This is a genomic window from Nocardioides mangrovicus (genome assembly GCF_003674065.1).
GTDB lineage: Bacteria > Actinomycetota > Actinomycetes > Propionibacteriales > Nocardioidaceae > Marmoricola > Marmoricola mangrovicus.
On sequence record NZ_RDBE01000001.1, the window covers coordinates 395,614 to 506,929 of the forward strand.

113 protein-coding genes and 1 pseudogene (1 of these 114 cut by a window edge) are annotated in these 111,316 nt (G+C 72.0%); 65 read left to right on the forward strand and 49 right to left on the reverse strand.

Annotation, left to right across the window (positions count from 1 at the left end; all coding sequences use genetic code 11):
• The first annotated feature begins 348 nt into the window (after positions 1–348).
• The 3 genes from D9V37_RS02020 (at position 349) to D9V37_RS02030 (ending at position 4,662) form a co-directional block, all read left to right on the forward strand.
• On the forward strand, positions 349–1,704 hold the full coding sequence (locus D9V37_RS02020; RefSeq protein ID WP_121804439.1) for a PhoH family protein: 1,356 nt from the start codon (positions 349–351) through the stop codon (positions 1,702–1,704).
• Positions 1,705–1,958: 254 nt separating this feature from the next.
• Positions 1,959–2,558 carry an aggregation-promoting factor C-terminal-like domain-containing protein gene (locus tag D9V37_RS02025; protein WP_121804440.1) on the forward strand — a complete coding sequence of 200 codons (600 nt, stop codon included), beginning with the start codon at positions 1,959–1,961 and terminating at the stop codon, positions 2,556–2,558.
• Between the two features lie 106 nt (positions 2,559–2,664).
• Positions 2,665–4,662: a sensor domain-containing diguanylate cyclase gene (locus D9V37_RS02030; protein ID WP_121804441.1), complete on the forward strand. Its 1,998-nt coding sequence runs from the start codon at positions 2,665–2,667 to the stop codon at positions 4,660–4,662.
• Here D9V37_RS02030 and D9V37_RS02035 read toward each other — a convergent pair.
• The 10 genes from D9V37_RS02035 to D9V37_RS02080 form a co-directional block, all read right to left on the reverse strand.
• The gene (locus D9V37_RS02035) at positions 4,659–6,059 is read right to left on the reverse strand and encodes a class II fumarate hydratase (RefSeq protein WP_121804442.1); all 1,401 of its coding nucleotides are present in this window, start codon (positions 6,057–6,059) and stop codon (positions 4,659–4,661) included. The genes D9V37_RS02030 and D9V37_RS02035 overlap by 4 nt on opposite strands.
• A gap of 3 nt (positions 6,060–6,062) precedes the next feature.
• Complete coding sequence (locus D9V37_RS02040; RefSeq protein ID WP_121804443.1) at positions 6,063–6,737, reverse strand: spermine/spermidine synthase domain-containing protein; 675 nt, start codon at positions 6,735–6,737, stop codon at positions 6,063–6,065.
• A gap of 62 nt (positions 6,738–6,799) precedes the next feature.
• Complete coding sequence (locus D9V37_RS02045; protein WP_232524737.1) at positions 6,800–7,582, reverse strand: enoyl-CoA hydratase-related protein; 783 nt, start codon at positions 7,580–7,582, stop codon at positions 6,800–6,802.
• Positions 7,582–8,727, reverse strand: a complete 1,146-nt coding sequence (locus tag D9V37_RS02050; protein ID WP_121804445.1) for an acyl-CoA dehydrogenase family protein — start codon at positions 8,725–8,727, stop codon at positions 7,582–7,584. The genes D9V37_RS02045 and D9V37_RS02050 overlap by 1 nt, the downstream gene beginning before the upstream one ends.
• A complete protein-coding gene (locus D9V37_RS02055; RefSeq protein WP_121804446.1) occupies positions 8,727–10,037 on the reverse strand; it encodes a flavin monoamine oxidase family protein in 1,311 nt (436 codons plus the stop codon). The genes D9V37_RS02050 and D9V37_RS02055 overlap by 1 nt, the downstream gene beginning before the upstream one ends.
• 42 nt (positions 10,038–10,079) lie before the next feature.
• Positions 10,080–11,228, reverse strand: a complete 1,149-nt coding sequence (locus D9V37_RS02060) for an ABC transporter ATP-binding protein (RefSeq protein WP_232524687.1) — start codon at positions 11,226–11,228, stop codon at positions 10,080–10,082.
• Positions 11,225–12,055, reverse strand: coding sequence for an ABC transporter permease (locus tag D9V37_RS02065; RefSeq protein WP_121804447.1), 831 nt, complete (start codon positions 12,053–12,055; stop codon positions 11,225–11,227). Before D9V37_RS02065 ends, D9V37_RS02060 begins: the two co-directional genes overlap by 4 nt.
• Positions 12,055–12,957 carry an ABC transporter permease gene (locus D9V37_RS02070; protein WP_121804448.1) on the reverse strand — a complete coding sequence of 301 codons (903 nt, stop codon included), beginning with the start codon at positions 12,955–12,957 and terminating at the stop codon, positions 12,055–12,057. Before D9V37_RS02070 ends, D9V37_RS02065 begins: the two co-directional genes overlap by 1 nt.
• A complete protein-coding gene (locus D9V37_RS02075) occupies positions 12,957–14,072 on the reverse strand; it encodes a polyamine ABC transporter substrate-binding protein (protein WP_121804449.1) in 1,116 nt (371 codons plus the stop codon). The genes D9V37_RS02070 and D9V37_RS02075 overlap by 1 nt, the downstream gene beginning before the upstream one ends.
• Positions 14,069–14,704, reverse strand: coding sequence for a TetR/AcrR family transcriptional regulator (locus D9V37_RS02080; RefSeq protein ID WP_158604347.1), 636 nt, complete (start codon positions 14,702–14,704; stop codon positions 14,069–14,071). Before D9V37_RS02080 ends, D9V37_RS02075 begins: the two co-directional genes overlap by 4 nt.
• Before the next feature lie 56 nt (positions 14,705–14,760).
• Here D9V37_RS02080 and D9V37_RS02085 point away from each other — a divergent pair, with 56 nt between their 5' ends.
• Positions 14,761–16,860: an acetate--CoA ligase family protein gene (locus D9V37_RS02085; protein WP_121804451.1), complete on the forward strand. Its 2,100-nt coding sequence runs from the start codon at positions 14,761–14,763 to the stop codon at positions 16,858–16,860.
• A 142-nt stretch (positions 16,861–17,002) separates the two neighbouring features.
• Here D9V37_RS02085 and D9V37_RS02090 read toward each other — a convergent pair whose 3' ends face one another.
• Both D9V37_RS02090 and D9V37_RS02095 read right to left on the reverse strand, forming a co-directional pair.
• Positions 17,003–18,103, reverse strand: a complete 1,101-nt coding sequence (locus D9V37_RS02090) for an aromatic ring-hydroxylating oxygenase subunit alpha (RefSeq protein WP_121804452.1) — start codon at positions 18,101–18,103, stop codon at positions 17,003–17,005.
• Positions 18,104–18,187: 84 nt separating this feature from the next.
• Positions 18,188–18,865 carry an HNH endonuclease family protein gene (locus D9V37_RS02095; protein ID WP_198412317.1) on the reverse strand — a complete coding sequence of 226 codons (678 nt, stop codon included), beginning with the start codon at positions 18,863–18,865 and terminating at the stop codon, positions 18,188–18,190.
• A 91-nt stretch (positions 18,866–18,956) separates the two neighbouring features.
• Here D9V37_RS02095 and D9V37_RS02100 point away from each other — a divergent pair, with 91 nt between their 5' ends.
• From D9V37_RS02100 to D9V37_RS02125, 6 genes are all read left to right on the forward strand, one after another.
• Complete coding sequence (locus D9V37_RS02100) at positions 18,957–20,834, forward strand: alpha-amylase family protein (RefSeq protein WP_121804453.1); 1,878 nt, start codon at positions 18,957–18,959, stop codon at positions 20,832–20,834.
• The gene (locus D9V37_RS02105; protein ID WP_121804454.1) at positions 20,831–21,850 is read left to right on the forward strand and encodes a LacI family DNA-binding transcriptional regulator; all 1,020 of its coding nucleotides are present in this window, start codon (positions 20,831–20,833) and stop codon (positions 21,848–21,850) included. The genes D9V37_RS02100 and D9V37_RS02105 overlap by 4 nt, the downstream gene beginning before the upstream one ends.
• 106 nt (positions 21,851–21,956) lie before the next feature.
• Complete coding sequence (locus D9V37_RS02110; RefSeq protein ID WP_121804455.1) at positions 21,957–23,321, forward strand: ABC transporter substrate-binding protein; 1,365 nt, start codon at positions 21,957–21,959, stop codon at positions 23,319–23,321.
• Between the two features lie 2 nt (positions 23,322–23,323).
• The gene (locus D9V37_RS02115) at positions 23,324–24,328 is read left to right on the forward strand and encodes a carbohydrate ABC transporter permease (protein ID WP_121804456.1); all 1,005 of its coding nucleotides are present in this window, start codon (positions 23,324–23,326) and stop codon (positions 24,326–24,328) included.
• Positions 24,325–25,230 carry a carbohydrate ABC transporter permease gene (locus D9V37_RS02120; protein WP_121804457.1) on the forward strand — a complete coding sequence of 302 codons (906 nt, stop codon included), beginning with the start codon at positions 24,325–24,327 and terminating at the stop codon, positions 25,228–25,230. Before D9V37_RS02115 ends, D9V37_RS02120 begins: the two co-directional genes overlap by 4 nt.
• Positions 25,227–26,597, forward strand: a complete 1,371-nt coding sequence (locus tag D9V37_RS02125; protein WP_121804458.1) for a GH1 family beta-glucosidase — start codon at positions 25,227–25,229, stop codon at positions 26,595–26,597. Before D9V37_RS02120 ends, D9V37_RS02125 begins: the two co-directional genes overlap by 4 nt.
• On the opposite strand, the gene D9V37_RS02130 is transcribed toward D9V37_RS02125, so the two are convergent.
• The 4 genes from D9V37_RS02130 to D9V37_RS02145 form a co-directional block, all read right to left on the reverse strand.
• The gene (locus tag D9V37_RS02130) at positions 26,557–28,644 is read right to left on the reverse strand and encodes an alpha-galactosidase (RefSeq protein WP_121804459.1); all 2,088 of its coding nucleotides are present in this window, start codon (positions 28,642–28,644) and stop codon (positions 26,557–26,559) included. The two genes, D9V37_RS02125 and D9V37_RS02130, sit on opposite strands and share 41 nt — an antisense overlap.
• Positions 28,644–29,573, reverse strand: a complete 930-nt coding sequence (locus tag D9V37_RS02135) for a carbohydrate ABC transporter permease (protein ID WP_121804460.1) — start codon at positions 29,571–29,573, stop codon at positions 28,644–28,646. The genes D9V37_RS02130 and D9V37_RS02135 overlap by 1 nt, the downstream gene beginning before the upstream one ends.
• On the reverse strand, positions 29,573–30,550 hold the full coding sequence (locus D9V37_RS02140; RefSeq protein WP_232524688.1) for a carbohydrate ABC transporter permease: 978 nt from the start codon (positions 30,548–30,550) through the stop codon (positions 29,573–29,575). Before D9V37_RS02140 ends, D9V37_RS02135 begins: the two co-directional genes overlap by 1 nt.
• Before the next feature lie 111 nt (positions 30,551–30,661).
• Positions 30,662–31,966 (reverse strand): ABC transporter substrate-binding protein, encoded by a 1,305-nt coding sequence (locus tag D9V37_RS02145; protein WP_121804462.1) that lies wholly within the window; start codon positions 31,964–31,966, stop codon positions 30,662–30,664.
• A 217-nt stretch (positions 31,967–32,183) separates the two neighbouring features.
• Here D9V37_RS02145 and D9V37_RS02150 point away from each other — a divergent pair, with 217 nt between their 5' ends.
• From D9V37_RS02150 to D9V37_RS02160, 3 genes are all read left to right on the forward strand, one after another.
• A complete protein-coding gene (locus D9V37_RS02150; protein WP_198412318.1) occupies positions 32,184–33,239 on the forward strand; it encodes a LacI family DNA-binding transcriptional regulator in 1,056 nt (351 codons plus the stop codon).
• A 13-nt stretch (positions 33,240–33,252) separates the two neighbouring features.
• On the forward strand, positions 33,253–34,182 hold the full coding sequence (locus D9V37_RS02155; protein WP_121804463.1) for a glycoside hydrolase family protein: 930 nt from the start codon (positions 33,253–33,255) through the stop codon (positions 34,180–34,182).
• A gap of 107 nt (positions 34,183–34,289) precedes the next feature.
• Positions 34,290–35,372: an ABC transporter ATP-binding protein gene (locus D9V37_RS02160; RefSeq protein WP_121804922.1), complete on the forward strand. Its 1,083-nt coding sequence runs from the start codon at positions 34,290–34,292 to the stop codon at positions 35,370–35,372.
• Between the two features lie 104 nt (positions 35,373–35,476).
• On the opposite strand, the gene D9V37_RS02165 is transcribed toward D9V37_RS02160, so the two are convergent.
• Complete coding sequence (locus D9V37_RS02165) at positions 35,477–36,376, reverse strand: alpha/beta fold hydrolase (protein ID WP_121804464.1); 900 nt, start codon at positions 36,374–36,376, stop codon at positions 35,477–35,479.
• A gap of 111 nt (positions 36,377–36,487) precedes the next feature.
• Here D9V37_RS02165 and D9V37_RS02170 point away from each other — a divergent pair, with 111 nt between their 5' ends.
• Positions 36,488–37,342 (forward strand): alpha/beta fold hydrolase, encoded by an 855-nt coding sequence (locus D9V37_RS02170; protein WP_158604348.1) that lies wholly within the window; start codon positions 36,488–36,490, stop codon positions 37,340–37,342.
• Here the strand turns inward: D9V37_RS02170 and D9V37_RS02175 are convergent.
• The 3 genes from D9V37_RS02175 to D9V37_RS02185 are packed head-to-tail and all read right to left on the reverse strand — an operon-like array spanning position 37,269 to position 40,495.
• Entirely contained in the window at positions 37,269–38,192 is a 924-nt protein-coding gene (locus D9V37_RS02175; protein ID WP_121804466.1) for a carbohydrate kinase family protein, read from the reverse strand. The two genes, D9V37_RS02170 and D9V37_RS02175, sit on opposite strands and share 74 nt — an antisense overlap.
• 9 nt (positions 38,193–38,201) lie before the next feature.
• The gene (gene glpX, locus D9V37_RS02180; RefSeq protein WP_121804467.1) at positions 38,202–39,227 is read right to left on the reverse strand and encodes a class II fructose-bisphosphatase; all 1,026 of its coding nucleotides are present in this window, start codon (positions 39,225–39,227) and stop codon (positions 38,202–38,204) included.
• Positions 39,228–39,244: 17 nt separating this feature from the next.
• Entirely contained in the window at positions 39,245–40,495 is a 1,251-nt protein-coding gene (locus D9V37_RS02185) for an SLC13 family permease (RefSeq protein ID WP_121804468.1), read from the reverse strand.
• A 17-nt stretch (positions 40,496–40,512) separates the two neighbouring features.
• Here D9V37_RS02185 and D9V37_RS02190 point away from each other — a divergent pair, with 17 nt between their 5' ends.
• Positions 40,513–41,064, forward strand: coding sequence for a DUF4245 domain-containing protein (locus tag D9V37_RS02190; RefSeq protein ID WP_158604349.1), 552 nt, complete (start codon positions 40,513–40,515; stop codon positions 41,062–41,064).
• On the opposite strand, the gene D9V37_RS02195 is transcribed toward D9V37_RS02190, so the two are convergent.
• Positions 41,061–41,261: an exodeoxyribonuclease VII small subunit gene (locus D9V37_RS02195; RefSeq protein WP_121804470.1), complete on the reverse strand. Its 201-nt coding sequence runs from the start codon at positions 41,259–41,261 to the stop codon at positions 41,061–41,063. The two genes, D9V37_RS02190 and D9V37_RS02195, sit on opposite strands and share 4 nt — an antisense overlap.
• Entirely contained in the window at positions 41,248–42,501 is a 1,254-nt protein-coding gene (gene xseA, locus D9V37_RS02200) for an exodeoxyribonuclease VII large subunit (protein WP_121804471.1), read from the reverse strand. The genes D9V37_RS02195 and xseA overlap by 14 nt, the downstream gene beginning before the upstream one ends.
• A 51-nt stretch (positions 42,502–42,552) precedes the next feature.
• On the opposite strand from xseA, the gene D9V37_RS02205 reads away from it, so the two are divergent.
• From D9V37_RS02205 to D9V37_RS02235, 7 genes are read left to right on the forward strand one after another with little or no spacing between them, the layout of a single operon-like run.
• A complete protein-coding gene (locus D9V37_RS02205) occupies positions 42,553–43,275 on the forward strand; it encodes a hypothetical protein (protein WP_147455840.1) in 723 nt (240 codons plus the stop codon).
• Positions 43,276–43,306: 31 nt separating this feature from the next.
• Positions 43,307–43,585 (forward strand): hypothetical protein, encoded by a 279-nt coding sequence (locus D9V37_RS02210; protein WP_121804473.1) that lies wholly within the window; start codon positions 43,307–43,309, stop codon positions 43,583–43,585.
• Complete coding sequence (locus tag D9V37_RS02215; RefSeq protein ID WP_121804474.1) at positions 43,585–44,979, forward strand: hypothetical protein; 1,395 nt, start codon at positions 43,585–43,587, stop codon at positions 44,977–44,979. The genes D9V37_RS02210 and D9V37_RS02215 overlap by 1 nt, the downstream gene beginning before the upstream one ends.
• A gap of 4 nt (positions 44,980–44,983) precedes the next feature.
• Positions 44,984–45,181 (forward strand): hypothetical protein, encoded by a 198-nt coding sequence (locus D9V37_RS02220; RefSeq protein WP_121804475.1) that lies wholly within the window; start codon positions 44,984–44,986, stop codon positions 45,179–45,181.
• Positions 45,178–45,873, forward strand: a complete 696-nt coding sequence (locus tag D9V37_RS02225; protein ID WP_147455841.1) for a hypothetical protein — start codon at positions 45,178–45,180, stop codon at positions 45,871–45,873. Before D9V37_RS02220 ends, D9V37_RS02225 begins: the two co-directional genes overlap by 4 nt.
• Positions 45,874–45,898: 25 nt before the next feature.
• Positions 45,899–46,900, forward strand: coding sequence for a 4-hydroxy-3-methylbut-2-enyl diphosphate reductase (locus tag D9V37_RS02230; RefSeq protein WP_121804477.1), 1,002 nt, complete (start codon positions 45,899–45,901; stop codon positions 46,898–46,900).
• 2 nt (positions 46,901–46,902) lie between these two features.
• Entirely contained in the window at positions 46,903–47,526 is a 624-nt protein-coding gene (locus D9V37_RS02235; RefSeq protein WP_121804478.1) for an L-threonylcarbamoyladenylate synthase, read from the forward strand.
• A gap of 95 nt (positions 47,527–47,621) precedes the next feature.
• Here the strand turns inward: D9V37_RS02235 and D9V37_RS20945 are convergent.
• The 3 genes and pseudogenes from D9V37_RS20945 to D9V37_RS02245 all read right to left on the reverse strand — a co-directional run.
• Positions 47,622–47,954 (reverse strand): annotated as a pseudogene (locus tag D9V37_RS20945) (DUF6542 domain-containing protein); the annotation flags it as partial.
• Positions 47,955–48,002: 48 nt separating this feature from the next.
• Positions 48,003–49,025 carry a DNA recombination protein RmuC gene (locus tag D9V37_RS02240; RefSeq protein ID WP_121804479.1) on the reverse strand — a complete coding sequence of 341 codons (1,023 nt, stop codon included), beginning with the start codon at positions 49,023–49,025 and terminating at the stop codon, positions 48,003–48,005.
• A gap of 35 nt (positions 49,026–49,060) precedes the next feature.
• Complete coding sequence (locus tag D9V37_RS02245) at positions 49,061–50,026, reverse strand: GlxA family transcriptional regulator (RefSeq protein WP_232524689.1); 966 nt, start codon at positions 50,024–50,026, stop codon at positions 49,061–49,063.
• A 71-nt stretch (positions 50,027–50,097) separates the two neighbouring features.
• Here D9V37_RS02245 and D9V37_RS02250 point away from each other — a divergent pair, with 71 nt between their 5' ends.
• Entirely contained in the window at positions 50,098–51,375 is a 1,278-nt protein-coding gene (locus tag D9V37_RS02250) for an MFS transporter (RefSeq protein ID WP_121804480.1), read from the forward strand.
• Here the strand turns inward: D9V37_RS02250 and D9V37_RS02255 are convergent.
• On the reverse strand, positions 51,345–51,788 hold the full coding sequence (locus D9V37_RS02255; RefSeq protein ID WP_198412319.1) for an NUDIX hydrolase: 444 nt from the start codon (positions 51,786–51,788) through the stop codon (positions 51,345–51,347). The two genes, D9V37_RS02250 and D9V37_RS02255, sit on opposite strands and share 31 nt — an antisense overlap.
• Complete coding sequence (locus tag D9V37_RS02260; RefSeq protein WP_121804481.1) at positions 51,781–52,578, reverse strand: exodeoxyribonuclease III; 798 nt, start codon at positions 52,576–52,578, stop codon at positions 51,781–51,783. Before D9V37_RS02260 ends, D9V37_RS02255 begins: the two co-directional genes overlap by 8 nt.
• Positions 52,579–52,613: 35 nt before the next feature.
• On the opposite strand from D9V37_RS02260, the gene D9V37_RS02265 reads away from it, so the two are divergent.
• Genes D9V37_RS02265 through D9V37_RS02275 form a run of 3 tightly spaced genes read left to right on the forward strand, consistent with a single transcriptional unit; the run spans position 52,614 to position 57,579 of the window.
• Complete coding sequence (locus tag D9V37_RS02265) at positions 52,614–53,348, forward strand: CDP-alcohol phosphatidyltransferase family protein (RefSeq protein ID WP_121804482.1); 735 nt, start codon at positions 52,614–52,616, stop codon at positions 53,346–53,348.
• A complete protein-coding gene (locus D9V37_RS02270; protein WP_121804483.1) occupies positions 53,345–55,081 on the forward strand; it encodes an NAD-binding protein in 1,737 nt (578 codons plus the stop codon). The genes D9V37_RS02265 and D9V37_RS02270 overlap by 4 nt, the downstream gene beginning before the upstream one ends.
• Positions 55,078–57,579, forward strand: coding sequence for a DEAD/DEAH box helicase (locus tag D9V37_RS02275; RefSeq protein ID WP_121804484.1), 2,502 nt, complete (start codon positions 55,078–55,080; stop codon positions 57,577–57,579). The genes D9V37_RS02270 and D9V37_RS02275 overlap by 4 nt, the downstream gene beginning before the upstream one ends.
• Here the strand turns inward: D9V37_RS02275 and D9V37_RS02280 are convergent.
• Both D9V37_RS02280 and D9V37_RS20840 read right to left on the reverse strand, forming a co-directional pair.
• The gene (locus D9V37_RS02280; protein ID WP_121804485.1) at positions 57,576–59,021 is read right to left on the reverse strand and encodes an aldehyde dehydrogenase; all 1,446 of its coding nucleotides are present in this window, start codon (positions 59,019–59,021) and stop codon (positions 57,576–57,578) included. The two genes, D9V37_RS02275 and D9V37_RS02280, sit on opposite strands and share 4 nt — an antisense overlap.
• A 112-nt stretch (positions 59,022–59,133) precedes the next feature.
• Positions 59,134–59,256 (reverse strand): hypothetical protein, encoded by a 123-nt coding sequence (locus tag D9V37_RS20840; protein WP_269778356.1) that lies wholly within the window; start codon positions 59,254–59,256, stop codon positions 59,134–59,136.
• Positions 59,257–59,327: 71 nt separating this feature from the next.
• On the opposite strand from D9V37_RS20840, the gene ychF reads away from it, so the two are divergent.
• The 4 genes from ychF to D9V37_RS02300 all read left to right on the forward strand — a co-directional run bounded on the left by ychF (position 59,328) and on the right by D9V37_RS02300 (position 61,968).
• Positions 59,328–60,404, forward strand: coding sequence for a redox-regulated ATPase YchF (gene ychF, locus D9V37_RS02285; RefSeq protein WP_121804486.1), 1,077 nt, complete (start codon positions 59,328–59,330; stop codon positions 60,402–60,404).
• A 69-nt stretch (positions 60,405–60,473) separates the two neighbouring features.
• Entirely contained in the window at positions 60,474–61,130 is a 657-nt protein-coding gene (locus D9V37_RS02290) for an HAD family hydrolase (protein ID WP_158604350.1), read from the forward strand.
• Between the two features lie 68 nt (positions 61,131–61,198).
• Entirely contained in the window at positions 61,199–61,468 is a 270-nt protein-coding gene (locus D9V37_RS02295) for a GlsB/YeaQ/YmgE family stress response membrane protein (protein WP_121804488.1), read from the forward strand.
• 8 nt (positions 61,469–61,476) lie between these two features.
• The gene (locus tag D9V37_RS02300) at positions 61,477–61,968 is read left to right on the forward strand and encodes a hypothetical protein (protein WP_121804489.1); all 492 of its coding nucleotides are present in this window, start codon (positions 61,477–61,479) and stop codon (positions 61,966–61,968) included.
• Here the strand turns inward: D9V37_RS02300 and D9V37_RS02305 are convergent.
• A complete protein-coding gene (locus D9V37_RS02305; RefSeq protein ID WP_121804490.1) occupies positions 61,946–62,227 on the reverse strand; it encodes a hypothetical protein in 282 nt (93 codons plus the stop codon). The genes D9V37_RS02300 and D9V37_RS02305 overlap by 23 nt on opposite strands.
• 66 nt (positions 62,228–62,293) lie before the next feature.
• Between D9V37_RS02305 and D9V37_RS02310 the strand changes: the two genes are divergently transcribed.
• Both D9V37_RS02310 and D9V37_RS02315 read left to right on the forward strand, forming a co-directional pair.
• Positions 62,294–64,171, forward strand: a complete 1,878-nt coding sequence (locus D9V37_RS02310) for a KUP/HAK/KT family potassium transporter (RefSeq protein ID WP_158604351.1) — start codon at positions 62,294–62,296, stop codon at positions 64,169–64,171.
• Between the two features lie 77 nt (positions 64,172–64,248).
• Positions 64,249–66,462: a putative bifunctional diguanylate cyclase/phosphodiesterase gene (locus tag D9V37_RS02315; RefSeq protein WP_121804492.1), complete on the forward strand. Its 2,214-nt coding sequence runs from the start codon at positions 64,249–64,251 to the stop codon at positions 66,460–66,462.
• On the opposite strand, the gene D9V37_RS02320 is transcribed toward D9V37_RS02315, so the two are convergent.
• Positions 66,443–67,222, reverse strand: coding sequence for a DUF7379 domain-containing protein (locus D9V37_RS02320; protein WP_121804493.1), 780 nt, complete (start codon positions 67,220–67,222; stop codon positions 66,443–66,445). The genes D9V37_RS02315 and D9V37_RS02320 overlap by 20 nt on opposite strands.
• A 35-nt stretch (positions 67,223–67,257) precedes the next feature.
• Complete coding sequence (locus tag D9V37_RS02325; RefSeq protein WP_121804494.1) at positions 67,258–68,217, reverse strand: acyl-ACP desaturase; 960 nt, start codon at positions 68,215–68,217, stop codon at positions 67,258–67,260.
• Between the two features lie 19 nt (positions 68,218–68,236).
• Between D9V37_RS02325 and D9V37_RS02330 the strand changes: the two genes are divergently transcribed.
• The 4 genes from D9V37_RS02330 (at position 68,237) to D9V37_RS02345 (ending at position 72,567) form a co-directional block, all read left to right on the forward strand.
• On the forward strand, positions 68,237–68,851 hold the full coding sequence (locus D9V37_RS02330) for a histidine phosphatase family protein (RefSeq protein WP_158604352.1): 615 nt from the start codon (positions 68,237–68,239) through the stop codon (positions 68,849–68,851).
• Between the two features lie 47 nt (positions 68,852–68,898).
• Positions 68,899–70,947 carry a putative bifunctional diguanylate cyclase/phosphodiesterase gene (locus D9V37_RS02335; RefSeq protein ID WP_147455842.1) on the forward strand — a complete coding sequence of 683 codons (2,049 nt, stop codon included), beginning with the start codon at positions 68,899–68,901 and terminating at the stop codon, positions 70,945–70,947.
• 48 nt (positions 70,948–70,995) lie between these two features.
• Entirely contained in the window at positions 70,996–72,189 is a 1,194-nt protein-coding gene (locus tag D9V37_RS02340) for a PQQ-dependent sugar dehydrogenase (RefSeq protein ID WP_121804497.1), read from the forward strand.
• A 99-nt stretch (positions 72,190–72,288) separates the two neighbouring features.
• Entirely contained in the window at positions 72,289–72,567 is a 279-nt protein-coding gene (locus tag D9V37_RS02345) for an HU family DNA-binding protein (RefSeq protein ID WP_121804498.1), read from the forward strand.
• A 45-nt stretch (positions 72,568–72,612) separates the two neighbouring features.
• Here D9V37_RS02345 and D9V37_RS02350 read toward each other — a convergent pair whose 3' ends face one another.
• On the reverse strand, positions 72,613–73,176 hold the full coding sequence (locus tag D9V37_RS02350) for a hypothetical protein (protein WP_147455843.1): 564 nt from the start codon (positions 73,174–73,176) through the stop codon (positions 72,613–72,615).
• Between the two features lie 32 nt (positions 73,177–73,208).
• Between D9V37_RS02350 and D9V37_RS02355 the strand changes: the two genes are divergently transcribed.
• Entirely contained in the window at positions 73,209–74,006 is a 798-nt protein-coding gene (locus tag D9V37_RS02355) for a thioesterase family protein (protein ID WP_121804500.1), read from the forward strand.
• Here the strand turns inward: D9V37_RS02355 and D9V37_RS02360 are convergent.
• A complete protein-coding gene (locus D9V37_RS02360; protein ID WP_121804501.1) occupies positions 73,990–74,985 on the reverse strand; it encodes a hypothetical protein in 996 nt (331 codons plus the stop codon). The two genes, D9V37_RS02355 and D9V37_RS02360, sit on opposite strands and share 17 nt — an antisense overlap.
• 23 nt (positions 74,986–75,008) lie before the next feature.
• Between D9V37_RS02360 and mshB the strand changes: the two genes are divergently transcribed.
• Positions 75,009–75,923 carry an N-acetyl-1-D-myo-inositol-2-amino-2-deoxy-alpha-D-glucopyranoside deacetylase gene (gene mshB / locus D9V37_RS02365; protein WP_121804502.1) on the forward strand — a complete coding sequence of 305 codons (915 nt, stop codon included), beginning with the start codon at positions 75,009–75,011 and terminating at the stop codon, positions 75,921–75,923.
• A gap of 16 nt (positions 75,924–75,939) precedes the next feature.
• The gene (locus D9V37_RS02370; protein WP_121804503.1) at positions 75,940–77,661 is read left to right on the forward strand and encodes a VanW family protein; all 1,722 of its coding nucleotides are present in this window, start codon (positions 75,940–75,942) and stop codon (positions 77,659–77,661) included.
• 165 nt (positions 77,662–77,826) lie between these two features.
• Here D9V37_RS02370 and D9V37_RS02375 read toward each other — a convergent pair whose 3' ends face one another.
• Entirely contained in the window at positions 77,827–78,222 is a 396-nt protein-coding gene (locus D9V37_RS02375; protein WP_147455844.1) for a response regulator transcription factor, read from the reverse strand.
• Between the two features lie 293 nt (positions 78,223–78,515).
• Positions 78,516–78,896: a DUF5994 family protein gene (locus D9V37_RS20595; protein ID WP_232524691.1), complete on the reverse strand. Its 381-nt coding sequence runs from the start codon at positions 78,894–78,896 to the stop codon at positions 78,516–78,518.
• Positions 78,897–79,034: 138 nt separating this feature from the next.
• Between D9V37_RS20595 and trhA the strand changes: the two genes are divergently transcribed.
• The gene (gene trhA / locus D9V37_RS02385) at positions 79,035–79,703 is read left to right on the forward strand and encodes a PAQR family membrane homeostasis protein TrhA (protein ID WP_121804506.1); all 669 of its coding nucleotides are present in this window, start codon (positions 79,035–79,037) and stop codon (positions 79,701–79,703) included.
• Between the two features lie 46 nt (positions 79,704–79,749).
• Here the strand turns inward: trhA and D9V37_RS02390 are convergent, their stop codons facing one another.
• Positions 79,750–80,754: a GNAT family N-acetyltransferase gene (locus D9V37_RS02390; protein WP_147455845.1), complete on the reverse strand. Its 1,005-nt coding sequence runs from the start codon at positions 80,752–80,754 to the stop codon at positions 79,750–79,752.
• Between the two features lie 24 nt (positions 80,755–80,778).
• Between D9V37_RS02390 and fdxA the strand changes: the two genes are divergently transcribed.
• Together fdxA and dapC are read left to right on the forward strand one after the other, a co-directional pair.
• On the forward strand, positions 80,779–81,105 hold the full coding sequence (fdxA, locus tag D9V37_RS02395; RefSeq protein ID WP_121804508.1) for a ferredoxin: 327 nt from the start codon (positions 80,779–80,781) through the stop codon (positions 81,103–81,105).
• Positions 81,106–82,200: a succinyldiaminopimelate transaminase gene (gene dapC, locus D9V37_RS02400; protein ID WP_121804509.1), complete on the forward strand. Its 1,095-nt coding sequence runs from the start codon at positions 81,106–81,108 to the stop codon at positions 82,198–82,200.
• On the opposite strand, the gene D9V37_RS02405 is transcribed toward dapC, so the two are convergent.
• Both D9V37_RS02405 and dapD read right to left on the reverse strand, forming a co-directional pair.
• Complete coding sequence (locus D9V37_RS02405) at positions 82,187–83,050, reverse strand: hypothetical protein (RefSeq protein ID WP_121804510.1); 864 nt, start codon at positions 83,048–83,050, stop codon at positions 82,187–82,189. The genes dapC and D9V37_RS02405 overlap by 14 nt on opposite strands.
• Positions 83,040–84,005, reverse strand: a complete 966-nt coding sequence (dapD, locus tag D9V37_RS02410) for a 2,3,4,5-tetrahydropyridine-2,6-dicarboxylate N-succinyltransferase (protein ID WP_408636181.1) — start codon at positions 84,003–84,005, stop codon at positions 83,040–83,042. Before dapD ends, D9V37_RS02405 begins: the two co-directional genes overlap by 11 nt.
• 28 nt (positions 84,006–84,033) lie before the next feature.
• On the opposite strand from dapD, the gene D9V37_RS02415 reads away from it, so the two are divergent.
• The 4 genes from D9V37_RS02415 to D9V37_RS02430 are packed head-to-tail and all read left to right on the forward strand — an operon-like array spanning position 84,034 to position 86,775.
• Positions 84,034–84,723, forward strand: coding sequence for a VOC family protein (locus D9V37_RS02415; RefSeq protein ID WP_121804511.1), 690 nt, complete (start codon positions 84,034–84,036; stop codon positions 84,721–84,723).
• Positions 84,720–85,796, forward strand: a complete 1,077-nt coding sequence (gene dapE / locus D9V37_RS02420; RefSeq protein WP_198412320.1) for a succinyl-diaminopimelate desuccinylase — start codon at positions 84,720–84,722, stop codon at positions 85,794–85,796. Before D9V37_RS02415 ends, dapE begins: the two co-directional genes overlap by 4 nt.
• Positions 85,763–86,530, forward strand: a complete 768-nt coding sequence (locus D9V37_RS02425; RefSeq protein ID WP_198412321.1) for an LOG family protein — start codon at positions 85,763–85,765, stop codon at positions 86,528–86,530. The genes dapE and D9V37_RS02425 overlap by 34 nt, the downstream gene beginning before the upstream one ends.
• Positions 86,527–86,775: a DivIVA domain-containing protein gene (locus D9V37_RS02430; RefSeq protein WP_232524692.1), complete on the forward strand. Its 249-nt coding sequence runs from the start codon at positions 86,527–86,529 to the stop codon at positions 86,773–86,775. Before D9V37_RS02425 ends, D9V37_RS02430 begins: the two co-directional genes overlap by 4 nt.
• Before the next feature lies 1 nt (position 86,776).
• Here the strand turns inward: D9V37_RS02430 and D9V37_RS02435 are convergent, their stop codons facing one another.
• Positions 86,777–87,565, reverse strand: coding sequence for an enoyl-CoA hydratase/isomerase family protein (locus tag D9V37_RS02435; RefSeq protein ID WP_121804513.1), 789 nt, complete (start codon positions 87,563–87,565; stop codon positions 86,777–86,779).
• A gap of 93 nt (positions 87,566–87,658) precedes the next feature.
• On the opposite strand from D9V37_RS02435, the gene D9V37_RS02440 reads away from it, so the two are divergent.
• Together D9V37_RS02440 and D9V37_RS02445 are read left to right on the forward strand one after the other, a co-directional pair.
• Positions 87,659–87,826: a DUF3117 domain-containing protein gene (locus tag D9V37_RS02440; RefSeq protein WP_082574674.1), complete on the forward strand. Its 168-nt coding sequence runs from the start codon at positions 87,659–87,661 to the stop codon at positions 87,824–87,826.
• A 113-nt stretch (positions 87,827–87,939) separates the two neighbouring features.
• Complete coding sequence (locus D9V37_RS02445; RefSeq protein ID WP_232524693.1) at positions 87,940–89,313, forward strand: leucyl aminopeptidase family protein; 1,374 nt, start codon at positions 87,940–87,942, stop codon at positions 89,311–89,313.
• Between the two features lie 10 nt (positions 89,314–89,323).
• Here D9V37_RS02445 and D9V37_RS02450 read toward each other — a convergent pair whose 3' ends face one another.
• Positions 89,324–89,947: an O-methyltransferase gene (locus D9V37_RS02450; RefSeq protein ID WP_121804514.1), complete on the reverse strand. Its 624-nt coding sequence runs from the start codon at positions 89,945–89,947 to the stop codon at positions 89,324–89,326.
• 131 nt (positions 89,948–90,078) lie between these two features.
• On the opposite strand from D9V37_RS02450, the gene sigE reads away from it, so the two are divergent.
• The 5 genes from sigE to D9V37_RS20150 all read left to right on the forward strand — a co-directional run bounded on the left by sigE (position 90,079) and on the right by D9V37_RS20150 (position 93,915).
• Positions 90,079–90,678: an RNA polymerase sigma factor SigE gene (sigE, locus tag D9V37_RS02455; protein WP_121804515.1), complete on the forward strand. Its 600-nt coding sequence runs from the start codon at positions 90,079–90,081 to the stop codon at positions 90,676–90,678.
• A gap of 3 nt (positions 90,679–90,681) precedes the next feature.
• On the forward strand, positions 90,682–91,215 hold the full coding sequence (locus D9V37_RS20140) for an anti-sigma factor (protein ID WP_158604353.1): 534 nt from the start codon (positions 90,682–90,684) through the stop codon (positions 91,213–91,215).
• 5 nt (positions 91,216–91,220) lie between these two features.
• A complete protein-coding gene (locus tag D9V37_RS20145) occupies positions 91,221–92,486 on the forward strand; it encodes a S1C family serine protease (protein WP_158604354.1) in 1,266 nt (421 codons plus the stop codon).
• A gap of 73 nt (positions 92,487–92,559) precedes the next feature.
• Positions 92,560–93,741, forward strand: a complete 1,182-nt coding sequence (locus D9V37_RS02465; protein WP_121804517.1) for a hypothetical protein — start codon at positions 92,560–92,562, stop codon at positions 93,739–93,741.
• Positions 93,742–93,762: 21 nt separating this feature from the next.
• Positions 93,763–93,915, forward strand: coding sequence for a hypothetical protein (locus D9V37_RS20150; protein ID WP_158604355.1), 153 nt, complete (start codon positions 93,763–93,765; stop codon positions 93,913–93,915).
• Positions 93,916–94,160: 245 nt separating this feature from the next.
• Here D9V37_RS20150 and D9V37_RS02470 read toward each other — a convergent pair whose 3' ends face one another.
• From D9V37_RS02470 to D9V37_RS02485, 4 genes are read right to left on the reverse strand one after another with little or no spacing between them, the layout of a single operon-like run.
• Positions 94,161–94,499: a sec-independent translocase gene (locus D9V37_RS02470; protein WP_121804518.1), complete on the reverse strand. Its 339-nt coding sequence runs from the start codon at positions 94,497–94,499 to the stop codon at positions 94,161–94,163.
• A 4-nt stretch (positions 94,500–94,503) separates the two neighbouring features.
• Positions 94,504–95,667 (reverse strand): Mrp/NBP35 family ATP-binding protein, encoded by a 1,164-nt coding sequence (locus D9V37_RS02475; protein WP_121804519.1) that lies wholly within the window; start codon positions 95,665–95,667, stop codon positions 94,504–94,506.
• Positions 95,668–95,685: 18 nt separating this feature from the next.
• Positions 95,686–96,192, reverse strand: coding sequence for a DUF1003 domain-containing protein (locus D9V37_RS02480; RefSeq protein WP_121804930.1), 507 nt, complete (start codon positions 96,190–96,192; stop codon positions 95,686–95,688).
• Positions 96,189–97,460 (reverse strand): magnesium transporter MgtE N-terminal domain-containing protein, encoded by a 1,272-nt coding sequence (locus D9V37_RS02485; RefSeq protein WP_121804520.1) that lies wholly within the window; start codon positions 97,458–97,460, stop codon positions 96,189–96,191. The genes D9V37_RS02480 and D9V37_RS02485 overlap by 4 nt, the downstream gene beginning before the upstream one ends.
• Positions 97,461–97,585: 125 nt before the next feature.
• Here D9V37_RS02485 and D9V37_RS02490 point away from each other — a divergent pair, with 125 nt between their 5' ends.
• The gene (locus tag D9V37_RS02490) at positions 97,586–100,093 is read left to right on the forward strand and encodes a putative bifunctional diguanylate cyclase/phosphodiesterase (protein WP_121804521.1); all 2,508 of its coding nucleotides are present in this window, start codon (positions 97,586–97,588) and stop codon (positions 100,091–100,093) included.
• Here the strand turns inward: D9V37_RS02490 and D9V37_RS02495 are convergent.
• Positions 100,090–100,767, reverse strand: coding sequence for a hypothetical protein (locus D9V37_RS02495; protein WP_121804522.1), 678 nt, complete (start codon positions 100,765–100,767; stop codon positions 100,090–100,092). The two genes, D9V37_RS02490 and D9V37_RS02495, sit on opposite strands and share 4 nt — an antisense overlap.
• Positions 100,768–100,801: 34 nt before the next feature.
• Between D9V37_RS02495 and D9V37_RS02500 the strand changes: the two genes are divergently transcribed.
• From D9V37_RS02500 to D9V37_RS02535, 8 genes are read left to right on the forward strand one after another with little or no spacing between them, the layout of a single operon-like run.
• The gene (locus D9V37_RS02500; RefSeq protein ID WP_121804523.1) at positions 100,802–101,641 is read left to right on the forward strand and encodes a PhzF family phenazine biosynthesis protein; all 840 of its coding nucleotides are present in this window, start codon (positions 100,802–100,804) and stop codon (positions 101,639–101,641) included.
• Positions 101,638–102,513 (forward strand): DMT family transporter, encoded by an 876-nt coding sequence (locus D9V37_RS02505; protein WP_121804524.1) that lies wholly within the window; start codon positions 101,638–101,640, stop codon positions 102,511–102,513. Before D9V37_RS02500 ends, D9V37_RS02505 begins: the two co-directional genes overlap by 4 nt.
• 26 nt (positions 102,514–102,539) lie before the next feature.
• Positions 102,540–103,256 carry a phosphocholine cytidylyltransferase family protein gene (locus D9V37_RS02510; RefSeq protein WP_121804525.1) on the forward strand — a complete coding sequence of 239 codons (717 nt, stop codon included), beginning with the start codon at positions 102,540–102,542 and terminating at the stop codon, positions 103,254–103,256.
• Positions 103,243–104,700, forward strand: a complete 1,458-nt coding sequence (locus tag D9V37_RS02515) for a class I SAM-dependent methyltransferase (protein WP_121804526.1) — start codon at positions 103,243–103,245, stop codon at positions 104,698–104,700. The genes D9V37_RS02510 and D9V37_RS02515 overlap by 14 nt, the downstream gene beginning before the upstream one ends.
• Positions 104,701–104,708: 8 nt before the next feature.
• The gene (locus tag D9V37_RS02520) at positions 104,709–104,924 is read left to right on the forward strand and encodes a DUF6752 domain-containing protein (protein WP_121804527.1); all 216 of its coding nucleotides are present in this window, start codon (positions 104,709–104,711) and stop codon (positions 104,922–104,924) included.
• Positions 104,925–104,957: 33 nt separating this feature from the next.
• A complete protein-coding gene (locus tag D9V37_RS20155) occupies positions 104,958–106,115 on the forward strand; it encodes a hypothetical protein (protein ID WP_158604356.1) in 1,158 nt (385 codons plus the stop codon).
• A 45-nt stretch (positions 106,116–106,160) separates the two neighbouring features.
• On the forward strand, positions 106,161–107,357 hold the full coding sequence (locus D9V37_RS02530; protein WP_121804528.1) for an acyl-CoA dehydrogenase family protein: 1,197 nt from the start codon (positions 106,161–106,163) through the stop codon (positions 107,355–107,357).
• 17 nt (positions 107,358–107,374) lie between these two features.
• Positions 107,375–107,740: a YbjQ family protein gene (locus tag D9V37_RS02535; RefSeq protein ID WP_121804529.1), complete on the forward strand. Its 366-nt coding sequence runs from the start codon at positions 107,375–107,377 to the stop codon at positions 107,738–107,740.
• Between the two features lie 8 nt (positions 107,741–107,748).
• Here the strand turns inward: D9V37_RS02535 and D9V37_RS20015 are convergent, their stop codons facing one another.
• From D9V37_RS20015 to D9V37_RS02545, 3 genes are read right to left on the reverse strand one after another with little or no spacing between them, the layout of a single operon-like run.
• A complete protein-coding gene (locus D9V37_RS20015; protein WP_147455846.1) occupies positions 107,749–107,985 on the reverse strand; it encodes a DUF6752 domain-containing protein in 237 nt (78 codons plus the stop codon).
• Positions 107,982–109,484 carry a methyltransferase domain-containing protein gene (locus D9V37_RS20845; RefSeq protein WP_198412323.1) on the reverse strand — a complete coding sequence of 501 codons (1,503 nt, stop codon included), beginning with the start codon at positions 109,482–109,484 and terminating at the stop codon, positions 107,982–107,984. Before D9V37_RS20845 ends, D9V37_RS20015 begins: the two co-directional genes overlap by 4 nt.
• Positions 109,485–109,489: 5 nt before the next feature.
• Positions 109,490–110,134 (reverse strand): hypothetical protein, encoded by a 645-nt coding sequence (locus D9V37_RS02545; RefSeq protein ID WP_121804530.1) that lies wholly within the window; start codon positions 110,132–110,134, stop codon positions 109,490–109,492.
• 67 nt (positions 110,135–110,201) lie between these two features.
• Here D9V37_RS02545 and D9V37_RS20160 point away from each other — a divergent pair, with 67 nt between their 5' ends.
• The 3 genes in view from D9V37_RS20160 to D9V37_RS02555 are tightly spaced (at most 21 nt apart) and all read left to right on the forward strand, a layout consistent with a single transcriptional unit that may run on beyond the window.
• On the forward strand, positions 110,202–110,378 hold the full coding sequence (locus D9V37_RS20160) for a DUF5302 domain-containing protein (protein WP_158604357.1): 177 nt from the start codon (positions 110,202–110,204) through the stop codon (positions 110,376–110,378).
• A gap of 21 nt (positions 110,379–110,399) precedes the next feature.
• Positions 110,400–110,927 (forward strand): MaoC family dehydratase, encoded by a 528-nt coding sequence (locus D9V37_RS02550; protein ID WP_121804531.1) that lies wholly within the window; start codon positions 110,400–110,402, stop codon positions 110,925–110,927.
• Position 110,928: 1 nt separating this feature from the next.
• Positions 110,929–111,316, forward strand: the 5' portion of a protein-coding gene (locus D9V37_RS02555) for a histidine phosphatase family protein (protein WP_121804532.1). The gene runs 182 nt beyond the window's last position; the window shows 388 of its 570 coding nt (coding positions 1–388); its start codon is at positions 110,929–110,931; its stop codon lies beyond the right edge, outside the window.

Consider the following 111,316-nt stretch of genomic DNA (forward strand, 5'->3'; position numbering starts at 1 on the left):
TCGGGAGGCAACCGCCCGGTTCGCCCGGATGTGGGCGGTGGCGCGGCCGCACCGCTGTGAGCCGTCCAGGCCGACGCTGCCCCTCGATCGCCGAAGGCAGCCACCCGCCCTCCCGCCGCCCAGCACTTAACCCCACCGTCATGCGCCAGCCAGCGTGTCGTCGTCATCTGCGCCACGGCTGAGTCGTACGTTCACGGAGTCGGGCGGTGGGGAAGCCGGTCGACCCGGGAGGCAGCTTCGTGGCTTTCACGATCGCACACCGCCCGGTCCGTGCGCCCCGCTCGCGGGGCCTGATCCGGACCGGGACGCGACGCTCGCGCGTGTGCCCGGTCGAACAGGGGATGAGCAGTGACCGCGTCGCCGAAGGTCCAGAGCACGACCGCCCGTAGGTCTCCTCACGAGCTGGGGAGCCGCCGTACCTACGTCCTCGACACCAGCGTCCTGCTGGCCGATCCGGGTGCGATCAACCGTTTCGAGGAGCACGAGGTGGTGCTTCCGGTGGTGGTCATCACCGAGTTGGAGGGCAAACGCCACCACCCCGAGCTCGGCTACTTCGCCCGCACGGCCCTGCGGCTGCTCGACGAGCTGCGGATCACCTACGGCCGCCTCGACGAGCCGGTGGCCGTCGGCGAGGTGGGCGGCACGGTGCGCGTCGAGCTGAACCACACCGACGCCACGACGCTGCCCTCGGGGTTCCGGCTCGGCGACAACGACACCCGGATCCTGGCCGTGGCCACCAACCTGGCCAACGAGGGCTACGCGGTGACGCTGGTCTCCAAGGACCTGCCGATGCGGATCAAGGCCTCGGCCGTCGGGCTCGACGCCGAGGAGTACCGCGCCGAGCTGGCCCACGAGTCCGAGACCGGCTGGACCGGGATGGCCGAGATGGAGGTCGGTGGCACCGACCTCGACGTCCTCTACGACGAGGGCGCGACCGACCTCGACGCGGCCCGCGACCTGCCCTGCCACACCGGGCTGGTGCTCCTCTCCGAGCGCGGCAGCGCGCTGGGGCGGGTCGGGCCCAACAAGCGCGTGCACCTGGTCCGCGGCGACCGCGAGGCCTTCGGGATCCACGGCCGCAGCGCGGAGCAGCGCGTCGCCCTGGAGCTGCTGCTCGACCCGGAGGTCGGCATCGTCTCCCTCGGCGGGCGCGCCGGCACCGGCAAGTCGGCCATGGCGCTGTGCGCCGGTCTGGAGGCGGTGCTCGAGCGGGGCCAGCACAAGAAGGTCGTGGTGTTCCGCCCGCTGTTCGCCGTCGGCGGGCAGGAGCTGGGCTACCTGCCCGGCAGCGAGTCGGAGAAGATGTCGCCCTGGGCGCAGGCCGTCTTCGACACGCTGGGGGCGCTGGCCGGGCCCGACCTCATCGACGAGGTGCTCGAGCGCGGCATGCTCGAGGTGCTTCCGCTGACCCACATCCGCGGCCGCTCGCTGCACGACGCGTTCGTCATCGTCGACGAGGCGCAGTCGCTCGAGCGCAATGTGCTGCTGACCGTGCTGTCGCGGATCGGCAGCAACTCCAAGGTCGTGCTCACCCACGACGTGGCCCAGCGCGACAACCTGCGCGTGGGCCGTCACGACGGCGTCGTCGCGGTGGTGGAGAAGCTCAAGGGCCATCCGTTGTTCGCCCACGTCACGTTGACCCGCTCCGAGCGCTCACCGATCGCCGCCCTGGTCACCGAGATGCTGGAGAACGTGACCTTGTGAATCGACCCGGGCTGGGGTCGATGTTCCTTGTGTGACTGATGGTTCTGGCGGGATCAGATAATCCCGGCAGTTCGGCCGTTCGAGTTGCACGGCCCCAGCCCGGTTCGACATGGTGGGGCGAACTTCGGCGCGTGACGACGCGTCGTGACGGCCCCCGACGTCGACGAAGTCTGTGAGATCTGCTGGTGCCCCCACGTACGAACTACGTCCCGAGACATCGAGACGTACCGGCCCCGTCCGCCCTGCGGACCGGCGTGCGCTCCGCTCTGCTCACCGGCGGCGTCGCCACCGTCGCGACCGGCATCTCGGTCTCCGGAGGGGTGCTGTCCACGGCGTCGCCGACCGCGGCACCGGCCGTCGCGGGCGATCTGGTCGACGCCAACCCCAGCCACGTCTCCCACAACGCGGCTCACGCGGCCACCGCGCTCTCCGATCGCAGCTCGGGCGTCTCGCGGTCCTCCGGCGACCGCCGCGCCGAGGCCGACCGCCTCAAGCAGGCCGCCCTGTCCAACGCCGGCGGCGTGGCCCGCACCTCGGTGGAGAAGATCAACTCCGAGGACCCTCGCGAACTGGCGCGGGCCCTGATGCCCGAGTACGGCCTGAAGACCTCGGAGTTCGGTTGCCTGGACCGCATCTGGACCCAGGAGTCGAAGTGGAACGTCCACGCCGACAACCCCAGCTCCTCGGCCTACGGCATCCCCCAGGCGCTGCCCGGCTCCAAGATGGCCTCGGCCGGCCCCGACTGGGCCAACAGCGCCGAGACCCAGATCCGCTGGGGTCTGGGCTACATCCAGCAGCGCTACGGCTCGGCCTGCTCCGCGTGGGGCTTCAAGGCCGGGCACGGCTGGTACTGAGCGCGGTCCCCAGCCCCGCCATTGCGGCACGGCGTTCCGTAACGACGTTTCCCACTATTTCGTCGTAAACCGGGCATAACGCGCAAGAATTCGACACACTGTCGCTATGACGATGGTGGAGCTGCCGTCTCGGATGTGGGGCGGCCTGGTGGCACTGCGCATCGCCTCCAGCGTCTCGTGCCTGCTCTACCTGGTGCTGGCCGTCGTGGACCTGGTCTCACACACCCACCCGCACGTGGCCGTGACCGCGGCGTTCAGCGTCGCCAGCGGGCTGGTGTGCGGGGTGGTCTCACGGATCGCCGATCGCGTGGAGGACCCGCGGACCGTCGAGCTGTTGCTCGTCGTGCTGTGCCTGGTACCCCTGGCCGACGTCCTGGCCGGGATCGCGGTGCTGCACGACATCACGATCACCTCCCTGCTCAACGTGACCTTCCTGGTCTTCGGAGTGCTGACCGTGCGCTGGCAGGTGCTCGGCGCGTTGCTCCTCGGCGGTGGGATGCTCTGGCTCCTGGAGGTCCACCTCCTCGGCTTCCCGGCCGACGACGTGCGCGGCCACGTCCAGCAGCTGCTGCTGCGCATGGTCCTCTCATGCGTCGTCTTCAAGATCCGCGACCGGCTCGACCAGGAGCTGACCCGTACCGGGGAGGCGCTGGACGAGCAGGCGCTGGCGCTCTCGCGGACCCGTGAGCTGCACGGGCGCGAGCTGAGCCGCTTCCGCTCGATGTTCCACAGCAGCCCGGTCGGCATCTTCGTCAGCGACATGGACGGCGTCATCCTCGACGCCAACGAGGCCACCGGTCGGATCCTGGGCGTTCCGCGCGAGCAGCTGATCGGCACGCTGGCCGAGGGCTACGTGCATCCCGACGAGCGGCTGAGCGCCGAGATGGTGCGCAAGCGGCGCGCGCACATGCACCTGAGCGGTCCGATCAGCGCGGAGCGCCGGGTCGTGCGTGGCGACGGCACCGAGATCACCCTCAACCTCTGGGCCACCGCGATCACCGGACCCGAGGGCGAGGCGTGGGTGCTCTCCCACGTCGACGACGTCACCTCACGCAAGGTGATGGAGCGCGACCTGATCCGCTCCCGCGACGGGCTGCGCGCCGTCGCCGACATCTCCTCGGCCTCCCAACGCGGCCTGGATCCGAGGCCGGTGGCCGTCGCTCACCTGGAGCGGCTGGCCGGGGCCGTCCACGTCTCGATCGCCGAACCCCTCGACGACCAGACGCTCGTCATCACCGGCTGCACCAAGCCCGAGCTCCGCGGCGTCCAGGTGGACCTCACCGAGCAGTCGGTCTCGGGCGACGTGTGGCGCAGCGGGAAGCCGATGTTCATCGCCGACGCGCCGCACGACCCCCGGGTCAATCCTGCGCTGCTCGGCCTGGTGGACCTGACCAGCATGATGTGGCAGCCGGTGGGCGAGGCGGACAGCCGGGTCGCGTTGGTGACCATCGGCTGGCCGCAGAACGTGGCCACGGTCGGCGCCATCGAGCGCGACGCGGTGCGTACCGTCGCCGCCGAGCTGGGCAGCGCCCTGGTGGCCGAACGGCTACGGCGCCAGCTGGAGGAGCGGTCGCGGGTCGACCCGCTCACCGGGCTGATGAACCGCCGCGGCTGGGACCACAGTGTCGCCGACATGCTCGCCCAGAGCCGCCGCACGGGCTCTCCCTTCGTGCTGGCCGTGGCCGACCTGGACCACTTCAAGCAGTTCAACGACGAGTTCGGGCACCTCGAGGGCGACATCCTGCTCTCGGGCTTCGCCGCCGCCGCCAACGCCACCGTGCGCGACGTCGACGTGATGGCGCGCTGGGGTGGTGAGGAGTTCGCGATCGCCCTGCGCGACTGCGACCTCTCCGACGCCCGGCCGGTGCTCGAGCGCATCCGCGCCGCCGTTCCCGCCGGTCGCACGTGCTCCATCGGGTTCGCGACCATCCGCCCGGGTGAATCGGTCGAGGAGTGCATGCGGCGCGCCGACGAGGCGCTCTACCGCGCCAAGAGCATGGGCCGCGACCGGATCGAGTACTCCCACGACGACGCCGGGGCGTCGGCCCAGACGGCACGGCCGGGGCGTACGGGGCGTACGGGCCGGCTCTCCGACCGCACCTAGGAGCGGGTCATGCTCCGGACGTCCAGGGCGGCGTCGAGCTGCTCCTCGGTGAGGTCGCCGCGCTCGAGGTGGCCCAGGGCGATGACGGTCTCGCGGATCGTCTGGTTGTTCGCCAACGCGGTCTTGGCGACCTTGGCGGCGGCCTCGTAGCCGATGTACTTGTTGAGCGGCGTCACGATCGACGGCGAGGACTCGGCGTAGGCGCGCATCCGCTCGGTATTGGCCGTGATGCCGTCGATGCAGCGCGTCGCGAGCGTGCGCGAGGCGGCCGCGAGCAGCCGGATCGACTCCAGCAGGTTGCGGGCGATGACCGGCAGCTGCACGTTGAGCTCGAAGAAGCCGCTGGCTCCGGCGGTGGTGACCGCGACGTCGTTGCCGATGACCTGCGAGCAGACCATCAGCGTCGCCTCGGGCAGCACGGGGTTCACCTTGCCGGGCATGATGCTCGAGCCCGGCTGCAGGTCGGGCAGCGCGATCTCGCCCAGGCCGGCCGTGGGGCCGCTGCCCATCCAGCGCAGGTCGTTGCAGACCTTGACCAGGCCGACGGCGATGGTGCGGAGCTGGCCGGAGAGCTCGACCAGCCCGTCCTGGCTGCCCTGGGCCTCGAAGTGGTTGCGCGCCTCGGTGAAGGCGAGCCCGGTGTCCTCCGCGAGCACGGCGATGGCCTTCTCGGCGAACCCGTCGGGGGTGTTGATGCCGGTGCCGACGGCGGTGCCGCCCAGTGGCAGCTCGAGCACGCGGGGGAGCGTGGCCTGCAGCCGCTCGACGCCCATTCGGACGATGGCGGCGTAGCCGCCGAACTCCTGGCCCAGCGTGACCGGCGTGGCGTCCATCAGGTGGGTACGGCCGGACTTGACCTGGTCGGCGAACTCGGTCGCCTTGGCCTCCAGGGAGCTGGCCAGCACCTCGAGAGAGGGCAGCAGGTCGTCGCTGGTCGACACCGCGGCCGCGACGTGGATCGAGGTCGGGAAGGTGTCGTTGGAGGACTGGCTGGCGTTGACGTCGTCGTTGGGGTGCAGCTCGGTGCCGGCGTGGGTGGCCAGGGTGGCCAGCACCTCGTTCATGTTCATGTTCGACGACGTGCCCGACCCGGTCTGGAAGACGTCGATCGGGAACTCACCGAGGTGCTCGCCGGCGACGATGGCGGCGGCCGCCTCGCGCACGGCCTGCGCCTGCTCGGGCTTGAGCACCTCCAGCTGCTCGTTGGCGGTGGCGGCGGCGGCCTTCACGCGCGCCATGGCCTTGATCAGCGACGGTTCGATGGGGGTGCCGCTGATGGGGAAGTTCTCCACCGCCCGCTGGGTCTGGGCGCGCCACAGCGCGGCCTTCGGCACCTGCACCTCGCCCATCGAGTCGTGCTCGATGCGGAACTCGTCGCTGTCCTGGGGTGAGGTCATGGCTCACACGGTAGTGCGCCCGCCGATGAGCCAGTACAGCTCCTCCCGCCCCTGCAGGTCCACAGGGTGCGCCGCGCTCGCTGCCTCGCCGAGCACCCTGCGCAGCGCCGCCTCCAGCTCGGGGGCGGGCGCAGCCGACCAGACCGCGACGGCGCCGCCCGGGCGCAGCATCGCGGCCACGGCGCCCAGGAACGGCTCCTCGTAGAGGGCCGCGTTGGCCTGGTGCACCAGGTTGGCGGGGCCGTTGTCGACGTCGAGGAGCAGCAGGTCGTAGGAGGCCGGACCGGCCTCGCGCACTGCCGCCGCGACGTCGGCCACGACGACGTCGAGCCGCTCGTCGGCCAGCACGGCCGGCCCGTGCGGGACCGTGCCCTGCCGCATCCACTCCACCAGCGTCGGCTCGATCTCGACCACGCAGCACCGGTGCACTCGCGGGTCGGCCAGCACCTCGCGGGCGGTGAAGCCCAGGCCCAGGCCGCCGACCATCACCCGGCGCGGGTCGGCGACGAGCGCGAGCGAGGCGGTGGCGAGCACGCGCTCGGTGCTGGTCTCGCGGGTGTCCATGACGAACAGGCCGTTGGCGCGCAGCTCGACCACAGCTCCGAGGGCGTCCTCCCGTTCGCGCAGCACCAGCTCTCCGCGCTCGGTCTCGACGCGCGCCAGCTCCCGACCAGGCATGCTCCCCTCGATATCAGATCCCGCCGTGACACGAGCGCTCGACGAGCGCCCGGTGGTCGGGCCTACCGCCCCTTCCAGACCGGCGGGCGCTTCTCGGCGAAGGCGCGGAAGCCCTCCTGGTTGTCCTCGGAGCCGTAGAGGGCGTCGACGGTGGGCAGCTCGCGGCGGGTCACGCGGTCCAGCGTGGACTGGAAGTCGGCCCCCTCGGCGGCGCGCGCGGTCTCCTTGATGGCGGCGAAGACCAGCGGCGGGCCGGACTCCAGCAGCCGGGCGACCTCCCAGACGCGGGCGTACATCGCCTCGGCGTCGGGGAGCACCTGGTTGACCAGGCCCCAACGGTGGGCCTCGTCCGCCTCCATCCAGCGTCCGGTGAGCAGCAGCTCCATCGCCACGTGGTACGGCATCCGCTTGGGCAGCTTGATGGTGGCGGCGTCGGCCAGCGTGCCGGCGTTGATCTCCGGCAGTCCGAAGCGGACGTCGGCGACGGCGTAGATCAGGTCGCAGGAGAGCGCGAGCTCGAACCCGCCTCCCACGGCCATGCCCTCGACGGCGGCGATCACCGGCTTGTCGAGGCCCGGCAGCTCCTGCAGGCCGCCGAACCCGCCGACGCCGTAGTCGCCGTCGACCGCGTCGCCGGCCGCCGCGGCCTTGAGGTCGAAGCCGGCTGAGTAGAACTTCTCCCCGGCCGTGCGCATGATGCCGACGCGTAGGTCGGGGTCGTCGCGGAACGCCGCCCACGCCTCGCCCAGCAGCCGCGAGGTGGCGAGGTCGATGGCGTTGGCCTTCGGACGGTCGAGGGTGACCTCGTAGATGCCGCCATCGCGGCGCGTCGAGACGGGCTCCATCACGCGCCGAGCGGCCGCAGCAGCGAGCGGGAGATGATGTGCCGCTGGATCTCCGACGTGCCGTCCCAGATCCGCTCGATGCGGGCGTCGCGCCAGATCCGCTCCAGCGGCAGCTCGTCCATGAGACCCATGCCGCCGTGGATCTGGATCGCCTCGTCGGCCACCATCGCCAGCATCTCCGAGGCCTTGAGCTTGGCGGCGGCGATGTCGGCGTCGGTGCAGGTGCCCTGGTCGTACTTCCACGCCGCCTCGAGCGTCATCAGCTCGGCCGCCTTCAGCTCCACGCGCATGTCGGCCAGCTTGAACCCGATGCCCTGGAAGCGGCCGATCTTCTGCCCGAACTGCTCGCGCTCGGCGGCATGGCGCACCGCGAGGTCCAGCGCCCGCTCGGCGCGGCCGAGACAGCCGGCCGCCACCTGCAGCCGCGTCGAGCCGAGCCAGGTGCCGGCCAGGTCGAAGCCGGCGCCCTCCTCGCCCAGCAGCGAGTCGTCGGGCACCAGGCAGTCGAAGTCGAGGATGGCGTTGGTGTAGCCGCGGTGGGAGACGTTGCGGTAGCCCTCGTGGACGACGACGCCGGGTGTGTCGAGGTCGATGAGGAACGACGAGATCGCCTTGCCGTCCTCGGTCTCGTCGCTGCGCGCGAACAAGATGACGAAGTCGGCCTCGTGCGCGTGGCTGATGAAGTGCTTGGTGCCCGTGATCCGCCAGCCGTCGCCCTCGCGCCGGGCCCGGGTGCGCATGCCCCGCAGGTCGGAGCCGGCGCCGGGCTCGGTCATCGCCAGACAGTCGCGCCGCTGGCCGCGCACGCTGGGGAGCAGGTAGCGCTCCCGCTGGGCTTCGGTGCCGGCGAGCATGATGTTCGAGGGCCGCCCGACCGCGGAGTGCAGCGCGTAGCCGGCCTTGCCCAGCTCCTTCTCGTAAAGCACCCAGGTGACCGTGTCGAGGCCGGCGCCGCCGACCTCCTCGGGCATGTTGGCGGCGTAGAGGCCGACGTCGATCGCCTTGCCGGCGATCTCGGCGGCCAGCTCGGGACGCAGCACGCCCGTGCGCTCGACCTCCTCCTCGTGCGGGTAGAGCTCCCGCTCGACGAAGGTCCGGGTCGTGGCGACGACCGCTCGCTGCTCCTCGGTGAGCCCGAAGTCCATCAGTGCTGCTCTCCCCACAGTGCTCGTGCGGCCGCCCGCCCGGTGCGGACGGCCCCCTCCATGTAGCCGGCGACCCACTGGTCGGAGCCGCAGACGTAGAACGGTGGCTCGTGCGTGCCGTGCAGCGGCCCGACAGCCTCGACGTCGCCGGGCCGCCACTGCGTGACGTAGCCCTGGGTCCACGGGTCGGTGCCCCACCAGCGAGTCCAGGTGCTCATCGGGGTCAGTGCCTGCGGACCGTAGAGGGCTGCGAGCTGGGCCAGTGCCTCGCGCTCGCGCGTGGCCGGGTCGGCCGCTGCGAACGCCGCGAACCGCTCGGGCGGCACCAGCGCCGAGAGCACACCGTCGCTCTGCGGCCAGGTGGAGCCCAGCACGCCCTCGCTCTCGGCCAGCGCGTTCTGGCCGTGCTCGCGCCAAAACGGTGCGTCGTAGGCGGCGACGTACTTGGCGGCCCAGGCGTGACGCTGCCGGCGCAGCGAGGTCAACCGGGCGTCGCCGACGCCGGTGATCTCGAGGTCGCGGGCCGGACCGGCCGGCACGGCCAGCACCACGGCGTCGGCGGTGAGCACCTCGCCGGCCGCGGTGGTGACCCGACAGGTGGGGCCGACCTCGATGCGGGAGACCGGCGTGGCCAGGCGCAGGTCGCGCAGCCCGTCGGCCATCCGCAGGGCCACGGTGGCCGAGCCCTCGGCGACCCGCTGGTTCTCCCACTCGCCGACGTCGTAGGACCCCGACCCGCCTCCCACCGCGATCTTGCGGGCGTAGGCGAACATGCTCTGCCGCTCGATGGAGCCGTCGGCCAGGCTCAGGTGCACCAGCTCCATGGCCCGCACCACCGCCGGCGTGCCTCCGGCGGCGCGGACGAAGTCGCCGACGCTCATCGCGTCGAGGCGGTGCAGGTCCGGGCACGACCAGGGGTCGTCGGGGTCGATGCCGGCCACCACCTTGCGCAGCGCCTCCTCGACGACGTCGTAGGAGGCGACGTCGTCGCCGCCGAACCACGCGGGCGGCTCCCCGACGTCCACGGACTCGGGAATCTGCCGGGTGATCTCGCCCGGCTCGGCCACGTAGCTGGGCACCATGGTCAGCCCGAGCTCGGCCACCAGACCCAGGTACGCGGTGTGCGCGTCGCCGACGACCTCGCCGCCGAGCTGCACCAGCCGGCCGTCGGGCAGCTCCACCTGCTCCACCCGCCCGCCGGGTCGCGGGCGTGCCTCGAGCACGGTCACGTCCGCCCCGCCGGCCTCGAGGTCGCGGGCGGCGCAGAGCCCCGCCAGGCCTGCCCCGACGACCAGGACGCCGGTGGTCATCGCGCGGCCCCGCGAGCCCGCAGTCCCATCACCACAGCCCCCTCACCGCAGCACCACCCCGTGCTCGGGCAGCCATCCCAGCTCGACCTGCGCGCCCTTGGTCCAGCGGTCCTCGGGCCGCATCCGGGGGAGGTTCTGCTCGAGCACGGTGAGGGTGACGCCGGGGGCGACGTCGACCAGGTACTGCGTGGTGGCGCCGTGGTAGCTGGACGCTGCCACGCGTCCCGGCACCCGAACCATCGCGTCGGTGAGCTCGGAGAGCCAGATCTTCTCCGGGCGCACGGCCACGCTCACCGACTCGCCGTCCACCAGACCCTCGCCCGAGACCGGCACGGCCAGCCCGTCGCAGACGTGGACGCGGCCGGCGCGGTAGGTGCCGGGCATCAGGTTGCTGGTGCCGATGAAGCCGGCCGCGAACACCGAGGTCGGGTTCTCGTAGACGTCCTCGGGTGTGCCGCACTGCTCGATGAGGCCGTCGTGCATGATCGCGATCCGGTCGCTCATGCTCATCGCCTCGTCCTGGTCGTGGGTGACGAACAAGAAGGTGATGCCGACCTCGCGCTGGATGGCCTTCAGCTCCAGCTGCATGGCCCGGCGCAGCTTGAGGTCCAGGGCGGCCAGCGGCTCGTCGAGCAGCAGGAGCTGCGGCCGGTTGACGATCGCGCGGGCCAGCGCGACGCGCTGCCGCTGGCCGCCTGAGAGCTGCGCCGGGCGATCGCGGGCGCGGTCGGCCAGCTGCACCAGCTCCAGCGCCTCGGCGACGCGACGGTCGGCCTCACCTCGGTCGATCCCCTTGCGGCGCAGGCCGAAGCCGACGTTGCGGCGCACGTCGAGGTGGTCGAAGAGCGCGTAGCTCTGGAAGACGGTGTTGACGTCGCGACGGTGCGGCGGCACCGAGGTGACGTCCTCGCCGCCCACCTCGATGGTGCCGGCGGTCGGGTCGGAGAAGCCGGCGATCATCCGCAGCGTGGTGGTCTTGCCGCAGCCGGAGGGGCCGAGGAGGGAGAAGAACTCACCGCGGCCGATCTCGAGGTCGAGGGCGTCGACGACCGTCTGTCCGCCGAAGGTCTTGGTCAGCCCACGCAGCCGTACGGCGCTCTCGGGGCCGGGCGAACGGGCCTCGCCGGGCTGCCCGGGCACGGCGGGACGGCGGTGGAGCGGGGTCTGCGCCGTGGGAGGGGGGATGGTCACGAGCGTTCGCCTCCGGTGATCAGGTCCAGTCCGCCGGCGCCGCCGCGGCGCAGCAGCCGCGGCGCCACCAGCGCCAGCACGATGAGCAGGGCCGAGAACGCCAGCACGACGGTGCCGACGGCGTTGATGGCGGGGGAGACCCCGAACCGGATCGAGGAGTAGATGCGCACCGGCAGCGGTTGCGGGTCGACGCCGGTGGTGAAGAAGGCCAGCACGAAGTCGTCGAAGACCAGCGCGAACACCAGCAGTCCCGCGCCGACCAGCGCGGGCACCAGGGTCGGCAGCGTCACCAGCCGCACCGCCTGCCACGGCGTGCAGCCCAGGTCGCGGGCGGCCTCCTCGACCTCCGGCGACATCGCGGCCAGCCGGCCGCGGACGATGACGGTCACGTAGGCGATGGAGAAGGTGATCTCGGCCAGCGTCACCGTCAGCAGCGACAGCTTGAGCCCCAGGCCGTGGAAGAACAGCAGGGCCGCGACGCCGGTGACGATCTCGGGGGTGACGAGAGGCAGCAGCGTGACGGCGCCGACCGCGCGGCCGGTGCGCGAGCTGATCCGTTCCAGGCCCAGCGCCAGCATCGTCCCCAGCACCAGCGCGCCCACGGCCGAGACCGTCGCGATCGCGATGCTGGCCAGCAGCGAGCGGATCAGCGAGTCGTCGTGGAAGAAGCTGGCGTACCAGCGGGTGCTCACGCCGCCGAAGGTCGACAGCGACCGGATGCTGTTGAAGCTGAACACCACCACCGCCACGATCGGGGCGTAGAGCCAGGCGAAGAACAGCACCGTGACGACGCTCGCCAGGCGTGGCCGCCGCTCGACGCCGGCCATCAGGCCTCCCGCCGCCGGGTCGTCGTGGCGCGCAGGTAGCCGACCATCAACACCGTCAGCCCGATCATCATGGCCACGGTCATCGCCGAGCCGAGCGGCCAGTTCTGGCCTTCGAGGAACTGCTGCTGGATCAAGTTGCCGATCATGTAGGTGTCGGGCCCGCCGAGCAGCTGGGCGCTGACGAAGTCGCCCAGCGCGGGCAGGAACACCAGCAGCATGCCGCCGAAGAGCCCGGCCCGGGTGGCCGGCAGCGTCACGGACCAGAACGTGCGCAGCGGGCTGTGGTAGAGGTCCTTGCCCGCCTCCACCAGCGAGCGGTCCATCCGCTCCAGGGCGGCGTAGACCGGCAGGATCATGTACACCACGTAGCCGTAGACCAGGCCGCCGACGACGGCGTACGGGGTGTTGAGGAAGCTGACGCCGCCGCCGAGGTGGGCCTTGCGGATGACGCTGTTGACCACGCCGTCGTCGCCCAGCATCGCCGACCAGGCGTACATCCGGATCAGGTAGCTGGCGAAGAACGGCACCACGATCGCCGCGACCAGCAGGTTCTTGAACCGGCCGCCGTACAGGGCGATGACGTAGGCCACGGGGTACGCGATGAGCGCGCACACGAGCGTGGTGGCCACCGCGTAGGTGAGCGAGCGCAGGAACAGCCGCAGGTACACCTCGTCCCACAGCGCGTCGTAGTTGGTGAGGCGGTGGCCGAACACCGGCTGGCCGTCCTGCTGCGTGCGTCCGAAGGAGAGCAGCACGACGATCACCATGCTGGACACGAAGAACACGACGATCCAGGCCGCCGGCAGCGCGAGCAGCAGGTCCCACAGCCGGGTCCGGCGGACGGGCCGGCGCACCGGGCGCGCCTCTCGTTCCAGCGTGGCGGTCAGGTGGGGTGAGTCCATCAGCTGGCCTTGATGTCGGTCCAGGCGGCCGTGCGGCGGTGCACGGCGTCGGTGGAGAGCAGCCGGAAGACGTTCGGGTTCTCCAGGTCGGTGACGTCGACGTTGCAGGCCGGCACGTCCTTGGCCAGCTCCTCGAAGTGGGCGACCGCGTCCTTCACCGGGAACGGGTAGCACAGGTAGTCGATGTTCTTGATCGCGTTCTCGGGGCGCAGCAGCCAGTCGATGAAGAGCATCGCCGTGCCGGGGTGGGGCGCGTCGGCCGGGATGCAGTAGGCGTCGGAGTTGATCGGCACGCCCTCCTTCGGCGCCTCGAAGTCGTACAGCTTCTGGTACTTGGCGATGTCGGTGCGCAGGTACATGAAGTCACCGCTCCACATGTGGTGGATCCAGGCGTCGCCGCGCGCCATGTCGTTGACGTCGTCGGAGGAGTAGGCGCGCAGGTACTTCTTCTGGCTGATCAGGAGCTTCGTGATCGCGTCGAGCTCCTTGGGCTTGGCGGTGTTGACGTTGTAGCCCAGCAGCAGCGCACCCATCGCCAGCGCCTCGTCCTGGTCGTCGAGGGTGAAGATGTGCTTGGTCGCCTCGGTGTTCCACAGGTCGCGCCAGCTGCCGGTCATCGCCGAGACCCGGTCGGTGCGCCAGGCGATGCCGGTCTTGTAGACGGTGAAGGGCACCGAGGCGCGCGAGCCGCGGTCGTACCAGGGATCGTTGAAGTAGGACCCGGAGTAGAAGACCTGGTCGGCGTTGCTCAGCTGGGCGTGGTCGATGGCGCGGAGCCGGCCCTCCTGGCGCAGCTTCACGACCCACTTGGCGATCGGGAAGACGATGTCGTACTGGTTGCCGGCCTGGAGCTTGGCGTACATGCCCTCCATCGAGTCGAAGTTCGACTGGATGATCTTGACGCCGTACTCCTTCTCGAAGCCCTTGAGCACGCTGGGGTCGAGGTAGTCGGCCCAGTTGAAGTAGACGAGGTCGCCGTCGACCTTCGCCTTGGCCGACCGCTTCAAGGTGGCGTGGACCTGCTGGTCGCTGGGGATGTAGGCGCACCCGGCGGTCGCCGCGGCCGCCCCCAGGGCCGCCGACCGCAGCAGGGTGCGGCGGCGCAGGCCGGTCATCGTTGTGAGAGCTGGTAGACGCCGTCGCGCACCGGCGAGGGCAGCGGACCGTGATGCCCGACCAGCCGGCCGGCGGCGACCGCCACGCGCTCGCGGGCGTCGGCGAGGCTGAGGTCGTCGGGGGCCAGCACCCGCTCGCCGATGCCGTCGCACAGGGCCACGACCGCCTCCGCGGTGGTGCGCACCTCGCGGGCCGGCAGCTCGAAGACGCCGGCCTCGACGCCCTCGAAGACGATGTCGGCGACGGCGGTGTAGAGCGTCTCGTAGAGCTCCAGGCTGGCCTTGGCCAGCTCGGGCTGGCGCAGGCTGAGCACCTCGAACTCCTGCCACAGCAGCCAGTCGTGCCGCAGCCGGTCGTCGCTGGGCAGGCAGCGGTCCAAGAACGCGGCCAACCGCTGCGCGGGGTGGGTGCCGGCGCGGTCGAGGGCCTGCACCGTGAGCTCGTCGGAGAGGTGGGAGGAGAAGGTGAGCACCTCGGCGAAGAGCTGCTCCTTGGTGTCGAAGTGGTAGTGCAGCAGCCCCGAGGAGACCCCGGCCTCCCGGGCGATCGCCGCCATGCGCACCCCGGCCAGCCCGTCGCGGACGATGCAGTCGGCGGCCGCGGTGAGGATGCGCTGTCGGGCGTCGGTCACCGGACTCACCACCATTTCTGACTGCTCAGTCAGTCAGGGATGCTAGGGTCGCCACCGTGGCGTGTCAAGAATCACACCGCTTTGCCACGGCCGGCGACCCGGTCGACCTGAGCGCGCTGTTCGACCCCGCGAGCATCGCCGTGGTCGGGGCCAGCGCGGATCCGGCGAAGTGGGGCCACATCCTCAGCCGGCGGGCCGTGGAGTCCGCCTCCTCGGTCCGCCGGCGCGAGGTCGCCCTGGTCAACCGCGCGGGCGTCCCGGTGCTGGGCCGGGCGACGTACGAGTCGCTGGCCGCGGCGCACGCGGGGCTGGGGACGTCGCTGGAGCTCGTGGTGGTCTGCGTGCCCGCGGCTGCGCTGGTGGCGACGGTGGCCGAAGCGGTGGCCTCCGGGGCCCGGGCGATCGTCGCCATCACCGCCGGGCTGGCCGAGATGGGGGCCGACGGCGCCCGGCTGGAGGCCGAGGCCGTCGCGGTCGCGCGGGCGGGCGGCGCGGTGCTGGTCGGTCCCAACTGCCTCGGGGTGGCCGACACCGGTGCCGGGCTGCAGCTGGGCCACGCCCGGCTGCCCGCCGGCGAGGTGACGGTGCTCAGCCAGAGCGGCAACCTCGTGCTCGACCTCGCCGACCTGCTGGCCCAGCGCGACCTGGGCGTGGCCCGTTTCGTCTCGCTGGGCAACCAGGCCCAGCTCACCGTGGTCGAGGCGATGCGCGGGTGCCTCGACCACGACGGCACGCGGGCGGTGGCCCTCTACGTCGAGGACGTCGTCGACGGCCGCGCGTTCGTGGCCGCCGCCGGAGAACTCGTGCGCGCCGGCAAGCCGGTCGTGCTCCTCTCTCCGGGTCGCTCCGAGGCGGCCGTGCGCAGCGCGGTCTCGCACACCGGCTCGATGACCAGCGCCAGCCAGGTCGTCGACGCCGCCTGCGTCGCCGCCGGCGTCCGCCGCGTGGACGACCCGGTGCGCATGGCCGACCTGCTCGAGGGGCTGCTGGGCCGGCGTCGGCTGCAGGGCCGGCGGGTCGCCGTCGTCACCGACGGCGGCGGGCACGGTGCGGTGGCCGCCGACGCACTGGTGGACGCCGGCCTGGAGGTGCCGCTGCTCGAGCCGGTCACCCGCGAGCGGCTGCGCTCGGTGCTGCGGCCCAGCTCCACCACCTCCAACCCGGTGGACCTGGCCGGCGCCGGTGACCGCGACCCCACGGCTTACGCCCTGGCGGTCACCTCGCTGCTCGATGCCGCCGATGTCGACGGAGTGCTGCTCACCGGCTGGTTCGGCGGCTACTCCAGCCAGGCCGACGGTCCAGGCGAGCTGGAGCTCGCCGCCGCGGCCACGATCGCCGAGGCCGTGACCGCGCAGCCCAAGGCGCTGGTGGTGCACACCGTCTTCCCCGACAGCCCCACCGCCCTGGTGCTGCGGGCCGCGGGCGTGCCCGTGCACCGCGACGTGCGCCGTGCGGCGGGGTTGCTGGCGGCGCTGAGCGCGGTCGACTCGCCGGGCTCGCCGGACCTGCCGGCCCCGGCCGCGCCCGTGAGCGACCTCGGCTACGCCGCCGCCCGCACCCTCCTGACCGAGGCGGGACTGCGGTTCCCGGTGGCTCGCGAGGTGGTCGACGCCGCCGACATCGAGGCGGCGGTGCGCCAGACCGGCTTCCCCCTGGTGCTCAAGGCACTGGGTGCGGTGCACAAGTCCGACTCCGGGGGCGTGGTGCTGGGTCTCACCGACCTCGCGGCCGCGCGCGCGGCGTACGCCGACCTGGTCCAGCGGCTCGATCCGCCGTCGGTCTCGGTGGAGGCGATGGCCGACCTCGGCGCGGGCGTCGAGGTGATCGCCGGCTGCGTGCGCGACCGGACGTTCGGCCCGGTGCTGCTGGTCGGGCTGGGCGGCGTGCACGCCGAGGTACTGGCCGACACCGCGTGCGCACTCCCGCCGGTCACTGCCGCGCGCGCCCGCGAGCTGCTGCTCTCGCTGCGCGCAGCACCGCTGCTCACCGGAGTCCGGGGCCGTCCGCCGGTCGACCTCGACGCTCTGGCCGAGGCGGTCGGCGTCGTCTCCCGGGTCGCCGCCGCGCATCCCGAGCTGGTCGAGATCGAGGTGAATCCGCTGCTGGCCCTGCCGAGCGGGTGTCTGGCGCTGGACGCGCGCCTCGTGCCCCGCTGAGGCGTCACATCCTCGTGCGTGTGGGGTGGCGAGGCGTCGCATCCTGACGGCCGTCCCCGAGGTTCATGCCCACCCCGCGGCTGCCGTCGGCCGCGCACACGTCCCGGGTGCCTGTGGTCTCGGCTCCCGGCTCGCCCGGGGCTCACTCGACGTCGCGGCGGTAGCGCTCGTCGAAGGCGTGGACGAAGGAGTCCTTGGCCGGGAAGACGCCGTGGGTGAAGGCGCGCGAGGCGACGCCGACCTGGACGCGCTCGCAGGCCTCGTTGTCCTGCCGGGTGACCAGCTCGTTGAACTCCACCACCGGCGAGGGGTCGAAGTCGGGGTCCTCGAGCGCCTCGGGGCTGAACAGGTACTCCGTCACCAGCCGGCAGCTGCGGGGACCGGTCGGGAACACCGCGGTGGCCAGCGCCGTGGAGCCGTCGACGTCGAGGAACATCGTCGGGTAGACGGCCGCGCCGAAGTAGGCGGCCGGCCCTTCCTGCTCGCGCAGTCCCGGCAGCAGCGGCAGCCGCAGCCGCGGGTCGACGGCGAGCGTGGTGCGTCCGTCGGCCAGCGTGACGCCGCCGTCGTCGCGGCCGGTCTCGGTCACCCAGCCCTTCTTGTACGCCGGCACGACGGCCACGAGCTCGGGGTGCACGGTGGGGCAGTGGAGGCACTCCTGGTAGTTCTCCAGCACGATCTTCCAGTTGGCGGCGACGTCGACGGTGGAGATGTGCCCGATGCGCAGCTCGGCCAGCCCGACGCGGGCCAGGGAGAGCGCGTCGTCGGTCTGGTCGGCCAGGTGCTCCAGCAACGCACGCGGCTCCTCGCGGGAGAGGTTGACGAAGCAGAACCCCTCCCACACCTCGACGCGCACCGGCCACAGCGAGGTGGTCTCGCGGTCGATCTCGTCCTTCTCGATCATCGGCGTCTGCACGAGCGTGCCGTCGAGGGCGTAGCCCCACGCGTGGTACGGACAACGCAGGTGGCTGCGGGTGAAGCCCTGCTCGTCCTCGCACAGCCGAGATCCACGGTGCCGGCAGACGTTGTAGAAGCCGCGGATCACCTCGTCCTTGCCGCGCACCAGCAGGATGCTCTCGCCGGCGATCTCGGCGCGCAGCCACGATCCCGGCCGGGGGAGCCGCTCGGCCCGCGCGACGTAGACCCAGTTGCGGTAGAACACCCGCTCCTGATCCACCCGCCAGGTCTCCTCGGAGTGGTACGCCGAGCCGGGCAGGGTGGTGCGGACGGGGTGCGTGGTCATGTCGACTCCTTCGCGACTGACTGTACAGTCAGTCAGGCCGGAGTGACAGGCCTCACCAGTCGGGGACGATCTGGTCCACGAGATCTACTCCGAGACGACGCTGACCGTGATCGTCGGGTTGCCGCAGCTCGCCGCCTGGTCGGAGATCGCGGCCTTCTCCGCGGAGTCCTGGGTCAGGCCCCACCGGATCTTCACCGCGACCCAGTGCTCGACGTAGGCGCAGTCGTCGTCGGCGGGCAGCCACTCGGCGGGGTCGCGGTCGCCCTTGGAGCGGTTGGAGGAGGCCGAGACGGCGGCCAGCGTGCGGTCGTCGCCGAGGTCGTTGGCGTAGTCCTCACGGTGCTGGGCGGTCCACGCCGAGGCGCCGGAGTCCCAGGCCTCAGCCAGCGGGACGAGGTGGTCGATGTCGAAGTCGGAGGCGTCGGTGGTGGTGACGCCGTCGTAGCTGGAGTACCACTCACCGCCATTGAGCGAGCAGCTCGAGCCGACCGTCGGCGCCTGCGTGGCCTCGGCGATGAGCACCTCGTCGCGGGTGTCGCAGCCGTTGCCGTCGGCGTCGACCCAGATCGTGAACTTCGTCCGCTCGTAGCCGGTGCGGTCCTCGGCGGCGACCGGGATGTGGGAGATCGCGGTCGACAGGGAGGCGCTGTAGGAGGAGTCGGCCCGAGCAGCAGCATGGGCGGCGGGTGCGTTGAGCGGCACCAGCACGAGGGTGGCGGCGGCAGCGGTCAGGACGCGCAGTGGGGTGAGCACGGCGTCCACGCTGACGAGGGTGCCGGCCGGGCGGAACCCTCATGTCCGTGCACTGCACAGGTATGAGCAAACGGCCGGCCACGTGCGTTTGAATAGTCGGGTGGAGACGGGCCTGGAGCGCGCGCTGGCCGGGCTCGCTGCGCACCGGGTGACGGCGTTCGAGGACCGGGTCGAGCGCTGGCGGCAGGACCTGGTCGACGCCGCCGCGCAGGTCTACCCCGACGACGACCGGCTGGTCGAGGACCTGGTGTGCCTGGCCGCGCGGGCCTACGCCGAGCGCAGCGAGGACCTCCACCGCCTCGACGAGCGCCGGCTGCTGCGTCCGGACTGGCTGCAGCAGCCCGGGATGGTCGGCTACGCCTGCTACGCCGACCGCTTCGGCGGCGACCTGGCCGGCGTGGCCGGGCACGTGGACCACCTCGCCGAGCTGGGCGTCGGCTACCTGCACCTGATGCCGTTCCTCACCCCGCGGCCGGGGCCCAACGACGGCGGCTACGCGGTGATGGACTTCCGCTCGGTGCGCGCCGACCTCGGCACGGTGGAGGACGTGCGCGCCCTCGCCGCGTCGCTGCGGAGTCGAGGGATCAGCCTGGTCATGGACCTGGTGCTCAACCACGTCGCGCGCGAGCACGAGTGGGCCGTGGCCGCGCGCGCCGGCGACCCGGTGCACCGCGACTACTTCTGGCTCTTCGGTGACCGCACCGGGCCCGACGCCTACGAGGACACGCTGCCCGAGGTGTTCCCGGACTTCGCGCCGGGCAGCTTCAGCTGGGACGACGAGGCGCAGGCCTGGGTGTGGACCACCTTCAACTCCTGGCAGTGGGACCTCGACTGGTCCAACGCCCAGGTGCTGCGCGAGTTCGCCGACCTGGTGCTCACCTGGGCCAACGTCGGCGTCGAGGTGTTCCGGCTCGACGCCATCGCGTTCCTCTGGAAGCGGTTGGGCACGACCTGCCAGAACCAGCCGGAGGTGCACGCCGTCACCCAGCTGCTGCGGACGGTCGCGCGGATCGCGGCGCCGGCGGTGGCCTTCAAGGCCGAGGCGATCGTCGGCCCCGACGACCTGGTGCCCTACCTCGGTGTCGGCGAGCACGCCGGCCGGGTCAGCGACCTGGCCTACCACAACACGCTGATGGTGCAGGTCTGGTCGGCCCTGGCCAGCCACGACGCGACACTGGCGGTGCAGGCGCTGGCGGCGCTGCCGGACAAGCCGGCGTCGGGCACCTGGCTGACCTACGTGCGCTGCCACGACGACATCGGCTGGGCGATCGACGACCGCGACGCCGCCGCCGTGGGGCTCTCCGGCTTCGACCATCGGCGCTTCCTGGCCGACTGGTACGCCGGGGAGTTCCCCGGCTCCTGGGCGCGCGGCCTGGTCTTCCAGAGCAACGAGGCCACCGGCGACCGCCGCACCAGCGGCACCACCGCGAGCCTGGCCGGGCCGCAGGACCGTCACGGCGTGGAGCGCATCCTGCTCGCCCACGCCGTCGCGGCCGGCTGGGGCGGCATCCCGGTGGTGTGGAGCGGCGACGAGCTCGCTCAGCCCGACGACGACGCCTGGGCCGAGGTGCCCGAGCACGCCGGCGACAACCGCTGGGCGCACCGCCCGGCGCTGGACTGGTCGCGGGCCGCCGAACGCCACGACACGACCACTGCGGCCGGTCGCGTGTTCACCGGTCTGGTGCACCTGTTCCGCGTGCGGGCCAGGCTGCCGCAGCTGCACGGCTCGGTGACCGGGCGGCCGCTGCGCGACCTGCCGCGTGGCGTGCTCGGGTTCGAGCGGCACCATCCCAGCGGCGCGTTCCTGGCACTGCACAACGTCACCGACCGCGACCAGGCGGTGCCCTACGACCGGATCCTGGGCGTCGGCCTCGTTCGTCCCTTCGACGTGCTGGCCGGCGTGCCGCTGCCGCCCCATGCCGCCGGCGACGTCGTCCTGCCGCCGTACGGCACCCTGTGGGTCGTGGAGCAGCCATGACCACCACGCCGCGTCGCACCCCCACGCTCGAGGACCTCGCCGCACGGGCCGGGGTCTCGCGCGCCACCGCCAGCCGGGTGCTGCGCGGGCAGACCAACGTCAGCGACGAGGCGCGCGAGGCGGTGCTGGCCGCGGCCGAGGAGCTCTCCTACACGCCGAACCAGGCGGCCCGCTCGCTGGTCACCGGGCGCAGCAACTCACTCGCGTTCTGCGTCGATGAGTCCCAGGAGCGAATGTTCTCCGACCCGTTCTTCTTCGGCATGCTGCGCGGTGCCCAGGGGGTGGTGGCCGGGGCCGGCCAGCAGCTGGTCTTCACGGTGACCTCGCGCGAGGAGGAGCACCGGCGCTTCCTGGCCTACGCCGCCGCGGGCCACGTCGACGGAGTGCTGCTGCTCTCGCTGCACGGGCGCGACCGCCTGCCGCAGGAGCTGGAGGCGATCGGCGTGCCCACCGTGCTCAGCGGCCGGCCGCTCACCGGCGCATCGCTCTACTACGTCGACGCCGACAACGTCGGGGGCGGCCGGCTGGCCACCGAGCACCTGCGGCGCGCCGGGCGCCGGGTGGTGGCCCACGTGGCCGGCCCGCTGGACATGTGCGCCGGCCAGGACCGCCTCGCGGGCTACCGGGAGGCGCTGGGGGAGGACTTCGAGCCCGAGCTGGTCGAGTCGGCGGACTGGACGGTCGCCGGCGGCGAGGCGGCCACCGCCGAGCTGCTGCGGCGCCGGCCCGACCTCGACGCCGTCTTCGCCGGCTCCGACCTCGAGGCCCTCGGGGTCATCCGGGCGCTGGAGCACGCCGGGCGCCGGGTCGGCACCGGTGCCGACGAGGTGGCCGTCGTGGGCTTCGACGACGTGCAGGCCGCCGACCAGCAGCGGGTGCCGCTCACCACCGTGCGCCAGCCGATCGCCGACCTCGGCGCCACCATGACCAGCCGGCTGCTGGAGCGGCTGGCCGGTGAGGATCCACCGCGCAGCACGGTGCTGCCGGTGGAGCTGGTGGTCCGCCGTACCGCCTGACCTGCCCCTGACCTGCACCGATGCGCTGCTGGTTGACAGCGTGACCGGCGTCACTCATAGTTCAGGCACTCGTGAGAGCGCTCTCACGCACCGACCAGGAGGACCGATGGCGCGACCAGCACCCACCCACCCGCTCCGGCGGACGGCCACCGTCGTGGCCACCCTCAGCGTGGCCGCACTCGCCCTCGCCGGCTGCGGCTCCTCCTCGGGGAGCGAGGCCAACGGCGGCGCGGGCTCGGGCAAGTGCGGCACCACCGACAAGACCACGCTGACCGTCGGGCTCTTCGGCACCTTCGGGTACAAGGAGAACGGGCTCTACGACGCCTACGAGAAGCGCTGCCCCAACATCACCATCAAGCAGGACGTGGTGGAGCAGTCGGCCGACTACTGGACGCGGCTGAAGACCCGGCTGGCCAGCGGCAGCGGTCTCGACGACGTGCAGGCCATCGAGATCGGTTTCGTCGCCGACGTGGTCAAGAACCACGCCTCGCAGTTCGTGAACTGGAACGACGTGCCCCAGGCCGCCGACCTCAAGGCGGAGTTCTACCCCTGGAAGTGGCAGCAGGCCAGCAACTCCTCGGGCACCACCACCGTCGGCCTCGGCACCGACATCGGCCCCGAGGCGATGTGCTACCGCAAGGACCTGCTGGAGAAGGCCGGACTGCCCTCCGACCCGACCACGCTCGCCCAGCAGTGGAGCACCTGGGACGGCTTCTTCGCTTCCGCCAAGCAGTACGCGGACTCGACGTCGAAGCAGGCCGGCTCGGCGTTCCTCGACAGCCCGGCCAGCGTGTTCTCCACGGCGGTCTACCAGGGCACCACGGCCTACGCGAAGGACGATGGCAGCCCCGACGTCGAGAGCAGCGACGGCGTGCAGAACGCCTGGAAGCTGGCCACCGAGGCTGCGGCGGACAAGTACACCGCCGGGCTCGAGCAGTTCTCCCCGGCCTGGAACAAGGCCTTCGCGGGCGGCGCGTTCGCCACGCTGGCCTGCCCGACCTGGATGATGGGCTACATCCAGGGCCAGGCCGGCGACGACGCCTCCGGCACGTGGGACATCGCGCCGGTACTGCCCGGCGGGGCCACCAACTGGGGTGGGTCGTGGCTCGGGGTGCCGACCAAGGCCCAGCACAAGGCGGCGGCCATCGCCTTCGTCGAGTGGCTCTCGGCCAAGCAGCAGCAGGTGGCGATGTGGACCTCGAAGAAGCAGGGCGGGCACTTCCCGTCGAACTCTCAGGCGGCGGCCGACCCGGCGGTCAGCCAGGCGACCAACAGCTACTTCAACGACGCGCCCTCGGGCCAGATCTTCGGCAAGATCGCCAGTGAGATGAAGATCCCGCCGATCGGTCTCTACGACACCCAGATCCAGGCCGCGATGACCAAGGAGCTGATCAACGTGGCCACCAAGGGCACCTCGCCCGACAAGGCCTGGACCGACGCGCTGGCCGCGGTCAAGCAGATCACTGGCTGAGCATGACCGTGCTCGAGTCCACCCAGGAGCTCGGCCTGGCGGACGACCGCGCCGCGGGACCGGAGGACACCCCTCGCCTCCGGCCCCGCGGCCGGGGTCGGAGGCGGGGTCAGGGCAAGCTCCCCGGCGCGCGGATCGGCTACGTCTTCGTCCTGCCGTTCTTCCTCGTCTTCGGCGCGTTCAGCCTCTACCCCTGGCTCGACACCGCGTGGGTGTCGCTGCACGACGTGCGGCTGTCCACCTACCAGCAGCAGAGCTGGGTCGGGCTGGCCAACTACCGCGAGCTGTTCACCAGCTCCTTCTTCTGGAACGCCTTCGCCAACACCTTGACGATCGGCGTGATCTCCACGGTGCCGCAGCTGGTGATGGCGCTCGGCATCGCCCACCTGCTCAACTACCGGCTGCGCGGTCGCACCTTCTTCCGCGTGGCGATCCTGATGCCGTACGCCACCAGCCTGGCGGCGGCCACCGTGATCTTCCTCGAGCTCTTCGACTCCCGGCTCGGGCTGGTCAACTGGGCGCTGCACCTGGTGCACCTGCCCGAGGTCGACTGGCAGGGATCCCGCTGGCCCGCCCAGGTAGCGATCTCGACGATCATCACCTGGCGCTGGACCGGCTACAACGCGCTGATCTACCTGGCGGGCATGCAGTCGATCGACGCCGACCTCTACGACGCGGCGGCGGTGGACGGCGCCGGCAAGTGGCGCCAGTTCCTGCACGTGACGCTGCCCGGGCTGCGACCCACCATCTTGTTCACCATCGTGGTCTCGACCATCGGCGCCGCGCAGATCTTCGGCGAGCCGCTGCTCTACCACAACGGCATGCCCGACGGCGGCACGCAGGGGCAGTACCAGACGCTCGGCCTGCTGATGTACCAGCAGGGCTGGACCAACGACCGGCTCGGGCTCGCCTCGGCCACCGCCTGGACGATGTTCGTCATCATCCTGCTTGCGGTGGTCTCGAACCTGCTGGTCGCCCGGTGGCGTACGAGGGGAGAGCTGCGATGACCACGATCGCGGAGTCGAGTGCCGAGGTCGGCGTCCGGCCGGTGCGCACGCGTCGGGCCCAGCGCAACCGGGAGGCCGGCGGCCGGCAGCTGCAGGCCGGGCCGTGGACCTACGTCGTCATCATCGCGGTCACGCTGGTCTCGGTGCTGCCGCTCTACTACACGGTCGTCATGGCCTCGCACACCAACGCCGAGATGGCCGCGAAGACGCCGCCGTTCCTGCCTACGTTGGACTTCTTCAGCAACATGAGGACCGCGCTGAGCCTGGCCCCGCTCAACCACGGCCTGCTCAACTCGCTCATCGTGTGCACGGCTATCACCGCGGGCACCGTCTCGCTGTGCACGCTGGCCGGGTTCGCGTTCGCCAAGCTGCGCTTCCGCGGTGCGAATCTGCTGCTGGCGGTGTGTGTGGGCACGATGATGGTGCCGATGCAGATGGGCGTCATCCCGCTGTACATGCTGATGAGCCGGCTCGGTCTGGCCGGCCACCTCGGGGCGGTCATCCTGCCGACGCTGGTGACCGCGTTCGGTGTCTTCTTCATGCGCCAGTACATCGCCTCGGCGGTGCCCGACGAGCTGGTCGAGGCCGCCTACATGGACGGCGCCGGACCGTTCCGGGTGTTCTTGTCGGTGGTGGTGCCGGCGGTGCGGCCGGCCATGGCGGTGCTGGCCATGCTCACGTTCTTGATGAGCTGGAACGACTTCTTCTGGCCGATCATCGTGCTCAGCTCCCAGAACCCCACCGTGCAGGTGGCGTTCCAGAGCCTGGCCACCGGTTACGCACCTCAGCAGTCGGTGATCATGGCCGGCACCCTCTACGGCACCGTCCCGGTGCTCATCGTGTTCGCCATCCTCGGCCGCCAGATCGTCGGCGGCATCATGCAAGGAGCGGTCAAGGGATGACTACCCGCAGGTTCCCCGAGGGCTTCGAGTGGGGCATGGGCACGGCGGCGTACCAGATCGAGGGCGGTGTCCACGAGGGCGGCCGCGGGCCGAGCATCTGGGACACCTTCAGCCACACCCCCGGAGCCATCACCCGCGGCGACACCGGGGACGTGGCCTGCGACCACTACCACCGGCTCGACCGCGACCTCGACCTGCTCGCCGAGCTCGCGATGCCGGCCTACCGGTTCTCGGTGGCCTGGCCGCGGGTGATGCCCGACGGCCGCACCCTCAACCAGGACGGCCTCGACTTCTACGCCCGCCTGGTCGACGGACTGCTCGACCGCGGGATCGAGCCGATGCTCACGCTCTACCACTGGGACCTGCCGCAGGCCCTGGAGGACGTCGGCGGTTGGCGCTCGCGCGAGACCGTCGACCGGTTCGCCGACTACGCCACGCTGGTGGGCAAGGAGCTCGGTGACCGCGTAGGCACCCTCACCACGCTCAACGAGCCGTGGTGCACCGCCTACCTCGGCCACGCCACGGGCGAGCACGCACCCGGGCTGCGCGACCCTGCACTGGCCTATCCGGTGGCCCACCACCTCAACCTGGCGCACGGTCGCGCGGCCGCGGCGCTGCGCAGCGTCGTGCCGGCCAGTGCGCGGCTCTCGGTGACGCTTAACCTGCAGCACGTAGTGGCCGCCTCCGACGAGCAGGCCGACCGCGACGCGGCCGAGCATGCGCGCGTGCTCTCCAACGACGTGTTCTTGGGCCCGATGCTGCGCGGCCGCTACGACGACGCCGTCTTCGAGGAGACCGCTCGGCTGACCGACTGGTCGTTCGTGCGCGACGGCGACGAGGCCGAGTGCTGCGTGCCGCTGGACTTCCTCGGGGTGAACTACTACTCACCGGGTCGCGTCAGTGCCACGCCCAACGACGACCCGTGGCCGGGCAGCCGCACGGCGTTCCGGGTGAGGATGCCCGAGCTGCCGCAGACCGTCATGGCGTGGCCGGTGCAGCCCTCGGCGCTGACCGAGCTGCTGACCGACGTGCATCGTGAGTACCGGGTGCCGCTGGTGGTCACCGAGAACGGCATCGCCGGCCACGACGTCGTCGACGCCGAGCACCGGGTGCGCGACGGGCACCGGATCGACTACCTGCGCGACCACCTCGGCGCCGTGCTCGACGCCGTCGACGCCGGTGCCGACGTTCGCGGCTACGTCGCCTGGACCTTCTTGGACAACTTCGAGTGGGCCTGGGGCTATGAGATGCGGTTCGGTCTGGTGCACGTGGACTTCGACACCCTGGTGCGCACGCCGAAGGACTCCGCGCACTGGCTGAGCGACGTCATCGCCCGCAACCGCCTGCTCCTTCCCGAACGGCCCTGACCAACGTCACCGTCTCCGGCCGGCGGCGGGGCACCCAGAAGCCGGTGGCGCGCAGCGTCGCACCGCTCACCTCGACACCGGCGGTGGGGCCGGCCTCGGGCAGCGGCGCCGACATCGAGACGTGGCGGAGGTCGGTCGGGCCGAGCCAGGTCAGGGCGTAGTCGGCGTCGGGGTCGAGCCCGGGCACGCGCACCCGGACCCCGCGGTTGTGGGCGCTCTCGTCGAGCTGCACGTGCGCGAGGATCGCCTCGCTGCGGTCGGCCGCGACGACCCCGTGCAGCAGCACGGCGGGGTCGGGCGACTCCGGGCGCACGACCCGCCCGCCGTGCAGCAGGGGCCGGTGCTCGCGGAACAGCGAGACCCACGTCTCGAGCGAGGCCAGGTCCTCCGGTGTCGCCTCGGTGAGGTCCCACTCGATCCCGAACGCCCCGAAGAACGCCGTGGCCGCACGGAAGTCCAGGCTCAGCGTGCGACCGGTGGTGTGGGAGGTGGGCGCGGACACGTGGGCGCCCAGGTACTCCGGCGCCACCAGCTGGGCGGTCCAGCGCTGGATGTGCTGGCGGGCCAGGGCGTCGGTCATGTCCGAGGTCCAGACCCGTTGGACCCTGCTCAGCACCCCCAGGTCGATCCGCCCGCCGCCTGAGGCGCACGACTCCCAGGCGACATCCGGGTGCCGGGCGCGCAGCTCGTCGAGGAGCCGGTAGAACGCCAGCGTCTGCTCGTGCACCACGGGGGCTCCGCTGCGGGCGTGGCTGCCGGCCTCGAGGAGATCGCGGTTGTGGTCCCACTTCACGTAGTCCACGGGGTAGGCCGACAGCACGGCGTCGACCTGGCCCAGCACGTGGGCGTACGCCTGCGGCACGGTGAGGTCGAGCACCTGCTGGTGGCGGTGCTCCAGCGGCAGCCGGCCGCCGCTGCCGAGCACCCACTCGGGGTGGGCGCGGAAGAGGTCGGAGTCGGGGTTGACCATCTCCGGCTCGAACCAGAGCCCGAACTCCATGCCGAGCCCGTGCACGTGGTCGACCAGCGGGGTCAGCCCGTCGGGCCACACGTCCGGGTCGACCTCCCAGTCGCCCAGCCCGCGGGTGTCGTCGCGGCGGCCGCGGAACCAGCCGTCGTCGAGCACGAAGCGCTCGACCCCGACCTGCGCCGCCCGCTCGGCGATGGCGCGAAGCCGTGCCTGGTCGTGGTCGAAGAACACCGCCTCCCAGACGTTGAGCACCACGGGCTGGCTCACCGGGTGGGCGGCCAGCGAGCGCTCGTGGGCGTGGAAGGCGGCCGCGACCCCGTCGAGCCCCTCGCTCGAGGCGACGACGTGCACCCACGGCGTCGTGTACTCCTCACCCGGGCGCAGCGTGACCTCTCCGGGCAGCAGCAGCTCGCCGCCGCCCAGACTCGCCTGCTCGGCGGGGCCCCGCTCGACGCGCAGCACGGAGCTGCCGCTCCAGGCCACGTGCGCGACGACCACCTCGCCGTGGGTGAAGCCGAAGCCGGGCGTGCCCAGCGCGACCAGGGTGGCGCTTCCTAGCCCCGGTCGGCCGCCGCGGCTCTCGCGCAGCCACAGGCCGTCGGTGAGCGTGTGGCGCTGCGGGTGCCGCTCGTGCTCGTGGCGACCGGTCAGGTCCAGCACCTCGGTGAGGTGGTCGGCCACCGGGAGCGCCACCTCCAGCGCGTCGAGCCGGTAGTCGTCGTCGCCGGTGTTGGTCAGCGCGTGCCGCAGCCGCAGCCCGCCACCGGGCAGCGTCTCGGCCTCGCTGCGCAGCCCCAGGCCCGCGGCGTCGTCGACGAGGTCGAGGAGCAACCGCTGGTCGTCGAGCGCGAGGTCGCGGCACTCGAACCGGGTGGACCAGTCGCGGCCGCCGGCCCGGCTGCCGCGCAGGTGGGGCAGCCCGTAGCGGCCCCGGGCGTGCTCGGCGAGCCAGGGTGTGCCAGAACGCGGGTGAGTGCCCGAGGGGCCGGCGCCCGTGCCGACCCCGACGACGACGGGGAAGCCGTCGTCGTCGAGGACCAGCTCGAGCGTGGTGCCGTCGGGGTGGCCGAGGAGCATCAGCCCTTGACGGCTCCGGCGGTGAGGCCGCGCACGAAGAACCGCTGCAGCGCGAGGAAGACCACCAACGGCAAGATCATCGTCACGAAGCCGCCGGCCGTGGTGAGCTCCCAGCCCTGTCCCAGCTGGGTCTTCAGGTGCGTCAAGCCGACGGTGACCGGCTCGTTGTCTCCGGGGCCGATGAACACCAGCGCCACCAGCAGGTCGTTCCAGACCCACAGGAACTGGAAGATCGCGAACGAGGCGAGCGCGGGCACCGACATCGGGAGCACCAGCTTGAAGAAGGTCTGGTAGTGGCTGGCGCCGTCGATCTTGGCCGACTCGATGACCGTCTTGGGCAGCGTGGCCATGTAGTTGCGCAGGATGTAGATCGCCAGCGACATGCCGAAGCCGATGTGGGCCAGCCAGACCGCGGCGAAGGTGCCGTTCATGCCGAGCGTGCGGTAGAGCTTGAGGATCGGCACGAAGGCCACGTAGTTCGGCACCACCAGCATGCTCACGATGGTCAGGAACAGCACGTCGCGGCCCCAGAACTCCATGAACGTGAAGGCGTACGCCGCGAAGGCCGCGATGAGGATCGGGATGAAGGTCGCCGGCAGTGCGATGGCCAGGCTGTTGAAGAAGTCGCGGCCCATGTCGGCGCCGCCGGTGATCGCCTTGTCGTAGTTCGACAACGTGAGCCGCGCGATCGAGGACGGCTTGGTGAAGAGCGTCCACCACCCCGAGCTCTGCACGTCGTCGAGGCTGCGGAAGGACGTCAGGAACGTGCCCAGCAACGGGATCATCCACAGCACGCAGATGACCGCCAGCGTGATCTTGGTGAACCAGCCGGCCTTGGCCGGGTTGCGGTCGAAGTGCGCGGGGGAGCGCTTGACCTTGGCCTGGGTGTCCTCGACCGGTGCCGGGACCGGTTGCGTCGTCGCCGCCATCAGGCCGCCTCCTCCGACTTGAAGTGCCTGACCTGGTACCACATGAGCGGTGCCACGGCGATCATCAAGATGACGACGATCGCGGACGCAGCGCCGTAGTTCAGGTTGGTGCTGATCTCGTTGTAGAACTGGTTGCCCAGCACGTTGGTGTTGAAGCCGCCGTTGGTGTTGACGTAGACGACGTCGAAGATCTTCATGACCGTGATGGTCACGGTGATGAAGACCGTGACGATGGTGCCGCGGATCTGCGGGACGATGACCCGGAAGAAGATCTGCCGCTCGTTGGCGCCGTCGATGCGGGCGGCCTCGAGGGTGTCGACCGGCACGCCCTTGACCGCGGCCGAGAGCAGCACCATCGAGAAGCCGACCTGCGACCAGAGCAGGATCACCATCAGCAGCAGGCTGTTGAGGTGGAAGTTGTCGGTCGAGAGCCAGTCGACCGGGCCCTTGTTGAAAAGCTGGCCGACCGCGTTGAGCAGGCCGATCTGGTTCTGCCCGGCCGGCTCGGCGTCGTAGACGAAGCGCCAGATGGTGGCCGCGCCGATGAGGCTGATCGCCATCGGTAGGAAGATGATCGTCTTGGTCAGCTTCTCCGCGCCCGGGCGCAGCCGGTCGGACAGCGTGGCGACGGTCAGCCCGATCACGATGGTGACGGCCGGGACGATGATGATCCACAGCAGCGTGTTGATGAGCGTCTGCTGGAAGTCGTGGGACTTGAACAGCGTCGTGAAGTTGGCGAAGCCCACCCAGTTCTGCGAGATCGGTCCACGGAAGCTGTTGATGACCGTCAGCACCGCCGGGTAGACGAGGTAGACCACGATCCCGAGGAACGCCGGCAGGATGTAGAGGTAGGGCTTGATCCGGTCCTCGAGACGCTCGGGCAGCAGCTCGGCGAGCTTGTTGAGGATCCAGTAGACGATCAACGCGGCTCCGACGCCGACGATGATCGTGATGATCGTGGTCAGTGCTTTGGTCACCATGTGCGCCTGCAGCCTCCGATGCCGGACGTCCGACGGAGTGGGTGGGGTGGGGCGGAGGGGCGCAGCGGGGGCACGCTCGAGGAGAGCGGCCCCCGCTACGTCGTGTCGTCAGCTCGCGGGCCAGCTGTCGTCGATGGCCTTGAGCATCTTGTCCTCGGTGGTCTGCCCGGCGATCCAGGCCGTCACCTGCTTCCAGAAGCTGCCCGAGCCGACGGCGGCGGGCATCTGGTCGGAGGCGTCGAACACCGTGGTCGTGGCGCCGGTGGCGACCTTGACCATGTCGCGGGTCAGCTCGTTGGGGTACTTGCTGGCGTCGAAGTCCTTGTGCGGGGAGATGAAGGAGCTCGAACCGGCCGCGTCCTCGCCGATCTCGGTGGCGGCCAGCAGCTTGACGACCTTCTTCACGTTGGCGGTGTCGTTGAGCATCGTCATGGAGTCACCGCCCAGCTCGACCGGGTTGTCACCGCCGGCCGACTCCGGCGGCAGACCGAAGACGCCGATGTTCTGGTCCTGGTTGGCCAGCACGGACTTGGGCAGGAAGGAGGGCGCGAACGAGCCCTGCTCCCACAAGCCGCACTTCGGCGGGCTCTGGAACATCGGGTTGCCGGTGTTGGCGAAGTTGGTGCTGACGATCGCCTTGCTGCCGCCGTAGGTGTTGCCGTCGGTCAGCAGCAGCTGGTCGAACGTGTCGAAGGCCTTCTTGACGTCGTCGGAGTCGAACTTGACCTTGTGGGTGACCCAGTCCTTGTAGACGTCGGCCCCGCTCTGCTTGGCCAGGATGTTCTCGATCCAGTCCGTGGCCGGCCAGCCGGTCGCGGTGTCGGACTCGATGCCGAAGCACCACGGCGCGGTGCCGTCGGACTTGATCTTGTCGGCCAAGGTGACCAAGCCGGCCATGTCGGTCGGCGCCGTGTAGCCCTTCTGCGTGAACCAGGGCTTGTTGTAGAAGACCAGGCCCTTGATGTTCATCGAGACGATGAGGCCGTAGGTCTTGCCGTCGAACTTGGAGAAGTCGGCCGCGCCCGGCAGGTAGGAGCTCAGCTCGTCCTTGCTCACCACGCCGTCCAGCGGCTTGACCGCGCCGAGGCTCTTCATTTGTGAGACCACACCCGGCTGCGGGACCAGGGCGATGTCGGGAGTGTCGCCGGCCTGGATCTTGGTGATGATCAGCTGGTTGATGTTCTCGACCTTCTGCCACTTGATCGTGATCTTGGAGTTGTCGGCCTTCAGCTCCGAGACCAGCTTCTTCTTCAGGCCGTCCTGGACCGGCTGGTCGATGCTGGACCAGATGGTGACGGTGTTGCTGTTGCCACCGCCGCTGCCGCTGCCGCAAGCGGCCAGGCCGGTCGAGGCCAGGGCCGCCGCTGCCACCGTGACCAGGACCTTGCGTCCAGGCAGGGTTCCGACTCGCATGTGTGCTCCTTCGTGGGTTCCGCCCCTATGGCGACCCGCCTCGTTGTGGTAGACATCACAACTGAAACGAATCAGCGCCGATCCTCGCTGCGCCTCTCGGGACTGTCAAGCAACGTCTTCGTAACGCTCTGGACATGTGGCCGTGGGAGTGGGCGACGATCCGACGCGCGTGCGGCGACCTGCGCACGCGCGAGGTGGTGAGCTCAGGAGGCCCGAGATGTCCAGACCGGTGAAGCGGCCCCGGGTGACGTTGGCCGACGTCGCGGCCTCGGCTGGCGTCTCGCTCACCACGGCCTCCTACGTGCTCAACGACCGGGCGCGCGAGATGCGGATCTCCGACGACGCCGAGCAGCGCGTGCGCGACGCGGTGACGCGCCTGTCCTACCGGCCCAACCGCAACGCCCGCAGCCTGAGGACGTCGCGCACCGCGACCCTGGGCGTCATCTCCGACCACGTCGCCTCGGGCTCCTACTCCAGCCTCATGCTCTCCGGCGCGGCGGCAGCGGCCCGGGCGCGGCACCACCTCGTGGTCATCGGCGAGACCGAGGGCGACCGGCAGCTCGAGCGCGACCTGGTCGAGGAGCTGATCGACCGCCAGGTCGACGGCTTCCTCTACGCCACGCGCACCCTGCTCGAGGTCGACGTGCCCGACGCGCTGCGCACGCTGCCGGTGGTGCTGCTCAACTGCGTCGATCGCGAGCGCCGGCTGCCCAGCGTCGTGCCCGACGAGGTGGGGGCGGGTCGGCTCGCCGCCTCGACGCTGGTCACCGCGGGACGTGCCGACGCGCTCTTCGTCGTCGGCGAGGACGCCACGCCGGGGGCTCTGGCCGACGGGCTGCGCCGGCAGGGGATGGCGCAGGTGCTCGGCCAGGCCGGGGTCGAGGTCGCGGGCACGCTGCGGTGCCGCTGGGACGTACGGGAGGCGTTCGCCACAGTGAAGGGGTCCCTGGCCGCCGGCACCCGTCCTACCTCCTTCGTCTGCCTCAACGACCGCGTCGCGATGGGCACCTACCAGGCGGTCCAGGAGGCTGGGCTGTGGATCCCGGCCGACGTCTCGATCGTGTCGTTCGACGGCTCGGAGCTGGCCGGCTGGCTGCAGCCCCGGGTGAGCTCGATCGCCCTGCCCTTCAACGACATGGGCGCCCGCGCGGTCGACATCCTGCTCGACCCCGACCGGGTGCCCGACGTCGTCCACGTGCCGATGCCGATGCTCGACGGGGAGTCCGTGGCCGGCTCGCACGCCCGTCGGTCGCGGCACCTCTCCACCAGCTGAGACCGACGAGCCGATGTTCGACCTGCCCGACCAGTACGTCTGGGACTTCTGGCTCGCCCGCGACGAGGCGACCTGGCACCTGTTCCACCTGCAGGCACCCCGCTCGCTGGGCGACCCCGAGCTGCGGCACACCCACGCCACGGTGGGCCACGCGGTCTCCAGCGACCTGGTCTCGTGGCGCTCGCTGGGCCAGGTTCTGCCGGCCGGATGGTCCGGCAGCGGGTACGACCTGGCGGTGTGGACGGGCAGCGTGGTGCGCCACGACGGTCGGTGGTGGACGTTCCACAGCGGGCTCTCGCGCGCCGAGGCCGGACTGCGTCAGCGGGTGGCGCTGGCGTGCTCGGACGACCTGGTCGCCTGGGTGCCCACCGGCTGGACCCTGCAGGCCGACCCGCGCTGGTACGAGACGCTCGAGGACGGCACCTGGCCCGACGAGCACTGGCGCGACCCGTGGGTGGTGGCCGACGACGAGGGGCTGTGGCACATGTACGTGACGGCCCGGGCCCGCGGCACCGCGCCGGGTCGCGGCGTCGTCGGTCACGCGACGTCGAGCGACCTGCGGCACTGGCGGGTGGAACCGCCGCTCTCGGAGCCGTCGGGGCTCTTCGAGCAGCTCGAGGTGATGCAGCTGGCCTGCGTGGCGGGGCGCTGGGTGATGGTCTTCAGCTGCCTGGCCGGGGAGATCGTCGGCGCAGCACCGGGGGACGGCGGCTGCTGGTACGTCGAGGTCGAGGGCCCCGGCGCGCGTGTCGACCTCGCGGGCGCGCGGCGGTTGCTCGACGAGCGGTACTACGTCGCGAAGCTGGTCCCCACGAGCTCCGACGGCTGGGGCGTGATGGCCTTCCGCAACGCCGGTGACGACGGCTGTTTCGTGGGCGGGATCGTCGCGCCCATGGCGGTGGCCTGGGACGGCGACGGGCACCTGAGCGTCACCGGCTGCTGAAACCTTTCATCAGCCTCTGGTGCGGTTCCGGGCACGATGGCTAGTGTGAGGTCGCTCACCTTTACGACGGATCGTCCGGCACGTACCTGCCGGTGAAGGAGAAGAAGATGGCTGGAGTCAGTTTCCAGAAGGCACAGCGCTGGTACCCCGGCGCCGACAGCCCGGCCGTGCCGGGCATCGACCTGGAGATCAAGGACGGCGAGTTCATGGTGCTCGTTGGCCCCTCCGGGTGCGGGAAGTCCACCACCCTGCGGATGCTCGCGGGGCTGGAGGAGGTCAACGACGGGAAGATCTTCATCGGTGACAAGGACGTCACCTCGCTCTCGCCGAAGGACCGCGACATCGCGATGGTCTTCCAGAACTACGCGCTGTACCCGCACATGAGCGTGGCCGACAACATGGCGTTCTCGTTGAAGATGGCGAAGATGCCCGCCGACGAGCGCAAGAAGCGCGTCGACGAGGCGGCCCGGATCCTGGGGCTCGAGGAGTACCTCGAGCGCAAGCCGAAGGCGCTCTCGGGCGGCCAGCGGCAGCGCGTGGCGATGGGCCGCGCGATCGTGCGCAACCCGCAGGTGTTCTGCATGGACGAGCCGCTGTCGAACCTCGACGCCAAGATGCGGGTGCAGACCCGCACCGACATCGCCAAGCTGCAGGCCGACCTGGGCGTCACCACCGTCTACGTCACCCACGACCAGGTCGAGGCGATGACGATGGGCGACCGCGTCGCGGTGATGAAGCTCGGCATCCTGCAGCAGGTCGACACCCCGCTGAACCTCTACGACAAGCCGGCCAACCTCTTCGTGGCCGGCTTCATCGGCTCACCGCAGATGAACCTGCTCGAGGCCACCGCGGCCGAGGGACAGGCCAAGATCGGCCAGTACCTGGTGCCGGTCGACCCCGAGGCGGCCAAGAAGATGCAGGGCCGGATCACCGTCGGTGTCCGTCCCGAGGCCTGGCGCGTCGTGACCGCCGAGGAGGGCGGCCTGCCGGTGCAGGTCACCGTCGTCGAGCAGCTCGGCGCCGACGAGTTCGTCTACGGCACCTGCGACGTCGAGGGCACCCCCGGCAACGTCATCATCCGGGTCAGCCACCGCAACTCGGTGCAGAAGGGCGAGACGATCCACGTCTCGACCGACCCCCAGAGCGTGCACGTCTTCGACACGGAGTCCGGCGAGCGGCTCTCGGCGTAACGGTCGGCGGGGGTTTTGCCGGGTACCCGGCAAAACCCCTGTGGATCGGCTCCAGAAACGGTCGATGACGAGAGTTTCAGTAGGTACCCGTCACCACTTCGCCGCTACGCGGCGCGGTCGGCGTTCGCCCGGATCGCGCCGACGAAGGTGTCGAACAGGGCCGGCGGCAGGTCGTGGCCCATGCCCTTGACCAGCAGCAGCTCGGCGCCGGGGACGGCGGTGGCGGTGGCGCGGCCGCCGGAGGGGTGCACCATCCGGTCGCGGTCGCCGTGCACGACCAGGGTGGGGACGCTCAGCGAGCGCAGCGCCTGGGTGCGGTCGGGCTGGGTCAAGATGGCCAGCATCTGGCGCAGCACGCCGCTGCCCGACAGGCCCCGGTCGAAGGTCAGCCCGGCGCGCAGCGCCGCCGCCTCGGCGTCCTCGGGGTAGCCCGGCGAGCCGATCAGGCGGCCCATGCGGGCCGCGCCGGCCAGGTAGGCGTCGCGGCCGGCGCGCTGCGGGCCGATCAGCACCGGCAGCAGCTTGGGGTCCTGCCAGCCCACCGAGCGGCGGCCGGTGGTCGACATGATCGAGGTCAGGCTGCGTACTCGCTCGGGATGGCTCAGCGCCATCGTCTGCACGATCATGCCGCCCATCGAGACCCCGACGATGTGGGCCCGCTCGATGCCGAGGTGGTCGAGCAGCGCGAAGCCGTCGGCGGCCAGGTCGGCCATCCGGTACGGCGGACTCACCTTGAGGCCCACGAAGGCGCGTACCAGCATCGAGCGGGTGACGCGCCCGGGGAGCCGGGTGCTGCGACCGGTGTCGCGGTTGTCGTAGCGGATGACGTAGAAGCCGCGGTCGGCCAGCTGCTCGCACAGCGCCTGGTCCCACCAGATCATCGGGCCGCCCAGGCCCATCACCAGCAGCAGCGGCTCGGCCGTCGGGTCGCCGAAGGTCTGGTAGCACAGCTCGACGTCGGGCGTGATCGGCGCGAAGAGCTCCTCGGACACCGCAACACTCATGCTCTGGATTCTATGAACCAGGTTTCGACCGCACGCGCGGCGGGGCATCACACGCGCATGACGCTGTGGTTCACCTCACATGAGGGTCCGGTGAACGCTACCGTCGGCGATGTGACCTCAGCCATCGGCGCGTTCCTGTGTCCGCCCGAGTACGCCGGCCCCCGTGGCCTGCGCGCGCTGGGCCGCGAGGGCACGGTCGCGCTCGAGGCCTACCGGGGGAGCCAGCGCGCCCGCTCCGACCGCCGGATCCGCAGCGGGCAGGCTTGGGCGCGTGCCGGTCGGCTGCCCACCACCGAGCCGGTGCTGCTGGTGCCCGGGTTCATGGCCGGGGACTGGAGCCTGGCTCGGCTCTCGGCGTTCTTGCGGGAGAACGGGTGGCGCACCTACCGCTCGGGCATCCACCTCAACTCCGGCTGCACGATGCTCGCCGCGGAGCGGCTCGAGGCACGGCTGGAGGCCATCGCCGAGCGCCGCGGGACCCGCGTCAGGATCGTCGGCCACAGCCTCGGCGGGATGATGGCGCGCGGGCTGGCCGCACAGCGGCCCGACCTGGTCTCGGGGATCGTGACGATGGGCAGCCCGGTGCTGGCTCCGGGCGCGGTGCACGACCTGCTGGGCTGGAACACCCGGCTTCTCGCCCGGCTCGCCCGTGCCGGCGTCGGCGGCACGATGACCCGTGACTGCGTCGCCGGAGACTGCGCCCGCGCGAGCTGGGAGGCCACGCAGGCGCCGCTGTCGTCCGAGGTCGACTACACGGCCCTGTTCTCGCGCCGCGACGGCATCGTCGACTGGCGCAGCTGCCTGGACCCGGCGGCCGAGCACGTCGAGGTCGGCTGCTCCCACGTGGGCATGGCGGTCGACCCGGCGGTGCACGACGTCGTGCTCGACGCGCTCACTGCTCAGCGGGCCAGCCGTCGGGCAGCTCTGAGCGACGCGGCGGGTCCGCGCCGCGTCGGGAGCAGGTGACCGCTGCCGCCGTCGCCGCGCCGGTGAGGAGCCGGTGCAGCCCCGCCTCGTCGGCGGGCAGGCCGCCCCCGTAGGTCGAGAGCGCACCGTCGTCGGCCAGGATCGCCAGCAGCGCCGACATGAAGGAGTCGCCGGCGCCGACGGTGTCCGCGACGTCGACCTGCGGCGTCGGCACACCGACCTCGATGCCCTCGGCGTACCCCACCGCACCGCCGGCGCCGTGGGTGACGACGACCAGCTCGGTGCGCTCGCCCTGCAGCAGGATGCGGGCGATGTCGGCCGGGTCGGCGCCGGGCTGCATCAGCGCGACGTCCTCATCGCTCATCTTCACCAGGGTCGCGCGGTCGGCGATCGACTCCACGTCGCGCCAGGCGGCCTCGGCGCTGTCGGTGAAGGCGGGACGCAGGTTGGGGTCGAAGCTGAGGAACGTGCCGCGGCCGTAGGCCTGCTCGACCAGGTCCAAGACGCTGGTGCGGCCCGGGTCGAGAGCCGTGCCCAGCGAGCCGACGTGGAGCGCGTCGCAGTCGGGCAGCTCCTGGTGCGGCAGGGTCCACTCCAGGTCGAAGTCGTAGCTGGCGGCGCCGCTGGCGTCGACCAGCGCCGTCGCCGTGCTCGTGCGGCCCGAGGCGGTCGGGGCGACGACCACCTCGACCTCGTTGTCGTGCAGCCGTTGCTGGATCCGCTCGCCGCGGGCGTCGCGGGCCGTCTGGGTGATCAGCAGCGCCGGCTGGTCGAGCCGCGCCAGCCCGACGGCGATGTTGAGCGGGCCGCCACCGACCTGCTCGTCGGGCTCCTGGCCGTCCTGCCGGTCGACGATGTCGACCAGGGACTCACCGACGACGACGATCACGACTGCGGCTCAGCGGTCGAAGTCGACGTCGGCGTAGGCCCGCAGCTTGCTCAGCTGGTGGTCGGAGTGGATGGAGCGGATCGTGCCGCTGCGCGAGCGCATCACCAGCGAGTGGGTGCTGGCCCCGCCGCCGCGGTAGCGCACCCCCTGCATGAGCTCGCCGTCGGTGATGCCGGTGGCGACGAAGAAGCAGTCGTCGCCGGAGACCAGGTCGTCGGTGTGCAGCACGCGCTCGAGGTCGTGGCCGGCGTCGACGGCCTTCTCGCGCTCGGCGTCGTCGCGCGGGGAGAGTCGGCCCTGGATGACGCCGTCCATGCACTTCATCGCGCAGGCGGTGATGATGCCCTCGGGCGTGCCGCCGGTGCCGAGCAGGAGGTCGATGCCGGTGTCGGGTCGCGCGGCCATGATGGCGCCGGCGACGTCGCCGTCGGAGATGAACTTGATGCGGGCACCGGCCGCGCGGATCTCCTCGACGATGCCCTGGTGACGAGGCCGGTCCAGCAGCACGACGCCGACGTCCTCGGGCGCCTTGCCGGTGGCCTTGGCCACCTGGTGGATGTTCTCGGCCACCGGGTAGCGGATGTCGACGACGTCGGCTGCGGCCGGGCCGGTGACCAGCTTCTCCATGTAGAAGACCGCCGACGGGTCGTACATCGAGCCGCGGGGCGCCACGGCGAGCACCGCGATCGCGTTCATCATGCCCTTGGCGGCCAGGGTGGTGCCGTCGATGGGGTCGACGGCCACATCGCACTCCGGGCCGGTGCCGTCGCCGACCTCCTCGCCGTTGTAGAGCATCGGGGCGTTGTCCTTCTCGCCCTCGCCGATGACCACGACGCCGCGCATGCCGACGGTGGCGATGAGCACGCGCATCGCGTTGACCGCCACGCCGTCGGCGCCGTTCTTGTCGCCCCGGCCCACCCACCGGCCGGCGGCCATCGCGGCGGCCTCGGTGACCCGCACCAGCTCGAGCGCGAGGTTGCGGTCGGGGGCCGACGGTGCGACGGCGAGCTGCTCGGGCTGCGGCGTCTCCGGCATGGTCAGACCCTATCCGTTCACAGACTCACCGGAGCCCAGGCCCAGACCAGCACGACGCCCACCACGACGCCGAGGGGTGCGGCGACGACCGAGACCGCGTGGAAGCTGCGCGAGGATGGGACGCTGCCCGCGGCCCCCAGGGTGCGGCGCCAGAGCAGGTTGGCGAGCGATCCGGTCCAGGTGAGCGACGAGCCGACGTTGAGGCCGACCAGCGTGGCCAGGACCGCCTCGGTGCCCAGCGGCGCCACGAGCGGCACCAGCAGCAGCGTGGCGGGCAGGTTGTTGAGCACGTTGGCCACGACGGTGGCCAGCAGCGCCAGCCAGAGCAGCTGCCCGAGGTGGTGCCCGCCGGCGGGGATCGCACGGTCGACCAGGTCTCCCACAGGCCCGCGGCCCACCGCGTCGACCACCACCGCGAGCCCCAGCACGAAGGCCGCGAACGCCGGCTGAGTGGCCTGCAGCACCGGGACCGCCCGGCGCACCCGCGCGGCCGGGAGCAGCAGCACCAGCGCAGCCGCCACTGACACCCAGGCCGCGCCCCAGGCCGCGCCGATGCCGACCAGCGAGGTGAGGGCGAAGCCGACCAGCATGAGCACCACGACCGTGAGCGGGAAGGTCGGCAGCGGGTGCGGTGGCGTCGGGTCGTCGTCCGGCGTCGGCGCCGCGGCCAGGTCGCGGCGGAAGAACACCCGGTGCACGGCGTACTCGACGGCGATCACGCCCAGCCACGCCGGCGCCATCACCAGGGCGAAGCGGCCGAAGGAGAGGTCGAGGTGATGGGTGGCCAGCAGGGTCGTGAGGTTGGAGACCGGCAGCAGGAGGGAGGAGGAGTTCGCCAGCCGGACGCAGGCCGAGAGCCCCGGGGCCGGGCGCACACCGGCGTGCCCGGCGGCCGCGAGCACCACCAGGGTGAGCAGCACGACGGTGGCGTCGAGGCTGAGCACGGCGGTGACGGCCACAGCGGCGACGAAGGTGAGCGCCAAGAAGCCCTGCGGCCCGGTGCCCGGACGCCCGATCCGCTCGCCGATGGCGCGGAACAGGCCGAGCTCGGCGCACGCCCCGGCCACGGCGAGGATCGCGACGAGGAAGACGACCACCGGCAGCATCCGGCCCGCGGCGTCGGCGGCCAGGTGCCAGCTGGTGGCGGAGGTGGCGACGACCGCGACCGTGCCGGCCACCGCCACGCCCAGCTCCACCCACCACGGCGGGTGCACGAAGGCCACTGCCAGCAACGCCGCCAGGGCCACCAGCGGGACGACGTCAGCCACCGGGAGAGAATGTCATGGTGTCGAGTGCGCCATCAGCGGGGAAGCCGGGTCGCTACGAACGCTCCTCCAACGGTCTGGTCGGGGCGATGGTGATCCTGGTGCTGGTCATCCTCGCCTTCGTCGGCTTCCGGGCGCTGTTCCGCGGCAACCAGGACGATCCGGTGCCCACCGTCGCCTACCGCGGTGCGGTCACCCAGGCTCGTCAGGACGGCGCGCTGGCCCCGGCCCCCGAGCCGATGCCCTCGGGCTGGCGCGCGACCAGCGTGCGCTACCAGGCCGGGAAGCGCGCCACGTGGCACCTCGGCCTGCTCACCGGTGGCGGCGGCTACGTCGGCATCGAGGAGGCGCACGCGCGCGCGACGAAGCTGGTCGACGCCTACCTGGGCTCGGGCAGCACCCAGGGTCGGGCGCGCCAGCTCGCCGGACGCACCTGGCAGACCTGGCGCGACGGGTCGGCCTACGCCCTGACGTGGACCGGCGGCGGGCGCACCGTGTTCGTCGGCGGGAAGGCGGGGGAGAAGGCGGTCGTCGAGCTGGTCGGGGTGCTGGGCTTCGGCGGAACCGGCTAGTCCTCCTGGGCCTCGATGGCGGCGTCGAGCCGCTCGCGGGCGCCGTCGAGGAAGGCCTGGCAGGTCTTGGCCAGCTGTTCGCCGCGCTCCCACAGGGCCAGCGACTCGGCGAGGCCCTCGCCGCCCTGCTCGAGGCGTTGCACCACCTCGGCGAGCTCGGCGCGGGCCTCCTCGTAGGTGGGCTCATCCTTCGGCATCGGGGGCCTCCCGGTCGGTGGGCTCGGCGTGGGTGGCGGTGACGGTGGCCTCGACGCGACCGGCGGCGACGCGCACCTCGACGGAGTCGCCGGCCGACACCGTGGCGGGGTCGGTGACGACCGCGCCGTCGGCGGTCTGCAGCACCGCGTAGCCGCGGCGCAGGGTCGAGAGCGGTGAGAGTGACCGCACCCGGGCCAGGTGGTGACCCAGGTCGTCGGCGGCGCGGTCCAGGCGGTGGTGCACGGAGCGGCGGGCGCGGTCGCGCAGCGCCTCGACCTCGCCGAGCCGGTCGGCCAGCCCGCCGCGGGGGTCGGCCAGGGCGGGGCGCGAGCGCAGCGCGGACAGGGTGTGCTGCTCGGCGGCGATGCGCGCGTGCACCGCCCGCCGGACGCGGTCGCGCAGCTGGGCCACGCGCTGCTGCTCCTCGGCGACGTCGGGCACCACGCGCTTGGCGGCGTCGGTGGGGGTGGAGGCGCGGACGTCGGCCACCAGGTCGAGCAGCGGACCGTCCTGCTCGTGGCCGATGGCCGAGACCACCGGCGTGCGCGCCCTCGCCACCGCGCGGACCACGGCCTCGTCGGAGAACGGCAGCAGGTCCTCCACCGAGCCGCCGCCGCGGGCGACCACGATGACGTCGACCTCGGGGTCGGCGTCGAGCCGCTCGAGCGCGGCCATGACGTCGCGCGCGGCGTTCATGCCCTGCATCGCCGCGTAGGCCGTGCGCACCTGCACCGCGGGCCATCGACGTCCGGCGTTCTCGACCACGTCGCGCTCGGCGGCCGAGCCCTGCGCGGTGACCAGCCCGACGACGCGGGGCAGGAAGGGCAGCGGCCGCTTCAGTGCTGGGTCGAAGAGACCCTCGGCGGCCAGCAGCCGACGGCGCTGCTCCAGCCGGGCCAGCAGCTCGCCGAGCCCGACCATCCGGATCTCGCGGGCCTGCAGCGAGAGCGTGCCGCGGTTGGCGTAGTAGGACGGCTTGGCGTGCACGACGATGCTGGCGCCCTCGACCAGCGGCGTGGCGAGCGAGTCGGCCAGGTCGGAGCTGCAGGTGACCGACATCGAGATGTCGGCCAGCGCGTCGCGCAACGTCAAGAAGACCGTCCGCATCCCGGCCCGTCGCGAGATCTGGGTGACCTGACCCTCCACCCACACCGCACCCAGCCGCTCGACCCAGCTGCCGATGGCCTGAGCCACGGCGCGCACGGGCGCGGGCTTCTCCGGCGAGGTCTCCATCGGCACGCCAGGAGCCTATGGGTTGGTGCCGACACGGCCGGGGTAGAACGGTTGGTTGTGAGCGATCAGCTGCCTGTGCCCACCGAGGCCGACGGCGCCGCGCTGTTCGAGGCGGAGGCGAACGGGCGAGCCCTGATGTGCACCGTCGACGAGGCCGAGCAGCGAGCGATCGGGTTCGCCCCGCTGGATCGCGGTCCGGACCTCCCGCCCTTCCCGCAGCAGCAGGCCTCCTACGACGACCCGGTCGTGGTCGCCGCCGGCCGCAGGCTGGTCGAGCGCGGGCTCGCCGAGGACCTGCCGACCGACCACTGGGCGGTGCAGGCCAGCGGTCCGCTGCTGGCCTGGTTCGTGGGTCACGTCCTACCGGCCCACCGCTCCTTCGTGATCAGCGTCCATCGCGAGCCCGACGTCGTCGCCCGCCGCCGGCGGCGGGTGACGCTGGTCGGCGGGAACATGAGCATCGTCGAATACCTCGACATCCCCATCGATGCCGGAGGGGAGCCCCTTCCGGTCCGCATCGAAGCGGTGCGACGCGACGTGCTGGTCGAGGAGATCGTCTCCACGGCCTTCGAGCCGCGGCAGCAGGGCCAGCAGCTCACCGTCGACCTGGTGACCACCGCCGCCCACGGTCCGGCTCGGTTCGTCGCCGACCACGAGGTGGCCGGGCTGTCGACGACCGGTCACGGTCTGCGGGGGAAGTCCGAGCGCACCCGGCGCATCGACGCCGCGGGGTACAGGACATATGTCATGGGTCTGGTCACCGAGCTGGCCGCACAGTGATCAGCGTGAACGCGGGGGAGGGCGGTCAGCCATGAGCAGGCCCTACGACGGCGGCGACACCACGACCATCGACTCCGGCGGCGTCGGCCTGCAGAGCGCGAGCACGGCGGTCGACGGGCTCGCCACCGACCTCTCCGGTGCCGGCACCTCGGCTGCCGGAGGAGCGGGCGACCCCGACATCGCCGCGGCCCTGCGCCGCTACGCCGCCGCCGCGTCCGCGATGGCCGACGCCATCCACACCCAGCTCCACGCCGCCGGCCAGCTGGCTCGCAACGCCGCTGCCGACCTCGACACCGCCGGCGGCCACTGATGACCGGCGACCTCACCCCGCCGGAAGGCGACCCGGGCACGCTGACCACCGCCACCGGCTCGCTGGGCACCGCCGCCACCGGGATCGGCAAGCAGAAGACCGCCACGCAGCACGCCGTCGCCACGGCTCTGGAGCAGTGGCACGGCCCGCGCAGCGACGCCTTCCGCCAGGCCGGGGCAGGCCTGCAGGTCGAGCTGGGAATGGTGCAGACCTCCAGCCAGAAGGTCGCCGGGCTGGTCCACGCCTACGGGCTGGCGCTGAAGAAGACCCAGGACGACATCAAGACCTGGGCCAAGGAGGTCAAGGACGCCGACGACCGTGCCGCGCAGGTCGATCCCAGCAGCCCGGAGTCCGACCGCGCGTTCCAGCACGCGGGACAGCTGCGGGGCCAGCTCGAGCAGGACGCGCGCACCGCGGCCCGGCAGCTCAAGCAGCTGGCCGCGCAGATCGCAGCGGAGATCGACGACGAGACCGCCCTGTTGGTGCCGAAGTCGGATTCGCTGTCACCTGAGGCCATACGGCGCCGCGTCTTCGACGAGCTCGGCGTCACCGGGCTGAGCGGCCACGTCTCCGACGCCCAGGCCTGGAAGGCACTCGGCAGCGCGCAGGCCGCCGTCTCGAAGGAGGACGTCGAGGAGGACGGCGAGGTCGACTGGAAGGAGCTGGCCGACCAGCTCAACAACGCCGGCCCCGCCCAGCTCCTGGCCGGCACCATCGGTCCGCTCAGTGGCGCGGAGGGCTGGGCGGTGGCCCGGTTCGCCCAGAACGCCCGTGCGGTCGCGGGCGTGGAGAAGAACGTCCAGGCGATCTTCTCCGACATGGTCGGCCCGATGTCGGACCTCTACAAGAGCGGTATCGCCGGGCTGGGCGACGTGGCCGCGCGGGCCAAGGACGCCTCGGTCGTCGCCGACCTCGAGCGCACGCTGGCCGGCAACCCGGAGAAGCAGACGGCCTCGCTGCTGTCGAAGCTCAAGGCCGGCGGCATCCCCGAGACCGGCTTCCTCGGGGCGGCCGGCCGGTTCCTCGCCGTCGTCGGCGTCGCCAGCGACGTGCTGACGATCATCAACCCCGGCGTGGAGAACAAGACCGAGGGACACGTGCTGCAGGGCGCGGCCGCGCTCAACATCGCCGGTACGGCGGCCGCCTTCGCGCCGACGTTGGCCACGCTGGCCGGCATCAACGCGGTCGCGGACTGGATCCCGGTGGCGGGGCAGGTCGTCATGATCGGCACCGGGCTGTTCCTGGCCGGTGACTGGGCCTACCACCACTTCGGCTGGTTCAAGAGCGGCGTCGACGGGGCGGTCCACGGCGTCACCACGGCGGCCAAGGACACCTGGCACGGCATCACGAGTGCCGGCAGCGCCATCGGCCACGCGTTCTCGAGCATCTTCTAGGCCGATGTCGACCGCTCATCAGGAGACCATCGGCATGGCGGTGTTCACGGCCGTCTTCGTGCTCGTCCTCGTCCTCGCGGTGCGCTACCAGCGACGCGAGGGCAGGCGTCACCCGTGGTTCTTCCCGGCCGTGTTCGGGGTGGTGCTGGGTGTGGTGCTGATGGTCGTCACCGCGAGCGGGACGGCCATCAGCGGATGGTGAGCCGTTTCGACGCCGACGCAGCGGCCGCGGCCGCCCTCGGCGAGACCGGTGACGTCCAGCTCGCCTCGTTGACCCGGGAGGAGCTGCGCGGCGTCGGCGACGACCCGCTCCTGGCCGATGCCGCCGACGCGCTGTGGTGGGACGCGCTCTCCGAGCGCGAGCAGGACCTGGTGCTGGAGACGGCGCAGCGCTCCCTGGTGGCGCGCAACCTGCTCGTGGGCGGCGACGACGGCGCGGTCGACGTGACCGACGAGGTGCGCCTGGTGCTCGCCGCTCGCACCGCCCCGGACTGGGTGGTGGTGCTCGGCGAGCCGAGCGCCGAGCGCGACTTTGACGAGGCACCCGTCCAGCTCGCGCTGATGGCGTTGCCCAGCCCGTCCGGGGATCCCGCCGCGGTGCTCGTCTCGGCACGGTTGGAGGGCATCTACCTGCACCGGCTGGTGTCCACGCCGACGTCCTTCGAGGTCGCCGCCGACTGGCTGCTGCGGGCCGCGGCCGTGGAGGGCGCCGACGTCGCCCGCACCGTCGAGGTGCTGGCCCCGGTGGGCGAGCGGTTGGAGAGTGCCCGCGGGCTGGTCGTGGGGCGTGGGGCGGCCCGCCGGTTCTCGGTGGTCGTCGACGGCGTACCGGGCGAGCCTGCGCCGACCGACCACGACGTCCTCTCGCGCTGGCTGCGCGACCGGGTGGGCTGAACCGGCGCTGCGTACGATGGGCGTCATGTCCGTCGACCTCGGTACGCCTGCCGTGCTGCCCACCGACGAGGCCGAGCGCGCCGTGCTGCTCGCCGCCCCGCGCGGCTACTGCGCCGGTGTCGACCGGGCCGTCATCACCGTCGAGAAGGCGCTGGACCTCTACGGCGCCCCGGTCTACGTGCGCAAGCAGATCGTGCACAACAAGCACGTCGTCGCCACCTTGGAGTCCCGCGGGGCCGTCTTCGTCGAGGAGCTCGACGAGGTGCCGGCCGGGGCCACGGTGGTGTTCTCCGCCCATGGCGTCTCACCGGCCGTGCACGAGCAGGCGCAGGCGCGCGGCCTGAAGACGATCGACGCCACCTGCCCGCTGGTGACCAAGGTCCACCACGAGGCCAAGCGCTTCGCCGCCGAGGACTACGACATCCTGCTCATCGGCCACGCCGGTCACGAGGAGGTCGAGGGCACCTCCGGGGAGGCCCCGGCCCACATCCACCTGGTCGAGGGACCCGACGACGTCGCCGGCGTCGAGGTCCGCGACCCGGACAAGGTGGCCTGGCTCTCGCAGACCACGCTCTCGGTCGACGAGACGATGGAGACCGTCCGCGCCATCCGCGCCCGGTTCCCGCACCTGCTCGACCCGCCCTCGGACGACATCTGCTACGCCACGCAGAACCGGCAGCTGGCGGTCAAGGAGATCGCCCAGGACGCCGACCTGGTCATCGTCGTCGGCTCGGGCAACTCCTCGAACTCGGTGCGCCTGGTCGAGGTGGCCCTGGAGAGCGGCGCGGGTGCGTCCTACCGCGTCGACGACGCCAGCGAGATCCGCGAGGAGTGGCTCGACGGCGTCGCGACGGTCAGCGTCACGTCGGGCGCCTCGGTGCCCGAGGACCTGGTCGACGGGGTGCTGGCCCACCTCGCCGAGCGCGGCTACCCCGACGCCCGTGCGGTGCACAGCGCGGAGGAGTCGCTGATCTTCGCGCTCCCGCCCGAGCTGCGAAAGGACCTGCGCACCGCGGGCCGCGCGTAGCCGTGGCCCGCTACTACGACGTCCATCCGGTCGACCCGCAGCCGCGGGCGATCGCCCAGGTGGTGCAGCTGCTGCGCGACGACGGCCTGCTGGCCTACCCCACCGACTCCGGCTACGCCCTGGGCATCCGGCTGGGCAACCGCGACGGCCTGGAGCGGATGCGCGACATCCGCCAGCTCGACGAGCGCCACCACTTCACCTTGGTGTGCAAGGACTTCGCGCAGATGGGCCGGTTCGTGCACCTGGGCAACGCCGAGTTCCGTGCGGTCAAGGCGGCCACCCCGGGTCCCTACACCTTCATCCTGCCCGCCACCGGGGAGGTGCCGAAGGCCTTCATGCACCCCAAGAAGCGCACCGTCGGCGTCCGCATCCCCGAGCACCGCGTGGTGGCGGCGCTGCTGGAGGAGCTCGACGAACCGTTGCTGTCGACCACCTTGATCCTGCCCGACCAGACCGACCCGATGACCATGGGGTGGGAGGTCAAGGAGGAGCTGGATCAGAAGCTCGACGCGGTCCTCGACGGCGGCGAGGAGACCGACTCCGAGCCCACGACGGTGGTCGACTTCTCCTCCGGCGCACCGGAGGTGACCAGGGTCGGTCGCGGCGATCCCGACCGGTTCTCCTGAGCCGTCTCCGCGACCGGGTCGGGGCCGATGTAGTACGGCGAGCTGCGGCGCGCCAGCTGGTCGCGGCGGGTGGCCATGATCCGGTGCCGGACGCCGAGCACCACCAGCGCGTTGACGTAGCCGGCGAACAGCGCACCGCAGTGGTGGGCCAGACCGGACACCAGCGCCTGGCCCAGACCGTCGGTGGCGTGCGCCACCGCCACCGGGTGGACGGCGGCCAGCACGGCCACCGTGCCGAGCATCAAGAACGGCGGCATCACCCCGACGCCGAAGAACTCCTTCGGCCGGACGGCGACCGCCGCGCCGACGCAGATCAGGACGAAGCCGACGTCGAACAGCGGACTCAGACGATGGGTCACGGTGAGGTCGAGGGCGACCAGCACGGCGCTCACCAGCACCGCCCACCGGATGACCCGGCCGGCCTGCATCGTGCCCTCTTCCCACAGGGTGGGTGCGCTCACCCGATCACCGTAGGGTCATGAACCCCCCTGACCTGCGGCGACGCGCCGGGGCACGACCTCGACGACCGACGGGCCCGGCAGCGGCTGCGGCACCGGTCCGAGGTCGTCGAAGCGGCGGGCGGTGACCAGCACCCGCGCCTCCAGCGAGCCGACCGTGCTGTTGAACGCCTCGACCGACCCCCGCAGCGAGCGCCCGAGCTTGTCCAGGTGGTCGCTCATCGAGCCCAGCCGCTGGTGCAGCTCGCGGCCCAGCGCGTGCACCTCGTGCGCGCGCTCGGTCAGCCGGGCGTGGGACCAGCCCATCGCCACCGTGCGCAGCAGCGCGATCAGCGTGGTGGGGGTGGCGATCACGACCTGTCGCTCGGCCGCGCGCTCGAGCAGGTCGGGGTCGGCCTCTAGGGCGGCCGAGAGGAACGACTCGCCGGGCACGAAGAGCACCACGAACTCCGGTGCCCCGGGCAGCGAGCGCCAGTACGCCTTGGCGCCGAGTGCCGCGGCGTGGCTGCGCAGCTGCCGGGCGTGGCGGGCCAGGTGCGCGGCGTAGGCCTCGGGGTCGTCGCTGGCGGTGGCGTCGAGGAAGGCGTCCAGCGGCACCTTGGCGTCGACCACCACGTGCCGACCGCCGGCCAGCCGCACCACCAGGTCGGGCCGCTGGGCGCCGTCGGCCGAGGCGAGGTGGGTCTGCTCGGTGAAGTCGCAGCGGTCGACCAGACCGGCCAGCTCGACCGCCCGCCGCAGGTGCATCTCACCCCACCGACCGCGCACCTGCGGCTTGCGCAGCGCCGTGGCCAGCGAACCGGTCTCGCGGCGCAGCAGGTCGGTGCTGTGCCGGACGTCGTCGACCTGCTGGCGCAGCTGGCTCTGCCACGAGACGCCCTGGTGGGAGAGGTCGTCGAGGCGCTCGGCGAGCCGGTCGAGCCCCTGGCTGACCGACTCGGCGAGCCCGGCCTCGCGGACGGCGGCCGGTCGCGAGCGCACCCACAGCACCCCCAGCGCGAAGCCGAGGAGGAGCCCGATGAGGGGGAGGAGGATCTGCATGCGGCCATCGTGAGGGCGACCACCGACAGTCTTCGTCAGCCGGCCCCGCGGAAGGTGCTGCGGTAGGCGCTGGGCGAGACCCCGGCTGTGCGCCGCAGGTGCTGGCGCAGGGAGGCCGAGGTGCCCAGTCCGGCGCTCCGCGCGACGACGTCGACGGGCAGGTCGGTGCTCTCCAGCAGCCGCTGCGCCTCCCGGACCCGCTGCAGCACCAGCCACGCGCCGGGGGAGTGGCCGGTCTCGGCGCGGAACCGGCGGGTGAAGGTCCGCACGCTCATCGACGCCCGGTCGGCCAGCTCCGCGACGTTGAGGGGCTCGGCGAGGTGCTCCAGCGCCCAGCTGCGCACGGCCGCGGTCGAGACGGTGCCGGCGTCGGGCAGGGTGCGGTCGATGAACTGCGCCTGGCCGCCCTCGCGCCAGGGTGGGACGACGTTGTAGCGGGCGACGGCGTTGGCGACCTCGGTGCCGTGGTCGAGGCGCACCAGGTGCAGCGAGAGGTCGACGCCGGCGCCGATGCCGGCGGAGGTGAAGACGCCGCCGTCCTCGACGAAGAGCAGGTTCTCGTCCAGGTGGACCCGCGGGTACAGCGCCCGGAAGTCCTCGGCCATGGCCCAGTGCGTGGTGGCCCGGCGGCCGTCGAGCACCCCCGCGGCACCGAGGACGAAGGCCCCGGTGCAGATCGAGACCAGCCGGGCCGAGGCCGGCACGGTGGCGAGCGCGTCGCGCAGGTCGTCCGGCAGCACACCCTCGAACCGCGGCCCGGGCATGCGGGTGCCGGGCACCACCACCGTGTCGGCCTGCGCCAGGGCGGTGGCGTCGGCGTGCGGGACGATGTCGTAGCCGAGGGTGGTGCTCAGGGAGGAGCCGTCGAGTCCGGCCACGGTGACCTCGTAGGCGGGCCGGTCGTCCGCCGTGCGCACCGAGCCGAAGATCTGGGCCGGCGTGGTCAGGTCGTAGCCCACGACGGGAGCGAGCCCGAGGACGACGACGCGGTGCGGACGCATGGCCGGATCCTTGCACATCATGGCGTTCGGGCCACTCGCCAGCGGACCGTGCGGTCCGCAGAATCGTCGTCGTGACCCTCCTGGAGACCCGACCGAGCCGCCGCGTCCACCCGGCGTGGAGCGTCGCCGCCGTCGCCTTCGTGACGCTGGTGGGCGCCGCCGCGTTCCGCTCGGTGCCCGGTGTGCTCATGGACCCGCTGCACATGGAGTTCGGCTGGTCGCACGCGACGATCGGCTTCGCCGTCTCGGTCAACATGGCGCTCTTCGGGCTGTTCTCGCCCTTCGCCGCCGCCCTGATGGACCGGTTCGGGGTGCGCCCGGTGGTCGTGGTGGCGCTGCTGCTGGTCTCGATCGGCAGCGGCCTGACGGTGTTCATGACGGCGGCGTGGCAGCTGGTGCTGCTGTGGGGCGTGTGCGTCGGCGTCGGCACCGGCTCGATGTCGATGGCGTTCGTCGCCACGGTCAGCGCGCGGTGGTTCGTGACCCGGCGCGGCCTGGTCAGCGGCATCCTCACCGCCGGTAACGCCACCGGACAGCTGGTCTTCCTGCCGGTGGTGGCGGCGGTGGCCACCCATCACGGGTGGCGCTCGGCGGCGTTGACGGCCAGCGTCGCGGCCCTGGCCGTCGTGCCGCTGGTGCTGCTCTTCTTGCGCAACCACCCGCACGACCACGGTCTGCGCGCCTACGGCGCCACCGACGCCGACCCGGGCCCGGCCCGCAGCGCAGCCGTCGGATCGTCGGCCGGACGCGCGGTGCGCGTGCTACTCACCGCGGCCCGCACCCCCACCTTCTGGCTGCTGGCCGGAGGCTTCGCGATCTGCGGCGCCACCACCAACGGGCTCATCGCCACCCACTTCATCCCGGCCGCGGGCGACCACGGGATGCCGGCCACCACCGCGGCGGGCCTGCTGGCGCTGGTCGGCGTCTTCGACGTCGGCGGCACCATCTGCTCGGGCTGGCTCACCGACCGCGTCGATCCGCGCCGGCTGCTGGTGGCCTACTACTCCCTGCGCGGCGTGGGGCTGCTGCTGCTGCCGTCGCTGCTCCACCCGTCGGTGCAGCCGAGCACGCTGGTCTTCGTCATCTTCTACGGCCTGGACTGGGTGGCCACCGTGCCGCCGACCGTGATGCTGGCGCGCGAGGCGTACGGCGACGACGGCCCGATCGTCTTCGGCTGGGTGTTCGCCAGCCACCAGCTCGGCGCCGCCCTGGCCGCCACCGGCGCGGGCATCGTACGCGACCAGACCGGCAGCTACACCCCGGCGTTCCTCGCCGCCGCTGCACTCTGCGTCGTCGCGGCCGTGCTCTCGGTGGTGGTTCAGAGGAGGCCGGCGACGCGCCTGGCGTAGTCGACCTGCGAGACCCGCTCGAGGTCCTCGATCGCGTCGAGCGCGAACCAGCCCGCGGTGTCGGTGGAGCCGCCGACCTCGTCGCGCAGCTCCCCGCCGACCACCCGGCACCGGTAGACGATGCGCACCTGGTGCTGGGCGGGCTCGCCGGGCAGCAGCCGCTGCGCCGCGGTGAGCACGCGCGACTGGATGCCGAGCAGAGCCTCGACCACCACCTCGTAGCCGGTCTCCTCGCGCACCTCCCGCACGACCGCGTCGGCGGGGTCCTCGCCCCAGTCGATCCCGCCGCCGGGCAGCGTCCACGCGGACGCACCGTGCTCGCGCCAGTGCGCGAGGAGCATGCCGCGCTCGTCGGTGATGACGGCGTAGGCGGCGATGCGGGTGTCGCGGTCGGCCGCTGCAGGGTCAGTCATCGGCCATCTCCACGACCACCGGCGCGTGGTCCGAGGCCCCCTTCCCGGCCCGCTCGTCGCGGTCGACGAAGGCCCCGGTGACCCGGGAGGCGAGGGCGGGGGAGCCGAGCAGGAAGTCGATCCGCATGCCGCGGTTCCGCTCGAACCGCTGCCGGTAGTAGTCCCAGTAGGTGTAGATCTCCGGGTCGTCCGTGAACGGCCGGGCGAGGTCGGCGTAGCCGTCGTCGAGGAAGGCCGAGAACGCGGCGCGCTCGGGCGGGGTGACGTGGGTGTCCTTAGCGAAGGCGGCGATGTCGTAGACGTCCTCGTCGCGGGGGGCGATGTTCCAGTCGCCGACGAGGGCCGTCTGACCACTCAGCCAGGGCAGGGCGGCCTCGCGCAGTCGGGCCAGCCAGTCGAGCTTGTAGTGGTAGTGCGGGTCGTCGACCTTGCGGCCGTTGGGCACGTAGAGCGACCAGATCCGCACGCCGGCGCAGGTGACGCCGATGGCGCGGGCCTCGGCGACCGGGTCCCCACCTTTGACGGTGTCGGCCCACGAGGGCATCCCTGGGAAGCCGACCTCGACGTCCTCGAGCCCCACCCGGCTGATGACGGCGACGCCGTTCCACTGGCTGAAGCCGGACGCGGCGATGTCGTAGCCGAGCGACTGCAGGCCCATCAGCGGCAGCTGGTCCTCGCGGGCCTTGGTCTCCTGCACCGCCAGGACGTCGACGTCGTGCCGCTCGAGGAAGGCCTCGACGCGGTCGATGCGGGAGCGCAGCGAGTTGACGTTCCAGGTGGCGATCCGCACTCGCCCCACCTTAGGGACAGGTAGCGTTGGCTCGCATGACCGGACCTCGGCTGGCCGCTGCCCTGGTCCACGCCTACACGGCCACGGGCGCGGTGCTCGCGCTGCTGATGGTGCATCTCGCCTACCGCGGCGAAGTGCAGGCGGTGCTGTGGCTGTTCCTGGCCGCGATGGTCGTCGACGGCACGGACGGGTTCTTGGCCCGCCACTTCCGGGTGAAGGAGGTCATGCCGGGCTTCGACGGCGCTCTGCTCGACAACATCGTCGACTACCTCACCTACGCCTTCGCGCCGATGATCCTGCTGTGGACCAACGGGTTCCTGCCCGGTGGTGTGCTCGGCGGCGTCTGCGCCTCGGTGCCGCTGCTGGCCTCGTGCTACCAGTTCTGCCGCAGCGACGCGAAGACCGACGACCACTTCTTCCTCGGCTTCCCCAGCTACTGGAACGTCGTGGCCTTCTACGCCGTCGTCGGCGGGTTCGGGCACACGGCGACGGTGGTGGCGCTGGCGGTGTGCACGGTGCTGGTCTTCGTGCCGGTCAAGTACGTCTACCCCTCGCGCACCGAGACGCTGTGGTACCTCAACAACGGCCTGGCCGCGGCCTGGTTCGTCGCGTTCGCCGTCATCACCGCGCAGCTGCCCGACTCGGCCGACTGGCTGGTCGTGATCTCGCTGCTCTACCCGGCCTACTACGTCGCGCTGAGCCTGTGGCTGACCTTCGCTACGCACACCGGGCGCCGGGTCGCACCCGGCCGACCCGTCCTGGAGCAGTGACCGACCACCTCGAGGGGCACGTCATCGTCTGCGGCCTGCACGACGACGGCATGCGCCTCGTGGAGCAGCTGCGGCTGGCGGGAGCCACGCCGCTCGTGGTCGACGACGAGCCCGACCGGAACCTGCCCCACCTCCTGGCCGGCATGGGCGTCGAGCTGCTGCGCGAGGACTCCCGGCTGGAGTCGACACTGCGGGCGGCCGGCGTCGAGCGCGCCGCCGCGCTGGTGTGCACCGAGAGCGACGACCTGCACACGTTGGCCACGGCGCTGCTGGCCCGTGAGCTGCGGCCCGACCTGACGGTCGTCGCCCAGCTGCGCAACGCCGCGGTGGCGCGGGCGCTGGAGGACATCGGCGTCCGGGTGCTCGACGCCGCCGCGCTGGCAGCGCCGTCGGTGGCCGAGGCGTGCCTGCGCGAGGAGTCCCACCGGCTGGAGGTGGCGGGGCAGGAGTTCCTCGTGGTGCGCGCCGAGGTGGCCCGCGAGTGCGTGCTGCGCGAGGCCTACGGCGATCTCGCACCGCTGGCTCTGGAGCGAGCCGGTGGCGAGGTGCTCACCTCGCCGGGCCGCGACGAGCGCGCCGCACCCGGCGACGTCGTCGTACTGGTCGGGCCGGAGGCCGACGTGCGCGCTGCCGGCCTCGGCGCGCAGGACGCTCCGGCGATGCCGGCGTTCGTGGGAGCCCGCGCGCCGCGGGTCGGGCCTCGACGCACGACCCTGGTGCGGTTCCTGATCCGCGACATGGACCGTCGCTTCAAGATCGCAATCGCCACGCTGCTCGGCCTGATGGCGTTGTCGGTGACGCTGCTGATGGTCGGCTACCGCGAGCCGGACGGAACCCGGATGAGCTTCGTCGACGCGCTCTACTTCACCGTGGAGACCATCGGCACCGTCGGGTTCGGCGACTTCTACTTCCGCGACCAGCACACCTGGCTGCGGATCTGGGCGATCGTGCTGATGCTGGTGGGCGCGACCCTGGCCGCGGTGGTCTTCGCGCTGGTCACCAACGCCCTCATCGGGCAGACCATCGCGCAGGCGCTGGGCCGACGTCGGCTCACCGGCCTGTCCGGCCATGTCGTGGTGGCCGGTGCGGGTGCGGTGGGTATGGCGGTGGTCGACCTGCTCCGCGGCTGGGGCCACGACGTCGCGGTGGTGGAGGTCGACGAGGACAACCGGTTCCTGAGCCAGCTGCGCGCCCGCCACGTGCCGGTGATCATCGCCGACGCGACCCTGCCGGACACGTGGTCGACGGCGCGGCTCGACGAGGCGCGGGCGGTGGCGGTGATGACCAGCGACGACATGGCCAACATCGAGACCGGACTGGCCGTGCGCGACCTGCTCGAGGGGCGCGACCTGCCCGTGGTGCTGCGGACGTTCGACCCCCGGCTGCAGCGCACCGTCTCCCACAGCCTCGCCTTCTCCGACGCCCTCTCGCCCTCGGCCCTCGCCGCACCGTGGTTCGTCGGCGCCGCGCTCGGCTTCGAGGTGCGGCAGACCTTCTACGTGGCCGGGCGTCCCGTGCTCGTCGCGATGCTCGACGTACCGCCGCGCTCGCCGCTGGTGGGCCGGCCGATGAACGAACTGCCCGCGCGGATCCGCGTCGTCTCGCTGCACCGGGCGTCGGGTGAGGACGTGCACCTGCCACGTCGCGACGTCCGGTTCGAGCCGGGCGACCGCGCGACCCTCGCCGGCCCCTACGAGGAGCTGCTGGTGCTGATGCAGCACGGCCTGGCGTGACGGTCTCCTCAGGACCCACCGGCGCGCCGAGCGCCCTGGGCGACCAGATTCCCGCCGACGCCGACCCGGACGCGCTCTTGGAGGTCTTCACCGGCTGGGCGGCCGAGCGGGGACTGACGCTCTACCCGGCCCAGACCGACGCACTGCTGGAGCTGTTCACCGACGCGAACGTCATCCTGGCCACCCCCACCGGCACCGGCAAGAGCCTGGTGGCGGTCGGCGCGCACCTGCTCGCGCTCGCGCAGGGGAGGCGGACGTACTACACGGCTCCGATCAAGGCCTTGGTCTCGGAGAAGTTCTTCGACCTCGTGGCCATCTTCGGCGCCGAGCGCGTCGGCATGGTCACCGGCGACGCCAGCGTCAACGCCGACGCCCCGATCATCTGCTGCACCGCGGAGATCCTGGCCCGGGTGGCGCTGCGCGGCGGCGCCGACGCCGACGTCGGCCAGGTGGTGATGGACGAGTTCCACTTCTACGCCGACCCAGACCGCGGCTGGGCCTGGCAGGTGCCGCTGCTGGAGCTCCCGCAGGCCCAGTTCCTCTTGATGTCGGCCACGCTCGGCGACGTCACCCCCTTCGTCGCCGACCTGACCCGGCGCACGGGCCGCGAGACCACCGTCGTCGCCAGCGCCGAGCGGCCGGTGCCGCTGACCTTCGAGTGGGCGCTGACCCCGCTCCACGAGACGATCGAGGAGCTGCTGGGCACCCACCAGGCGCCTGTCTACGTCGTCCACTTCACCCAGGCCGCCGCCCTGCAGCAGGCGCAGGCGCTCACGAGCGCCAACGTCGCCACCCGCGAGGAGCGCGACGCCATCGCCGAGGCCATCGGCGGCTTCCGGTTCAGCCCCGGCTTCGGCCGGACGCTCTCGCGGCTGCTGCGCCACGGCGTCGGCGTGCACCACGCGGGAATGCTGCCGAAGTACCGACGACTGGTCGAGCAGCTCACCCAGCAGGGCCTGCTGAAGGTGGTGTGCGGCACCGACACGCTCGGCGTCGGCATCAACGTGCCCATCCGCACCGTGCTGCTCACCGGGCTCGTGAAGTTCGACGGGCGCCGGACGCGCCTGCTCAACGCCCGGGAGTTCCACCAGATCTCGGGCCGGGCGGGCCGGGCCGGGTACGACACCGCCGGCACGGTGGTCGTGCAGGCGCCGGAGCACACGGTGGAGAACCACAAGGCGCTCGCCAAGGCCGGCGACGACCCCAAGAAGCGTCGCAAGGTCCAGCGCAAGAAGGCGCCCGACGGTCAGGTGAGCTGGACCGAGGAGGCCTTCGACCGGCTGGTGGCCGCCGAGCCCGAGCCGCTGGTCTCGCGGATGCGGGTCACCCACGCGATGCTGCTCGACGTCATCTCTCGCGGCGGCGACCCGTTCGAGTCGATGCGTCGGCTGCTGCGCGACAACCACGAGGACCCCCGCTCCCAGGTGCGTCTGGTGCGCCGCGCGGTGGCGGCCTACCGCTCGCTGCTCGACGCCGGCGTGGTGGTGCAGGACGGCCGGATGGTCCGGCTGGTCGACGACCTGCAGCTCGGCTTCGCGCTCAACCAGCCGCTCTCGACCTTCGCGCTCGCCGCCTTCGACCTGCTCGACCGCGAGGTGCCGACGTACGCGCTCGACGTGGTGTCGGTCGTGGAGGCGACGCTGGAGGACCCGCGACCGGTGGTGATGGCCCAGCAGCACCTGGCGCGCGGCGAGGCGGTGGCGGCGCTCAAGGCCGACGGCGTCGACTACGACGAGCGGATGGAGCTGCTCGAGGAGGTCACCTGGCCCAAGCCCCTCGAGGAGGTGCTGGAGCACGCCTACGGCCTCTACCGGCACAGCCACCCCTGGCTCGGCGAGGACGCCCTGTCCCCGAAGTCGGTCGTGCGCGACCTCTACGAGCGGGCGATGAACTTCACCGAGTACGTGTCGTTCTACGGTCTCTCGCGCTCGGAGGGGCTGCTGCTGCGCTACCTCGCCGACGCCTTCCGCGAGCTGCGCCAGACTGTGCCCGAGGCGGCCCGCACCCCCGAGGTCGACGACCTGGTCGAGTGGCTCGGGGCCGTGGTGCGCCAGACCGACTCCTCGCTGCTCGACGAGTGGGAGGCGCTGACGAACCCCGAGCCGTCGGTCGAGGCCGCGCCGCGCCCGCCGGCCCGCTTCACCGCCGACGAGCGGGCGCTGACCCGGCTCGTGCGCAACGCGATGTTCCGCCGGGTGCTGCTGGTCGCGGCCGACGACGTCGACGGGCTGCTGGAGTCGTCGACCTGGTCGCGCGAGGAGTGGGACGCCGCGTTGGAGGCCTACTACGCCGAGCACGACTCGGTGCTCACCGGCCCCGACGCGCGCGGTCCGCACCTGGTCATCGTCGAGCGCGAGCCGACGTCGTGGCGGGTGCAGCAGATCCTCGACGACCCGGCCGGCGACCACGACTGGCGAATCACCGCCACCGTCGACCTCGCGGCCAGTGACGCCGAGGAGGAGCTGGTCCTCGACGTCACCGGCCTCGTGGCGATCTAGCTGAAGATCGTCTTCACCGCCTGGTAGGCGCCCAGCGCGTCCGGTCCGAGCTCGCGGCCGATGCCGCTGGCCTTGACGCCGCCGAACGGAGCTCCGGGGTCGACCAGGTAGCGGTTGATCCCGATGGTGCCGGTCCGCACCCGCCGCGCGACGTCCATGCCTCGCTCCGCGTCCGAGGTCCAGACGCTGCCGCCGAGGCCGTAGTCGGAGTCGTTGGCGATCCGGACCGCGTCGTCGTCGTTGTCGTAGCGGATCACCGAGAGCACGGGCCCGAAGATCTCCTCCTGCGCGATGGTGGACCTGTTGTCGACGTCGGCGAAGATCGTCGGCTGCACGAACCAGCCGGCGCCGTCGGGACGCCCGCCACCGGTGACCAGCCGGGCACCGTCGCCCTTCCCCTTCTCGATGTAGCTCTCGACCCGGTCGCGGTGCGACGTCGAGGCCATCGGACCGATCTGGGTGGTCGGGTCCATCGCGTCGCCGACGGCGAGGGAGGAGACGAACGTCGACATCACGTCCACGACCTCGTCGTAGCGCGACGCCGGCGCGAGCACGCGCGTGCCGAGGTAGCAGGTCTGGCCGTTGTTCATGAGGGTCGCGGCGAACAGGTCCTCGCCGATCTTGGACAGGTCGAGGTCTGCGTCGTCGAGCACGATCGAGGCAGACTTGCCGCCGAGCTCGAGGGTGACCGGCCGCAGCAGCCGGCCGCAGGTCTCGGCGATCTGCCGGCCCGCGGCGGTGGACCCGGTGAAGGCGACCTTGTCGATGTCGCGGTGCTCGACGAGGTAGGCGCCGACCTCGCGGCCACCGGGCACGATGTTGATGACGCCGGGCGGCACCTGGGAGGCCTCGACCGCCTCGGCGAAGAGCATCGCGTCCAAGACGGTCTCCGGCGACGGCTTCAAGACGATGGTGCACCCGGCGGCGAGGGCAGGGGCGTGCTTGAAGGAGGCCAGCGTCTGCGGGTAGTTCCACGGCGCCACCGCCCCGACGACGCCGATCGGCTCACGGCGCACCGTGGTGGTGCCGCCGAGCATGTGCGGGCGTTCCTCCTCGAACGACGCCTCGCGAGCCAGGCCGGCGAAGTAGCGCATCACGAGGACTGGGAAGCCACCCTCGAGCTGGGTGGCGATCGAGATCGGCATGCCGTTCTGGGCGCTCACCCGGCGGGCGAACTCCTCCGAGCGCTTCTCGAACTCGTCGGCCAGGCTGTCGATGGCGTCGGCTCGACGCGCCGGCTCCCAGCTCGACCAGCCCTGCGGGTCGTCGAAGGCGCGGCGGGCCGCGGCGACGGCGGCGTCGACGTCGGCCTCCATCGCCTCGGGGACGCTGCCGATGCGCTCACCGGTGCTCGCCGAGGTCACCTCGAACCGGCTCTCGGAGCTGGGATGGACCCACTCCCCGCCGATGTAGAGCTTGTCGTAGTCGATCTGGTCGCTCATCTGGTCGCCTCCGCGTTGAGGGACGGCCACCGGTCGTCGCCGTCGTCTGGCCAGTCAACCCGGGACGGGACGCTGAGACCAGGGTCACAGCCGATGAGTGTCTAGGAACTTCCTACGCGTCGACCTTCCCGGTCGGCAGCCCCTTGCCGTCGTCGTCGGCGTGCTCGAGCAGGGGACGGAGTCCGACGCCCTCGACCCCTCCGCCGAGACCGTCGTGGTCGATCCGCATCTCCACGCCACGTGTTCACCACACCGGGGTTTCGCCGACTTCGTGCGCGAGGAGCCGGGCCCGTAGAGTCGAGGCCCGTGGCTCTCACCATCGGAATCGTCGGCCTGCCCAACGCCGGCAAGTCCACGCTGTTCAACGCCCTGACCAAGAACGACGTCCTCGCCGCGAACTACCCGTTCGCCACCATCGAGCCCAACGTCGGCGTCGTCGGGGTCCCCGACGAACGGCTGCCGCGGCTGGCCGAGCTGTTCTCCTCCGAGCGCGTCGTGCCGGCCACCGTCGAGTTCGTCGACATCGCCGGCATCGTCAAGGGCGCCGCCGGGGGAGAGGGGCTGGGCAACAAGTTCCTCTCCCACATCCGCGAGGCCGCCGCCATCTGCCAGGTGACGCGCGTCTTCCGCGACGAGGACGTCACCCACGTCGACGGGCAGGTCGACCCGGCCTCCGACATCGGCACCATCCAGACCGAGCTGATCCTGGCCGACCTGCAGACGGTCGAGAAGGCGGTGCCGCGACTGGAGAAGGAGGCCAAGGGCCGCAAGGAGCTGCTGCCCGTCGTCGAGACCGCCAGGCAGGCACAGGCGGCGCTGGAGGCCGGGACGCCGATCATCGCCACCGATCTCGATCGCGACCACCTGCGCGAGCTGATGCTGCTCACCGCCAAGCCCTACCTCTACGTCTTCAACTGCGACGCCGACGAGCTGGCCGACGAGGACCTCAAGCAGCGGATGCGCGACCTGGTGGCCCCGAGCGAGGCGATCTTCCTCGACGCCAAGTTCGAGGCCGAGCTGGTCGAGCTCGGCGACGACGAGGAGGCGCGCGAGCTGCTCGCCGAGACCGGCGTCGACGAGCCCGGCCTCGACGTGCTGGCCCGCGTCGGCTTCGACACCCTCGGCCTGCAGACCTACCTGACCGCCGGCCCCAAGGAGTCGCGCGCCTGGACGATCGCCAAGGGCGCCACGGCCCCCCAGGCCGCGGGCGTTATCCACACCGACTTCGAGAAGGGCTTCATCAAGGCCGAGATCGTCTCCTACGACGACCTACTCGCGGCCGGCACCATGGCCGCGGCCAAGGCGGCCGGCAAGGTGCGCATGGAGGGCAAGGACTACGTGATGGCCGACGGCGACGTGGTGGAGTTCCGCTTCAACGTCTAGCCAGCGCAGGGGCGGCCATCCACGACGACCGGGGTCGCGCCGACGTACACGAGGAGAGGTGATCTGGCGGTGAGCGACATCGACACGGTCGTGTTCGACCTGGACGGGACCCTGGTCGACACCAGCTACCTCCACGTCGTCGCGTGGGACGCGGCGTTCTCGGCGGTCGGGGTCGAGGTCGCGCACCACGTGATCCATCGTGCGATCGGAATGGGTGGCGATCGTCTGGTGGCGGCGGTCGCGGGAGAGGCTGTCGAGAAGGCCGTGGGTGACGAAGTGCGCTCGCGCCACGACGCGCTCTTCGAAGAGCGCATCGGCGACGTGCACGCGCTGCCGGGCGCAGCGGAGGTGCTGACCGAGCTGCGACGTCGCGGCCTCAACGTCGTGGTCGCCACCTCGGGCCCGGCCGAGCAGGCCGACCGGCTGCTGGACCTGGTCGGCGGGGCTCACCAGCTCCACGAGCGATCGACCAACGAGGACGCCGAGCAGTCCAAGCCTGCGCCCGACGTCATCGACGTCGCGCTGGAGCGCGTCGGCGGATCACGAGCCGTCGTCGTCGGCGACGCCACGTGGGACGCCCGTGCCGCCAAGGAGCGCGGCCACCACATGATCGGCCTGCTCACCGGTGGGATCGGTGCGGACGAGCTCATCGAGGCCGGCGCGGACCAGGTCTTCGACTCCCCAGCGCACCTGCTCGACCATCTCGACCAGACCCCGCTGGCCTGACACCCACCCGGGTCGCCGCGAGACGTACGCTGCCAGGAGCGCACCCGGCGCCAGCCCGAGGAGAGACCATGACCGTCGCAGGCATCATCACCGCCATCATCATCGGCGCCATCCTCGGCGTCGTCGGCCGGATCCTGGCCCCGGGGAAGCAGAACATCCCGATCTGGCTGACCATCGTGGTCGGCATCGTCGCCGCGCTGATCGGCACCGCCATCGTCGGGCCGATGCGCGACACCAACGGAGTCGACTGGGTCGAGCTGATCGTCCAGGTCGTCCTCGCGGTCATCGGCGTCATCCTCGCCGCGCGCCTTTACCCCGGGAACCGCAACCGGGCCTAGGTAGGCCGATGCCGGTGCGCCTCGACGCCCGCACGGTGGCGCGGGAGATCGCGCTGGGCTACCTGACCGGGACCGCCGGTACCGCGGCGATGACAACCACCACCGCGCTGGAGAAGCGCCTGCGCTCTACCCAGGACCTGCCGGTGGACTACGACGCCACCGATCACGTGGTCGACGCCGCGTCGACGGTCCTGGGCTACCGGCCCAGGAGTGAGGCCGGGGCGAGAGCCCTGTTCCTGCTCACCCACTGGGGCTACGGGTCGGCGATGGCGATCGCGCACCGGCTGCTGGTGCGGCGGCTCGGACGCCCCGGTGCCGCCGGGGCGTTCTTCGCCGGGGTCCAGACGATGGCGTTCGTGCTGTTCCCGGTCGCGGGCGACACCCCGCCGCCCTCGCGGTGGCGCCGCGACGTCCTCGCCTCGTCGGTGGCGCAGCACCTGGTCTACGCGGTGGCCGTGGCGGAGGTCGACCGCCGGCTCACGCAGACGGGGCGGAGGTAGCCCTACCGCGCTCGCGCAACCAGGTCGAGGTTCCGGCAGGTAGTCCGCGCAGCTTCGGGATCCCGGCCACCGGGGCCACCATGATCGCGGGCGGCGACGGCGTCTCGGGAAACGACCACTTGAGCTGGTGGTACACCGCCGAGAGCGTGTCGTCGCTGTCGATGAACCACACGCTCGACGACACCTCCCAGATCTCGTGCCAGGGGCCGTTCCGGTCGGCGCGGTCCAGCTCGGGTGACCAGGCGAGGAAGACGGACATGATCCGACCCTGGGACAGCGGGACGGATGAGGCAACTCCGAAGCGTTGGCGTGCTTCGATGAGCCCGTGACGTCGCGCGGGCGGTCGGGAGCGGCCCTGTCGCTGGGCGCTCTAGGCGTCGTCTTCGGCGACATCGGCACCAGCCCGCTGTACGCGATGAAGGCGGTGCTCGGCGAGACACCGGCGATCGACCGGGCCTCGGTCTACGGGCTGACCTCCACCGTCATCTGGACCATGGCGATCGTCGTCTGCGCCCTCTACGTCGGACTGCTGATGTCGAAGGACAACGAGGGCGAGGGCGGCCTGCTCGCGCTGCTGGCCCTGCTGCGCCGGCACGCGACGTCGAAGCGGTTGGTGGTGGTGATGAGCTTCGTGGGCATCGCAGGTGCCGCCCTCTTCCTGGGCGACAGCGTGGTGACGCCCGCGATCTCAGTGCTCAGCGCGGCCGAGGGCCTGAAGATCGCAGCGCCCTCGGCGGGGGCGTTCGTGGTGCCGATCGCGCTGGTGATCCTCGCCGGCGTGTTCGTGCTGCAGCGGGTGGGCAGCGGCCGTATCGGCTTTCTCTACGGCCCCGTGATGCTGGTGTGGTTCGCCGTCCTGGCCGCCGCCGGCGTCGTCGCCGTCGCTCAGCGCCCCTCGGTGCTGCAGACGCTCTCGCCGACCTGGGCCGTCGACTACGCGCGGGAGGACCCCCTCGCCGCCTTCCTGGCGCTGGGCTCGGTGGTGCTCACCGTCACCGGCGCCGAGGCGCTGTACGCCGACCTGGGACACTTCGGCCGGCCCGCGATCACCCGGTCGTGGTTCGGGCTGGTGTTCCCCGCGCTGGTGATCGCCTACCTCGGCGAGGCGGCGCACGTCGTCGGCGACCACGGTGCCGCCCGCGACCCCTTCTACGGCGTCGTGGCCTCCTGGGCGACGATCCCCGTGCTGGTGCTGGCCACCCTGGCCACCGTGATCGCCTCCCAGGCCGTCATCGCCGGTACGTTCACCGTGCTGCACCAGGCCGGTGGCCTCGGGCTGTTCCCTTTTCTGCGCGCCCGCCATCCCTCGGAGGAGGAGGGCGGTCAGATCTACCTGCCGGCGGCCAACTGGACCCTGGGCGCGGCGGTGCTCGCCGTCGTCGTCGGCTTCCGGTCCTCGACCGCGCTGGCCTCGGCCTACGGCGTCGCGGTGAGCGCGACCATCCTCACCACGGTCGTCCTGTTCACGGTGCTGGCGGTGGTGCAGCGACAGCGGGTCCGCGCGGTGCTTGCGGCGGCGCTGGGCCTGTGCGTACTGGTGATCGCCGCGTCGACGGTGCGCAAGATCCCCTCAGGCGGCTGGCTCCCGGTGGCCGTCGGGCTGGTGCTGTTCGTGGTGATGTGGACCTGGTGGGTGGGCCGCGCGCGGCTGCGCCGGTCCCGTGCCCGCGACGAGCCGGCCCTGGCCGACCTCGTCGCGGACACCGGCGACGCCGCGGACCTGCACCGTCACGCCGGCACCACGGTCTTCTTGACCGACGACGGCGACCGGGCGCCGTTCGCGCTCCGTTTCCTGCTCGAGCGCGAGTCGGTGGTGCCCGAGCACGCGGTGATCGTGAGCTGGCGGGTCGACGACACCCCGGCGGCCGATCCGCACGAGACCGACGCGGAGGTCGAGCCGGTCGCGTGCGGAAGCCTGGAGCTGGTGAAGGTCAGCATGACGCTGGGCTACCGCGACCGGCTGGACGCGCAGAGCGTCCTGCAGCGCGCGGTCGAGCGCTCGCCGAAGACGCTGGCGGGCGTCGATCCCGACCAGGCGACCTACTTCGTCTCCGAGCCGCTGCCGCGGCTCGCCTCCGGCGGGCTCCCGCGCTGGCAGCAGCGCCTCTTCTGCGGGCTCCACCGGCTCGCGACGGACCGGGTGGAGCAGCTGCGGCTGCCCCGCGACCGGACGCTGGTGGTCGGCAAGGAGTATGACCTGTAGTTCCGGCACGCCGGCGTTTCGTCACCGACCGGGCCCGAAACGCCACGAAATCCCACTTTTTCGTCGAAAATGGATAGGTGACCGCCAGCTCCTCGACCCCGACGGCCTCCGCGCCGTTCGGCGTGTCCGAGTCGACGGCCTCGCGTCTGGTCACCGGGCAGCTGAGCGCCCTGATCGAGATGTCGGACGACTTCGTCGCCGTCTCCAACCTCGACGACTCCCTGAGCTACCTCAACGCCGCGGGTCGCCGGCTGCTCGGGATCGCGGCGGACGCCGACCTGCGAGGCGTCTCGGTGCTGGGCCTGTTCAGCGCGGCTGCGCGGGCCCGTGCGGCGGAGTTCGACGCCGAGCTCGCCCAGCAGGGGTCCTGGCGCGGCACCACGGCGCTGCGCCACCAGCACACCGCCGAGGACATCCCGGTGGCCGGTGGCTGCTACCTGGTGCGTCACCCCACCACCGGCACGGTGTCGGGCATCGCCACCGTGTTCCGCGACCTGCGGCCCGCGCGCGACGCCAACCGGGTGTTGCGCAGCCAGGTGGCCGCCTCGCACGCGGTCGCGCGCTTCAACCAGCTGGCCCTCACCTGCGGGGTGGCCGAGCTCTCGACCGAGGCGGTGCGAATGATCGACGCGCTGTACCCCTCGCTGATGAACGGCATCCTCCAGCTCGACCCGACCGGCACCACGCTGGTGATGACCGCCTGCACGGAGCCCGCGTTCGTGGGCGAGACCGCCCCGATCGACAAGACCAGCGTCACCGGGCGCGCGGTCGTGCTCAACCGGATCGTGGCCTCGCACGACATCGCCAACGACCCCGACTTCGCGGACCTCACCGTCGCCGAGAGCTACGGCCGCCAAAGCATGCTGTGCTGCCCGATCACCGGACCCGACGGCGTGTGGGGCGTCTTCGGGTTCTCCTCCTCGCAACCACGCGTGTGGACCGACGACGACCAGACGTTCGTCTCCGCGATCGCCTCGACGCTCGGCGCGGTGATCCGGCGCGAGGCGCTACAGCTCCAGCTGGAGCACCAGGCGCTCCACGACCCGCTCACCTCTCTGCCTAACCGGGCCCTGCTCGGGGCGACCCTGGACCGGGCGCTGGTGGCGGCCGCCGGTCGGGAGACCGCGGTCGCGGCGCTGCTGCTCGATCTCGACGACTTCAAGCTGATCAACGACACGCTGGGTCACGACGTCGGCGACCAGCTGCTGCAGAACGTGGCCCTGCGGCTGCGGGAGACCGCGCCGGCGGGTGCGACGGTGGCCCGCCTCGGCGGCGACGAGTTCGTCGTCGTGTGCGAGGCGATGGCCGAGCCGCAGGCCGAGGCGCTCGCCGAACGGCTGCAGGCCTCGCTGCGCCGCGAGATGGAGCTGGCGGGTCGCAGACTTGTCGTACGGACATCGATCGGCGTCGCGGTCGCCCACGGCCGAGCCCTGCCGGAAGATCCACTGCTGGGTCGCGCCGACATCGCGATGTACGCCGCCAAGCGTGAGCGGCGCAGCGGCTACCGGCTGTTCGACGTCTCCATGCTCGAGGAGACCCGGCACCAGCTGGGACTGGCCCAGCGGCTGCGCACCGCGTTGCGGAAGGGACACATCGAGGCCCATTACCAGCCGATCGTCGACGTCGCGACGGGCCGCGTGTGCGCTCTTGAGGCGCTGGCCCGCTGGACCGACGAGGGCCGCGCGGTCGCGCCCGACGAGTTCATCGCCGTGGCCGAGCAGACCGGGATGATCCACGACCTCGGCGAGGTCGTGCTGCGCCGCGTGGTCCAGGACGTGCAGACCTGGGGCGACGTCGAGGAGCTGCGGGTCACGGTCAACGCCTCGGCCGCCGAGCTGTGCCGTGAGGGCTTCGCCGAGCGCACTGTGGCGATCATCGGCGAGGGCCGGCACCGGCTGGACCGGTTCGGCATCGAGATCACCGAGTCGATGCTGCTCGGCGACGACCCCGTGACGCTAGGCAACCTCCGAGCGCTGCGCGAGGCCGGGATCAGCCTGCTCATCGACGACTTCGGCACCGGGTACAGCTCGCTGGGCTACCTCAGCCGGTTCCCGGTCGCCGACGTGCTCAAGATTGATCGGTCGCTGCTCGACTGCGACGAGCGGAACGGCCGCGTCGTCGCCGCTGTCGTCGGCGTCGGCCACGCCTTCGACCTGCGGGTGTGTGCCGAGGGCGTCGAGACGGCCGAGCAGCTGCGGATGCTCGAGGAGCTGGGCTGCGACGCCGCGCAGGGCTGGCACCTGGGTCGTCCGGTGCCCTCGGCGCAGGTCCCTAGCGTGCTCGGGCGCTGAGCGTCCGCACGATCAGCGAGACCACCTCCTCGGCGCGGAGCAGGTGGCCGTGCACGTAGCCGAAGGTGTCGATCGCGGCGCCGGTGAGGAACGGCGACTCGGCGGGCACCTGGTCGTCGAAGCCGTGGTGGCCGTAGCGCAGCCAGCGCAGGAACCAGGGGTCGCCGCCGATGGCGGTGTAGACCTCGCCGCTCGGCTCGGCGTAGCCGAGTGCGTCGAGGAACGCCGAGCCCGGCTTCATCTCCCGGCCCAGGCCGGCCATCGGGTTGTCGCCGAGGCCGGTCTCCCAGGCGACGACGTCGCTGCCGTGGTTGGGGGTGGCCACCATCACCAGGTCGTCGACCTGTGCCGCCCAGCCGGCGACCGGGTGCTCGATCAGGTAGCGCACCAGCAGGCCCCCCATCGAGTGCGCGACGACGTCGACGACGGTGTCGCGGGGGTACCCGGCGCGCCCCAGTGCGGCCCGGATCCGCGGGGCCACCAGGCGCGTGGCCAGCGCGGGGATGCTCGCGCCGCGCGCGGGCCGGTAGCTCAGCGGTTGCACGCCTGGGGTCGCGGCGTCGAAGTCGAGCACCGCGGTGCCGCGCTCCCGAAGGGCGGCGGTGAGCCGGGCGAAGTGCTGGCCGTCGCTGCCCAGTCCCGCGACCTCGACCACGGGGTGCGACCCGGTGCCGACGCCGCGTGCCCCGACCGGGGTGCGCACCGGGGTGTCCAGCTGGGTCAGGACCAGCACGCCCACGCCGAGGAGCGTCAGCGGCACCAGGAGCCAGCGCAGCCGGCGTCGGCGGCGGGGGGTCAGGCGCGGGCCGCCAGCTTCGCCCGCTGCTCCTCACGGCGGGCGACGAAGGTCGTGGCCTGGTCGTCGAGGCCCTGCATGAACGCGGCCAGCTCCTCGCGTGCCCGCTCGCCCTCGGGGCCCAGCCCCTCGCGCTCGAAGACGCCCCAGAACTTCAGCACTGGAGCGATCACCTCGTCGTGGTGCAGGCGCAGGTCGTAGATGCCGGCTTTCGCGATCATCAACGAGCCGCGCCGGAAGCCCGGCATCGTCGAGCCGGGCATCTCGAAGCCGATGACCTCGTCGGCGATCGCACGCATGGTCGCGTCGGGGGCGACGTCGAGCGCCGCCTTGACGATGTTGCGGTAGAAGACCATGTGCAGGTTCTCGTCCTTGGCGATCCGGGCGAGCAGCCGGTCGGCGATCGGGTCGTCGGTGACCCGGCCGGTGTTGCGGTGCGAGACCCGGGTCGCCAGCTCCTGGAAGGAGACGTAGGCGACGGCCTCGAGCGGGGTCTTGTCGCCGGAGTCGTAGCCCGCGGTCATGAAGGTCATCCGCTGCCGCTCGAGGTCCACCGGGTCGACGCCGCGGGTGACGACCAGGTAGTCGCGGATGGCCACGCCGTGGCGGTTCTCCTCCGCGGTCCAGCGGCCGACCCAGGTGCCCCAGGCGCCGTCGCGGCCGAACCGGGTGGCGATCTCGCGGTGGTAGGAGGGCAGGTTGTCCTCGGTGAGCAGGTTGAGGACCATCGCGGCCTTGGCCACCTCGGAGAGGCGTGACTGCTCGGGGTCCCAGTCCTCGCCGCCCAGGAAGGCGAAGTCACGACCCTCGCTCCACGGGACGTAGTCGTGGGGGTGCCACTCCTGCGCTAGCCCCAGGTGACGGTTCAGGTTCTCCTCCACGACCGGCTCGAGCTCCTCGAGGAGGTTCGGAGGTACAGGCGGGGATGCAGCCGGGGGCTCTGTCGCTGGCGCCGTCATACATCGAGACACTAGCCCGGTGGACCTCCTGTTGATCCGTCACGCGCAGACCCACAGCAACCTCACCCGCGCGCTCGACACCGCCGTGCCCGGCGCCGATCTCACCGATCTGGGTCGCGAGCAGGTGGCGCGGCTCGCCGAGGACCTGCGCGAGGAGCCGCTGGAGGGCATCTGGAGCTCGCCCACCACGCGGGCGCGACTGACCGCGGCCGCGCTGGCCGAGCCGCGCGGGCTGGTCGTGCAGGAGCGTGAGGGGCTCAAGGAGATCGGGGCCGGCGACCACGAGATGTCGGTGGTCGAGGAGCACGGGTCGCTGTACCGGCAGATGGTGCTCGACTGGCTCGCCGGCCGGCTCGACCGGCAGCTGCCGGGCGGAGAGGACGGCCTCGCGGCGCTGGGCCGGTTCGACGCGGTCGTCGAGGAGGTGGTCGCCTCGGGCGTCGACCACGCCGCCGTGGTCGCGCACGGCGCGATCCTGCGCGCCTGGTGCGGCGCGCGGGCCGCGCAGCTGCCGGCGGAGCTGCCGCGCGAGCACCTGCTGCCGAACACTGGCCGCGTGCGCCTGGTCGGCGACGGGTCGCAGTGGACCGCGACGCGGTGGGACGACGTCGTCCTCGCGCCCGGGGCGCCGTGATTCTCAGACTTACCTCGTAAAACCCCCCAAACTCGTAATCTGGGTCGGTGGTACGGACGATCCGGCGCGGACCCCAGAGCGCGGTGCGCCTGTTCCTGGTCTACGCGATCGCCATCCTGGTCCCCGTGCTCGTGCTGGGGGCCGTCCTGGCCGCCACGTACCGCTCGGGTGCCTCGGACCGCGGGCTCGCCCAGGCTCGTGCCCAGGCGGCGCTGTTCGGGCGGACGTCGGTCGAGCCGCGCCTGGACGGAGTGGACCTGAGCCGGCCGCTGAGCACCGCGCAGGTCGCCGACCTGGACCAGATGGGCGAGTCGGCGGTGCGGGTCGGCGACATCGTCCGGTTCCGGATCCGCACGCTGAGCGGTCGCGTCATCTACTCCAACGACCGCACCGGGAGCACCGAGACCGACGAGGAGGCCCAGGAGGCCGCCCACGGGGAGACGGTCGCCGAGATCACCCACCTCAACGCCGACGAGGACGGCGACGGCGCGATCGAGAAGGGCATCCGCGTCGCCGAGGTCTACACCCCGCTCACCGACGGCACGTCGGCACGACCGACGGGCGTCTTGGAGCTCTACCTGCCCTACGACCCGATCGCGCGCGACATCGCCGCCGGCATGCGATCGCTCTACCGCGACCTCGCCATCGGCCTCGTGGCCCTCTACCTGGTGCTGGCCGGCATCTCGTGGTCGATCACGCGCGCCCTGCGGCGGCTGGCCGAGCACAACGGCTACCTGGCCTCCTACGACCAGCTCACCGGGCTGCCCAACCGCCGCTCGTTCCACGACGAGCTCGAGGCCGGGCTCGCCCGCCGGGAGCGGCAGGGACTGCCGACGACCATCGCCATCGTCGACCTTGACCGGTTCCAGGAGGTCAACGACACCCTGGGCCACGACAACGGCGACGCGCTGCTGGTCGAGGTGGGCCGGCGCATCCGCCGGGTGCTGGCCGAGCCGGACCACCTGGCCCGGCTGGGCGGCGACGAGTTCGCGATCGTCTTCGACGCCGCCGACGCGGTGGCCGTCGACGAGCAGCTGCTCGCGCTCACCGAGGCGATGACCGAGCCGATCGACCTGGCCGGGATCCCGGTCGAGGTCGAGCTCACCGTGGGAGTGGCCCGCGCGCCCGAGGACGGCACCAGTGCCGTGACGCTGCTGCAGCGCGCCGGTGTCGCGACCGACGTCGCCAAGCGCGGCGGGCTGCGGGTGGTGCACTACGAGGAGGCCGGCGACCCTTACGACCCCAACCGGCTCTCGCTGATCGGCGACCTGCGCCGTGCGATCCGCGACGACGAGCTCGAGCTGCACTACCAGCCCAAGATCGACCTGCGGACCGGTGCCGTCGCCGCGGTCGAGGCGCTGCTGCGCTGGCAGCACCCCGAGCGCGGCCGGCTGATGCCAGATGAGTTCTTGCCCGTCATCGAGCAGACCGGCATGATCGACCCGCTGACCGACTGGGTCATCGAGACCGCCCTGGCCTGGGTGGGGCAGGCGCGTACGCGCCATCCACAGATGCGCGTCGCGGTCAACGTCTCCGCCCGCAACCTCGGCAACGCCGATTTCGCCTCGCACGTGACCGACGCGCTGGCCCGCACCGGGTCCGATCCCGGCTGCCTGACGATCGAGATCACCGAGACCGCCCTGATGGCCGACCCGGCCCGCGCGACGGCGTCCTTGATGCGGCTGGCCAAGACCGGCGTGCTGGTCAGCGTCGACGACTTCGGCCAGGGGCAGACGTCGCTGAGCCAGCTGGCCCGGCTGCCCGTCGCCGAGGTCAAGATCGACAAGGCGTTCGTGATGCACCTCGACCAGTCCGCTACGGACGCCGCCATCGTGCAGTCCATCACCGACCTCGCCCACCGGCTCGGCCTCGAGGTGGTGGCCGAGGGGGTCGAGTCCCAGCCGATCCTGGAGCTGCTGCGCGACGCCGGCTGCGAGATCGCGCAGGGCTACCACATCTCCCGGCCAATGCCCGCCGCGGTGCTGGCGCGGTGGCTGGCCGACCACGACGTCGAACGGTTCGCCTCGGCCGCGCCCGCACCCACCGGCCCCAGCGGCCGGCACCGTCGCGAGGATGCGGGTCTGGCCGGCGACTGAGCCGTGCGCACAGCCGACGCTCAGAGTCGCGTCGTAGGTTCGACGGATATGAGGCGACGGACGTTCCTGAGCGCGGCCGGACTGCTCGCGCTCGCCGGGTGCGCGCCGGACGACGACGGGTCCGCGTCGTCCACCCCGTCAGCGACCACCAGCACCAGCGCGGCATCCCCCAGCGCTACGGCCGGCACGACGGCCACTGCCAGCCCCACCCCGACGGCCACCGCGACGAGCGCACCGGCGAACGGGTCGGCGACGGTGGTGCGCACCCTCGCCACCGGCCTCGACGTGCCGTGGGGGCTCGCCCTGCTGCCCGACGGCGGCGTGCTGGTCGCGACCCGCGACGACTACCGGATCCACCGGCTCGACGTCGGCACCGGCACGGTGACGACCGTGGCCACGGTGCCGGGCGTGGTCTCCAACGTCGACGAGCAGGGCGAGGCCGGCCTGCTCGGCCTGGCCGTCTCGCCCTCCTACGCCACCGACCGGCGCATCTACCTCTACTACTCCACCGACGACGACAACCGGATCGCCTGGGCCACCTACGACTCCTCGGCCTCGGCCGGCAAGCAGCTGGGGAGCCTCCACGTGGTGCTGCGCGGCATCCCGCACGGCGTGCACCACAACGGCGGCCGGATCGCCTTCGGTCCCGACGGCATGCTCTACGCCGGCACCGGGGAGTCCGGCCAGGAGGACCTCGCCCAGGACAAGACGTCCCTGGGCGGGAAGGTGCTGCGGATGACGCCCTCGGGCGGCGTGCCGTCGAACAACCCGTTCGGCTCGGTGGTGTGGTCCTACGGCCACCGCAACGTGCAGGGGCTGGCCTTCGACCCCGCCGGCCGGCTGTGGGCCTCGGAGTTCGGCGACAAGGAGGCCGACGAGCTCAACCTGATCCGCCGCGGCCGCAACTACGGCTGGCCGGCCACGCAGGGCAGCACCGACGACGCGGCCTACACCTCGCCGGTGGCGCAGTGGGGCACCGAGGAGGACTCGCCCAGCGGCATCGCCTACGTCAACGGTGCGGTGTGGATGGCCGCCCTGCAAGGTGAGCGGCTCTGGCGCATCCGGCTCTCCGGCGCGCGGGCGGTGGGCGAGCCGCAGGCCTTCCTGACCGGGCGCTACGGGCGGCTGCGCAGCGTCCTCGCGCTGGGTGGCAACCGGGTCCTGGTCACCACCAGCAACCGCGACGGACGCACGTCGGCGGGCTCCTCCGACGACCGGATCCTGCTGCTCCGGGTGCGCTGAGAACCGCGTCACGACGCGCCGGGAGGACCCCCGGCCGTGCCTCCGGGCCGCACAACAGGCAGGGTTGACCCCGCAAGCTCCGATCGAAAGAGGACACACGTGAACAAGGCAGAGCTTTCCAAGAAGGTCGCCGACGAGGCCGACCTGGGTGTCGGCCAGGCCGAGAAGGCCGTCCAGACGGCGCTGGACGCCATCGCCGACGCCGTCGCCACGGGCGACACCGTCACCCTGGCCGGCTTCGGCACCTTCGAGCGTCGCGAGCGCTCGGCGCGCGAGGGCCGTAACCCGCAGACCGGCGAGACCATCCAGATCGCTGCGACCAAGGTGGCCGGCTTCAAGCCCGCCGCCGCCTTCAAGAAGGCCGTCGCCGGCGAGTAGCCCGGACCCGGGTCGCTGACCCCTCGCAGCCACGGCTGCGTCGGGTCAGCGACCGACGGGCAGCGACTGGACGACGACGAACACGTCGTCCTGGCTGGGGTCGGCCACGACGTACCCCTCGGCCGGTCCGTGGAACGCGATGTCGTAGTGGACCTTCTCGTCGCCCACCTGGGTGGTGACGTCGTTCTCCACCCGGTAGCCCTGCGCCGCGAGCGCCTTGCGGTAGAAGGCCAGCACCTGTGCGGTGTCCTTGGTCGTGATGTCGAACTGCCATGACCTGGCCTGCGGCGCCGGCGCCTTCACCTTCACTCCCGGCGGCACCGGGAAGTCCTTGGCCTCGGTCGGTCCGCCGCTGGGCACCGCCGCCTGCGAGGACGTCGTGGTGGTGCGCAGGTCGCCCGCCGAGGGCGACGGCGTCGGTGTGCCCGGCGACGACGATGACGATGAGGCCGACGGTGCCGGCGCGGACGTCGTGGCCGACGCGGTGGTCGAGGGCGTGACCGAGCGTGTGGCGCTCGGCGAGCCGCCGCACCCGGCGAGCAGCAGCACCAGCACGGTCACGGAGACGGGCAGTGAGATAAGAACGGAGATGGGCAGGGTCCGAGACACGTCGTCGGAGGCTATCCGTAGGGTCCACATCCGTGACTGTGCAGCCGGATCCCGAGTTCGACCGCGCGATCGCGGTCACCAGCACCAGCGAGGGCCGCTACGCCGGTGAGCTCTCCGGCGGGTTCGTCGTGGGCGGTGGCGTCAACGGCGGCTACGTGCTGGCCGTGCTGGGCGCGGCCGTCCGGCAGGCCGCGGGGGAGCACCCCGACCCCTTCTCGGTCAGCGCCCACTACCTCAGCGCCTCACGGCCGGGGCGGTGCGAGGTGGCGGTCGAGCCGCTGCGCACCGGCCGTGGCACGAGCACCTACAGCGCGACGCTGAGCCAGGACGGGCAGGCGCGGGTGACCGCGCTGGCCACCTACGGCGACCTGGGCCGGCTCAGCGACGACGTGCGCACCACCGCCGAGCCGCCCGTCCTGCCACCGCGCGAGGAGTGCATCGCCAACGACACCGCGCCGCCGGGGATGGAGATCCCGCTGCTCGGGCGCTCGGAGATGCTGGTGTCACCCGACTTCCGCCGGCCCAGCGGTCGCGGCGAGGTGGCGGCCTGGTTCCGGCTGCGCGAGGGCCGCGAGCCCGACCCGTTGGCGCTGCTCTTCGCCGTCGACGCGCTGCCGCCGGCCACCTTCGACCTCGGCTTCTACGGCTGGGCGCCGACGGTGTCGCTGGCCGTGCACGTGCGGGCGCGGCCCGCTGCGGGCTGGCTGCGGCTGCGGCACGCCACGCGCAACGTCGCCGGCGGCTGGTTCGAGGAGGACGCCGAGGTGTGGGACTCCGCCGGCCGGCTGGTCGCCCAGGCGCGGCAGCTCGCCCTCATGCCCAGGGGCTGAGGAGCAGCGGCAGCCGGCGACGCAGCTGGGTGCGGTCCATCGCGAACACGTAGCGGCTGCCCGGGTGCTCCGAGAGGGACCAGAGCTGGTCGGTCGCGGGCCAGTAGGCGATGTCCTCGGGCCCGGGCGGCAGCGCCCAGCGGACCGGTCGCAGCCGGCCGGGCTCACCGACGTAGAGCCGTCCCAGCCGCTTCCTGCCGCGACTCACGGTGACGTGGTGGCGGCCGTGGGCCACGGTGGCGCCCTGCATGTGGCCCAGCCGGCCGTCGTCGAGCCGCAGCGGGTAGGCGCGGCCGGACTCGTCGAGCCGCAGGCCGTGGCTGGCCGGATCGAGCGCGTACCGCGCGAGCCGCGTGGTCTGGCTCTGGACGCCGTACTCGCCGACCACCAGCTCCCCGACCTCGTGGTCCAAGGAGAGGAACGAGTAGCGCAGCGGCTCGGTGCTCGCCTCGGCGCGGGCGGCGTACGCGTGCCGCACGGGGAGCAGGAACCGGTAGCCGAAGGTGGCCGGGCCCGGTGAGACCTCGACCAGGTCGTCGACGTGGGCGGTGAACAGGCCGCGCCGGGTGGCGGCCAGGTGCAGCCACGGCCCGTGCCACACGACGCCGCCGGCGTGGATCGACAACGGCTCCGGACCGCGCTCGCCGGCCCGCACCACGAGCACGTGGCGGTAGGTCAGCGAGCCGAGGTCGACGAAGCTGAGCCGCGACCCCTCCTCGGCCTTGGAGTACCAGGTGGTGACCAGCAGCTCGTCGTCGCGGCCGGCGTCGGCCGACGTCGAGATGCCTTGGGGGAACCAGGCGCGCGAGCTGCGGTCCTGCTCGTTCCAGGTGAACCCCCACGCCACGGCCCGTCCGGGCACGCGGGTCCGCTCGGCGCGGCGGTCCAGGTGGGCCAGGACGCCGGCGACGCCGACCTGCTCGCCGTCGTGGGTCAACGGGTCGAGGTCGCGCCGCTCGAGGTGCACGCCCGCCCGCATGGCACCGATCCTAGGATCGAGGGGTGGACAGACGGCTGCTGCTGGTACATGCACACCCCGACGACGAGACCATCGGCACGGGCGCGACGATGGCGAAGTACGCCGCGGAGGGCGTCGGCGTCACGCTGGTGACCTGCACCGGCGGCGAGATGGGCGAGATCCTGGTGCCCGAGCTGGCCCACCTGGCTGCCGACCAGGACGACACCCTGGCCGAGCACCGGCGCACCGAGCTCGACAACGCGATGAAGATCCTCGGCGTCACCGACCACCGCTACCTCGGCGGCTTCGGCCGGTTCCGCGATTCGGGCATGCAGTGGGCACCCGAGGGCCACGTGCACGCCGGCGCGGCGATCCCGGCCGACGAGACCGACGATCGCGCGTTCTGGAACGCCGACCTCACCGAGGCCGCCGACGAGCTGGTCGCAGTGATCCGCGAGGTGCGGCCGCAGGTGCTGGTCACCTACGACCAGTTCGGCGGCTACGGCCACCCCGACCACATCCAGGCCCACCGCGTGGCCACCTACGCCGCCGACCTGGCCGGTGTGCCCTCCTACCGTCTTGACCTGGGCGAGCCGTGGACGATCGCGAAGGTCTACTGGAGCGCGATGTCGGCCAGTCGGCTGCGCGAGGGCATCCGCCGGCTGCGCGAGGCCGGCGACACCACCGCGTTCGAGGGCATGGATCCCGACCGGCTGCCGCCCTTCGCCACCGAGGACGAGTTCCTCGCCGCGCGCGTCGACGGCAGCGACTACGTCAACGCCAAGATGGACGCGATGCGCGCCCACGCCACGCAGATCGCGGTCGACGGGCCGTTCTTCGCGCTGTCGAACAACATCGGCGACGAGGTCTGGGGCTCCGAGTTCTTCCGGATCGCCCGCGGCGCCCGGGGCGAGCTCGGCGAGGACGGCCTCGAGTCGGATCTGTTCGCGGGGTTGTGAGCCGTACCCTGCCCCGATGAGCCCGGGCAAGCGTCGAGCGGTCGCGCGCCACGCGCGCTCGCTGCCGGTGCGGCTGGCCATCGGGGTCTGGATCTTCGTCGTCGCAGGCTACGTGACGCTGTGCCTGCTGGCCGGCGACAAGGTGCCCGCCGGCACGTCGGTGGCGGGGGTCGAGATCGGCGGGCTCCACGCCACCGCGGCCGAGAGCCGGCTGCGCGAGCAGCTCGCGCCGCGCTTCGACCGGGCGGTGCCCGTGAGCGGGGCCGGCGTCGTCGAGACCACCGTGGTGCCGTCGAAGGCGGGGGTCGATCTCGACGTCGCCGAGACGGTGCGCACCGCCGGCGGCGGCCGGTCGTTCTGGCCGAGCCGGCTGTGGCACTACTACGTCGGCGGCGACCACCGCCCGGCTCGGCTGCAGGTCTCGCGGACCCGGCTCGACGCCCAGGTGACGGCGCTGGCGGCACTGCTGGACAAGAAGACCGTCGAGGGGTCGATCGGCTTCAGCGCCGGCAAGCCGGTCGCGGTGACGCCGGAGGCGGGCCGCCGCCTGGACCGGACGGCCACGGCGCGGCTGCTGACCCGCGTGCCCGCCGGCGCCGTGCGGCTGCCCTACCGCACGCTGCCGCCCACCGTCACGGCCGCTGCGGTGGCGCGGGCGATGAGCAGCTTCGCCACCCCGGCCACCTCGGGGCCCGTGCAGCTGGTGCTGGGCCGGCACGCGGTCACCGCGCCGGCGACGCTGTTCACCAAGGCCCTCGCCCTGCGTGCGCAGGGCCGACAGCTGGTGCCGGTGCTCGACGTCGACACCCTGCTGACCGCGCTCGAGCCGCTCATGACGACGGTGGCCGGCGCCCCGCAGTCGGCCAGCTTCACGATCTCGGGGGGCCGCCCACGCGTGGTCCCCTCGAAGGTCGGCACCACCTTCGACCGCGACGACCTGAAGCAGAAGTTCCTGGACGCGGTCGTGCGGCCCGTCGGGCAGCGGCGCGTGGCGGTCAAGGGTGTGGACGCCCAGCCCGCCTTCACCACCGCCGACGCCCGCGGCCTGGGCATCCGACGCCAGGTGGCCACCCTCACCACCGGCTTCGGATACGCCGACTACCGCAACACCAACATCGCCCGCGGCGTCGAGCTGCTCGACGGCACCGTCCTCAAGCCGGGGGAGACCTTCAGCTTCGACCACGCGATCGGGCCACCGACCAAGGACCGCGGCTTCACCCCGGGCTACGAGCTGGTGCGCGGCGTCTTCACCGCCGACTCCGGCGCCGGTCTCTCCCAGCTGGCCACCACGCTGTACGCGGCGGCGTACCGGCTCGGGCTGAAGGACGCCGGCCACACCAACGGCGCCGTGCACAACGACCGGCTGCCGCTCGGGCTGGAGGTGGGCGTCGACTACGGCAAGCGGGACCTGCGCTTCACCGACGACACCCGCTACGGCCTGCTGGTCACCGCCGCGATGACCCCGAGCAGCCCCGCCGGCGACGGCAGCCTGACGGTGACGCTGTGGTCCACGAAGGCCTGGGACGTCACCACCCAGGTGGGCCGCCCGTACGCCACCGTCCAGCCGAAGGTCCGCCACCGCAAGGGCGCGGACTGCTCCGCGGTCGTGGGCAGCGCGGGCTACAGCGTCGACGTGGTCCGGGTCTTCCGCAAGCCCGGCAGCAGCACCGTGGACCACCGCGACAAGACGACGACGCTCTACCCGCCGCAGAACGCGGTCATCTGCTCGGCGCCGTAGCCGACCGACACCCGGAGAGGCCCCGTCCCACGGCGGGGACCAGGGCCTCTCGGTGAAAGTGACGCCAGCTCTAGCACTGGCGGACCGATGGACCGTCAGCCCGAACGAGCTGAGGCCACGTCGTCCCTGTGCCCTGCACGTCCAGACTCATGCGTCCCGGGCACGTCAGCCCCAGAACGTGCTCACCATGAAGGCCCGGCGTTTGGCTGGCGGGTCTGCGTGCACGCCGTGGCGGAGCGCCCACGACATCGCCTGAGGCCGGCTGGTGACCTCGATCTTGCGATAGGTGCTGCGCACGTAGCCCTTGACGGTATGTGCGCTGATGCGAAGCGCCGTGGCGATCTCGGCGTTGCTCCGACCCTCGGCGATCAAGCGGAGCACGTCCACTTCACGATCGCTCAGCTTGTCGCGGACGGCAACACCGTGCATCGCCACCTCCACACCTGCGCGGTACAAGATGTCGGCGAGAGTGTCGATAGGAACGCCCGATATCTGCACGACGTCGTCGGCGAGCAACCTGACGTCCGCGGTGAGGGAGGGTTGACGTTGCTGCTGAGCCATCGTGCGCACACGTCCTTCGGGCCGATTCGAGTAATCGGTCCGAAAATAGAGTGCGAGCTCTCACTCGTAGGGGTGAAATCCCAGTGGCTAGCTCGCCCAGCTCAACGCCAAGGCCTGGCAGGCTCGGCACCTGCTGAGCGCGCGGACCTCGTCGAAGTCGACGCTCTCGAACGCGAGCCACTCCAAGCGGTCCAGTCGGCACCCGCACAGGGTGTCGGTGGCGGACTGCTCGAAGGCGTGTGCGGTCACTCTCGCGTTCTGGCCCGTGCGACTGGCCTCGAAGGCGACGTGCATCATCCGCTTGCTGCCACGGCGGTGAGGTTCGTCAGCTGTTCTTGGGCATGATCGGGTGACGTGTCGGGCGGGATCACGAGGAGGCGAAGACGTCGACCGTCGGACATCACCAGGGTGAGCTCGTGGGTGTCGTCGCGGGGGAAGTTCCCCGTCTTCACTCGCCGGCCTCCTGCCATGACCGCACGCGGCCGGTCTTCCCAGTCCGGAGGGGAGTATCCGACCCGCGACACGCGGCCCCGTTCGGGCGGCCAGACGGCGAAGAGTTGGTCGAGCTGCTCCTCGAGCCGACGGTTGGAGGGCCACCAGGCGCCGTCGACCAGCCGCCGGTCTCGTACCGCTCGAAGCGCTAGACGTCGAGATGAAGAATCTGTCGTGGCCATCGGCCACCGCCTTCGTGTGCTGCGTTCGTCGCGGAAACCGCCTCGACGAATCACAGTCGTCTTACGAACCTAGCTCGACCACCCTCGGGCTCGCATTGATCGGTCGGGGGCCGACGAGGTCGGTGCCACACTGAGGACATGAGCACCCTGGTCTCGGCCGGCGAGACCGCCGAGGACTCGCCACGGCTCCGGGGTTGGCTCCACCTGTACGCGATCCCGCTCGCGATCGCGAGCGAAATCGTCTTGATCGCGCTCTCTCCCAGCGAGAGAAGCCGTGTCGGCTCGATCGTTCTCACTCTGGCCGCGCTCGCGAACTTCGTCGGCTCTTCCGCGATGCATCTGGGACGCTGGCCCCCGCGCCTGGCGACCGTCGTGCGCCGGTTCGACCACGCCAGCATCTTCGTCCTCATCGCGGGCAGCTACACGCCGTTCTCCTTGCTGATGCTGAGCCACGCCCACCAGGTCGTGGTGCTCTGCCTGGCGTGGGGCGGTGCCGTGCTGGGTGTGTCGTTCCGGCTCGCGTGGAGCGCTGCGCCACGGTGGATCTATACCGGCCTCTACCTGCTGCTGGGGTGGGTGGCCGTGGCGTTCGTGGGCGACTTCGCCGACTTCCGTCCGCTGGCCGTGCCGGTGCTCCTCGCCACCGGTGGCGTCTTGTACTCGCTGGGCGGCCTGGTCTACGGGATGCGCCGCCCCAACCCGTCGCTGGCGTGGTTCGGGTTCCACGAGGTCTTCCACGCCCTGGCCATCGCCGCCTTCGCTGCGCAGTTCGCCGGTGTCCTGGTCGCCACCGTCTCGCTTCGCTGAACCAGACCGTCCGGGGGTGTCGGAGCGGCCCTGGGATGGCATCCGGTTATCTGCTCGGCGCCGCAGGGGCCGCCAGATAGCGGTACTGGTGGTGCCGCTCGAAGCCCAGGGAGTCGTAGAGCGTCGTGGCGCGATGGTTGTCGGAGATGACCTGCAGTGAGACCGTCGTGGCGCCCTGCTCGGCCGCCCAGCCCAGCAGCGCGTCCATCACGACCAGCGCGAGACCCTGCCGCCGGTGCTCGGGCTGGACCATGAGGTCGGTGACGACGGCCCAGTCGCGGGCGTAGCTGGCCCGCCCGCGGGCCACTTGCTGTCCGTCGAGCACGACCTCGGCGTACTGCCGGAGGAACGGTCCGTCGAGGGTGAATCGCACGTTGTCGAGATTGGCCTGCGCCTTGTCGTTGCCCACCAGCCAGCCGTCGGGCAGCGAGTCGGCGAGTCGCACGGGCTGCGGGCCCACCGTCCCCAGCCGCCGTCGCACCTGCCGTCGCACCTGGGCCACGGAGGCCACCAGCACGTCGACGTCGGCCTCGTCGGGGCGCGCCCGCGTCCAGCCGCGGTGCTCCAGAGCCAGGTGGACGTCGGCGCCGACGACGACCTGCGCGAGGGCCGGCTGGTCGTGCCGGTCGTAGAAGTCCAGCGTGCCGGCGACGGCGTCGTCGAGGTCGATGCCCGGATCGACGGTGGCCAGCACCGAGTTCGTCCGCCCCGTCGAGCCTCCGGTGGCGCGGAGCACCCAGTCGCCGAGCGGCTCGACGTGGCGCGAGCGCAGCCCCTCCATCGCCCGCAGGTGGATCTCGTGAGCGCCGATGCGCAGTCGCGCCGAGGGCCTCGGCGGCACTGGTTTGCCGGAGACGACGAGGGCGACGGGGAAGGTGACCAGGTCGCCGGACTCGCGGCGCACGGAGACCATTCCGTCGGCCCACGACTCGCAGACGCCGAGCACGTCGGTCAGCGCCGGACCGCCGCTGGGTCCGGTCTCGCCGGGCACGACGCGGCGCACCACGACGCGCTGGCCGACGACGTGCGGACCCAACGCCGAAGATGCCACGACGGGGAGACTAGGCTGCCGCCCATGACCTACGTCATCGCCCAGCCCTGCGTCGACCTCAAGGACCGGGCCTGCGTCGACGAGTGTCCCGTCGACTGCATCTACGAGGGCAAGCGGATGCTCTACATCCACCCCGACGAGTGCGTCGACTGCGGCGCCTGCGAGCCGGTCTGCCCCGTCGAGGCCATCTACTACGAGGACGACACCCCCGACCAGTGGAAGGAGTACTACGACGCGAACGTGCACTTCTTCGACGACCTGGGCTCCCCCGGTGGTGCGGCCAAGATGGGCGAGATCGACAAGGACCACCCGCTGGTCGCCGCCCTGCCGCCGCAGGAGCACGACGAGTAGATGAAGGTTTCGGGGCGTCTTCCCGACTTCCCCTGGGACCGGTTGCGGCCGTACGCCGAGAAGGCGCGGGCCCACCCTGACGGCATCGTCGACCTCTCGGTCGGCACGCCCGTCGACCCGACCCCCGAGGTCGTCCAGCGGGCGCTGACCGCCGCCGCCGACGACCCCGGCTATCCGACCACCCACGGCCTGCCCGAGCTGCGGCAGGCGGTCGTGGACCGGCTGCTGCGCCGCTACGGCGTCGTCGGCCTGGACCCGGCCGGTGTGCTGCCCTCGATCGGCTCGAAGGAGCTGATCGCCGGGCTGCCGACCCACCTGGGCATCGGCCCCGGCGACCTGGTGGTGCAGCCCGAGCTGGCCTACCCGACCTACGAGGTGGGTGCGGTGCTGGCCGGAGCCGACGTCGTGGCCACCGACACCCCCGAGGAGCTCGACCGCACGCCGGCCCTGGTGTGGGTCAACTCGCCCTCGAACCCGACCGGGCGGGTGCTTGCGGCCGCCCGGCTGCGCGAGCTGGTGACCTGGGCCCGCTCGGTGGGGACGCTGCTGGTCAGCGACGAGTGCTACCTGGACTGCGTCTGGGAGGGCGCGGCGACCTCGGTGCTGCACCCCGACGTCTGCGAGGGGACCTTCGACGGGCTGCTCGCCGTGCACTCGCTCTCGAAGAGCTCGAACCTGGCCGGCTACCGCTGCGCCTTCGTCACCGGCGACCCCGCCGTGGTGGCCGAGCTGCTGGCCGTGCGCCGCAACCTGGGCCTGATGCTGCCCGGCCCGATGCAGCACGCCATGGCGGCCGCGGCCGCGGACGACGCCCACGTCCTGGAGCAGCACGCCCGCTACGCCGCCCGCCGCGACCGGCTCCGCCCGGCACTGCAGCGGGCGGGCTTCCGGATCGACGACTCCGAGGGCGCGTTGTACCTCTGGAGCAGCCGCGGCGAGGACTGCTGGGAGACCGTGGCCGCGCTGGCCGACGACGGCATCCTGGTCGCTCCCGGCTCCTTCTACGGACCCGCCGGCGCCGAGCACGTCCGGATCGCCCTGACCGCCACCGACGAGCGGGTCGACGCGGCGTGCGAGCGGCTCACGCGAGCGTGACGCTCACCCGCCCGCGCGGAGTCGAGTGGGCCAGCCAGCCCTTCTTGGAGTCGGGGCCGGCCTGCCACTGCCGGCCGTTGAACGACACGGTGGCGACCTGCAGCGTCGAGGCGTGGGCGACCAGGTACTGCGCCACCGACCAGCCCCGCCGGCGGGCGGCCGGGCCGGTGCCGACGTCGAGCACGAGGTCGCGGACGGTGCCGGTGGTGCGCAGCGAGCCGAAGGCCCGCTCGAGGTCGGTGACGGTCGCCGCGGCGGTGCCGTGCCCGTCGGGGCTGTCGACGACGCAGGAGAACCGGCCGCCGGGGGAGTAGCCGGTCAGCGCCGAGGCGAGGGCCCGGGCGTCCTCCGCGTGCGGCTCGTAGGCCTCGGGGAAGCCGGAGCGCTGCACGCGCTGGGCGGCCTCGGTGATGCGCATCGTCTCGAAGCCGTCGACCTTGGCCAGCGCGTCGTAGAACTTGTTGGTGGCGTAGTAGGGGTCGCGCACCTGGGCGGCGGTGCCCCAGCCCTGGGAGGGCCGCTGCTGGAAGAGGCCGAGGGAGTCGCGGTCGCCGTGGTCGAGGTTCTGCAGCTTCGACTCCTGGTAGGCGGTGGCGAAGGCGATCGAGACCGCCCGCGCCGGCAACCCTCGGCGGACGCCGATGGCGGCGATGAGCGTCGCGTTGCGCGCCTGGTCGGGCGAGAGGTGCACGGTGTGCCCGCCCACGGTGGCTGAGCACCGCTGGCGGCCGGTGACCGCACCGACGCCGCGGTAGAGCGCGACGCTGACGGTGGCGACGATGACCACCACCAGGCCCAGCAGCACCCACCGCAGCCCGTGGTTGACCCCCCGAGCGACCTCAGTTCGCATGGAGGACGGCGTTGAGCGCCACGGCGCCCTGGCTGCCGTCGGCCTTCCACGGCACGGCCTCGACGGCGCCGCTGACCGAGTTGCGCCGGAACAGCACGTGGTCGGCGCCGGCCAGCTCGAGGGCCTTGACGACCCGGTTCCCCTCCGGGCCGATCACGGTGACCTTGGTGCCGGCGGTGAGGTAGAGGCCGGCCTCCACCACGCAGTCGTCGCCGAGCGGGATGCCGAGGCCGGAGTTGGCACCGAGCAGGCAACGCTCGCCGACCGAGACGCGCGTGGTGCCGCCGCCCGAGAGCGTGCCCAGGATCGAGGCGCCGCCGCCCACGTCGGAGCCGTCGCCGACCACCACGCCCTGCACGATGCGGCCCTCGACCATCGAGGTGCCCAGGGTGCCGGCGTTGTAGTTGACGAAGCCCTCGTGCATCACCGTGGTGCCGGGGGAGAGGTGGGCGCCCAACCGCACCCGGTCCGCGTCGGCGATACGGACGCCGGAGGGGAGCACGTAGTCGACCATCCGCGGGAACTTGTCGACGCCGTGCACGGTGACGTGCCGCCCGGCCGCCATCAGCCGCAGCCGGGTCTGCTCGAAGCCCTCGACCGCGCACGGGCCGGCGCTCGTCCACACGACGTTGGTGAGCAGCCCGAAGACGCCGTCGAGGTTGATCGAGTTCGGCCGCACGAGCCGGTGGGAGAGCAGGTGCAGCCGCAGCCACACGTCCAGGGCGTCGGTCGGGGGCGCGTCGAGGTCGTCGACGACCACGGTGACGGGCTCGCGCAGCACGTTGCGCACCGGATCGGGCCCGGCGAGCGCGGCGAGCTCCGGTGACGGCTCGCCCGCGGGCGCACCCAGCTCCGACATGGTCAGCGCCGGCGCCGGGAACCACGCGTCGAGGACGCTCTGCCCGGCGTACGTCGCGATGCCGTGCGCCCACGCTCCCTGTGCCACGGCGGTCACTCTACGGATCGGCGACTAACCTCCGAGCGTGACCCGGTTCAAGGAGCTGTGCCTCGACACGGCCGACCCGCACAGCCGGATCGCCGACTTCTGGGCGCAGGCGGCCGGGCTCCGCGTGGAGCGGCGCCGGCCCGACGAGCCGGGTGACGTGCTCGGCGAGGAGGAGTATCAGGGCATCGCGATCTGCGGCGTGGGCGAGGCCAAGACGGTCAAGAACCGGGTGCACCTCGACGTCTACGCCCGCGCCGTCGACGACCTGATCGCGCTCGGCGCGCGGGTGCTGGAGCCGATGGAGCGCTGGACGGTGATGGCCGACCCCGAGGGCAACGAGTTCTGCGCGTTCCTGCGCGAGGACCCGCCCGGCTACCGCGTGCACGGGATCGGCGTCGACAGCGCCGACGCGGAGGCCGCCGCGAGCTGGTGGGCCACGGTGCTCGGCACGCCGGCGCCCGTGCGAGGTCACGACGGCACCTTCTGGACCCTCGAGCACGCGACGCCGGACCCGGTGCTCACCTGGGACTTCGCCGACGTGCCCGAACCCAAGACGGTCAAGAACCGGATGCACTGGGACGTCTTCGGCGACCCGGTGGAGCTGACCGACCTCGGCGCGCAGTTCCTGTGGCAGGTGCCCGGCCGCACCCGCCCGGTGGCCTGGCACGTGCTGGCCGACCCGCAGGGCAACGAGTTCTGCGTCTTCCCTCCCGAGGACGCCGCATGAGCCTGGACCTCACCACCGACGTCGTGTCGCTGACCCGGGTGCTCTGCGACATCGAGTCGGTCAGCCACCACGAGCAGCGCATCGCCGACGACGTCGAGCAGGCGCTGCGGGGCCTCGACCACCTGGAGGTGAGCCGGCACGGCAACAGCCTCGTGGCCCGCACCGGCCTGGGCCGGGCCGAGCGGGTGGTCGTCGCGGGCCACCTGGACACCGTGCCGCTCAACGACAACCTGCCGGTGCGCGATGACGGCACCTACCTCCACGGCCTCGGCACCTGCGACATGAAGGGTGGAGTGGCGGTGGCGCTGCGGCTGGCCGCGACGCTGCCCGAGCCCGCCCGCGACGTCACCTTCTGCTTCTACGAGGCCGAGGAGGTCGACGCCGTCCACAACGGGCTGCGCAAGATCGCCGAGGCGACGCCCGAGCTCCTCGCCGCCGACTTCGCGGTGCTGATGGAGCCCTCCGACGGCGTCGTGGAGGCGGGCTGCCAGGGCACGCTGCGCGTCGACGTCGTCACCCGCGGCGAGCGAGCGCACTCGGCCCGCTCGTGGAAGGGCAGCAACGCCATCCACGCCGCGGCCGACGTCTTGAACCGGCTGACCGCCTACGAGCCGCGCCGGCCCGTGATCGACGGCCTGGAGTACCGCGAGGGGCTCAACGCCGTCGGCATCCGCGGCGGAGTGGCCGGCAACGTCATCCCCGACGAGGCGCGCGTGAGCGTCAACTTCCGCTTCGCGCCCGACCGCTCGCTGGAGCAGGCGCTGGACCACGTGCGCGAGGTCTTCGACGGCTACGAGCTCGAGGTCACCGACGCCGACGCCGGTGCGCTGCCCGGGCTCGACCGGCCGGCGGCGGCGGACTTCGTGGCCGCGATGGGCGGCGAGGTGAACCCGAAGTTCGGCTGGACCGACGTCGCCCGGTTCACCACCCTCGGCGTGCCGGCGGTGAACTACGGCCCGGGCGACCCGATGTTCGCCCACAAGCAGGACGAGCACGTACCGATCGCGCAGCTGCGCTCGTGCGAGGAGAGGATGCGGGCGTGGCTGAGCGGAGCCCAGGAGACGACCCGGTGACCCAACGTCCCTCGAAGTACAAGGGTCCGACGGTCCAGCGAGGCAAGGCGGTCGACCACTCCACCACCGACCAGCGACTCCTCGACCAGCGCGGGCCCACCGACTGGGTGCACACCGACCCGTGGCGGGTGCTGCGGATCCAGGCGGAGTTCGTCGAGGGCTTCGGCGCACTGGCCGAGCTCGGGCCGGCGATCGGCGTCTTCGGCTCCGCGCGCACGAAGCCGGAGGACCCCGCCTACGCCCAGGGCGAGGCGCTGGGTCGACGGTTGGCCGAGGAGCAGTTCGCGGTCATCACCGGCGGTGGCCCGGGTGCGATGGAGGCCGCCAACAAGGGCTGCTCGCAGGCCGGCGGCGTCTCGGTGGGGCTGGGCATCGAGCTGCCCTTCGAGGCCGGGCTGAACCCGTGGGTCGACCTGGGGGTCAACTTCCGCTACTTCTTCGCCCGCAAGACGATGTTCGTCAAGTACTCCCAGGGCTTCGTCGTGCTGCCCGGCGGCCTGGGCACGCTGGACGAGATGTTCGAGGCGCTGACGCTGGCCCAGACCCAGAAGGTCACCAGCTTCCCCGTGGTGCTGGTCGGCAGCGACTACTGGCGCGGCCTGGTCGACTGGCTCTCGGGGCCGGTGCTGGAGTCGGGCAAGATCTCCGCCCACGACCTCGACATGGTGACCGTGACCGACGACGTCGAGGAGGCCGTGGCGATCATGGCCGCCTCGCGTGAGGAGCACGCATGATGGCCGTCCTGTTCGCCCTGTTCCTGGTGGTGCTCATCGGCGCCATCGCGGTGGTCGCCTCCGGCCGGGGCGAGCCGATGGCCGAGGAGTTCGACGACCGTCCCGACGTCCGCGTGCAGGCCGACGGCCCGCTCAGCGCCGAGGACCTGCGCGGGGTGCGCTTCACCACGGCGTTCCGCGGCTACCGTGCCAGCGAGGTCGACGCCCTGCTGGCCCGCCTGGCCCGGGAGCTGGACGAACGCTGACTCAACGGCCCTCGAAGACCGGCTTCTCCTTGGCCAAGAAGGCGTCCACGGCCCGGCGGTGGTCGTCGGTGGCGCCGGTGAGGTCCATCATGCGGCCCTCGAACGCGACCGCCTCCTCCAGCGGCGCGGAGCCGGAGTTGAGCACGGCCCGCCGCACGGCGCCGTAGGCGACGGTCGGTCCGGCGGCGAGCTTCGTGGCCAGCTCCGAGACGGCGTCGGCCAGCTCCTCGGCGGGCACGACGCGCGTGGCCAGGCCCAGCTCGAGCGCCTCGGCCGAGCCGATGGTGCGCGGGAAGTAGAGCAGCTCGAGCGCCTTGGCCGGGCCCACCAGCCGCGGCAGCGTCCACGACGAGCCGGTGTCGCACGACAGCGCGATGCCGGTGAAGGCCAGGTTGAACCCGGCCGGCTCGGCCAGCACGCGCAGGTCGCAGGCGAAGGCCAGGGAGGCGCCCGCACCCGCGGCCACGCCGTTGAGCGCGGCCACGACCGGCTTCGGCATCGTCGCCAGCGCCAGCACGGTGGGGTTGTAGTGGGCGGCCACGGTGTCGACCAGCCGCTCGCCGCTGCGCAGCCCGGCGACGTGCTCCTTGAGGTCCTGGCCGACGCAGAACGCGCGTCCGGTGCCGGTCAGCACCACGCAGCGCACCGCCTCGTCGTCGGCGGCCTGGGTCACCGCCTCGAGCAGCGCCTCCTTGGTCGCCAGGTCGAGGCTGTTCATGGCGTCGGGACGGTTCAAGGTGATGGTCGCGACGCCGGCACTGAGGTCGTACTCCACAACGGATCCGGTCATGGATGGCGAGTCTGCCGCACCCATGGGGAATAATGGTCCGGCGCGGTCGACCAGGACGGCCCGTACGCCCTGAACGGAAGAAGAGGTATGTCGATGGCGGCGATGAAGCCGAGGACCGGCGACGGTCCGCTGGAGGTCACCAAGGAGGGTCGCGGCATCGTCATGCGCGTCCCGCTGGAGGGCGGTGGCCGTCTGGTCGTCGAGCTCAACGCCGAGGAGGCCGGTGCTCTCGGCGACGCCCTCAAGGACGTCGTCGGCTGACGCGACCCTTGCTGCCACCACAGGTCTCACCCCCCACCTTCACCTGGGCCGCCGCGACCCCCGCCGACGCGGGCGTCGTCGCCGTTCCCGTCCTGTCGCACGAGGACGGGCCGATGCTGGGCCCGGGATCCGTCGAGCCCGCCGACGACCTCGACGTGTTCGCGGCGCTGGCCGCGGACGACGCCGACGGCACCGCCGGCCAGGTCACCCGGCTGCCGTGGCGCGACCGCGTCCTGCTCCTGGTCGGCGTCGGCGAGGCCACGCCGCGCGACCTGCGCACGGCGGGCGCCGCACTGGCCCGGGCGGTCAAGGGGGCCGAGCAGCTGGCCACCAGCGTCGCGGAGGTGGCCGACGACGCCGGTCTCCGCGCGTTCGTGGAGGGGCTGGTGCTGGCCTCGTTCGAGTTCACGATGCGCTCGACCGGCCCGACCGCGCGGCCCGTCGAGCGCGTGGTGCTGCTCGGCACCGAGCGGGCCGATGCCCTGGCCCGCGGCCTGGCGGTCGCCGGGGCCGGTTGGCGCGCCCGGTTCCTGGCCACCGTGCCCTCGAACCTGAAGAACCCGCAGTGGTTCGTCGAGCAGGCCACCGAGATCGCCGAGGCCGCCGGCCTGGGCGTCGACGTGCTCGACGAGCAGCAGCTCGAGCGCCGCGGCTACGGCGGCATCAGCGCCGTGGGCCGCGCCTCGGCCACGCCGCCGCGGCTGCTCACGCTGCGCTACCGCCCGTCGGGCCGCGGCTCCCGCAAGGCGCCCCACCTGGTGCTGGCGGGCAAGGGCATCACCTTCGACTCCGGCGGCCTCTCGATCAAGGGCGCCGAGCTCATGGTCAACATGAAGCGCGACATGTCCGGCGCCGCCGTGGTGCTCTCGGTGATGGCCGCGCTGGCCGAGGTCGGCTGCCCGCTGCGGGTCACCGCGCTGCTGCCGCTGGCCGAGAACGTCATCGGCGGTGACGCGCTGCGCCCCGGCGACGTCATCACCCACTACGGCGGCCGCACCACGGAGGTCACCAACACCGACGCCGAGGGCCGGCTGGTCCTCGCCGACGCGCTGGCCCACGCCGTGGCCGACCTCGAGCCCGACCTGCTGGTCGACGTCGCCACCCTCACCGGCGCGATGAAGGTCGCGATGGGGCTGCGCATCGGCGGCTACTTCGCCACCGACGACGGCCTGGCCGGCCACCTCGACGCCGCGGCGGCCGCCGCCGGCGAGCCGCTGTGGCGGATGCCGCTGGCCGACGTCTACGCCGAGCGGCTGTCCTCGAAGGTCGCCGACGCCGACAACGCCCCCGGCAGCGCCCAGGCGATCACCGCCGCGCTCTTCCTGCAGCACTTCACCGGCGGCCTGCCCTGGGCGCACCTGGACCTGGCCTCGGTCGGCGACGCGCTCGAGGACCGCGAGGAGTGGACCAAGGGCCCGACCGGGTTCGGCGCCCGGGCGCTGCTGTACTGGCTGGAGCAGGCCGAGCCGCTGGCCGGCGTCGGCTAGATCTTCTGCGTCAGATCTTCTGGGCCAGCAGCAGCCCGTCGCCCACCGGCAGCAGCAGTGGCACCAGGGCCTCGTCGCCCGCCAGCGTGCGCCCCAGCTCGCGGACGGCGACGGTCTCGGCGTCGCGCTGGGAGGGGTCGGCGACCTTGTCGTGCCATAGCGCGTTGTCGAAGGCCACCACGCCGCCCGGGCGCAGCAGCCGCAGCGCCTCGGCCAGGTAGGCCGGGTACTCCTGCTTGTCGCCGTCGCAGAAGACGATGTCGTAGTGCCCGTCGGTCAGCCGGGGGAGCACGTCGAGCGCGGAGCCCGGGATGAGCCGCGCGCGCTGGGCCACGAAGCCGGCCTCGGAGAAGGTCTCGCGGGCCAGCCGCTGGTGCTCGGCCTCGACGTCGACGCTGGTCAGCACCCCGTCGGCGGCCATGCCGCGCAGCAGCCACACCCCGGAGACGCCGGTGCCGGTGCCGATCTCGACGACCGCCTTGGCGTCGAGCACGGCGGCCAGGAACCGCAGCGTCGCGCCGCCTCCCGCACCGATGGGCGTGACGCCCACCTCGCGGGCGCGACCGCGCGCGGTCTCCAGGATCTCGTCCTCGGCGACGAACTGGTCGGCGTAGGTCCAGCTCGCGGGTTTCACGCGCGTGACTCTACCGTTGAGCGGGAACCGTCGAGCGGGAACACTGCCCCGGAGCGGCACGTTCACTCTTCACAGGCAGCGCTCAGTGCGGTGCTCAGTGTCCTTTCAGATCCGATTCCTAGCGTGAGGCCATGAGGAAGCAGCAGACCGTCTCGGAGACCGACTCCACGCAGGGGTGGGTCGCGCCGAGCTGGGAGCAGATCGTCACCGACCACTCCGCCCGCGTCTACCGGCTGGCCTACCGGCTCACCGGCAACGCCCACGACGCCGAGGACCTCACCCAGGAGGTCTTCGTGCGGGTCTTCCGCAAGCTCGACTCCTACACGCCGGGCACCTTCGAGGGCTGGCTGCACCGCATCACCACCAACCTGTTCCTCGACCAGGCCCGCCGCAAGAGCCGCATCCGCTTCGACGCGCTCGCCGACGACCAGGCCGCCCGGCTGCCCAGCCGCACCCCGGCGCCCGATACGGCCTTCATGGACCAGCAGTTCGACGCCGACATCGAGGCCGCGCTGGCCGCGCTGCCGCCCGACTTCCGCGCGGCCGTGGTGCTGTGCGACGTCGAGGGGCTCACCTACGAGGAGATCGCCGACGTCTTGAACCTCAAGATGGGCACCGTGCGCTCCCGGATCCACCGCGGCCGCTCCATGCTGCGCGACGCGCTGTCCCACCGCGCCCCGGCCCCCGGCCGGCTGCGCTACTCCGGCCCCCGCCTGCACCCGGTCAGCTAAGCGATGCGCCTCCACGGACACCTCGGCGACCGGGTCAGTGCCCTGGTCGACGGGCAGCTGTCCGCCCAGGAGGAGGAGCAGGCCTGGTCGCACACCATGAGCTGTGCGGCCTGCCGCCGGCTGGTCGAGCGCGAGGGCTGGATGAAGTCGCGGCTGGCCGGCATGTCGGCGGCGCCCGCCGCCGGGCCGCAGCCGCGGCCCGGCCTGCTCGGGGCGCTCTACGACGTCGACGCCTGGGCCGTGGTCGACGAGATCGAGCGGGAGGACCGCACCCGCCGGGTCGGCCTGACCGCCGTCGGGGTGGGCTCGGTCGGTGCGGCGGTGCTCGGCATCGTGGCCCTCACCGGCGCGCCCGCGGGGAGCGGGCAGCTGGCACCGAGCCGCCCGGCGCCGGCGCAGATCAGCTACCAGATGGGCTCCCAGGCCGCCGCCACCGGCCAGGCCCAGAATCAGGCCCAGAATCAGGCCCAGCCCGGCGCCGGCCTCGGCGCCAGCACCGGTCCCGTCGTCGCCGTCACGAGGCATCGCGCAAGATAGGGGACGTGAGCGACCAGGAGCAGCCACCCGGCGGTGAGTGGACCAGCCCGTCGACGCCGCCGCCTCCTGCGCCCGCTCCCACCCCTGCGGCACCGGCCTACCAGCCGCCGACCTACCCGCTCCCGCCCTACCCCTACGCCCAGCCGGCACAGCCGGTGCGGCCCACCGCGCGCACCTCGGGGTGGGTCTGGCCCGTGGTGGCGCTCGTCGCGCTGCTGGTCGGCCTGGTCGGCGGTGTGTTCGGCGGGCTGCTGGCCGGTCGCAGCGTCACCGGCGGCGACGGCTCGGGCGGCGTGCTGCGGGTCGAGAAGCGCACCGCCGCGCCGCTGCCGGCCAACAATCGCAGCGTCGCCTCGGTGGCCCAGAAGCTGCTGCCCAGCACCGTGCAGATCATCGCCGAGTACGACAACGACCCGCGCGGGGCGACCGGCTCCGGCTTCGTGCTGGACCGCCAGGGCCACGTCATCACCAACAACCACGTGGTGGCCGCCGCCGCGAAGGACGACGGCAACATCGAGATCGTCGACCAGAACGGCACCCATTCCAAGGCCACCGTCGTCGGTCGCAGCTCGGTCTACGACGTCGCCGTGCTGAAGTGCCCGGGGTGCACCGGGCTCACCCCGGCCAAGCTCGGCTCGTCCACGCAGATGCGGGTGGGCGAGACCGTCATCGCCTTCGGCTCGCCGCTCGGGCTCTCCAGCACCGTGACCTCGGGCATCGTCAGCGCGCTGGACCGGCCGGTCACGACCGGCGAGAGCCAGGACGACCAGTCCTACATCAACGCCGTGCAGACCGACGCCGCCATCAACCCCGGCAACTCCGGTGGCCCGCTGGTCGACCTCCAGGGCCAGGTGATCGGCATGAACTCCGCGATCGCCTCGATGGGCTCGGTCACCAGCGACCAGAGCGGCTCCATCGGGGTCGGGTTCGCGATCCCGATCGAACAGGTCGAGATCACCGCCGACCAGATCCTGCGCACCGGCCGCGCGGAGTACCCGGTGATCGGCGCCAACGTCTCCAGCAAGGAGAACGTCGACGGTGCCCAGATCACTGGCGTCAGCTCCGGTGAACCCGCCTCCGCTGCGGGGCTGCGCGCCGGCGACCTGGTGACGAAGGTCGACGGCAAGCCGATCACCGACAGCATCGGCCTGGTGGTGGCGATCCGCAGCCACGTCCGCGGCGACAAGCTCGACCTCACCGTCAAGCGCGACGGGACGACGCGTCAGGTCACCGTCACCCTCAGCGCGAAGGCGGACGCCTCGAGCGGCTAGGCCGCACGGTCTTGGGACGCGATCATCGGGCGCAGCCGAATGCGGAGATCAGCTCAGGAGGAGCCACGAACCGATGGTGATCCAGTACTCGCTGCCGACCCTGATGGAGAAGGTCATGCGTGCGGGAGGTCGCCTGCAGTGGGCAACGACGACACCGGCACCGGAGGCGATCCAGGCCTTCGCCGACGCTGTTTGCCGGGCCTACCCACCTATCGACCCCGACAGCGACGACGACGTCGACATCCTCGACTTCTTCGGCCCAGGTGACGGCGAGGGCGGTCCGGTGATCTACATCAACCGCTGCGAAGCGCGTTGGCTCGGCGAGTACTTCATCACCCACCTCGCCGCAGCGCTGGAGGAGGCCGGCTTCCAAGGATGGCTACGGGAAGGAGCCCGGGTCGACGCCCCTGTCGTGCGCAACCCCTCGGTCGTCCTCGCCGCCACCATGAAGCTCGACTGGGACGTCTTCCTGGGCGTCGGCCCGAACGAATGGGGCCTGCCGCAGTGGGCCTGGTTCGTCGATCCCGAGCGCACCCACCGCGTCCTCGGCCCCTGGCTGGAGTGGACCACCTCGCTCGCCGGGGACTCCTTCCTGACGATGCGCGCCGTGACTTCCAAGGTCATCGCCTCGCTCGCCCGCGACATCGTGCTTCACACCTTGTCCGACCCTCTGCATTCGCCGCGCATCGTTCTGCTCGGCTTCGACGAGAGCGGTCAGCGGGCACGACGGCTGTGTATCGATCCGCACGGATTCGTCGGCCTGCAGTCCTACAACCCCGCTCAGAGTTGGCGGGACCACGCCGCGGATCTGACCGCCCTGGCGACCCACGCCGCCGGCGACCTGACTAACGCCTTCCTGCGAAACGCCAACCATCCCGAGTCATCAGTCGTCCTGGACATCACGTCGTTGCCGTGGCCCTACGTCATCCGGGCCCAGGTTGCCCACCTCGAAGAGAGCTACCTCTACGACGCTCATGGCTGGCAGCTGGTCACCGACCAGCATCTGGCCCACCTCGGCAACCTCGACCCGAGTCGCTGGCAGGTCGAGCTGGTGACAGCGGACCGCTACACCGTCACGGCCCGCGACCTCGCACCCTGGCTCGACGCTGACTCACGACCCCTCGAACGAGGCGAGCCGCCACGCCCACCCGTGCCACCCATCGGCGTCTTGGACACCGCCCGCGCCGACTTCGCCGACGATCTGATGAGTCACCAAGTGCTCCTGGACCACCCGTTTCCTACCTATCCCGCTTGATCTGTGCTGAACGAGGTCACGATGGCTCTCGAGATCGACCTGCAGATGCCCAAGCGAGGCTGGGAGCGGCAGTATTGGCGCGAGCTGCGATTCGTGGTCAGGGCCGACTTCGGCGCGAGCGCCGAACAATGGCTCAAGAGCAGTTCGGGCTGGTCAGCGGTGCTCAAACCGTGACTAAGGCAAGAGCCGACTTTGGCGGCATGATCATGACCTAAGAGCTGATCGCGGGAAAAACCCTGGCACGATGTTGGATGACATAGTGGCGGAGCCGCATCAAGGTGCGACCTGGGGCTTTCGACTGGCTCCAGGCGCTAATGGTCTGTGGTGGCTCGGCGCCAGCCGTTATCGCCCAGAGTTTGGGGTGACATCAACCCAGTCGAGAAGGTCGTCGACCTGGTGGTGAGGCTCGCCTGAACCGGTTACGTAGCCTCTGTGTCGTACGGCGGGGTCTCGCCCACGAGCAGCGGCAGGTGGCCGGGCTTGACCTTGGCCTGGCGCTCCTCCTCCTCGATGGCCGAGAGCGCCTCCATCACCTGCTGGCGGATGGCGACGCGGGGGTCGAGGTCGCGCAGGTTGAGGTCGGCGTAGTCCGGTCCGAGCTCGTCGCGCAGCTCCTGCTGGGCGTTGCGGGCGAAGGTACGGGCCGCGTGCAGCATGCGCGCGGCTTGGCGGGCGAACTCGGGAAGCCGCTCGGGTCCGAAGACGATGACCGCGACCACGAGGATGACGCCGATCTCCGGCAGCCCGACGTCCAGCACGGTGTCAGATTTTACTGGTCGGGGAGAGACCCAGCTGCATTCCGGCCAGACCTCGTCCCTTGCTGGTCAGGGTTCGGGCGATGCCGGTGAGGACCTGCGCGGCCGGCGCGGTCGGGTCGGAGTCGACGATGGGCTTGCCGTCGTCGCCGCCCTCGCGCAGGTGAGGGTCGAGCGGCACGCGGCCCAGCAGCGGCACGTCGTAGCCGAAGCGCCCGCCCAAGGTGGTGGCCACCCGGTCGCCGCCGCCGGCGCCGAAGATCTCCAACCGGTGCTCGACGCCCTCGGCGGCGCAGTGCGGGCACGGCAGCCACGACATGTTCTCCACCACGCCGACCACCCGTTGGTGCATCATCGAGGCCATCGTGCCGGCGCGCTCGGCGACCTCGGCGGCGGCCTCCTGCGGCGTGGTCACCACGACCACCTCGGCGTTGGGCAGGTGCTGGCCCAGCGAGATCGCGATGTCGCCGGTGCCCGGGGGCAGGTCGAGCAGCAGCACGTCCAGGTCGCCCCAGTAGACGTCGGCCAGCATCTGCACCAGCGCGCGGTCGAGCATCGGGCCGCGCCAGGCGACCACCTGGTCGCGGCGGGGCTTGAGCATCCCGATGCTGATGACCGAGACCCCGCTGGCCGTGGGCACCGGCATGATCAGGTCCTCGACCTGCGTCGGCCGGGCGTCGGCCACGCCGAGCATGGCGGGCACGGAGTGGCCGTAGATGTCGGCGTCGACGACGCCGACCTTGAGGCCCTGCGCGGCCATCGCCAGTGCGAGGTTCACCGTCACCGAGGACTTGCCAACGCCGCCCTTGCCCGAGGCGATCGCGTAGACCTTAGTCAGCGAATCGGGCTGGGCGAAGCCGATCTCGCGCTGGGCGTGCCCGTCGCGCAGCACCTCCTGCAGCCCGGCACGCTGCTCGGCCGACATCACCCCGAGCGTCAGGTCGACGTCGCTGACGTCGGCGACCTCGCGCAGCGCGGCGTTGACGTCGCGGGTGATGGTGTCCTTGAGCGGGCAGCCGGCGACGGTGAGCAGGACGGTGAGCCGGACCTGACCCGCCTCGTCGAGGTCGACCGTGTCGACCATGTTGAGCTCGGTGATCGGGCGCTTGATCTCGGGGTCGTTGACCGTCGCGAGGGCGGCCATGACGGCGTCGCGGTCGGGTGCAGCCATGCCCGCAACGGTACGTGGCTAGTGCGCGCCGTCCTCGTCGGGCTCCTCGCCGCGCTCCTGCAGCTCGGCGAGCAGCGCCCGCAGCTCGGAGCGGACGTAGTCGCGGGTGGCCACCTCGCCGACCGCCATCCGCAGCGACGCCACCTCCCGGGCCAGGTACTCCATGTCGGCGTGGGCGCGGGTGTTGGCCTGCCGGTCCTGCTCGCCGACCACGCGGTCGCGCTGCTCCTGCCGGTTCTGCGCGAGCAGGATGAGCGGTGCGGCGTAGGAGGCCTGCAGGCTGAGCATGAGGGTCAAGAAGATGAAGGGGTAGCCGTCGAAGTGCGGCCACGGGCCGACGTTCCACAGCACCCACACGACGACGAAGAGCGTCATGTACAGCAGGAACCGGGCGGTGCCCATGAAGCGGGCGAACTGCTCGGCGAAGACCCCGAAGGCGTCGGTGTTGACCGTGGGGCGCCGCACCAGCGGCCGGGTGGTCTCCTGCGGGGTGTCCAGCCGCGACTCGCGCGACCTGTCCCTCATGACGCCGCCCCGATGCTCCGGTCGCGCCACCCTTCGGGCAGCAGGTGGTCGAGCAGGTCGTCGACGGTGACCGCGCCGAGCAGCCGGCCGGTCTCGTCGACCACGGGGGCGGCGACGAGGTTGTAGGTGGCCAGGTAGGCGGCCACCTCCTCCAAGGAGGCCTCCGGGCGCAGGTAGTCCAGCCCGGTGTCGAGCGCGCCGGCCACCAGGCTCGAGGGCGGCTCGCGCAGCAGCCGCTGGATGTGGGCGACGCCGACCAGCTTGCCCGTGGGCGTCTCCAGCGGCGGCCGGCAGACGTAGACCAGTGCCGCCAGCGAGGGCACCAGGTCCTCCTGCCGCACGTGGGCCAGGGCCTCGGCGACGGTGGCGTCGGGGGGCAGGATGACCGGCTCGGGGGTCATCATGCCGCCGGCGGTCTCCTCGGCGTAGGACATCAGCCGGCGGACGTCCTCGGCCTCCTCCGGCTCCATCAGCTCCAGCAGCGCGGCGGCGGTCTCCGGGGGCAGGTCGGCGATCAGGTCGGCGGCGTCGTCGGCCGACATCTCCTCCAGCACGTCGGCGGCACGCTCGGAGTCCAGGTGCTCGAGGATCTCGACCTGGTCCTCCTCGGGCAGCTCCTCGAGCACGTCGGCCAGCCGCTCGTCGTCCATGCCGGCGACCACCTCGGCGCGCCGCTCGGGCGGCAGGTCCTTGATGACGTTCGCGGCGTCGGCGGGCTTGAGGTCGGCCAGCCGCGCCAGCAGCTGGGTGGCGCCCTGCGGCTGCTGGCTGCCGGTGACGCCGACGGCGTCGCGCCACTCCACCACGTGGGTCTGGCCCCGCCGCCGGAACCCGTGCCCGGGCTCTTGCACCGCCACGCGCGAGAGCACCCAGTCGCGGCTGCGGGTCTGCTCCATCGCGACGTCGACCACGACACCGGAGGGACCCGGCCCGTCGCTGTCGCCGCGCACCTGCACGGGCCGGTCGAGCATCTGGCCGATGACCAGCGTCTCGGTGGAGCGCTGGGCGAAGCGGCGCATGTTCAGCAGTCCGGTGGTGATGACCTGACCTGCGTCGATGCTGGTGATGCGGGTCATCGGGGCGAAGATCTGGCGGCGGCCGAACACCTCCACCACGAGTCCCACCGCCCGCGGGGCGGCCTCGGTCGAGGCGCCCGGGCGCATGACGACCACGACGTCGCGGACCTTGCCCACCTGGTCGCCGGACGGGTCGAACACCGGGAGCCCGGCCAGACGGGCCGCGAAGACGCGGGTCGGCGTGGAGCTCACGGTGTCAGCCTAGTGGTCCCTCGACGTCGCCCCACGAAGCGTATATTTTTATCAAAAGGCTCATACGCCTACATTCGTAGCGGCATGCTTGCTCTCGGACGGGGACCGAAAGGGGAGGGCACCGGATGCGATCGGGCCTGGCGAGGGAGCTGTGGACCCTGCTGCGTACCCGCAGCGGGCTGTTCGACGCAGCCGTGTGCCTGGCCGGCCTCGGCATCTTCGCCTACGCGCTCGCCCACGTCCTGACCGACCCGCTCGCCGGGATCGGCGTCGAGCTGTTCGCCGTCCCGATGATCGTGATCGTGGCGCAGTTCCCCATGGTGCTCGACCGTGGCGAGGGCGGCATCGAGGTCGGCTTCGACTCCACCATCTTGATGTTCCTGCTGTGCACCCAGCCGGCCGCGCAGGCGCTGGTGCTGTGGGCGATCGGCATGATCCTCAGCGCCGCGATGACCCAGAAGCGGCTCCAGGCGCGCATCTTCAACATCGGCAACGGCATTCTCGGCGGCGCCGTCGCGGCGGGCACGCTCACCCTGACCCGGGGCAGCGCGCTGGGCACGCCCCGCGAGCTGCTCGCCGTGGCCCTGGCCGCCACCGCCTACTTCGCCTTCGACTACCTGCTCTCCGCGGTCTCGCTGGCCATCGAGGAGCAGGCGCCACTGTCCTCCCAGCTGCTGCAGCGCGGCACCATCGTCGCCGTCGCCTGCTTCGTCCCCTTCGACAGCCTCGGCTACCTCGGCGCGGTGCTGGTGCGCTCGTCGTCGTGGTGGGTGCTGGGCCTGCTGGCCGTGCCGCTCGCGACCCTGCTCATCGCCACCCGCGCGGTCACCCGGGGCAGCGAGAACGCCCGCCGCCTCAGCGTGCTCTTCGCCGCCGCCGAGCGGGCCCAGACGCTGCGCGACACCCGCGAGGTGGTCGCAGCGCTCGAGGAGGACGCTCGCCGGCTGCTGCAGATCGACGGCATCGAGGTCCGTGACACCCCGCCGGGCCCGCAGGAGATCGGCGCCAAGGTGCACGACGGCGGGCACGACCGCTACGTGGTGGCCCCCGACAAGCACCGGGCACGCTCCACGGCCGCGGCGGACTCCCAGGCCCTCGAGGCCATGGCGGCCGTCTCCTCCGACGCCTTCGAGCGACTGCGGCTCAACGACGAGATGGCCCACCTGGCCCGCCACGACCTCCTCACCGACCTGCCGAACCGCCGGCTACTGCTCGACCGCGTCGAGCAGGCGCTCTCGGCCTCGCGCCGCAACCAGACCCGGGTGGCGCTGCTCTTCGTCGACCTCGACGGTTTCAAGCCGGTCAACGACCGGTTCGGCCACGCCGCCGGCGACGCCGTGCTCGTCGACGTCGCCCAGCGGCTCTCTGCCTGCGTCCGCGGCCACGACATGGTCGCGCGCCTGGGCGGCGACGAGTTCGCCGTGCTCTTCGAGGACGTCGGCTCCGACGTCGTCACCTCCGCCTGCTACCGCATCCTGGCCGCCCTCATGGAGGGCGTGGAGGTCAACGGTCACCAGCTGCCACTCTCGTGCAGCATCGGCGTCGCCTACGGCGACCAGGGCGACACCGCGCAGAGCATGCTGCGCAACGCCGACCTGGCGATGTACGAGGCCAAGTCGCGCGGCAAGAACCAGTTCGTCGACTACGAGCCCGCCATCGGCCGCTCCCGGCTGCAGCGGCTGGAGCTGGTCGAGGCGCTGCGGGCGGCGGTCTCGAACAAGGACATCCGCACCGTCTACCAGCCGGTCGTCGACACCGTGTCGGGTCGCATCTCCGGGGTCGAGGCGCTGGCCCGCTGGCGGCTCGACGGCCGCGACATCCGCCCCGACGTGTTCATCAAGGTCGCCGAGGAGAGCGGCCTGGTCGTGCCCCTGGGCGAGCTGATCCTCGAGCGCGCCTCGCGTGATGCCCAGCGGCTGCGCGACGCCGCCGGCGGCATGGTCACCGTCAGCGTCAACGTCGCTGCCCAGCAGCTGCGCGAGCCGGCCTTCGTGCCCGCCGTGGAGCGGGCGCTGGCGCGCATGGGCGGCACCGGACTCATCTTGGAGATCACCGAGCGCGACGGCATCGGCACCGACGTCGTGACCTCGGCGGCCATGCAGACCCTGGTCGACATGGGTGTCGTCTTGGCCATCGACGACTTCGGGGTCGGCTTCTCCTCCATCAGCTACCTGCAGGACATGCCGGTCGGGATCATCAAGACCGACGCCACCTTCTCGGCCGCGATCGATAAGGACGAGCGGGCCTGCGCCCTGCTCAGCTCGATCACCACGTTGGCCGGGGCGCTGGGCCTCAGCGTGGTCGTCGAGGGCATCGAGCGCGAGTCGCAGCTGGAGCACCTCATCGCCGACGTGCACGCGCGCTACGCCCAGGGCTACCTGCTGCACCGGCCGATGCCGCTGCAGAAGCTCCTGCGGGTCGTCCGCGACCAGCGCCCGGCCGAGCAGCCCGCCGTGCCAGCCGCCGTGAAGCCGGCCCAGCCGAAGGCGGAGAAGCCGGTCAAGCCCACGAAGACACGGCCCGCGATGGCGGGGATGACCGAGCACCGCGTCAAGCAGGCCGTCCGGCCACCGGTGCCGCTCGCGCCGGAGCTGGAGGCCCTGGTCGCCCAGGCGGAGGCGCTGGTCTCCTAGCAGACCGAGGAGCCGCCCAGCGCCAGCTGCTCGACCTCGTCGAAGCCCTCGTCGTCCTCGGCGCGCCCGCGGAAGAGGGTGAGGTGCTGCTGCTGCCAGCTGGTCCCGCGGAAGTGGTCGAGCGCGGCGACGAGGTCCTCCAGGTACGGCGCGGAGGTGGCGTCGGTGATGGTGCCGACCTGCAACCAGGGGCGGAACATCCGCCGGTCGACGAACAGGGAGAGCCGCTGGGCGAGCGGCGGGACCGACCGGCCGATGTGCTGCAGACCCTCGGAGTCGCCCTCGACCCGCGCCCAGACGCCCAGGTCGCCGGCCCACTCCAGCGCGGCCCCGCCGTGCACGTGCAGCGTGGGGCTCGGCCAGGTGGCGGCCTCCATGCGCAGCTCATCGGCCAAGCGCACGGAGTCGGCGGTGGTCAGGTTGCCGAAATGGGTCACCGGGATCAGCAGCTGGTCGAACGGCTTCTGGTCGAGCTGGTCGTGGCCGGTCCCGGCGGCCGTCGCGGGGCGGCGTCGGCGCAGGAACGTGCGGGTGGTCGTCTCCTTGCGGTGCGACGTCGGCGGCCGGGCCTCGGTGGTCGCGGCCTGTCCCGACCGCGGCGCGACCGCGGCGACGGTCGCTTCGAGCTCCTGGCGGATCTCCGGGGGCGGGACGATCGCCGCGAAGATGTGCATACCCCCATCCTGCCGGAATGAAAGGCTCTCCCGCGTGAGATCGCTGCCCTACGACGTGGTCGATGTGTTCGCCGACGAGCCGTTCAGCGGCAACCAGCTCGCCGTGGTGCACGGCGCCGCGGGACTCGACGACGCGACGCTGCTCGCGGTGACGCGGGAGTTCGGCTTCTCCGAAACGGCGTTCCCCGAGCCCGTGGGCGCCGCCGGCTACCGCGTGCGCATCTTCACCCCCGGCGGGGAGATCCCGTTCGCCGGGCACCCGACGCTGGGCACCGCCTGGGTGCTGCGGCAGAACGGGGAGCTGAGAGAGGACGAGGTGGTGCAGACCTGCGGGGCCGGGGAGGTCGGGGTCCGGTTCCTGGAGTCCGCGGGCCTGGTGGAGCTGACCGCGACGCCGCGGACGCTCGAGGGTCCGCTCACCGAGGAGGTGGCCGGGCTCGCGCGCGGCGTCGGCCTCGAGGCAGACGACGTCGTCGGGCCCGCCTGGCGTGCCGGCGCGGGGCTGGACTTCAGCTACCTCCCGGTGAGGCCGGACGCGGTGGCCCGGGCCAGGCCGGGGACTGACAGCGACGTCGACGTCTACGCCGTCACGCCCGGCGACCCCGTCCGCGTGCACAGCCGCGTCTTCGTGGCCGACCTGGCGGTGCCCGAGGACCCGGCCACCGGGTCGGCGGCGGCCGGCCTGGGCATCGTGCTCGCCGCGAGCGGCGTGCTGCCCGACGGCGGCGACGTCGAGATCGCCCAGGGGGCGGAGCTGGGACGCCCCTCGCGGCTGTTCCTCACGGTCGAGGCGCGCGGCGGGGTCGCCGACCGCGTGCGGGTGGCGGGTCGGGTGTTCGCCACGATGCGCGGCACGCTCGACGTGCCCGGATGAGCACTCCCGGCGTCCGGACCCTGGCGCTGCTGGCGGTGGCCGTCGTCGCGATCAGCTTCGCCGGGCCGCTGATGGCCGGGCTGGCGGTGCCGGCGCTCGCCGTGGCGTTCTGGCGCAACGGCATGGCCACCGCGCTGCTGGCGCCGGTGGCCCTCGGTCCGCGACGGGCGGAGCTGGGCTCCCTCGGCCGGCGCGACGTGGGTCTGGTGGTGCTGGCCGGTGCCCTGCTGGCGCTGCACTTCGGCACCTGGGTGACCTCGCTGAGGATGACCTCGGTGGCCGCGAGCACGGCGATCGTGTGCTTCCAGGTGGTGTGGGTGGTCGCCTACGACCGGTGGCGCGGCGTCCGCCTGGCCGGTCCGGCGTCGGTGGGCCTCGTGGTGGCGCTGGTGGGCGTCCTGGTCATCACCGGGGTCGATCTGAGCGTGTCTGTGCGGGCGCTGGTGGGCGACCTGCTGGCGCTGGTGGGCTCGGTGGCGGTGGCCGCCTACACGGTGGTGGGGGCGCGGGTGCGGCGCACGGTGAGCACCACCGTCTACACCTCGTGCTGCTACGGCACCGCCGCGGTCCTGCTCCTGGTGACCTGCCTGCTCGCGGGCGTCGACGTGGTGGGCTACCACCCGCGGGAGTGGGCGACGCTGGTGCTGGTGACGCTGACCGCGCAGCTGCTGGGCCACTCGGTCTTCAACCACCTCCTCCAGGTGGTCTCGCCGATGCTGGTCTCGCTCGCGCTGCTGCTGGAGATCCCGGGCGCCGCGCTGGTGGCGGCCGTGCTGCTGGGTCAGCTGCCGCCGGTGGGCGTGGTGGTCGGGCTGCTGCTGATCCTGGCCGGCACCGCCACGGTGGTGGTCTCGGCGCGAGTCTCGAGGTGAGTTCCAAGGTGAGTAGGGTCACCGGCATGCAGACCCAGGTCGTCATCCTGGCCGCCGGCATGGGCACCCGGCTCGGCCGGCCGCACCCCAAGCCGCTCACGCCGCTGTCCAGCGGGCAGACGATCATGCGCCGGGCGGTGGACCTCCTCACCGGCGCGTGGTCCGACGTCCGCATCACCGCGGTGGTCGGCTTCAAGCTCGACCTGGTCATCGAGGCCATGCCCGACATCGGCTTCGTCTACAACGAGGTCTTCGACTCCACCAACACCAACAAGAGCCTGCTCAAGGCGCTCACGCTCTCACCCGAGGGCGGCGTGGTGTGGATGAACGGCGACGTCGTCTTCGACCCGCGGGTGCTCGACGTCGTGGCGGAGAAGGTGAGCGGCGGCCAGAGCTTCGTCCTGGTCGACCGCTCGAAGGTCGCCGAGGAGGAGGTCAAGTACACCCTCGGCGACGACGGCATGATCGCGCAGCTGTCGAAGACCGTGCCGCAGGACCAGGCGCTGGGCGAGGCGGTCGGCATCAACTACGTCTCGGGCTCCGACAAGGCGACGCTCGTCGAGCGGCTGCGCGAGTGCGAGGACCAGGACTACTTCGAGCGCGGGATCGAGCTGGCCATCGAGAAGGACGGCGCCCGCTTCGAGCCGGTCGACATCTCGGCCTACCAGGTGGTGGAGGTCGACTTCGACGACGACCTCACCCGCGCCAACACGTTCGTGTCGGGCACGGGTGTCGACGACTGAGGTCCTCTCGCTCGACGCCGACGGCCTGCGGCTGCGCGGCGACGACGAGGTCGTGCTCGACACCCTCTTCGACGGCCGGCGGATCTGGTCCTTCCACCTGCTGCGCGACAGCGTCGCCTCGCGCGGGGTCCGCCGGGTGGAGTGGCCGACCTCGATGCGGCGGTTCCTCGAGGGGACGGCCGAGGTGGCCGTGGTGGAGCACCTCTCGGGCGCCGAGCTGTACCGGCGGCCGACCACGTTCAACGGATCACACGCCCCGATCGCCTTCGTCGACGACGAGGGGCGACCGCTCGGGGTCGACAAGTCCGGGCGCATGGAGCACACCTTCGACACCCGCAGCGAGGACCAGGTGGCGCCGCTGCTGGACTCGATCCAGCAGGTGCTGGGCGCGCTGGCCGAGGCCGGCGTCGAGGCGTTCCCGGCGTACGGCACGCTGCTGGGCGCGGTGCGCGAGCAGCACCTGATCGGCCACGACTCCGACGCCGACCTGGGCTACGTGAGCCGCCACGACCACCCCTACGACGTGGTGCGCGAGTCCTTCGCGCTCCAGCGGCGGCTGGCCGAGCAGGGCTACGCGATCACCCGCTACAGCGGCGGCGCCTTCAAGGTCGACGTCGTGGAGGCCGACGGGGCGGTGCGCGGGCTCGACGTGTTCGGCGGCTTCTTGACCGGCGGCCGGCTCTACCTGATGGGCGAGGTCGGCCACCCGTTCCGCGAGGAGTGGATCTTCCCCCTCGGCAGCTGCACGCTCGAGGGCCGCACGCTGCCGGCGCCGGCGCAGCCCGAGCGGATGCTGGAGGCGATGTACGGGCCGGGCTGGAAGGTGCCCGACCCGGCCTACCACTTCGAGACCCCGTACCCGACGGTCCGCCGGCTCAACGGCTGGTTCCGCGGCACCCGCACCTTCCGCGACGAGTGGGAGCGCCGGTTCAGCCGGGTGCGCGAGAAGCCGCCGAAGGGCGCGCCGTCCGACCTGGCGCGCTACGTCGTGGAGAGCGAGGGCGTGCCGGCGCAGGTCGTCGACGTCGGCTGCGGACGCGGCGGCGACGCGCTGTGGTTCGCCGAGCAGGGCGCGTCGGTGACGGCCTACGACTTCGTGCCGCGGGCCTCGACGGCCGTGCAGCGCCGTGCGCAGCAGGCGGGCCTGCCGCTCGAGGTCCGCCGGCTCAACCTGCTCGAGTGGCGCTCGGTGCTGGGCGAGGGCGCGCGGCTGGCGCACCAGCCCGGACCCCGGACGCTGCTGGCGCGCCACGTGGCGGACGAGACGACCCGGTTCGGCCGGGAGTCGTTGTGGCGCTTCGCCTCGATGGCGCTGCGCGAGGGCGGCTCGCTCTACGTCGAAGGGGGAGCCCAGGCAGGTGAGGAGCTGGTGACAGCCGGCGCCGTTATCGTGTCGTCCGACCTGGCCGGGACCGGACGAGTGGTGGCGCGATGGCAGAGCTGAGCAGGAACGTGAAGACGACCGCGCGCAAGCTGCTGGGGCAGGGCGCGATCACCAACCTGCAGGAGCGCGTCGCGGCGCTGGAGGACGACGTGGAGGAGCTGCGGCGGCAGAACCTGCGTCTGGCCGAGATCGCCGACGTCGTCCAGGAGCTGCTGGTGCCGCTGGCCTCGCGCGACCAGGAGCGGGTCGACGCCGCCCTGAAGTCCTTCCCCGGCTCCGTGTGATCAGGCTCCGTGTGATCAGGCTCCGTGTGATCGATGGCTGAGAAGGTCTTCCTGCACCTGGGGCTGCCGAAGACCGCGACGACCTATCTGCAGACCCTGATGTGGGGCTCCCAGGCCCAGATGCGCGAGCAGGGCGTCCTGCTGCCGGGCGAGGCGCGTCGCGAGCACCTGTGGGCCTCGCGGGTGGTGCGTGGCGAGGACAGCGCCGAGGCGATGACCCCCTGGCAGCGGGGGGCGTGGGACCGGCTGCGCGCCGAGATGGCCGCGTGGGAGGGCCACGCGGTGATCAGCCACGAGTTCTTCGCCGCCGCCTCGACCGAGCAGGCGCGGGCGATGGTCGAGGCGCTGGCGCCGGCCGAGGTGCACCTGGTGCTGACGGCGCGCGAGCCGCTCGGGCTGTTCACGGCCAGCTGGCAGGAGAGCCTGAAGAACCGCGAGACCACGCCGATGGCCGAGTACGCCCGGGAGGTCTCCGAGAGCCCCAGCGACATCTGGAACTGGCGCACGCTCGACCTCACGCTGGTGCTGGCCCGCTGGGCGCCAGAGGACGGCCCGGTGCCGGCCGACCGGGTCCACGTGCTGCCGCTGCCGGGGCGGACGGCGCCGCGCGAGGAGATCTGGCACCGGTTCGCGGTGCTGCTGGGGCTGGACTCGGGGTCCTTCGACCTCGGCGGCACGTTCCCCAACGAGTCGATGGGGGTGGTCGAGGCCGAGACGCTGCGCCGGATCAACGTCCACCTCGACGACTTCTCCCGGGCCATCGACCGCGGCACCTTCATCCGGACCTTCCTCGCCGACGAGCGGCTCGTCCCGCGCGGCGGCGAGCGCTTCTGGCCGGGGGAGCGGCAGATCCAGGAGTGCCGCTCCCGCGGCAAGGACGCCGTCGAGCTCGTGCAGCGGCGAGGCTTCCAGGTCATCGGCGATCCGGCCGACCTGCTGGTGCCGGACGAGCTGCCGCGGCGCCGCCAGCCCGACTCCGTCACCGACACCGAGGTGGCCGAGGTGGCCGTCGAGCTGGTGGGCACCATGCTCGGCGACTACCGGGCACTGCGGCACGAGCGCCGGGCGCTGCGCCAGGAGCGCGAGGACGCCCGTCGCGAGCTCGAGGAGTACCGGCGGCTGCCGTTGTGGCGGATCACCGGCTCGCGGGTGAAGGGCGTCCTGCGCCGGCTCGGCCTGCTCCGGGGGTGACGTATCCCATGCCCACGGGCGGTTAACGCTCGGTAACCTCGGCCCATGCCACGCCTGTGCCAGACCGAGGACCTCAGCGACATCCAGGTGGAGATCCTGAAGGCCGTACGGCAGTTCGTCGACAAGAACATCCTGCCGGTCGCCACCGAGCTCGAGCACGCCGATGAGTACCCGCAGGAGATCGTCGACGGGCTCAAGGAGCTCGGCGTCTTCGGCCTCACCATTCCCGAGGAGTACGGCGGGCTGGGGGAGTCGCTGCTCACCTACGCGCTGGCGGTCGAGGAGATCGCGCGCGGCTGGATGAGCGTCAGCGGCGTCATCAACACCCACTTCATCGTGGCCTACATGCTGATGCGTCACGGCACCGAGGAGCAGAAGCAGAAGTACCTGCCGAAGATGGCCACCGGCGAGGTGCGCGGCGCGTTCTCGATGTCCGAGCCGGGGCTGGGCTCCGACGTCTCGGCCATCCGCACCAAGGCCGTGCGCGACGGCGACGACTGGACCATCGACGGCCAGAAGATGTGGCTGACCAACGGTGGCTCCTCGACCCTCGTCGCGCTGCTGGTCCGGACCGACGAGGGGCAGGAGTCGCCCTACAAGTCGATGACCACCTTCCTGGTGGAGAAGGAGCCCGGCTTCGGCGAGACCGCTCCCGGGCTCACCATCCCCGGGAAGATCGACAAGATGGGCTATAAGGGCGTCGACACCACCGAGGCCGTGTTCGAGGGCTACCGCACCACCAGCGACCAGATCCTCGGCGGCGAGACCGGCCAGGGCTTCTACCAGATGATGGACGGCGTCGAGGTGGGCCGCGTCAACGTCGCCGCCCGCGCCACCGGCGTCGCCAACCGTGCCTTCGAGCTGGCCATCGACTACGCCCAGCAGCGCGAGACCTTCGGCAAGCCGATCGCCGAGCACCAGGCGATCCTGTTCCGGCTGGCCGAGATGGCCACCAAGGTCGAGACCGCCCACGCGATGATGGTCAAGGCGGCCCGGCTCAAGGACGGCGGCGAGCGCAACGACGTCGAGGCCGGCATGGCCAAGTACCTCGCCGCGGAGTACTGCAACGAGGTCGTCGAGGACTCCTTCCGGATCCACGGCGGCTACGGCTACTCCAAGGAGTACGAGATCGAGCGTCTCTACCGCGAGGCGGCGTTCCTGCTCATCGGCGAGGGCACCGCCGACATCCAGAAGATGATCATCGGACGCGCCCTGCTCAAGGAGTACGCGCGCAGGGGCTGAGGCGCCACACTGGCCTCATGCTGGTCACCACCACGAACGACCTCCCCGGCTGGGAGATCACCAAGGTCTGCGGCGAGGTCTTCGGCCTCACCGTCCGCTCGCGCAACGCGTTCTCCCAGATGGGGTCGGGCTTCAAGTCGGTGTTCGGCGGCGAGCTCAAGGGCATGACCAAGAACCTCTCCGACTCCCGGATGGAGGTCATGAACCGCATGCTCGAGGAGGCGCGGGCCAAGGGCGGCAACGCCGTCGTCGCGATGCGCTTCGACACCTCCGAGATGGGCGACACCTGGACCGAGATCTGCGCCTACGGCACCGCCGTGGTCGCGGTGCCGGTCACCGACGCCGCGAAGGAGTCCGCCCGCGAGCTGGGCTATGGCGTCTAGGAGGGGATCTAGGTGACGTTACCGAGCTTCTCGAGGGCGGCCTTCAGGCGCGCCTCGTCGCGGTCCACCGCGGGCACGAGCACCTCCACCATGACGTCGAGGACGTCGGAGAGCCGCTCGTTGAGACGCCGGCTCTCCGACACCGCGTCGGCGAGCTGAGCCACCTGCGCCTCGAGGGCGTCCAGGCGCGCCCCCGCGCCCAGCGCGGCGCGGGCGCGACTCAGTGGACTCCCGGGTGCACTCATGGGTGATCTCCGTTCCAGGCGATGTCCAGCCGAGACCCTACGGCCTCGACGATGCGCCCGCCCCGGGCGCCGATCTCCTCGCTGAGCACGTCCACGTCGAGCGGGGTCCGTGGGAACTCGCCCTCGACGCCGTGCTCGAGGAAGGTGTGGCCGCCGGAGCGGCCGAGCATGGCGCAGAACCGCCACAGGTTGAGCCGGGCGCCAGCTGAGAGCGCGTCGAGCAGACCGCGGGCGTAGACCTGCTTCGCGCCGGGCTCGTGGGCGTACCGGGCCCCGCGGGTGAGCCAGTTGTGGTCGGACTCGAAGTTGACCGCGCGGAAGCCGACCCAGGACGAGCCGGCCTGGCGTCGCTCTTTGGCCCGGGCGCGGGCCAGCTTGACCGCCGCGCCGGAGTAGTCGGTGCCGGTGACCTTGAAGCCCTGGTCGGCCAGCCAGAAGGCGTCGCGGCCCGTGCCGCTGCCCAGCTCGACCACGCGGCTGCCCGCCGGCATCCGCGAGGCGGCCCACGCCGCGAAGGGCGTGCCCTCGCGCGACACCCGCCGGGCAGTGGGGGAGCCGTAGAAGTCCGACCAGAACCACAGCTGGGCACGCGACCCGCGGAACCACTGGCTCATCATCGCGGTGTTCTCGGGCGGGTGGTCGAAGTGGAAGGCCGGGTCGGGCACGCGCCACCGGGGGCCGTAGGTGAAGGCCAGGAAGCGCTCGAGGTCGCGCGGCGCGGGGAAGGTGACCCCTTCGAGCTCGACGGTGCCGAACGGCACGATCGCCTCCCGCTCGAGCCGGCCGCGCAGCGACCCGGTGATGTGGAAGTGCTCGCCGATGTGGAAGGAGCCGAAGACGTCGATGCCGGCCCGCTTGCCGTTGGGCATCGGCACCCAGACCTTGAAGTTGGCCGCCGACATCCGGACCACCTGCCAGCCCAGGTCGCGCATCTGCTGCTCGGCGGCCCGGGACTCGCGGATGATGTCGAAGGGGTGGGTGTGCTTGGACAAGAACGCGAGGTCCGCGTCGGAGTCGTGGCCGATCATGTGGCCGTCGCGCACCGCGCCGAGCAGGCAGCCGTAGGCCAGGTAGGCGTCCAGGCCGCAGCGGTCCACGAGGTCGTCGAGCACCCGACGCGAGGCCTCGACCAGCTCGCGCCGGGCGGAGTCGTCCATGCGGTCGAAGGTGCGCTGTAGCCGGTGGCCCTTGTCCAGCGAGAGCGGGTTGCCGGCGTCGTCGACCAGCTCCAGCGGCGCCGTCGAGGAGCCGAAGCGCACGTCGTCGGCGAAGAGCGGGTCTCCGCCGTTGTGCGGGACGACGGTGACGTGGGCGACGCCGTCGAGCGCGGCCGCGAGAGCGGCGGGCCAGGCGACGAGGGTCGAGCCGCGCTCGGCGACGCCGTCGTGGCCGGTGGTGAAGGACCACACCCGGTGGGCGCCGAAGCGGACGTCGAGTGGGAGGGTCGGCTCGACGTCGCCGGGGAGCCAGACGCCCCGGTCGTCGACGACGACTGCCATCGCCGCTAGCTGAAGGTGAAGGAGGCCAGCACCGGGTTCACGATCTTGTCGCGCTGGGCCTGCGTGAGGCTGGTGGGGAACGCGAAGGTGATGCCGTAGTTCGTGCCGCTCTTGACCACGAAGTACTGCACCAGGAAGAACGAGGTGCTGCCCTGCTTGGCGTCGCCCTCCTGGTGGACCGCCGGGGCGCCGCCGATGGTGGTGTTGTCCATCGCCTTGACGTTCGGCGAGAGGGTGGCCACCTCCTGCTTGATCTGCGCGGCCAGGCTCTTCAGGTCCGCCGCGGTGGGCGTGCCGGTGACGTTGCCCTTGACCTTGAGGGTGTTGAGGTTGGCGGTGAACGGCGGCGTGGCCGGGCTCTGCCGGCCGCCGGTGTCGATGCCGGGCTGGCTCTGCTTGAGCTGGGTGCTGATGTCCTGCCAGCCGGTGGGCAGGTGGTAGCTGTAGCCGGTGCCCTTCACCTCGGGTCCGGTGGCCGGGGCGCCGAAGTCGCTCGAGGAGCTGCTGCTCGAGGAGGACGCCGAGGACGAGGAGGACGCCGACGCCGAGCCGCTCGAGGAGCTGCTGCTCTTCGAGGAGTCGTTGCCGCCGCAGCCGGCGACCAGCAGCAGGGCCGCGGTGGCGAGAGAGATCCGTGACAGCCGCGTCATGGCGCGATCCTCCCACAGCGGCCGCAATCGGATGGACGAGCCCGCGCGTGCGTGTGAGGGTGGTGCAATGGGTGACAACGACGACATCAAGGCCAAGATGCGCGAGGCCCTGGACAAGAAGCAGGCCAACGACCGGGGGGTGCCCCACGACGGTCCGGTCAAGGAGAAGGCGCACGGCTCCGAGGTGGGCGGCGGCGCGGCTCCGAAGATGCACCGGCGCAAGGCTGGTGGCGGCGGCTCCTAGCACGTACGCCAAGATGGCGGCATGCAGTTCGGACGCAGCTACGAGGAGTTCGAGGTCGGCGCCACCTACCGGCACTGGCCCGGCAAGACGGTCACCGAGTACGACGACCACCTGTTCTGCCTGCTGACGATGAACCACCACCCGCTGCACCTCGACCAGCACTACGCCGAGGAGACCACGCAGTTCGCCAAGAACGTGGTGGTGGGCAACTACGTCTACTCGATCCTGCTCGGCATGTCGGTGCCCGACATCTCCGGCAAGGCGATCGCCAACCTCGAGGTCGAGTCGCTGCGCCACGTCGCGCCGACCTTCCACGGCGACACGCTCTACGGCGAGACCACCGTGCTGGACAAGAAGGAGTCGACCTCCAAGGACGACCGTGGCGTCGTCCACGTGGAGACCATCGGCTACAACCAGGACGGCAAGGTGGTCTGCATCTTCCGCCGCAAGGTGATGGTGCCCAAGCAGTCCTACCTCGACGCCCGCGGCGGCGAGCAGCCCGGACGTCCGGTCCCACAGCCGGACAAGAACTGGCCGGGACGCGCCTGACATGGCGGCGGCGCCTGCCGAGCTGTGGCTGGTACGCCACGGCGAGACCGAGTGGAGCCGCGACGGCCGGCACACCTCGGTCACCGAGCTGCCGCTGACCGAGGCGGGCGAGCAGGTGGCCGAGAGCCTGCGGCCCCGCCTGGCCGACGTCGACTTCGACCTGGTGCTCACCAGCCCGCGCCAGCGGGCGCGGCGGACGGCGGAGCTGGCGGGGTTCCCCGAGGCGGAGGTCGACGACGACCTGGCCGAGTGGGCGTACGGGGAGTACGAGGGCATCTCCACCCTGCAGATCCGCGAGAGCGTGCCCGGCTGGACCGTCTGGGACTACCCGTGCCCCGGCGGCGAGAGCGCCGAGCAGGTGGGGGACCGGCTGGACCGCGTCGTGGCCC

Bases quoted from the DNA above. Each gene is read 5' to 3' on its own strand.
- D9V37_RS02030 (WP_121804441.1), top strand. From the start codon at position 2,665: ATGACGATGGTGGAGCTGCCGTCTCGGATGTGGGGCGGCCTGGTGGCA.
- D9V37_RS02035 (WP_121804442.1), bottom strand. From the start codon at position 6,059: ATGACCTCACCCCAGGACAGCGACGAGTTCCGCATCGAGCACGACTCG.
- D9V37_RS02040 (WP_121804443.1), bottom strand. From the start codon at position 6,737: ATGCCTGGTCGGGAGCTGGCGCGCGTCGAGACCGAGCGCGGAGAGCTG.
- D9V37_RS02045 (WP_232524737.1), bottom strand. From the start codon at position 7,582: ATGGAGCCCGTCTCGACGCGCCGCGATGGCGGCATCTACGAGGTCACC.
- D9V37_RS02050 (WP_121804445.1), bottom strand. From the start codon at position 8,727: ATGGACTTCGGGCTCACCGAGGAGCAGCGAGCGGTCGTCGCCACGACC.
- D9V37_RS02055 (WP_121804446.1), bottom strand. From the start codon at position 10,037: ATGACCACCGGCGTCCTGGTCGTCGGGGCAGGCCTGGCGGGGCTCTGC.
- D9V37_RS02065 (WP_121804447.1), bottom strand. From the start codon at position 12,055: ATGGCCGGCGTCGAGCGGCGGCCACGCCTGGCGAGCGTCGTCACGGTG.
- D9V37_RS02070 (WP_121804448.1), bottom strand. From the start codon at position 12,957: ATGGACTCACCCCACCTGACCGCCACGCTGGAACGAGAGGCGCGCCCG.
- D9V37_RS02075 (WP_121804449.1), bottom strand. From the start codon at position 14,072: ATGACCGGCCTGCGCCGCCGCACCCTGCTGCGGTCGGCGGCCCTGGGG.
- D9V37_RS02090 (WP_121804452.1), bottom strand. From the start codon at position 18,103: ATGACCACGCACCCCGTCCGCACCACCCTGCCCGGCTCGGCGTACCAC.
- D9V37_RS02105 (WP_121804454.1), top strand. From the start codon at position 20,831: ATGACCACCACGCCGCGTCGCACCCCCACGCTCGAGGACCTCGCCGCA.
- D9V37_RS02110 (WP_121804455.1), top strand. From the start codon at position 21,957: ATGGCGCGACCAGCACCCACCCACCCGCTCCGGCGGACGGCCACCGTC.
- D9V37_RS02115 (WP_121804456.1), top strand. From the start codon at position 23,324: ATGACCGTGCTCGAGTCCACCCAGGAGCTCGGCCTGGCGGACGACCGC.
- D9V37_RS02120 (WP_121804457.1), top strand. From the start codon at position 24,325: ATGACCACGATCGCGGAGTCGAGTGCCGAGGTCGGCGTCCGGCCGGTG.
- D9V37_RS02125 (WP_121804458.1), top strand. From the start codon at position 25,227: ATGACTACCCGCAGGTTCCCCGAGGGCTTCGAGTGGGGCATGGGCACG.
- D9V37_RS02130 (WP_121804459.1), bottom strand. From the start codon at position 28,644: ATGCTCCTCGGCCACCCCGACGGCACCACGCTCGAGCTGGTCCTCGAC.
- D9V37_RS02135 (WP_121804460.1), bottom strand. From the start codon at position 29,573: ATGGCGGCGACGACGCAACCGGTCCCGGCACCGGTCGAGGACACCCAG.
- D9V37_RS02145 (WP_121804462.1), bottom strand. From the start codon at position 31,966: ATGCGAGTCGGAACCCTGCCTGGACGCAAGGTCCTGGTCACGGTGGCA.
- D9V37_RS02150 (WP_198412318.1), top strand. From the start codon at position 32,184: ATGTCCAGACCGGTGAAGCGGCCCCGGGTGACGTTGGCCGACGTCGCG.
- D9V37_RS02155 (WP_121804463.1), top strand. From the start codon at position 33,253: ATGTTCGACCTGCCCGACCAGTACGTCTGGGACTTCTGGCTCGCCCGC.
- D9V37_RS02160 (WP_121804922.1), top strand. From the start codon at position 34,290: ATGGCTGGAGTCAGTTTCCAGAAGGCACAGCGCTGGTACCCCGGCGCC.
- D9V37_RS02165 (WP_121804464.1), bottom strand. From the start codon at position 36,376: ATGAGTGTTGCGGTGTCCGAGGAGCTCTTCGCGCCGATCACGCCCGAC.
- glpX (WP_121804467.1), bottom strand. From the start codon at position 39,227: ATGCCGGAGACGCCGCAGCCCGAGCAGCTCGCCGTCGCACCGTCGGCC.
- D9V37_RS02195 (WP_121804470.1), bottom strand. From the start codon at position 41,261: ATGCCGAAGGATGAGCCCACCTACGAGGAGGCCCGCGCCGAGCTCGCC.
- D9V37_RS02210 (WP_121804473.1), top strand. From the start codon at position 43,307: ATGAGCAGGCCCTACGACGGCGGCGACACCACGACCATCGACTCCGGC.
- D9V37_RS02215 (WP_121804474.1), top strand. From the start codon at position 43,585: ATGACCGGCGACCTCACCCCGCCGGAAGGCGACCCGGGCACGCTGACC.
- D9V37_RS02220 (WP_121804475.1), top strand. From the start codon at position 44,984: ATGTCGACCGCTCATCAGGAGACCATCGGCATGGCGGTGTTCACGGCC.
- D9V37_RS02230 (WP_121804477.1), top strand. From the start codon at position 45,899: ATGTCCGTCGACCTCGGTACGCCTGCCGTGCTGCCCACCGACGAGGCC.
- D9V37_RS02240 (WP_121804479.1), bottom strand. From the start codon at position 49,025: ATGCAGATCCTCCTCCCCCTCATCGGGCTCCTCCTCGGCTTCGCGCTG.
- D9V37_RS02245 (WP_232524689.1), bottom strand. From the start codon at position 50,026: ATGCGTCCGCACCGCGTCGTCGTCCTCGGGCTCGCTCCCGTCGTGGGC.
- D9V37_RS02255 (WP_198412319.1), bottom strand. From the start codon at position 51,788: ATGACTGACCCTGCAGCGGCCGACCGCGACACCCGCATCGCCGCCTAC.
- D9V37_RS02265 (WP_121804482.1), top strand. From the start codon at position 52,614: ATGACCGGACCTCGGCTGGCCGCTGCCCTGGTCCACGCCTACACGGCC.
- D9V37_RS02280 (WP_121804485.1), bottom strand. From the start codon at position 59,021: ATGAGCGACCAGATCGACTACGACAAGCTCTACATCGGCGGGGAGTGG.
- D9V37_RS02295 (WP_121804488.1), top strand. From the start codon at position 61,199: ATGACCGTCGCAGGCATCATCACCGCCATCATCATCGGCGCCATCCTC.
- D9V37_RS02300 (WP_121804489.1), top strand. From the start codon at position 61,477: ATGCCGGTGCGCCTCGACGCCCGCACGGTGGCGCGGGAGATCGCGCTG.
- D9V37_RS02305 (WP_121804490.1), bottom strand. From the start codon at position 62,227: ATGTCCGTCTTCCTCGCCTGGTCACCCGAGCTGGACCGCGCCGACCGG.
- D9V37_RS02325 (WP_121804494.1), bottom strand. From the start codon at position 68,217: ATGACGGCGCCAGCGACAGAGCCCCCGGCTGCATCCCCGCCTGTACCT.
- D9V37_RS02340 (WP_121804497.1), top strand. From the start codon at position 70,996: ATGAGGCGACGGACGTTCCTGAGCGCGGCCGGACTGCTCGCGCTCGCC.
- D9V37_RS02360 (WP_121804501.1), bottom strand. From the start codon at position 74,985: ATGCGGGCGGGCGTGCACCTCGAGCGGCGCGACCTCGACCCGTTGACC.
- D9V37_RS02370 (WP_121804503.1), top strand. From the start codon at position 75,940: ATGAGCCCGGGCAAGCGTCGAGCGGTCGCGCGCCACGCGCGCTCGCTG.
- D9V37_RS02375 (WP_147455844.1), bottom strand. From the start codon at position 78,222: ATGGCTCAGCAGCAACGTCAACCCTCCCTCACCGCGGACGTCAGGTTG.
- D9V37_RS20595 (WP_232524691.1), bottom strand. From the start codon at position 78,896: ATGGCCACGACAGATTCTTCATCTCGACGTCTAGCGCTTCGAGCGGTA.
- trhA (WP_121804506.1), top strand. From the start codon at position 79,035: ATGAGCACCCTGGTCTCGGCCGGCGAGACCGCCGAGGACTCGCCACGG.
- fdxA (WP_121804508.1), top strand. From the start codon at position 80,779: ATGACCTACGTCATCGCCCAGCCCTGCGTCGACCTCAAGGACCGGGCC.
- dapC (WP_121804509.1), top strand. From the start codon at position 81,106: ATGAAGGTTTCGGGGCGTCTTCCCGACTTCCCCTGGGACCGGTTGCGG.
- D9V37_RS02405 (WP_121804510.1), bottom strand. From the start codon at position 83,050: ATGCGAACTGAGGTCGCTCGGGGGGTCAACCACGGGCTGCGGTGGGTG.
- dapE (WP_198412320.1), top strand. From the start codon at position 84,720: ATGAGCCTGGACCTCACCACCGACGTCGTGTCGCTGACCCGGGTGCTC.
- D9V37_RS02430 (WP_232524692.1), top strand. From the start codon at position 86,527: ATGATGGCCGTCCTGTTCGCCCTGTTCCTGGTGGTGCTCATCGGCGCC.
- D9V37_RS02435 (WP_121804513.1), bottom strand. From the start codon at position 87,565: ATGACCGGATCCGTTGTGGAGTACGACCTCAGTGCCGGCGTCGCGACC.
- D9V37_RS02440 (WP_082574674.1), top strand. From the start codon at position 87,659: ATGGCGGCGATGAAGCCGAGGACCGGCGACGGTCCGCTGGAGGTCACC.
- D9V37_RS02445 (WP_232524693.1), top strand. From the start codon at position 87,940: ATGCTGGGCCCGGGATCCGTCGAGCCCGCCGACGACCTCGACGTGTTC.
- sigE (WP_121804515.1), top strand. From the start codon at position 90,079: ATGAGGAAGCAGCAGACCGTCTCGGAGACCGACTCCACGCAGGGGTGG.
- D9V37_RS20140 (WP_158604353.1), top strand. From the start codon at position 90,682: ATGCGCCTCCACGGACACCTCGGCGACCGGGTCAGTGCCCTGGTCGAC.
- D9V37_RS02465 (WP_121804517.1), top strand. From the start codon at position 92,560: ATGGTGATCCAGTACTCGCTGCCGACCCTGATGGAGAAGGTCATGCGT.
- D9V37_RS20150 (WP_158604355.1), top strand. From the start codon at position 93,763: ATGGCTCTCGAGATCGACCTGCAGATGCCCAAGCGAGGCTGGGAGCGG.
- D9V37_RS02475 (WP_121804519.1), bottom strand. From the start codon at position 95,667: ATGGCTGCACCCGACCGCGACGCCGTCATGGCCGCCCTCGCGACGGTC.
- D9V37_RS02480 (WP_121804930.1), bottom strand. From the start codon at position 96,192: ATGAGGGACAGGTCGCGCGAGTCGCGGCTGGACACCCCGCAGGAGACC.
- D9V37_RS02490 (WP_121804521.1), top strand. From the start codon at position 97,586: ATGCGATCGGGCCTGGCGAGGGAGCTGTGGACCCTGCTGCGTACCCGC.
- D9V37_RS02495 (WP_121804522.1), bottom strand. From the start codon at position 100,767: ATGCACATCTTCGCGGCGATCGTCCCGCCCCCGGAGATCCGCCAGGAG.
- D9V37_RS02505 (WP_121804524.1), top strand. From the start codon at position 101,638: ATGAGCACTCCCGGCGTCCGGACCCTGGCGCTGCTGGCGGTGGCCGTC.
- D9V37_RS02510 (WP_121804525.1), top strand. From the start codon at position 102,540: ATGCAGACCCAGGTCGTCATCCTGGCCGCCGGCATGGGCACCCGGCTC.
- D9V37_RS20155 (WP_158604356.1), top strand. From the start codon at position 104,958: ATGGCTGAGAAGGTCTTCCTGCACCTGGGGCTGCCGAAGACCGCGACG.
- D9V37_RS02530 (WP_121804528.1), top strand. From the start codon at position 106,161: ATGCCACGCCTGTGCCAGACCGAGGACCTCAGCGACATCCAGGTGGAG.
- D9V37_RS02535 (WP_121804529.1), top strand. From the start codon at position 107,375: ATGCTGGTCACCACCACGAACGACCTCCCCGGCTGGGAGATCACCAAG.
- D9V37_RS20015 (WP_147455846.1), bottom strand. From the start codon at position 107,985: ATGAGTGCACCCGGGAGTCCACTGAGTCGCGCCCGCGCCGCGCTGGGC.
- D9V37_RS20845 (WP_198412323.1), bottom strand. From the start codon at position 109,484: ATGGCAGTCGTCGTCGACGACCGGGGCGTCTGGCTCCCCGGCGACGTC.
- D9V37_RS02545 (WP_121804530.1), bottom strand. From the start codon at position 110,134: ATGACGCGGCTGTCACGGATCTCTCTCGCCACCGCGGCCCTGCTGCTG.
- D9V37_RS20160 (WP_158604357.1), top strand. From the start codon at position 110,202: ATGGGTGACAACGACGACATCAAGGCCAAGATGCGCGAGGCCCTGGAC.
- D9V37_RS02550 (WP_121804531.1), top strand. From the start codon at position 110,400: ATGCAGTTCGGACGCAGCTACGAGGAGTTCGAGGTCGGCGCCACCTAC.